Origin of the sequence: Methylacidiphilum caldifontis, assembly GCF_017310505.1 — a bacterium.
GTDB lineage: Bacteria > Verrucomicrobiota > Verrucomicrobiia > Methylacidiphilales > Methylacidiphilaceae > Methylacidiphilum > Methylacidiphilum caldifontis.
Map to the genome: position 1 here is coordinate 230092 of NZ_CP065957.1, position 115343 is coordinate 345434.

Sequence of the window (115343 nt, forward strand, 5' to 3'; positions counted from 1 at the left end):
AGATTATTTTGCAATCGAGCAGATCTACAATCAACCCCTGGATGAATTATTGAAAGGAGCCCTTCAGGCAAAAGAATCATCGAGAAAAAACGGGGTACAATTTTGCCAGCTTCTCAATATCAAAAGTGGAGGTTGTAGCGAGGATTGTAAATATTGTGCCCAGAGTGCTCATTATCGAACACCAATCGCAAAAGGAGCATTGCTCGATGAAGAAGAGATCTTTGAAGAGGGACTGAAAGCTAAAAAAAATGGAGCTACTCGATTTTGTCTTGGAGCAGCTTGGAGAGGACTGTCAGGTAACGAAAAAAAAACAAATCAGATTTGCAAAATCATTGAGAAAATCCGTTCTTTAGGCATGGAATTATGTCTCTCCTCGGGATTTTTGACAGAGAAAGCCGCATTAATGTTAAAAGAATCCGGGCTTAATGTTTATAATCATAACTTAAACACAGGTCCCGGCTATTATCCCCGGATCGCAACAACCCACCGTTTTGAAGACCGCTTGAACACAGTCAAAATAGTACAGAAAGTGGGTTTAAAACTCTGTTCTGGAGGTATAATAGGAATGGGTGAAAGTCTAAAAGATAGACTTGAAATGCTTTATTATCTGAATACCCTAGCCGAATCTCCCGAAAGCATACCCATTAACCTGTTCATGCCTATTAAGGGAACCCCTCTCTATGAAACAGCCGCCATAGATTACATTGATTTGGTCAGAATCATTGCCACGGCTAGAATCCTTTTCCCTCAATCTCGAATAAGACTTGCTGCAGGCAGAAAATTACTCGATGAAAAAACCCTTACTTTATGCTATCTTGCCGGAGTTGATTCCATATTTATTGGTGAAAAATTGCTTACTCAAAGTAACGTTCAGTTAGAAAAAGATTATGCCTTACTCAAAAAATTAAATTTAAGAAAAGAAGAAAATTAGAAATTTTATAACCAAACAAGAGGAATACTATTTTTCTTTCTTCCTTTCTATTTTTATTTTAATTAAAAAGAAAAAACGCTATGAAAAATTACGCTCATCCCGAAGTATTAGTTGAAACGAGTTGGTTAGCCGAACATCTGAATGATCCAACAATAAGAATTATCGAAAGCAATGAAGATCCCCTTCTCTATGATACGGGTCATATTCCTAATGCGGTGAATATTGACTGGAGAGCCGATCTGAATGATCCATTGATCAGGGATTACATTTCAACAGAAAAATTTGCTAAGCTTTGCAGTCAGAAAGGAATTAGCCCCGAAACCACCTGTATATTTTATGGAGATAAATCTAACTGGTGGGCGTGTTATTCACTTTGGGTATTTAGATTATTCGGTCATAGCGCTGTAAAAATTCTTAATGGGGGAAGAGATAAATGGATAAAGGAAGGAAGACCGATAACAAAAGAAAAAGTAATCTTTCCTGAGACCAGTTATCCTGTTCCCACGACTCGACATGATCATGAAATTAGAGCCTTTTATGATGAAGTCTTGCAATTTTGCAAAGAAAAAAGAGGTCCCCTTATTGATGTGCGTTCTCCTGGAGAATACACTGGAGAGTTGATCCATATGCCAGAATATCCTCAGGAAGGGGCCTTAAGAGGGGGACATATTCCTGGGGCTAAAAGCGTTCCCTGGAAAATGGCAGTTAAGGACGATGGCACTTTCAAATCGGCAGAAGAACTATCAAAAATCTACGAAGAAGGATGTGGTGTTTCGGATGATAAGCAGACTATTGTTTACTGCCGAATTGGGGAACGTTCAAGCCATACTTGGTTTGTTTTAACTTATCTTCTTGGACATAAAAATGTAAAAAATTATGATGGTTCTTGGACTGAATGGGGAAATAAAGTTGGAGCTCCCATTGAAAGATAAAATATCGACTTTATATTTGAGATTATGGAAGATTTACCCAAATCCCTAAGAGATATAATTTCTACATTTGAAGTTCTTGGAGAAGAAGAAAGGCGAGAAATGCTTATCGCCTATAGTGAGGCCTATTCTCAATTTTCGCCTAAAGAAGATGAACGTTATGTTTTAACTGATGTACGCAAAGACGAAGAATGTACAGATACCGTTGGGGTTTATCTTCTTTCTGATGAAGAAGGAAAAGTCTATTTTCGGATGCATTTAGGTCCTCATGTTCAAACCTTGACCAAAGCTATGACGTCCATTCTATGCCAGGGATTAAATGGGTCTTTTCCCCAGCAGATCATAGAAATGCCCAGTACTTTTATAAGTAAAATCGTTGGTGGAGAACTTTTCAGGATAAGGAGTCAGACTGTTTACTATGTTTTAGGAAGAATGAAAAACGCTTGTAAACAACTGCTCAACAAAAACCTAGCTCAAAACGGCCATTAATGACTTCAGTTTAGTTAAGCATTTTCTAAAGATAGAAATAGTTGGCTGTTTGAACATGAATAAAAAGAGAATGACTCTACGAAGGGGAGGTGCAGAGTATCCCGCTTTCCAAATCGATAAACAGACTTACAATAACTGTTGGTTTGAGAGTCTTTCTTCTTTTCTTATGACCCATCTCCAGAAAAAGCTTCCTTTTTCCCAAGAAACCTTAAGTACTTATTTTTCAAGGAAAGCTCCTTCTCTCCTTTACGACAGTTTTCTTGAAGATTATGAAAAAAGCGAAGGAAAACCTAGAGATCCAATCCAACCTTTGGATCCGCTGTCTAGAGCTCGCATGGCAAGGGAAAATATTTTTGAGAACCTATTTAAAAGACTTGAACAAAAAAGGCTTTCTCAGCCTGAGTTTTTGCAATCCATATGGAAAGAGGCCGTGGGGCATTCTTTAGCTATCTATAGCCAACTTTTATCTATTGATGAAGAAAAGCAGACAGCTTTTTTCCGCTGTGTTTCCAGTGTAATCTCTTATGAAATTAGAAATGATTCTCAGATCGCAGCTAAGATTTCCAGTTTGACGGGAAAGCCGATAAGGTATCTCAAACAAGTTTATTATTAATCTGATTGTTCTATTTTAGTCCTTTTTATTTCTTTTTTTTGAAAAAAATTAAGTATTTTTTTTACTCAACTGCATCGATATTGTGACTTATAGAAATCTCCAAGAAAGCCTTATCTGCATTTTTATTTAAAAAAAGCTCAAACTGAGTGCTCTACTTTTTTGCCTTTAGGCTATTTTCACCGAGAGTAGAGTCTTATGGCTTCCTAAAAGTTGTTTGCCTCGGTCTATTTTCTTTTTTTTAAATTACAAAGTCCGAGTGGATAAGGTTGAAAGAGACTTTTTATATGACTATAACCGGCAAAAGCGGATTTTTTCGCAACAGCTGGATTATTGTTTTATGGTTCTCTAGGGGATTACGACTATGGACGTTTTGATTACAACAAATAAATGACTTCATTTATATTAAAGCTAAGAAAGGAAAAGAAAAAAACTAAAAAGAGCTCTGATCTAATCCTCTTGATATCGTTTTAACTTTTCTTCAATGTCGCATTAAGGCTTTTTTCCCCAATGAACAGTCACAATTCCCAAAGTCATGGGGAAAAAACCACAAGGATTAAATCCCGCTTTTCTGAAAAGAGCTACAACTTCAAGGGCTGGAGGAAATTTGATAATTGACTCAGCAAGATAAATATAAGCTTCTTTGGGTGCACCGACCAGAGCAGCAAGCCAAGGAACGACTTTTAGAAGATAGAATAAATAAAAGGGTTTAATCACCGCCTTAGGCATAGAAAACTCAAGGACATAGAGACTTCCTCCGGGACGCAAAACTCGGAATATCTCTTTTAACGACAAAAGCCTATGTTGGAAATTTCTAAGTCCAAAAGCTATAGTCGCCACATCAAAACTGGATTCAGCAAAAGGAAGCTGTGAAGCATCGGCTACGAGGAGATTATGAAGTCCCTTCAGTTTTGCTAAGACAAGCATTTCTTCTGAAATGTCAACCCCGTAATAGGTGTGAAGGGATGGACAGCGTTTTAAAATGGCCCGTAACATATCCCCGCTACCTGTTGCTAAGTCAAGGAGTGATAAGGGGTTAAGCGCAGCTATTTTTTTAGCCAGCTTCCTTCTCCACATCAAGTCAATGCCAAAACTTAATAAATGATTTAAAAAATCATATTTATATGCAACCTTGTCGAACAATTTTTCTATGGGATAGTCTTGTTGAGGCATCTTTTTTTTCTTTTACAGTTTTCAATTGGCTAGAAATGATAAGATAGAAAAGAAAAAAGTAAACAGAACAAAATCAATATGCTATGCTAAAGTATGTATGCAATATCGAATTGATTTCCATTGTCATTCTCGATTTTCCGCGGATGGAGTATCAGAACCAGAGGAATTGGTTCGCGTTGCAAAACGCAAAGGATTAAATGGCTTTGCCTTAACTGATCACAACACCTCAGCAGGAATCGATTATTTTGAGCAAATTGGACTCATTAGGAAAGATGGTTTAGCAGTTGATAATTTTCTTATTCTCCCAGGACAAGAAATTACAACTAAAGAAGGCCATCTTCTTGCTCTCGGTATAAAACTGCCTGATTTGAAGGGCATTCCTGCTTTGGATGCTGTCTCGCTTATTCATTCAATGGGAGGACTGGCAATCGCCCCTCATCCCTTTGATTATTTTAGGGCTGGGATTCGTAAGCGTGTCTTGGATAAATTACCCTTAGATGGTATCGAAGTCTTTAATGCTGCAGTGACCTTTAAGAGATGCAATCAAAAAGCACAAGCTTATGCAAAGGAAAGAAAACTACCCATGATTTCTGCAAGTGATGCTCATGATGCGGAAGTTATTGGAACAGCCTTTACGATCGTCAATGCAGAAGAATTTTCTGTCCAGGGTATTCTTCGAGCGCTTTCTTTGGGCACAATTTTAGAAAAAAGATATATTAGTCCAAAGGAAGCTTTAAAAAAGACATGGAATAATGTTTTTCGTTTCCGGGGAAGACAGGGTACAGAAAAATCTTTGAGTAAAAACAACTAAAAAAAAATTAAGCAGTTGCTATTATTCGTCTTTTACAAATAAAGGAAAAAAGATCATGAGTGCGGCATTCCTCTCCGTATATGATAAGACAGGAATCATTGATATAGCTAGAGTTTTAAGTCAAAAAGGCATTGATATCATTTCAACGGGAGGAACGGCTCGGTTGCTCAGAAATGCTCATATTCCTGTCGAAGAAGTTTCAGATATAACGGGGTTTCCCGAACTTTTAGGGGGCAGAGTAAAAACTCTTCATGCAAAAATTCATGCGGGTATTCTTTACAAAAGAGAGCAGGCTGAACACCTCAAAGAAATTACCGAGATGGGTGTTCCACAAATTCAATTTGTTATCGTTAATTTTTACCCTTTTGTTGAAGCTGCCAGAAAGAATCTTTCTATCGAAGAAATGCTCGATTATATCGATATTGGAGGGTGTACATTGGCAAGGAGTGCGGCTAAAAATTTTCCTCATGTAACCGTGGTTGTTGATCCTGCAGATTATAAAGATGTGATACAGCAAGTAATGACTATGGGTTCAACCTCTACTTTTCTGCGCAAAAAGCTCGCTTTTAAAGCCTTTAATTTAACGAGCTATTACGATAGCCAAATTGCACAGTTCTTTCAGGAAAAGTTCCACATTCGACCCTTTCCTCCTGAATCGAGCATTCCTCTTTACGGTTACTCTTCTTTACGTTATGGAGAAAACCCCCATCAACATGCTGCTCTTTATGGGGATTTCTGGAACTACTTTCAACAACTTCAAGGAAAAGATCTTTCCTACAACAATATTTTAGACATCGATGCAGCAGTAAAACTGCTGTCTGAATTCGGATCTGATTCGGCCGTAGTTGCCATATTTAAACACGGTTCTCCTTGCGGTGTAGGTGTAGGCCAGACGCTTAAGGAAGCCTATACAAAAGCCTATGAAACCGATAAAGAATCCCCTTTTGGAGCCGTAATCGCTGTAAATAAGCCGCTGGATTTTCCTTTGGCCGAGATCCTATCAGAAATCTTTGTAGAAGTCATTGTATGCCCCGAGTTTGAATCTGAGAGTTTAAAACTTTTGCAAAAGAAAAAAAACTTAAGACTTATTCAAGTTTCTTTGGAAAAACTCCCTCCCCCTCGATATATCATCCGGTCCTTATGTGCTAACTCTTATTTACTCCAGGATCCAGATAACATTCTCTTGGATCAAGAAAAGATAGAAGTCGTAAGCCTGCGGAAACCCACTGCTGAAGAGATGGAAAAGTGCCTTTTTGGATGGAAAGTGGTAAAACATGTAAGATCTAATGCAATCGTTTTTTCTAGCATGGATAGAACATTGGGAATAGGAGCAGGACAGCCTTCAAGAGTTGATTCTGTCAGGATTGCCATCGAAAAAGCAAGACGCGAAGGCCTTTCTTTAAAAGGCAGTGCGATTGCATCAGATGCTTTCTTCCCCTTTCCTGATGGCCTAGAATTGGCTGCAATGGCTGGTGCAACTGTTGCAATTCAACCGGGGGGAAGCCTCAGGGATAAGGAAGTCATAGAAGCGGCCAACAAACATAATATGGCTATGATCTTTACACATACCCGGCATTTTTTACATTAGGATAAAACAGATCAATAAGACCGCTTTAAAATTACCTTCTTTGTTTTAGAATTCGACTGATTTCTCGTTGAGTTTCCTGCTCTTTGATTTTTTCTCTCTTATCCGCTTTGCTTTTTCCAGAGGCTATGCCCAGAAGAACTTTAATTTTACCTCGACGAAAATAAAGTTTTAAAGGCACAATTGTTTTCCCTTGCCTAGAAATTGTTCCTGCTAGTTCGCCAATCTCTTTTTTATGGAGCAGAAGTTTTCTTGGAGCCTTCGGGTCACGCAGAGCATAGGAGGCAGCTTTTTCATAAGGCGAAATATTCATTTGATAGAGAAAGGCTTCTCCGTTTTCAATTTTTGCAAAGGCTCCTTCCAAACTTCCTTTTCCCGCTTTTAGGGATTTTACTTCAGAACCTAAGAGAACAATCCCCGCTTCCAATGTCTTTAAAATATGATAATCTCTTCTTGCTCTCCTATTGACGACAAGATCTCGTTCCATTGATATTGCTTAAGGTAAATGACTTTGAACAGCCTGCCTGGATGATTCGGTTGATGATTCATTGTTTTCTTCTTGAGGGATAGGCTCCCAAGTAAGCCTTCCTTCAGCAATTTCTTTAAGAGCGATCTGCATAAAATTCCATTGAGGGGGAACCTCGATGAGCGGTTTTGCTCCCTTAGCAAGGAGCCTAACGCGACGCGATACCATGTTTACAAGCACTTCTGGAATTTCAACTTTAGCCAAAGCAGCGGAAAGCAACTGAGCAATGTTTTCTTGAGTCGTATTCATCATAGAATGTTATAAAATTTATTCAGCAAAAAACAATATTCTACCACAATATTCACAGAAGACAAGTTCTTCTGAAGACTTGACTTTGAGACATCTCTGTTTTGTCATTTTCATGTGACAGCCCCCACAGCTTTCCTCGATTACAGCCACTATGGCTGAACCGGGTTTTGAAGCTGCTATGCTTTGATAAGTCTTGAGCAGTTGCGGATCAAAGCGAGAAGCATAGTTTTTTCTCTCTTCTATGAGTTGTTCAAGGTTTTTCTCAAAGCTTTTCTTTTGCGTTAAAAGGTTTTCAATTCTTTTATTTATTTCTCTAGAATAACTATGGAACTTTGACTCCAGCTCACGGAAAGTCGTGGAAACTTTTTCTTTTTTATCTAACAGTTCAAGGATTTTATCTTCTAAAGTTGATATTTTCAGATTGGCATTTTCAATCTGATGAGATAAGGCTTGATACTCTTCATTTTTTCTGGTTGTAAGCTGTTGATATTTATACTGGTTAACTTTTGATTTAAGTCCAGCTATCTCTTCTTCTAGCTCTTTGATCGATAAATCAATCTGGAAAAGTTCTTTTTTGTTTCGTGCAATAGTCTCCTGCTCTTCTTTAAGCTGTCTCTGCATTTTATCAATTTCGATTGGAATTCTGGTCAAGTTATGACGAGTTTCAAAAATCTTTTGATCCATCTGCTGTAATTGCAAAAGGGAATGTAAAGATGGATGCATAAAGATACAATATATCAATAATAATATTTTAAATCCAAACAATCTGGAGAAAATATTGTAGTTTTCGTTCCTTGAAATAACAATTACCAAGAATTGAAACTCAGAAATAACTCTTAAACGGTTTTGAGAAGGGAAGATTTTTGTTGCAAAGAATTTAAAAGATCTTTCCAAGAATTTACAAAAGCTTCTGCTCCTTCTTTTTGAAGCCGCTCTCCAAGAGCTTGGTAATCCACCCCATGCTGACAAAACTCAGAGAGGACCACATCCGCATCGGCTCCATCTCTTGGTAAAATAGCACCAATCTGGCCATGATCAGCAAAAGCTAAAAGGGTTTCTTCAGGCATGGTATTAATGGTATCTGGAGCAATAAGATTCTTAACGTAAAGGATATCAGAAGCTTGAGGATCCTTTGTTCCTGTACTTGCCCACAAGAGTAGTTGAGGGTTGGCTTTTTTTTGAGCAAGGATATTCCACCGATCTGAATCAAGAAGGTCCCTATAGAACTTATAAGTCTTTTTAGCAATAGCGATCCCAAGTTGGTTTTTCAGGTTTTCAGGCACAACGTGCATCGTGGCTTTATCCCAACGGCTCACAAATAGTGAAGCAACAGAAGAGACTACATCTAAGGGAAGTCCCTTGGCTAATCTTCTCTCTAAGCCCCTCATATAAGCTTCAGCTGCTTCTTTATAATGCTCTGGGGTAAAAAGAAGGGTGACGTTAATGGGGATTCCCTCAAAGATGGCTTCTTCAATAGCGGGCAAACCTTCTTTTGTTCCTGGGATTTTAATGTAAAGATTTGGTCTTTGGAAAGCCTCGTAAAGCCTTTTGGCTTCAAAAAGGGTTTTTTCAGCATCATAGGCTAAAAGAGGAGAAACTTCTAAGGAAACCCAACCGTCCCTACAAGAAGTTTGGTCATGAATTGGACGGAAAAGATCGGCTGCTCTCCTCAGATCGTCCATGGCCAATTCAAAAAAAAGCTCTTCAGCTTCCATTCCCTGAGAGGAGAGTTCAACGATGCTTCTGTCATAAAAATGAGAGTGGGCGATCGCATGATCAAAAATAGTGGGGTTAGAGGTCAGCCCGGTAATAGAAAATTCTTCGATGTATCTTTTTAAAATTCCTTTGTCGAGCATTTCTTTTGAGATGTTATCCAACCAGAGGCTTTGTCTTAATTCATGGAGTTTTTGAGTCATTTTCATAGGATTGCTCTTCTAAGAGTAAACAAAAGCCAACAAAAACAGTTCCTCGGAATTATTCTTCCCCTTTTTTAAAAAATCATACGATTTTTAAAAAATGATCTTTTATGATGCGAAAACCAAAAGAAAACTTCTTTGCGCGGTACAGGATTTGAACCTGTGACCCCCACCGTGTCAAGGTGATGCTCTGCCTCTGAGCTAACCGCGCCTGAAATGACTTAAGCTAAAATTTCATTTAATTTTTATCATTATCTAGTTAATAAGACCTAGACAAATCCAGGATCCTACAAATTAAAAAGCAGTTAGAGTCGAATTGATGGTTGACATATTAGCCGATTTTTTTATGTTTGCAACCAGATTAGTTGATTACCCCTCACAAAACTAATCCTAAAAAGAGAACGGTTTATTGTCTACAAGAAAATGTTTTTCTTTCGACTATGGAAAAAATCCTTTTGGCTTCCTCAAACTCCAATAAATGGATTGAATTTTCTAGGCTCCTCTATCCTCTTATTATTGAACCTTTGACTGGAGATCTTAAGAAACTCCTTCCTAAAGAAATCGCAGACAATTATAGAGATAATGCTAGACTCAAAGCGATGGCGTTATCCGAAATTTATGAAGGTTTTGTTTTAGCAGACGATTCAGGTTTAGAAGTCCAATCTCTTCATGGTGAGCCTGGCATTCATTCTAGTCGGTATGCGGGCAAAGGTGCTACGAGTCAACAGAACAGGGATAAACTGCTTAAAAATATCACAATTAACCGGCTAACAGACAGGTCAGCTCGATTTGTTTGTGCTCTTATTTTGGTAAAACAGAAAAAAATCCTTTTTGAAACGACCGCTTTTTGCTATGGCAGAATAGCAGATAGGCAAAAAGGACAAGGAGGATTCGGTTATGATCCTCTATTTATTCCTGAGGGTTATTCTTTAACCATGGCCCAATTGAGTGAACAACAAAAAGATCTGATCAGCCATAGGGCTCGGGCCTGCCAGGAATTGAAAGCCTTTTTATTAGAAAACCAAAAAAGACTCCACGATTCATGAAAGCCATTATCCTTGCTGCGGGCAAAGGCAGTCGTATGAAAGAGTTGACTGTTCAACTGCCCAAACCGATGCTTGAAGTAAAAGGCAGGCCCATTCTTGAATGGATAATAAAGGGACTTAAGCAGGAAGCACAAGTTGAAGATTTCTGTATTGTTGTTGGTTACAGGGCTGAAAAAATCATAGACTATTTCAAAGAGGGGCAATCTTTAGGAGTAAAAATAGAATATCGTTTTCAGCATAACCAGGACGGAACGGGAAAAGCTCCTCTTGTTGCTAAAAGTTTTATTCATAACGAGCCTTTCTTTTTGTCTTACGGAGACATTCTTTTGGAAGATCCTAAACAATACAAACAGATGGTTATTGCTTACAAAGGCGATGGGCTTGTGGGTTTAACTCGAGGTGATGATTTGTCTAAGGGAGGCGCTGTGCTTATGGACGCCCAAGGCCATATAACAGAAATTATAGAAAAACCACAAAATCCTGGAATGCTCAAAGGCGCGTATTATAATGCTGGAATATATATTTTGAGTCCTAAAATTTTCGATTACATGGAATCCTTAAGCCTTTCTCCTCGAGGCGAGTATGAATTTACAGATGCCTTAAGACTGCTTTCTCAAAAGGGTGAACTCTTTGGCTTTATACTTTCTGGCAATTGTGTGGATGTTCGAGACCCCCAAATTTTAAGCATGTTAAACTCTTGAAAAGTGAAACATCAACCTTCTAAAGATAGTTGGCATGAAACAATAGAAAAGACTCTAGCTTTTCTTGCTATCGAAAAAAGCCATGCGGTTAATACCCAACTTCTTTATCGGCAGATTCTTGAAAAATTCGTCCTCTGGATGACTCGCCGCAAGATCTCGATAGGTTCTGTAAGCAGTAGCCATATTGAGCTTTTTTTGGATGAAGAAAGAAAAAGAGGATTAGCTGATAATTCATTAAAAGTAACGATTATCGCCTTGGACCATCTCTTTGAGTATCTTAAAGAGCAAGGCAAGATTAAAGAAAATCCATTAGATCGCAAAGAACTTCCCCTCATACACCCCCACTTACCGCAATTTTTAACACAAAAAGAAATTGAAAAACTTCTCCACGCCCCTTTTCCGGACAACCCTCTGGGATGGAGGGATAGGGCAATCTTAGAGCTCCTCTATGGCTCTGGATTAAGAGTCTCCGAACTGATATCCTTAAAACTGGAGTCCTACAGCCCAGAGCATTTTCAAATCAAGGTCATTGGAAAGGGAAGCAAGGAAAGGGCTATTCCAATTGGAAAATGTGCAAGAGAAGCACTTGATAAATATATTTTAGAAGGGAGAAAAACATTGCTGACAAAGAAAAGTCGAGGAGAAATTTTTCTTAATCGTAGAGGTGGGCCCTTGACTCGATCTCGCATAAGACAGTTGATTATTCATTATGCAGCCCTTTCTGGAATTGATAAAAAAGTCTATCCCCATCTTTTAAGACATACTTTTGCGAGCCATCTTCTAGAAAATGGAGCTGATTTACGCGTTATCCAAGAGCTGCTTGGACATGCTAATATTGCCACAACCCAGATTTACACCCACGTTAACCTAAAATATCTTAAAGAAGTTCATCATCGATGCCATCCTCGAGCACAGGAAAAAATTTAAAAAAGATGGAGACACCCTCAGAACCGATTCAACTCAAAGAGTTGGAAAAAAGAATTGGATATATATTTAAAAATCCCCGGCTACTTGAAGAAGCTTTAACCCATCCTTCCTATTTTGTTGAATCCATAAAAATCAATGGAGAAGATTTTCAAAGGTTAGAGTTTCTAGGAGACGCTGTCTTAGGACTAGCTATTACCGAAAAACTATTTCATTCGTTTCCCTCTTTTGACGAAGGAAAACTGACTAAGTTGAGAGCACGGTTAGTGAGTCGCAAAAATTTATCTCCTTTAGCTTCCGTCTTAGGACTAGGCAAGTTTTTGCGTTTAGGTAGAGGAGAAGAAAAAAATCAAGGAAGAATAAAACCTTCCAATTTAGCTAATGCTTTGGAGTCAATAATCGGGGCTTTGTATCTGGATGGGGGATGGGAAAGAGCTAAGTTATTTATCTTTGAGCTATTCAATCCTCTGTTCATGGAACTTGAGAAGGACCCTTTTCGATTTCTTGAACATGAGAACTCAAAGGGATTACTTCAGGAACTGCTGCAGAAAAAAGGAACAGAGTTGCCCGTTTATCGCATCGTCCTGGAAAGTGGGGAAGCTCATAATAAATGGTACGAAGTCGAAGTTCTATGGAAAAACCAAATCTTAGGAAGAGGTTCTGGGAAAAGCAAAAAAGAGGCAGAACTTCGAGCAGCTAAGGAAGCTTTTGAGAAGTTAGTGTCTCAAACACCTCCCGATTCGATTCAAGGACTTGGACATAGTTCTCCATAAATTGTTTTGTTGAGTTAAAACCAAGGAACCTAGCCAGTTTTTCCTTGGCCGACTCCTCAGTAGGAATAACCGACACGGGACTGTTTCTTTCCCTTCTTAAGACAGACTCAAGTTGCCTGAGGAATAAATAACCGCTGCGAATTTTCTGGGCGGTCTGGGGATCTTCTTCTTCTATCCACAAAAAGGCCTTCCATAGACTGGGTTCTCGGATCTGCCTAAGCATAAGCCATATTTGAGAGCCAAGTTCAATGTCCATAAGACCTCCTGGTGCTGTTTTAAACCGATTAATTAAGGGAACATGGTTGTCCCTTTCCCTCTGAATCTTTTCTCTTAAGGCAAAGAATTCTTGCCATGGAATTTGCCTACTCCAATGGATCCACAAGCTATCCACAAATCGTATAAATTTCATGCCTTCTTCCTCATTTCCACAAACAAAACGAGCTCGATGCAAAGCCTGGACTTCCCAGAATTGAGCTTGAGTGCGGTAATATTCTTCATAACGTTGCCTTTCGAGGACAATGGGACCTTCTCCGTGAGGCCGAAGCCGAAAATCAAAATTATAGAGTATGCCTGTGGGAAGCATTTCTGAAAGAAAACGGTTGAGCTCTAAAGCACCACCAAGGTTATCGCCTATAAGAAGACAATCCAGGTCTGACCCATAACCAAGCTCTTTTCCCCCTAGTCTACCCATGCCGATGATCGCGTTAGATTGAGCATGACAATGTTTAGTTACTTGTTTCAGTATGGCTTCAGCAAGAGCTGTATATTCTTCTTCAATCTCTAAAAGACTCGCCAACCCGAGTATATCCCTCAAAAAAATCCGAAACAACTCCCCTTTCCTGTAGATCCGATACCTGGTTTTGTAATCCTTGTCGATTAAATCTAGTTCGTTATAAAAAACATCAACCGTTTTTTTTGTGTAAAGCCCATCACTTTGACAGACCTCTTCAAATAATTCAGGCTGATATAAAAGAATTTCAGTGAAAAAAGAACTGCGATCAAAAAGCCCTAAAAGCAGCTCCAGCGCTTTAGGACTTGAAGCAAGGGATTCATAAAGCATAGATTTTAGGCCATATCTGTCTGCGAATTGAACAAACCGACTTAAACACAGATTAGGATCAACCGAGTGGCTGAGTTTCTCCTCAAGGATAGGGAAAAACCGCCTCAAAGATTTTGTCGTCCTAAAGGAATGACCTTCTTCAAGAGATTGCAAATCCCTTCTTGCTTTCCGTGGATCAGGGAATATCCCAAAATTAAAACTGAATTCTTTCTTTTTATTGGAAAGAGGAAAAAGGGAAGAAAAAAGCCTCCGTACATTGCTCATGTGATATTCAACTTGAGATTCAAACAGCTCAAGTTCCAAGCCCAAAGAAAGGGCTATGGCCTTCTTTTTGTCTACATTATCTGGAAGGAGATGGGTTTGAAGATCAGCAACCATCTGCAGCCTATTTTCAACTCGTCTAAGAAAAGTATAGGCTACTTTAAGCTCTTCAGCCTCTTTTCTAGGAATAAGTCCACAGTCGCACAACCCATCAAGAGTTTCCTGTGTCGATCTACCTTGAAGAGTAGGGAAACGGGCTCCGTAAACGACTTGAAAAGATTGGACAATAAATTCAATTTCCCGAATGCCTCCTTCCCCAAGCTTAATGTTTCTTTTTCGTGAACCTTCGGCTAAGATCTCTTTTTCTATCCTTGATTTAATTTCTATTACTTCTTCAAACATCTCCTCGGTCAAATGCTTGGGAAAAGAAAAAAGTGAACGAAGAATTTCAAATTCGTAAGCAAGGGAGTGGTCACCAGCCGATCTTCGAGCTTTGATTAAAGCCATCCGCTCCCAACTCTCTCCTAATGAAAAATAGTAGTTTTCACAATACTTGAGAGAAGGCACAAGAACTCCACTATTTCCTTCCGGTCTGAGCCTAAGATCAATCCGATAAAACCCTCCTTGAGCAAGAGAAAAAAGCTGGATAATTTTTTTTCCAAGCCTATTGGCCTTGTCGTGATGAGCCTCAGAACCATTATGGATGAAAACAAGGTCGATATCCGAACTATAATTCAGTTCGTTTCCTCCTAGTTTTCCCATCGAGATGATGGTAAAGGGAAAGGATGATAAGCTTAGTTGGTCCTCTTTAGCCAGCTCCAAAAGGACTTCCAAACAAAAATCAGCAAGCAGTGAAAGGTTTTTTAGCACTTTTTCTAGATTCCATACTGATGAAAAATCAAAAAAACCTATTCTTAAAATTTCTCTCTGTTTTAATTGTTTCAAGGCTTCAATGCGGCTTTGCAAACTTGAAGAACAATGGGATGCTCTTTCTAACCAATCGATCTTAAGCTTTCCTGGACCTCGAAGATAGCTAGGATCAGAAATATCTCTACTTTTAATCCATTCTAACCAGTCAGGATGAGCTTTAAATTGAGTCCTCGCAAATTCCGAAAACTGCTGAAAATCCTCTAAAGCCTCTTCCAATGTTGAAAAGCGTCCAAATCTTTCCATATTTCCGACTAAAAATTAAAAAAAGGATCTCGGGCTAAGGATTGAGCGAAATAGGTTAATATGATATCAGCCCCTGCTCTTTTTATAGCCATCAAGGATTCTAAAGCGGCTTTTTTAGGATCTATCCACCCTTTCAACCCTGCGGCTACGATCGAGGCATATTCACCTGAAACTTGATAGGCGGCTAAAGGCAAAAGTGTTTTTTGCCTAATCTGAAATATAATATCTAGATAAGGGCCAGCAGGCTTTACCATGAGGATATCCGCTCCTTCTTTTTCGTCGAGTAAAGCTTCCAGACAAGCTTCTCGACTATTGGCTGGATTCAGTTGGTAGGTCTTTTTGTCCAGATAAATTCCTTTTTGTCTTCCTGAACCGACTGCATCACGAAAAGGACCATAAAAAGCGGATGCAAACTTAGCGGAATAGGCAAGAATAGAGGTCTTTGAAAGCCCCTCGGAATCGAGAGCTTTTCTGATTGCACCTACCCTTCCATCCATCATGTCCGAAGGGGCTACAAAATCAGCCCCTTTTTGGGCAAGCATAACTGCCATCTTGACTAAGACTTCTACAGTAGCATCATTATCCACATCTTTTATTTTTTCATTCCATATCCCGTCATGGCCATGAAGAGTATAAGGATCCAAAGCCACATCGGTAATAACCAAAAGATCGGGAATTGTCTTCTTTAATACTTCTACCGCCTGGGGAATAATGCCCCCAGGATCCAAGGCATAGGAACCGGACTCATCCTTTTTTTCTCTTGGAACATAAGGGAAAAGGGCAACGGCATTTATCCCCTTTTCCCTAAGCAGAGAGCACTCTTCTAGAAGATTTTCAAGAGAATATCTAAATATACCCGGCATTGATCCGATCTCCTCTTTGCCTTCTTTTTCTTGGACAAAAAGAGGACAGACAAGATCAGCAATATCCAACTTCGTTTCAGCTACAAGGCTACGGATTTGACTAGATGCTCTCAGTCTTCTTGGCCGCCTGAGAAGATCGAGTTGTTTTTCTTTCATAGAATCAAGATATTACATACAATACACACAAGTAGAGAAATAATGAGCATAGAATTTGCTATACATCATTCCAGGAATATTAAAGACAATGGCTCTCCATATTGTTGACCATCCTTTGCTTATCGATCGAATTAGCCGGCTTCGAGATAAAAACACCTCAAAAATTCTATTTATCTCTTATCTTGATCAAGCTTCTTCAATATTAGCCGTTTTTTCAACAAAAAATCTTGCTTTGCAGCCCATCAAAGTGGAAACCCCGCTAGAAACAACTTCCTGTTATGTTCTCCGTCAAAAGATTATACTTATCCCTATTTTAAGAGCGGGCTTGGGAATGCTCAAAAGCTTTCAATTTCTGTTGCCCGAAGCCCAGGTCTTTCTTTTGGGAGCTACAAGAGATGAAAAAACCTTTCATACCACTCTTTACCATGGACATGTTCCCAATATAGATGAGCATCATCAGCTTTTTCTTCTCGATCCTATGCTCGCCACGGGAAGCACGCTTAAAAAAGCGGTTGAATTCTTAAAAGCTAAAGGTGCAATGTCAATACGTGTCGTTTGTTGCATCGCAAGTCCTGAAGGAATCAAACAACTCTGTCAGAGCCATGAAGAAATTGAGATCTTTACAGGTTGTGTGGATAGAGAAGTTGATTCTCAAGGTTTTATCCTTCCCGGGTTAGGGGATGCGGGTGACAGGCTTTTCGGTCATGCAGACAATAACTTTGAATTTCTTCCTTAGAAATTCTCTCTTTAAGTTTCTTCTCCGTTGCCATGATTTATGACTTTCTCCATAATGCGTAACTTTTTTTCTCCTTTTTTTAATAACGATCGTAACAAAAACAAAAAAAATCACATTTTTTTATTTTCCTTTTCAATTCCTTGGTCATTAATGAAATTTTCTTGTGAAATTTTTCTTTCATAAAGTTGACTATTATAATAGTAATTCATTTAAGTAAGCATTTACTTACCTATATTGCCTTTCTTCTATGAATCTTTAATTTTATTTTAGGAAATAATTACTATGAATAAAAATACATTCGCTTTTGCCTTCGATATTGAGCCCATATCCAATGCATTCAACGATATTAGAATTTATCATCTGTTAAAGTCAGCTTTTGATTTCGATCTATTCAGGACAATTGGAAACAATCATTTTACAGTTTCTCAGTTAGCTGAAAAGACAGGATCGAGTCAAAGAGGGATGATGTTTTTTTTAAATGCTTTAACAGCCTTAGGGTTTCTTGAAAAGGAAAAAGAGACCTATAAGTTATCTCTCCTTTCCAAGCAGCTTTTCCTTGAAGATAGCCCCGATTATATTGGGGATTTACTGCAAAGTCCTTTTCTTAACGAAGATTGGGAAAAACTGACTGAAGCTATTCGTAGGGGTGGCCCTTTAGAAGGGGTTGAAGGCCAGGCTAAAGCTGAAGAATTTTTTCCTAAGTTGATCCGGTTTCTTCATGTCTTACATCGAAATGTCGCCGTTAAGGCTGCACAGGTGATCGGGGCAGGAACGGTCCATAATGGATTACATGTTTTAGATGTAGGTTGTGGTTCTGCAGTCTGGAGTATTGCGATAGCCTTGGCTGATAGTAAAGCGCAGGTTACCGCTGTAGATTTTCCAAAGGTCATCGAACATACCCGTTCTTATGTCCAAAGACATGGAGTAGCCGATCGCTACCATTATTTAGCTGGAAATATCGAAGAGATTAATTATCCTTCTAAAGACTATGACCTGGTTATCTTGGCTAACATTCTCCATTCGGAAGGTGAAAAAAAGTCTCGAGTGCTTTTAAAGAAATTTTCGGAACTAACAACTTCTACCAGTCAAATCGCTATTATTGAATTTCTACCTAATCGACAAAGAACTTCTCCAGTGGAAGCTATCCTTTTTGGTCTTCGAATGCTTATCAATACAACAGAAGGAGGAATTTATTCTGCCGAGGAATTCGAAGAATGGCTCAAAGAGGTTGGATTTAGCAAAATCTCTTACCATGATATCGGCTCTCATTCCCCTCTTCTCTTAGCATCAAAAAACTAGGGGAAAAAAATTCTTATCAAAATAAAAAACCTTTAATACCACCATTGCCAAGAAACATTAAACATCCAGTTCATTCCATATTGAATCCCATTCCATGACTGATAAACAGGTTTAACAACCTGTGCAGTCAGAAAATTACCTTGAAAAGCACTTTCTGGATTAACACCCACTTTCTCAAAACCCTCTTTGGCAAAACCGGGCATTCTCATATTAATCCCTAGGGCTGCACCCGCCCACTCTCCTCCTGTCCAAGCCGCAACAATATCAGGCATCGCAATAAAAGGAGCTGTTCGAATCGAAAGTTCGTTTACAGGATTTGCACCATGGATTCCGCCTTGGTAAAAACCGACCCCACTAAAATTCAGTGAAGCCCAATCGGTGAAATTGTACGAAATCCAACCGTTACCCAAAAAAGAATTACCCCAAGCATATCCTTGAGAATTTGTGCCTACGGGAACTGTAGTATATCCTTGGACTCCCCAACCTAAATGCCGGTCTTCGCTTTGGCCTAAGTAAGTTAGCGCTCCAATAAAAGCCGGAACTCCTAAACCCAACTGCATATCATAGGGGTAAACCCGATGCCCGGCCATGTCAGGCATAGTTTCATCGATGGAGCCCGTTGGGACGGAAAATCCGATATTCACCTGGAGTCGGTGTCTATGGAAGTCTAAAAGCTTGTAGATCCACTGAAAATTAACATCTCCCAGGCCCACAGCCTGCATAGACATCCTGCTCCCCGGTGACATGGGTTGCAGAGGTAAACCTCCCATCCCACCCATTCCACCCCCATCCCCATGCCTCCACCCATTCCGTGTGTCATATATCCACCCATAGGCAATCCAACCATATCCATCTGTTTATTCCATATGGGAAACATCGCCATGAACGTCAGATTGTCAGTGAGGCCCATCATCAGCATCGGCATATACTGTTCCATGAACATGGTCACATTTCCCATGGCAATAGGTTTTCCTGCATATCTAATAGCTTCTAGACCTGTTAGATTCATGGCAGAGCTACCCTGAAAATAATCTGGTCCCATATTCATATACATCCACCAAAACCCGATCATTGGTTGATATTTCCTATGCATGTGAGCTGTACCCATAAGCCCTGCAGGAGCGTCGCTGGCGGCAATCTTATCTGACCAAACTTCAGAAGAATCCAGATCTACTTTACTATTTTCCCAAGGCAATAACAAAGAAGGCTCTCTGCCCAAAACCAAGGTTTCTTGGGCTACCGAAGTCGGAACAGGTTTTGTATCTAGTGGTTGATCTTTTTTATTAGACAATCTATTAAGCAGAGCATTTGAAGAGAGGTTCTCTAAATCTTGATTTTGTTCAGTATTATTTAATACTACCCCATCGGAGAAATTATATCCCGAATAGCTCTTTTCCATAAAGCACGAAGAAAAAAAACAAAAGGAACAGAATATAAAAAGCTCTTTCTCATTTTAAATATAGTGGGTTTACAGAAGATGGGAGGGCAAAGAACTGAAATTTATTTCAAAAATTTTTGAATCGCTTCTATTTCTGGATCAACTTGGATCTGTTAAGGAGATCATATTTAAGAAAAAATTTTTTCTTCCAGATAAATAAAAGCTCGCAATCCGTGGTAGATAGCATCATGAAGAGAATTTTTTTTCTGCCTTCAATAAGACAAACCCGTAACGAAGATTGATCCAATCCTCTTTTAAATCATCTTTTAAAGCTTCTTATAAGGGTTTGCCGTTCTTCCCAGAGTTGGGGTTTTCAAAAGGCAAAACCCTACAAAACTAAACAATGATTTCTTTAACAATGTAAAAATATCTTCCGTGGCTCTCTTCAAACCTTCTATCAAGTTCATTAAAAATCAGTAGGATGAATCTATGGAAAAGAGAGAAAAAAATCTTAGACAGCAAAAAACTTTGGATCCCTTACTTTTTTCTAACTATGACTGACCTGCCCTAAAGATTGATTTAGAAAAAAAGAAGCATAAATAATGATGAGATCAGCGGAAGCTTGATTTCTCAAATGCCATCACTTATTTGAACAAAAAAAGGGCGTTGTAAGAAGTGTTAAAAATTTTGCTTTATAAATTCAATACCCCGTCTGCATATTTCTTTTCCATACTCCGTCCACAATCCTGATCCCCAGTATCGAAAACAGCTTGTTTGGCTGACTAAAAGATAAAACAAGGCCTGCTTGTACCTCGGATCTAAAGAAGAGAGCCCTTTTCCTAAAACTTTTTCATAAAAAAGCCGACTCAATTGTGCCATGGGGCCAAGCAGCTCTCCATAGCCCCTTACCCATGAAATGTTGTTTGTCCAACTCCCTCCTTCCATGGAAAATCGGGGATTTTCTTTCCGTACTTTTTCAATCGTTTCAGTAAGCTTTTGAGTCCCACTGCCTGGCTCAAAGAACTGAAAAAGAACATGCTGAAAAATGGGTTGAATAGGGGGAAAATCTTCTTCTTTTATACCTGCTGCCTTTAGATAAGCTAAATATTCAGAGACATTCAAAAGAGGGAAAGGACTATCAGAACAGTTTCTAACTACTTCGAAATATTTAGGAGGAAATTCATTCATCATTACCCCACCGTTCTCCCCATCAGCAATCTGGGTAACTAATGGGGGAATAGATCGACCACAACATTCCATCCGATTAAGCCCTCGCGCCTCATACCAAGGCTGCATCTGTCCCACAAGTTTGGTATCTGAACCCTGTGTTTTAATGATGGCTATAATTTCTGCTTTTTCTCCTTGGGAGTTTACACAAACAAGCCGGTGGGGTATATGTTTAAAAGATAAAGGTTTACCATCGAGTTGTTCTACGGTATGTTCCTGGACTAAAACCCACTCATAACCGCAATCCCGCAAAGTCTTGACAAAATGGTAAGCCACGTCAGGATGGTTAGGAAGAGCCATTTCGGGTGGAGAAAATCCCCTTATTCTTGAGAGAGCTTCAATACCAAAAAGAGAAGCAAAATGATGTTGCCATGCCTGAACATGCAAACGGAAATCCTGGATAGGGGTCGAAGGTGCAACGGGATGGCCCCAAGCTGTTCCCAGAAACTCTACACACTGTTTACATAAAGGATCGTTAGCCAGCTTATTAAGGCTATCTAAGATATCCCCGCTTGACATCAGCTCAAATCCAAAAAGCAATGTCCCTGAATAATCAAGCATAACCCGAGGCTTTTTAGATTCAGCCAAAAGCTCAGGAATAAATTGCCCCATACGCTTATAACACCATTGAAAAACTGGAGCATTATGATTATCACCTTCACCCAAATGCTCGAACATATATTGAAGATTGCTGATGATTCGAGCCGACTGCAGATCAACACCTCCGGCAGGAATCAAAGGCTGATGCATATGAAGGGCTATTGAAGCTCCACTTTTTATTCGTCCAAAATCTATGCCTGTAGTTTCCCAATTGATCGATTCTTTTTTTTGAATGGCTTCTTTAATCTCCTCTTCTCTGCCACAGATATTGGGAAGATGATCAAGAAAAAAGTTGGGCATAAGTTTTTCCTTTTATTATTTTTAACTTTGGATGACCTGACATTTCAAATTCAACATCCGCATCCTTTCAAGTTAAAAGAGTTTTTCTTTATAACAAATCAACCGTTCCATCAGACTTAATCATTCCTGCTCATACAGGAACGAGGCTGACTTCATCGAGGCAGTTTCATGCATTTCTAGCAAACTGTGCTAGAGCCTTCTTTTCCACAGGTTTCACATCCGGCAGAACTCGCCGAAAGGCCGTTTGGAGTGGTCAGGTCATGGACCCGAAGACTGGACATGTTCAAATTTTATAGTAACGCACAACTCTGCGCAACTCTTTAACCAATAATCAAAGCTCTTTTTCTTTTTATACAAAAAGTAAAACTTCATGTGTTTTATAAGTTACTGGTATTCTCGTACTTACAACATGGCATACTTTTTGCTTTATATTTATAATGATGGGAAAAATCGTTTATCAAATCGCCTGCTCCTTATCTAGAGACAAGCTTATTTTTGGCATTTGTCTTTTTCTTGCTGCCAGTGTTCATGGGTTAATCGCCTTAGTCTCTCTTTCTCATAAAGATATAGCGGAAAAAACAGAAGGTCTATATTCTACTCAAAGTGATTCTTCTTCTTTTGTTGATCTTGTCAGTGCTCCAGAATCTCCTTTTTTGACTTCCCCCTTATTGAAAAATGAAGAGCCAAAGATTTCCCTCCCTTCCCCCTCCATGCCTCAGAATCATACTGCTCCACTAACTCTAAATAAAACTCAAATTATTCAGAAAAAACAAGGGATACATTCCGAAGCTAAAGGTAACACACCCTGTTTAGCTCGGAAGGACTATAAAGAATACAATTTATCGACAAGCTTTCTTTCTCCTCCCCCCTATCCTTATGAAGCCAGACTCCACCACATGGAAGGGACAGTTGTGATCATGCTCGATATTCGCCAAGGGAAGATCGTTTCTTCGAGGATTGTCCGTTCTTCCGGCCATAGCCTGCTTGATATTACTGCCAAGCATTGGATCGATACCCATTGGAAATTTCCTTCGCATATAAGCCGAACTGTAATAGAATCTATTACTTTTGAACTTGAAAATTCTTCTCCACCTATTAATGAGAAATATTATCAAGCCAGTTATCTTCCTAGATAAAGAAATATTTTAGCTCTTTTTACTTTTCTTACAGTTTATATCTTTATTTTCTTATTGATCAGCATCCTTTTTTCAATTATTGACCTATTCATTTACATGTCTTGGTTATTAAACTTACAGCTAGCAAGGCTTATCTTCCTTCTGCTCTTTTTTCTTTTATTACCTTGTTTTTTCTTTTTTAACTTAAACCAGCGGGCTGTTGCAGCACCCTTAAAAGAAAAAATGGGTTCTCTGGCTGAAAAAGAAACTACAAAATCAACTGAACCCGATAGAATGCTTCTGAAGGTCCAAAGACTTCGTTCTAAAGCAATTCAAAAAAAAGGGATCTGCCCTTCAAATCTTTGGGTCTACGGGAAATTTGAAGCTCAAGATAGTCCTAAAGATGGACTAATCGTCTGTCTTATAGCTGGGGATCGGACAAAAAAGATTGTCGGCTCTTCAGGAATGGCGGTGGGAGCAGGGATCATATTTTGGCCTCTAATCGCTGTTCCCGCTTTTTTTAGCAGTCAACACCTAGATCATGTTATTTTTATTAACCACACCCATTGTCCTCCGATTAAAAAAAAATCCCTTCTTTACATTTCACCTTCCTCTCCCGCAAAAGTTCTTGTCAACATGAAAACCGATGTCGGTTATCACTTGATGGAACTTGAACTCGTTTCTCCACCAGCGGTGATGTCAATGGACTAAATCATGAAAAAAAGTCTTTTTTTTCTCTTGGGACTCTTCTTTTCTATGACTCTATGTTATTCTCTGGCTTCAGAAGCCTCTACAACGCTTAAAGAATATAAAAAATTAGGCTTTAGCAAAGAAAACTCACATTTAGTTCCTATTGAAGAAGTCCCTAAGTTAGCAAACATACAAGGAGAGCTTCGAGAAAATCTCTGGTCTTATGGAGAACTTTCTTTTAAAGCAATTATCGCTCCTGAAGTCATTGAGGCCACACCGATTCACTCGAGTTTGGCTGATATTGAACCTCCTCCCAAAGACCAATCGAAAAAAGCTTCACAACAGTCAAAAACCTTTGTTTTGATCGTTAGTCCCAAAAAATCACTGAGCCAGCTTATAAAAAAAGCGCCAAAGATTTTCTCTATCTCTGCTACAACACCTGCAAAAGTTGCCGCTATTGCCCAAACTTTAGATAAAAATTTTATAATTACTCTGGTCACGATCGAACCTCCTCATATTCCCTTAAGGCTAAGGCCACCTTGAGGTTGAAGCCAAAGGGTTCTAAAGGAGCTATTGTTTTCCTCACCCGTGCTGTTCCCTTCCACTTTTATCTTTTCAGCCTCTCAGAAGGGGCTATCCCTCTTCTAGGGGCGACTGGCTAAAGCAACCTTAAAAGCGCATCAGAGATCAACCAAGGCTTTCCTTCCTCCTCTTTTGTCGCTTGCTTTATCCACCTTATCGTTTATCCCTTCCGGATATTCTTCCGTGGACGCCGTGGACCCGGCTGAAGGAGATTCTGCTCGAGAGGTTTTGCCGCAAGTGCGGGACACCGCCCGATTGGGAACCCGGCTCAAGGTACTGTTCCGGGGCGGACGACTCCAGGTACCAGACTACCGTAGCAGATGGAGGCGAAGCGGGAGCGCCAAATGGCACCACCGTGGCAGCGTCGGCGGAGAACCCGCCGCCGATGCGTTGTGAACATGCCGGTTAACCGGAGAACGAAACGGCCAAGGCAATCCAGGGATTTACCATGAGTAAAACCATGGCAAAAAAGACGCGCTCAGACAAGCGTGAGCATGTTTAAGAATGTTTTGAGGAACAGAAGGAACCTTTTAAAACATCTAGAATATCTATTTTTTATAAGTCAACACTCTACCCCATGTGCTTTTCGTTCCCCAAAGCCCAGATCTTAGACATTCCAACTGCACGATCTGGCTATGGTCAACAAAAAGATTAACCTCTGGGCCATAATCCTTGACATACCAGGAAAAGACTTCCGGATCAGCCGCTTCAAACATGAGGGTTTCTAGCCCTAGTTGATCAATAAATTGCGCGACCACTTCTCTTCTCCATGGACTGACGTTTTCGGTTATTCCTTCTGATTCAATCATAATGAGATAAGCCCCCGCTTCCAGAAGTCTTTTAGCTTGTTTTATTGCCCACTGTGGACTTTTTGTGCCTTCAGCAGCTAGCTCTTCGGATTTTGTTGCTCCTCCAGCTCCAAATTGGATACCCACTTCAGGTTTTGCTTTTAAACCCGCCTTTTGGACCTTTTCCACAAGCCGCAAAATATCGTCAAAAGGAATCGTAATAAAGCCGGCAGAAACTTCGATGATATCAAACCCTACTCTTTTGCATTCTTCAATGTATTTGTCTACCATATCTGGACCATAGGTCAGCACCCTTTCAATGAATCCTCCTGTAGAAACCCAAACGTTATAGGTATGGCAAAGGCTAATGATTTCTTTGAGAGCTCTTTTGGGCATGAGTGCAAAAGAACCGCCTGCAAACTTAAGGATGTCGATGTAGCTTCCAACCGTTTCAAGAATGTCTTCCAAGTAATGGATACCTAAAGGGGTATAATAAGGACCTCGGATTTCGGTAATCCCTACTCTTCTAGGCTTGGGTTTTCTTTCATTGAGAGGAATAAAACCAAAAGCACGTTCATTTTTTTGTTCGTCATTCATGAATTGCCCCTTTATCTTTTTAGTTTTTCTTAATTAAACTTCTCCTTTTTTAAAGCGCATTCCAAAAAAAAGAGAACTTTAGTTTATTTTCTTTGGAATAATCATCTTACAGAGCTCCAAAAAAGTATTCTCCAAAAGGCTAAGTTTTCTGCCTAGCCTATAGGCAAAAACCCATTTTCGGGTTATCGGCTCAGGAATCAAAGGAAGATTGATAAGTTTGCCTTTCTTCAGTTCTTCCTTAACAATCCAATTGGGAAGAACACCAATGCCTAGACCCATCTTAACCATTTCCTTAATCGCTGCGGTTTCGGCAAGCTCCACGAAACTTTTTGGATAGAGGGATGACTCAGCAAAAGCCCTTTGAAGTATATGGAAAGTTGTATCATTCTTTGTTTTTATAAGGTAATGGGCCTGCTCAATCTCTTTTCTAGAAATTTCTTTTTTTCGTGTCCAGGGATGAAAGGAATTAACCAAAAAAAGGAGGTTATCCATCGAAAGTTCAATCATAGCTAGGCTTTCTAGGAAAGAGAGAGGTTTGATTGTAATCGCAAAGTCTACCTTTTTTTGATCAACCAGCTCTAAGGCAAGAGGGGAATCAGCTGGTTCGATAGCAAAAAGACAATCGGGAAAACTTTCCTGAAATTCTCTATAAAGCTGAGGCACAAAATATTGGCAACTTAATGAACTTGTAGCAAAGACAATTTTTTTTGGCCCTTCCCGCTTCAAATTTTCGATGTCGATCCTAGCTTTTTCCATTCCCGCCAGTATTTCTTGAGCATAGCCTAAGAATTCCCTTCCAATAGTCGTAAGGGAGGGGTTCTTTCCCTCCCTGTCAAAAAGCCTGCAACCTATTTCCTCCTCAAGAGATTGAATCGATCGACTTATAGCCGGCTGACTCATATGCAAAGATTTCGCTGCTTTAGAGAAACTCTCGGATTGAGCAGCAATAACAAAAATATAGAGTAGGCGGCTGTCCAACGGATGATTCATACATTTTTATTATATGTTTTATTCAAATTATAAATATCATGCAATAATAATCTGAAAAATCTTTTGGCACCAAAGCTGCTTGTTATCAAGAAAGCTCTTATTGGTCTGAAGCGATAAGGAAGGAAATGTTGAGAACAAGATCAAAAATAACCATTGGCTATCTTCCTCTAATCGATTGTGCGCCGCTTGTGGTCGCTTTAGAGCGAGGGTTGTTTAAAAAGTGGGGTTTTGATGTTTGCTTAAGTCCTGAACCAGGATGGGCGACGATACGAGATAAGATTGTATATGAAGAGCTTGATTTTGCACAGGCCGTTTGTGGATTGCCTCTTGTTCTTAACTACGGTTTACGTTCCATTCCCTATAAATGTACAAGTGCCATGGTCCTAAATCTCAACGGTAATGCGATCACTCTCTCAAAAAGGCTAAGCGACGTTGAAGGGTGTAACCAGGAAGAAATAGCCCATGTTTTGAAAGCCAATAGCAATTATCCTCTTCTTTTTGGTGTTGCTTCTTTTTTTTCAAGCCACTACTTTCTTCTTCTACGCTGGCTTAAAAGAATAAAATTGGATCTACAAAAGGATGTCCGTGTTGTTGCTCTTCCTCCACCTCAAATGCCTATCCACTTAAAACAAGGGTTTATTGATGGCTACTGTGTAGGCGAGCCCTGGAATTCGGTTGCTGTTTTCGAAAAAACCGGAATCTGTGTGGCAACTAGCCTTGATCTTGCCTCGGGGCATCCAGAAAAGGTCCTGTTGGCTAATGAAAAGTATACGGAAAAGAAAAAAGAAGAACATGTGCGGCTTGTGAGTTGTTTAATCGAAGCTTGCCAGTGGACGGATAATCCTGCACATAGGGCTGAGCTTTTAGAAATGCTCTATTATGGCCACTGGATCAATCAGCCGCTTGAGATCATTCGTCATAGCCTTGTGGGCCCTTTTCGATTAGGTAAAAACACGTTTATTCCGGGTCGGGCTTTTCATGTTTTTAATGCCGAAAAGGCTAACCAACCTTCCAAAGAAAAGGAAAACTGGATAATCAATGAAATGAAGGCAGCCAAGCTTCTTCCCGAACAATCTACAAATGGGATTAGCTTTTTTAGACTCTCTATCTATCTTGAAGCCTTAAAACTCTTAAGTTCAGAGGAGAAAAAGTCTTTTGTTCCATTCCCTCTGCTTTAAAAGATTGCAATGCCATTTCTTAGTTATGATCAGAAGTCATTACTAAGGCAGCTATCCCCTAGATTTTTGTCCAAGCTTGTCGTGCTTCTTCGCTAAAGTCTTGACCCAAATATTGCTGGATGGACTGAAGAAGGCAGGGTTAACAATGGGATAATGGAAACTTTCGACCCCATATTCTTTATGACGCTTTCCTAGGTTTTGTAAATTAGGAATAAGCTCGTTCATATTGTTCAAGCCATCAACAAGAACGTAGCGACTCTTTTTAGAAATCCTATAAGCAATCAATAAATTCAAAATCTATTAATATATATATCTATACATTATATGCATAGATTATATGTATAAAATCTTTTATAAATTTTTTTAAAAGATCATCTTTAAGTATCTTTTTTGCTTTCTTTATAAAACAAGAATATATGCATGCAAATATGATAAAAGATATATTATATGCAAATAATGCATATACTCACTGTCCTTTTTGCGGTTTGCAGTGTGCCATAGAAATTGTTCAGACTGGAAAAGAGTTTGAAATTAAACCTAAATATTTTCCGACAAACAAAGGACAAATCTGTGCTAAAGGTTGGAATGCAGGCGCATTAATTAACCATCCTGACCGTTTGCTCAATCCCCTTGTTCGCTACAATAAAAATGAAGGTTTTAAGTTTTCTTCCTGGGAAACAGCCATTGATCTCTGTGCAAAAAAATTATCTACAATCCGTGCCCAATGGGGAAGCGATTCGATCTTTGTTTATGGTAGTGGCAGTTTGTCCAATGAAAAAGCCTATCTTTTAGGAAAATTTGCTCGAGTTGTTCTGGGTACTTCTTTGATCGACTATAACGGCAGATATTGCATGTCCTCAGCTTCTAAAGCCCTAGAAATGGCTTTGGGGATAGACCGAGGGCTATCCTTCCCTGTCGAATCCATAGCTCAGACCGATCTACTCATCGTTGTGGGAGCCAACCCCTTAGAAACGATGCCTCCTCTAAAAAGCCATATCGAAGAATTTAAAAAAAGAGGAAAAAAATGGGTTGTTATAGATCCCAGGTTTACTCTGACTGCACAACAGGCTGATATCCATCTTAAAATTAAGCCGGGCAGTGATCATATCCTCGCTAACGGCTTGCTCTGGCTACTTGTTCATCAGAATAAAGTCGATTGGTCTTATATTCGAAGCTACACTACAGGGTTTGAAGAAGTTTTAGATAGCCTTTATTCTTTCTGGCCCAGCCAAGTCGAAGCTCTTACAGGGATATCTCAAGACTTGCTTCAGAAAACTGCTGAACTTTTGGGATCCCACTCCAATATCATTATTTTAACGGGAAGAGGTTGCGAACAACAGTCTCACGGAGTCGCTAACGTTCTTTCATATATAAATCTTTCTCTAGCTCTAGGACTTGTCGGAAAGCCTTACAGTGGATTTGGCACACTTACCGGCCAAGGGAACGGACAGGGGGCAAGAGAAATGGGACTAAAATCCAACCAACTTCCCGGTTGCCGGAGTAACTGGAATTTCAATGATCGGAATTTTATCGCCAAGCTCTGGCAGATCGATCCCAAGACCCTTCCTCTTCCAGGAAAAACTATCACCGAAGTGATCGAAAACTCCGGAATGAATGGATCAATCAAAGCGATGATCGTTATGGGAGCCAATCCTCTGGTCTCTTCAGCTCATAACTCACGGCTAAAAGCGCTTTTTTCATCATTGGAATTCCTAGTCGTATGCGATTCATTTCTTTCTGAAACAGCAGCAGTAGCCGACATGGTTTTACCTTCGGCTCTTTGGGCCGAAGAAACCGCAACAGTGACCAACTTGGAAGGTCGCATTCTCCTTAGGCCAAAGATCTTAGCTGCCCCGACAAACGTTAAGACTGATCTTGAAATTATCCATCTGCTCGCTGAAAAGCTTGGTTTTGCTCAAGGGTTTCCACCCGATCCTTATAGCATATTTGAAGAAATACGTAGGGCTACAGCGGGAGCAAAAGCAGATTATTATGGTATAACCTATTCAAGGCTTGCCCGAGGTGAAGAGCTCTATTGGCCCTGTCCCTCTCTTTTTAGCCAAGGTCAAAAAGAACTATTCCTATCCAAACATTTTCCCACAGAAACCCGAAAAGCACAGTTTTACCCTGTTGCACTGCAGCCCCTTGTAGAAGAACCCGACTCTCAATATCCCTTTTTTTTAACAACCGGCAGAACCCTTTACCATTATCAGACCGCTGTTCAAACAAGACGACTTTTAAAACTCCACCAAAAAGAACCAACCCCGTTTGTCGAAATGCATGCCTCGGTTGGCCGGCAGCTGGGAATTAAAGAAGGACACTATGTCAAGGTCGAAACAAGAAGAGGAGTTGGCTACTACAAAGCTAAGTTCTCTAGCAAACAGCGTCTAGATACCCTTTTTGTTCCTTTTTACCCTCACGAAAAAGCTGAAGCAAACAGCCTAACGTTGCCCAACTTTGACCCCCTTTCTTACATGCCTTCTTTCAAGCTTTGTGCGGCACGAATCGAAGCCGTTGGTGAACCTCAACAACAATCTGATAACCAAAAAAAGGATAAATGATGAAAAAAGAAAAACTGCTTGTGATTGGAGCGGGTATGGCCTCCGTCAGGTTCCTTGAAGAACTTGTCGAAGCTGGAGGGACTCAAAAATACGAGATTACCCTGATCAGCAAGGAGAAAAATATCGGCTATAACCGCATTTTACTCTCTTCTCTTTTAGCCGGAGAAGTGGACTTCCAAGGATTGGATCTAAAAAGCCCTGCATGGTTTCAAGAAAAAAAGATTACTGTCAAAGCGGGCTCTGAAGCTGTACTTATCGATACTGGATCAAGGCAGCTATGGACAGACAAGGAAAAAATTCCCTACGATAAACTTTTCTTAGCTACAGGTAGCATTCCCTTTATTCCCCCTCTAACCGGTCTCTATGACGAAGCGGGAAAACGAATTCATGGTGTTTTTACTTTTAGGACTATTGATGATTGCCTGAATATTCTTGAGCATCTTTCCGGGGCAACAAAAGCGGTCGTTATTGGAGGTGGTCTTTTGGGCATAGAAGCTAGCTATGGCCTATGCAAAAAAGGGCTGCAAACCACTCTTGTTCATCTCATGGATCATTTGATGGAAAAACAGCTCGACAGCCTTGCAGGCTCTCTTTTGAAAAAAGAACTCGAAAAACTGGGTATCCAAGTATTGCTCAAAACAAAAACGCGTCAGCTCAAAAAGATCGGCAAAAAAATTAAAATCGAATTTGAAAATAACAAAGAGATTCTTGCCGACCTTGTTGTCATAGCTACCGGGATCGTTCCCAACTGTTCGTTAGCTAAGAAATCGGGCATTGCAGTGAACAAGGGCATACTCGTCAATGCTCAAATGGAATCGGTTTCTCATCCAGGTATTTTTGCTGCAGGAGAATGTATTGAATTTGAAGGACAAACCTATGGATTAGTTAACGCGGCATGGCAGCAAGCGACGATTGCCGCTAAATCCCTTTTGGGTTCTTCCTTGTCATATCCTTACCGGGGAACCGTTCCTGTGGCTCGTTTAAAAGTAGCAGGTATCGATCTTCTTTCTTTTGGTCATATAGAAGCTGAACAAAACGAAGAAGTGGTCCTTTATACAGACTCAAAGCAAGCCCTCTATCGGAAAATATTAATCGAAGGGGAAAAAATAACCGGGGGTATTTTTCTTGGATCATCCCAAAGAGCTTTAGAAATCCTTCATTTTTACGAAAAAAACCTTCCCCTACCCTGTTCTCCTGAAGAGTTCCTTATCGAGGAATCAACGGGCAGAAAAGATGAAGAAATAGAAAATAGACCCGATGACTTCCAGCTATGTAACTGCAACGGGGTGACTAAAAAAGAAATCATCGAACTGATTCAAAAGGGCTGCTCATCCCTTAAGGAGCTTATCACGATGAGTCGTGCAGGAACAGGTTGCGGGAGTTGTAAAACCCTTGTTCAAAGACTTTTTGAAAAAACAACGAAGAACACAACTGTTGATGACCCCTCTATTCATTACTACGTAAGCTCTATTCCTTTAAGCAAAAAAGAACTGATCGAGGAGATAAAAAAAAGGAAACTCCAGAGTGTTTCTGCCGTTTTTAATGCCTTTGCGGAAGGCAAAGAAGATGCTCATTCTAAACCTGCTCTAGCCAGTCTTCTTAAGATGGTCTGGGGCAAAGCTTATAAAGAAGAGCCCGATTCCCGATTCGTCAACGATCGGGTTCATGCCAATATTCAAAAAGATGGGACCTATTCGGTTGTTCCCCGCATGTATGGGGGAATAACAACTGTCGAACAATTAAGAAAAATTGCTGATGTAGCCGAAAAGTACCATGTACCCATGATCAAAATAACAGGTGGACAACGCATCGATCTTCTGGGTCTAAAAAAGGAGCAGTTACCAGCCGTATGGAAAGAGCTCGGAATGAGAAGTGGCCATGCATACACGAAAGCCTTTAGGACTTGTAAAAGCTGTGTTGGCACGGATTTTTGTCGATTTGGAGTAGGCGATTCAACTACTCTGGCGATCGCAATTGAGAAGAGGTTTCAAGGTATTGAATGCCCAGCAAAACTCAAGCTTGCTGTAAGTGGCTGTTCGAGGAATTGTGCAGAAGCCACAACTAAAGATATCGGTGCGGTTGCTATAGGCATAGGATGGGAAATTTATGTCGGAGGAGCAGCCGGCTCCAAAGTAAGAGCAGGGGATCTTCTAGCGGTAGCCAAGGACCAACAAGAAGTGCTTAAGCTTATTGGTCGTTTTATTCAATATTACCGCGAAAATGCAAAATATGCTGAAAGAAGCTATGGCTTTGTAGAGCGGCTAGGGATTGAAAAGATAAGATCAGCTGTTGTTTCTCCTTCACCTGAAGAAGCGACTCGACTAGAGCAGGAAATAGAAAAAACGGTCGAGGCTTATGTTGATCCCTGGCAAGCTGCACAAAAAGAACAATTTCCACATCAATTTGAAGCTCTAGCTCAAGGCACAAACAACTTCTCTTAATCCCAAACGGAGTCATAAAAATGAAATCCAATGGACAGATTCCTAAGAAAGGATTTCCCCTTTGCCCTTTAAACGAACTTGTTCCCTGTGTTGGTAGAACTTTTAAGCTAGGGGAACTAAAAATTTCTCTATTTAAAACAAGGTCAGACAAAACAGTGGCTGTGCAAGCCCTCTGCCCTCATCGTGGGGGACCCCTGAGTGAAGCCCTTTGCGATGAACAGGTTCTGATATGTCCTCTTCACGGCTACTCCTTTTCGCTAGAAACGGGCAACTGTACGATTTCGGATAAATACCAGCTCAAAACGTATCCTACTTTTGTGATTAACGGTTGGATCTATCTGGACTTATCCACTTCTCCCAACCTTTTCTTATCAAATGATCAATCATGAAAAAAAGACTACTTATCTTTCTTCATAACAAGGCTATTTTAACACTCTGCTGCTCTTTTCTCTATTTTGACATCAGCTTTGCTATCTGGGTCATCCTGGGAGCTGTAGGCACTTTTATTTCCGCTGAAATTCGGCTTAATCCCGTTCAAAAAGGCCTTGTGGTCGCCCTTCCTATCCTCTCTGGAAGCCTTCTTCGGATTTTTTTTGGCATAGCGGAATCAGCCCTCGGAGGGAAAAAAACAGCCCTTATCGCTATGAGTTTAACAGCCATTCCCCTATTTTGGGGGGGATTATTTGCTCACAGTCTTAATGAAATTTATGGGATTGGGCTTCTTTTGGGTATTGCCGGTGCTAGTTTTGCCGTAGCCCTTCCTATGGCTAGCCGGTGGTTCCCACCTAAAAACCAGGGACTTGTCTTAGGCCTAACTGGGAGTGGAAACAGTGGAACTCTTCTTTGTACCTTTTTTGGTCCGCTCATTGCTCAGGCTTATAGCTGGCATGCTGTATTTGGTTTTTTTCTTATCCTCTTAGCGATTGTCTTTTTTGTCTTTTTTTTACTGGCCGAAGATGCTCCTGCTAACCATAGAGAAAAATTTAACATCCAAGCTATTTTCTTGACCCTTCAACAAAAGCGAGCCTGGTTGTTTGCCCTTTTATACAGCCTTTCCTTTGGAGGTTTTGTAGGTTTTTCTAACTACCTAGGATTTTTTTTAGTAGATGAATACAAGCTTGAAAAAGTCGATGCGGGAAAGATACAAACCCTGCTCATTGCTTCAGGAAGCCTTTTAAGACCACTTGGAGGTGCTTTGGCCGATAAGGTAGGGGGATCAAAACTGCTTTTTGTGCTGTTTGCCCTAGCTACATTGCTCGGTTCTCTTCTCTCTTTTTATTTTCCATTCCTAATCGAAATCACTCTTCTTTTCTTTTTGATGGGTTGCCTGGGTCTTGCCAATGGAGCGGTTTTCCAACTTGTAGGAACTCAGCTGGCTAACCAAATTGGCACAATATCGGGGGTTGTAGGAGCTGCTGGAGGCATGGGAGGATTCTTTTTGCCCATTTTATTTGGGAAAATCAAGGAACATTCGGGATCATGTGCTACTGGATTTGGGCTCTTTTCATCTTTACTTTTTCTTGGAGGATGCCTAACCCTCTGTCTCGTTTTTTCGGAAAGAAAAAAGAAAATCTTAAGGATTGAAGTTACGGATAGTACAAAAAATTTTCCTTTCTCACTTCCCTTTTTGTTGAGCTCCCAAGACGAAGGCACTGAAAAGAAAGAAAAATGATAAAGACTAAAAGATTCTATTATTGGATCCTCTTTATTTTACCTTCCCTATATTGGGTTGGAACTTTTTCTTTAGCTGAAGATAATACCGAAGAAAGCCTCCCCGAAACAACTCTAAAGGTCAAAGGAAAAATACCTATAGAAAAAGATGAACAATCCTCTTTTTTACTTTCACCTGTCAAGCAGTTTGGACCAATAGATGTCTTAGACAGTCCAAGATCGGTCTTCATCATAGATAAGTCTCTTATTCAAGCAACAGGGATGGGTCTTCAACCCTTTTTAGACCCTCTTAGTATGACTTTTTTAGTTCCTTCAGCCTATTCTTCGGTCAACTACGGCTTAGGTATTGCCCCATTTTCAAGAGGCTATCCTTCTACCCCTTATATAAATGGTATTGAAATGAATGTCCAAAACGGGGCTTTCCAGGGGATACCCATGAACTGGAACATGATCGACTCTTTTGATTTTATAGAAGGCCCAGCTCAAGCTGTTTTTGGAGCTACCCAAACTAGTTCAGGAGTTACAAACTACCTGACCAAGCAGCCCTATTTCGATTCTTTTCGATCTTCAACCCAATTTACCTTGGGGATGTATGAAAAGTACCTGTGGTTGGTAGATCTAGGAGGCCCGATCCGGCCGAATTTAGCCTACAGGCTTAGTTATCAGGGTATTGAGAATGGAAACTACTACCAATATGTACATAACGACCAACAAAATGTTTATTTTAGCCTCGGATTTCATCCTTCAGAAACTTATCGTGCTGATTTTATGGCTGATCTTGGAACCTATGATTATACCCCCCTTTTCATGTGGATGAATAGGCCAACTGAAGCATTGATCACAACTGGTCTTTATCCTACAGGTTCTTTGCCTTCTTCTTTGATCAACATTGGAACAGTAAACAATCCTCCTTTTTCTCTTTATGCCGGCCAACTTGAGCCGATAAGTCGTAGAATCCTTCTACAAAACCCTGAAGGCGGTGGCCGCGCAGTCCTTGGCATGCTTCAATTTGTTCAAAAAATCACAGTTAGTGACCAGCTTACTTTTTTGGATAACACCTTGTTATGGTACAACCGAGAAAATCTCTTGCAACCCCCTGTCTACTATTGTCTTTCCAGTGCTGGTGATTATGAAATTGGTCATCGTACAGAATGCCTTCTTGATCTCTATTTTAGCCAGAATAATTTTCCTCTTACTCTACATGACCTCGTGGATAGTGGAATCGAATGGCACATTCAGAGAAACTTAGATTACGTGGCAAGTTCTTTTTTTGGTTCAAATGCTTGGGATATGGTTTTAAGCCAGCCTATAAGCTGAAACATGAACAATTCTACTTTTTTTCGTCAAAATATTAAAAATCCCCATGCAAAGTTTGGCGGTCTATGGCCGATTCCTGGAGCCCCACAAGGTTATTTTTTTAATCCGTTAAACGGCTCGGCAGGTTCAACAGACTCTTTTTTTTATTCAATCGCCCCTTTTATCCAGCAGCTGATCTCCCTTAACCCACATTTTGACCTTTCTTTAAGTCTAAGAGACACAACTTATTTTGTCCAAGCGACCACTCCGCCGGGAACACCATTCATTCTTTTCAAAGAACTATCAACCACACAATCCGATCCACTCATTACAGTAGGTCCAAGCTTTAAACCTCTAAAATGGTTAAATATATATTTTAGCTATACCCTGGAATATACAACCGATGCAGCGGTCCTTGGGGGTTATTCCCCTGTATTTGATTCCCAATCCTTTCACCAGCAGGATGTTCTTTATGAAGCGGGGATTAAATGTAACCTTATCAAAAACAAGCTTTTTGTGAGCGGCGATATCTTTTCTCAAGGGCTATGGCTAGACAATATCGGTCTTAATCCTACAAAAACCACTGTCAATGGAATTGAATTTAATGTTTCCTATTCCCCTTTTCAATACTTGCTCTTTCGGATCGGCTTTGCATACCAATATGGAAGCGAAAACTGGACAGATGTCAGTCATGGTCCCCTAGAAACTCAAACATATTCAACCGATTATGCCCAGCTTTTCTCTTTAGCTCTCGATAACAATAGTGTTTTTCCTCCCGGTCTCTATCCCTTCATTGGTTGGCCCAAAGAGCTTGTCGATGGCGTTATCAACTACAGTCCTACAACCGGTCTTGGCTTTACTCTTGGAGTCAGCTGGTTTAGCTCCCAATTTCTTGGTTATAACTATTCAACTACTATTCCTGCCGAGTTTATAATTCGCAGTCGGATCTATTATAATCTTCCTCATTGGCAGTTTGCTCTCTATTTTTATAATGTTACAGACGAAAAGTATTGGCTACCTTTCGGTGTGGGCATACAATCAGCAAGAATATTTGACTACGCAAACATCGTCCCTGGAATGCCCTTTTGGATCCAAGGCAGTTTGAGCTATTTTTTTTAAGCTTTTTTCCCCCTTAGTTGATGGCCAATTATCATATGCATGTTATAAAATCTAATTGATAAGATTAAGATCATCCTTGCAGAAAATTAAGCAATCTTATATATCTTTACCTGCAAAAATTATAATTGTTTTAACTCTAAAACCCCCTTTTATGGCCCCTGAAGAAATCAAGTTGATTCAGAAAAGTTGGCTGCACGTTATCGACAAAGCTGATGAAGCGGGTCTACTCTTTTATAGAAGACTTTTTGATGTTGAACCTAAAGTACGCCCTCTCTTTAAAGTAGATATCGAAAAGCAGGGCAGAAAACTTATGGATGTCCTGAATTGGATAGTTTTGAATCTTCAAGATGTCGATACCGCCCTAGATGCAGCAAGGGAGTTAGCTCGTCGACATGTCAAATATGGGGTTAAAGTCGAGCATTATCCGTTGATTGGCCATACTCTCATATGGACGTTAAGAAAGATGATGGGCTCTGAGTGGACAAGGCAACTTGAGCAGCTATGGACCGCCGCATATGAGGCTTTGTCCCAAATCATGGTCGAGGAACACAAAAAAGTCCAATCGTTCGAATATCTTACCCGGTATCTTGAACAGGAACTTTCCGAAGTGATCAACGGAGTGGTTGACGCTTTTCCTGAGCTCGTAGGGATTGCTATCTCAACCACTCAAGGGGCAACAGTAAGCCGATGTTCTGCTGAGCTCTATTCTAACATTATCGGTTCAGTCGTCAGCTCAGCCCTTGGACATGCCCATCGGCTATGTGAAACAGCCGATGTGGGTCTCCTTGAAGAGATAAAGATCACAGGAAATCAACTGCATCTCTATGTTTGTCAAGTTGATAGGGATGCGGCCATAGGTATTTTATATCCCCCTCAAACTACAGAAGGAATTATTACTCTTTTAATCCGTAGTGCCGCACAGAAAGTCAAGGCACTCATCTCTACATTTCGATTAAAAGAAATAAACTCCCGCTAAATTATCCAAAGCTTATGGAAAGAATTCTTGAAGAACAGCTCATGGCCGATCCTATTCAAGTGATGGCTTATGCCCAAGCCGACTTTTCCATACCCCATCAAGCTGTAATCGATCGGTTCACAGATCTTTTCCCCCACTTTAAAGATGGAGTTGTACTTGACATGGGTTGTGGGACAGCGGACATTGCTATTCGCTTTGCCAGGAGATATCCTCAAGCAAAAATAATTGGCGTGGACGGATCTTTAGCCATGCTTTCTGTCGCTCAAAAAAGAATAGACGAGAACCATCTTTGCTCTTCCATAAAACTTATACAAGGAATATTTCCCAACTGGACCTATCCCCATTTATTCGACGTCCTTATCAGTAACAGCTTGCTTCACCACCTTCCCTCTCCAAAAGAGTTATGGACATCCTTAAGAAAACACGCAAAACTTGGCTCTTGTGTCCTTATCATTGATCTGGTTAGACCTGAGTCAAAACAACAAGCTCACTTTCTTACGGAAACCTACACCCAAGGAGCCCATCCTCTTTTAAAAAGAGATTTTTATAACTCTCTTCTGGCTTCCTTTACTCTTGAAGAAATAAAGCGCGAAATCGTTGCTGAAAAACTCCCATTTAGAGTTGAACAAATTTCTGATCGCCATCTCATGATCTATGGAATCTTTTAAAACTAACTGCTATCTACCGGATAGTTTTCTTCTCAATAAGAAGGATATTTCAGGACTTTTAACTCTACGGGAACAACTCCCTCATCGATCATATATAGCTTTTCAGCTGCCGGTTTTGATACATCAATAATCCTTCCTCGTACAAAAGGTCCTCGATCATCCACGCAAACAAGCACTCTTCTTTGGTTTCGCAAATTTTTTACTTCCACATAAGTTCCAAAAGGAAGGGTCCTATGTGCAGCCGTAAACCGATGTTCTTTCACATACTTTTTTCCCAAATGACCCGTTTCGGCATACCAAGAAGCCAACCCTCTTTGCCTTGTTTCGAAAACATCAAAAGGAAATGCTTTTTTAAGAAACGAAGATGTAAAAAGTGTAAAAAGAAAAAAGAAAAAAAACATGGCTATTCCTTTTATTAGAGATAGAACTTCCTCTTCTAATATAAAAGGAAGCCAGAGTCAATACTTTTTCTTAAAATAAATAAAATCGCTGGATTATTAATATTATTTATAAACTTAATATCAATAGGACAAATCAATAATTTTTAATTTTCGCACGTTCCCTCTTTTAATAAAAAAAGTTTAATATCTATATCTTTTTCATTACCAATGACATGTTAAAATGCTTAGCCGATAGATAGGCCTATAGATCGTTTTATGAAGATCAAAAAGGAAAAGAGAAAAAATATTTTCCTCTTCTTCTTCACAAGAAAACAGTTGATGAAATTTTGGATTTTGATATTGTAATGACATGCATCCCCTTCCCCATCATTACAAAGTGGAGAGTTCGGGAGGTCCTTTTGGAAATCTTATTGTAAAAGGGATTGAAGAAGATCTTCCCCCAATAGAAGTCAACGCTCCGGTCCAGTACGGAGGACCAAAAAATACCTGGTCACCCGAAACCCTTCTGCCTGCCGCATTGTCGAGTTGTTTAATCCTTACTTTTGACTCTGTTGCTGAAGCTAGCCATTTTAAATGGCACCGTATAGAATGCCAAGTCGATGGTACTTTAGACAGAAAAGATGGAGTCAGGTATTTTGTCTATTTTGCCATGAAAGCTAAGCTTTTCGTCCCCCAGGGCACAGATAAACAAAAAGCCCAAAAGCTCTTACGCAAAGCCGAAGAAAACTGCTTAATTACCCAGTCTTTAAAGGGAGTAGTCCTCTTAGAAACTGAAATCATTGAAGAATAAAGGCATACAAGATTACCTAATCCCTCTATTTGTAATAAATCTTTGTTTAGAAAACTATTTTTCTCTTTCTAATCAATGAGAGCAACCGCAGCCGCCTCCACAACCACAGCTTGAAGAAACTTTGGGTTGTGAAGCTTTTCCTTGATCCTTATTCGAGCTGAATATTCCCATACCCCCTGTAATCACCCTCTGTATAGGCTCTCCGGTCTGAGGATGATGAGTTAGTGGGGCGTCATGAATGCTCTGTTCAATTTCATAACGCTTTACTTCTCCTCCCTCTTGAGAAGGAATGGTTTCATAGACATAGGTGATCATACGGTTTTTCCCTTCCTCCTTTCTCTATTATATCTCAATTAGATAACTCAATCTCAAATAATCTAAAGCTAAAATAGCTGATTTTATGAAAGGTGCAACAACACTTCTTTGGGGTCTGGCAAAGAACTCATGGTTCCCTTGCGCGTGCAAGCCAAAGCACCTGAAACAACAGCAGCCTTGAGAGCTTTCACCAAAGTCTTTCCCATCACAAGCCAACTCGTAAATGTTCCTAAAAAAGCATCTCCAGCTCCAGAACTATCTACTACCTGGACTAGAGGAGGTCGAACATGTCTACTTTGTCCTCCCCGTTCAAAGACAAAGGCTCCTTGCGGTCCGGCTGTGACAACCAACACTGAAATACCACACTGGAAAAAAAAGGATTTGGTTTTTTCCTTTTCTTCCAGCAAAGAAGAGACCGCTGCAAGCTTACAACACTCAGTTTCGTTAAGCACTAAGTAATCAGTTAAAGAAAAAACCTTACTTAGGCCTTCAAAACAAGGTGAAGGATTTAAAATCGTTTTGCTTCCCCGCTTCTTGGCATATTCAAAAGCGGCTTCAACGACTTGAAGAGGTACCTCGAGTTGGGCTAAAAGATAATCAGCCGAAGATAAGTCCGCCATATTCCCAAGGACTTGGTCGGTTACAAGATCTAAATTAGCTCCTGGAGCAACAGTGATCCGGTTATCTCCCTTTTTATCAATCTCAATCCATGCCATTCCTGTAGGATGTTTTTCTGAGACAGCAATAAGGGAAACATCCAGCCCATAATGCTGAAGTTTTTGACAAACAGTCTTTCCCCAAGCATCTTTACCCACACAACTTATAAATTTTGGTTTTACGTTCCAAAGAGCAGCCGCCACAGCTTGGTTTGCCCCTTTGCCGCCGACAGCTATTGCAGACTCCCTAGCTAGGATGGTTTCTCCGACTTTAGGAAAACTCTCTACCCTGACGGTCAAATCAATGTTGCAGCTTCCTACAATCCAGAGCATTTATGATCCTTTTAATTTAACCAATGGGCATAAAAGAGAGCTGGATTTTCCTTATCCTTGGTCCATCAAATTCACAAAGAAAAACTCCCTGCCAGGTACCAAGCTTTAATCTTGCGCCGATAACATTACAATGCAAGGAGTTTCCTAAAAGAGCCGATTTTACATGAGCCGCAGTATTACCTTCGGTATGCTGATAAGTCGAATCCTCCCAAGGGATCATTTTATCCAAAACATAAAGGATGTCTTTCTGAACATCCGGATCGGCATCTTCTTGAATAATGACCGCAGCCGTAGTATGAGGCACAAAAACGTGCAATAGACCATCAGTCCAACCCATTTTTTGGATTTCTTTTTCAATCAGTTCACTTATACTGACTAACTGTGAATGTTTATGGGTTCTGACTTCAAACTCACTAAAAAATTTAGACTCTTTAGCCTCCATCATCTTTCATTCTCCTAGTCTCTTCAATTCTATTTTTGGCATATTTTTTGCTTTTAATTGTTTACAACCCATTCAAACTTTCCCTTTTATGGATTCCTTCTACAAAATTGAAGTGATCGTCAAGCCCTTTAAACTTGGGGAAATAAGAAAAAACTTATGTACTGAGGATATCCTTTCCATGTCTATATATAAGGTTAAGGGATTGGATGAAGAAGAAAACAGAATCGAAAAATACAAGGGAGATGAATATTTTCCTGTGTTGAAGACACATTATAAGCTTGAAATATTCGTCAAAAAAAGGAACCTCAAAAAAGTCCTTTTCTCCCTAAGTCATTCTATAAGCACAGAAAAAAACTCTTCTAGTCAGCTATCTATTCTTGCTGTCGCTGCTGTACAGGAGCTCTCTGAAACTGCCTTTTCAATTCCTCAAAGCAAGCATATGCTCATCAACTTCTTCCTTTTATTTTAAGATAGCAAGAAATTCTTTAAAAAGGTCTCCTTCAGCCTTTTCAATCATTTCCCAACCCACCGCCTCCACAGAACTGATCAAGACCTTGTCCTGTCTCATCTCTTCAATACCCAACTGGTGATCAAGTTTATTTCTAGAGCTAACCGCATCCCCAAGGACATAAGGAGTTCGTTCTTTGACCCTCAAATCATAGACTGTTTGTCGAACACAAATATGGGTTTCTACTCCACTAATAAGGATAACCTTAGGCAACTCTGGAGGCAGGAAGGGAACCGCAGAAAAGGTATTTTTCCAAATTCTTGGTGTATCCCCGACCAACTCAAGAATTTCTTTACAAGTCAAGCCCAGTTTCTCGGGTAGCTGCTCCGTAATATACACAGGTAAAGAAAAAAGCTTAGCCAGTTTCACCAGTTGGACCGCTTTATGTACTACTCTATCTCGATCTTCAATAACAGACAGGAGCTTTTCTTGGAGATCAATGAGTAAAACCCCCGTTTTCTGGATATCTATGCGCCAATTCATTCTTCTTATATCTATTGGGTTATCCTTTTTTTAACAACCTTTTTTTAAGCTAGTTATTCTTTATTCTTCCAAGGCAACTAGGTCCGAATAACTTTCTCTTTTTCGTATTAATTGTATCTGATTACCCTTGATGAGAACTTCTGCAGGTCTAAGCCGAGAGTTGTAATTGGAAGCCATGGAAAACCCATATGCACCCGCACTGAGCACAGCCAAGTACTCTCCAGCCCTAAATTCAGGCAGACGTCTGTCGAGGGCAAGATAATCGGAAGATTCACAAACAGGACCCACCACGTCCACAACTTCAAGGGGTCGATTAGGCTGTTCCTTCAATGGAAGTATCTGATGATGGGCTTCATAAAAAGCTGGTCTGACCAAGTCATTCATCGCTGCATCAACGATCACAAACTTTTTGGAAACCCCTTTTTTGACATAAATCACCTGGCTTACTAATATACCCGCATTGCCAACGAGCACTCTGCCAGGTTCCACCAAGATTTTCATCCCCAACGGCTTAATCAGCGGAATAATCGCATTAGCATAGCGATTTAAGGTCAATAGCTCATTTCTTTCCTGCCACCAAGCGTGATCTCCACTTTCGAGCGCCTTATCGTAGACAATACCAATACCACCCCCAATATCAAAAAACTCAGCCCCAAATCTTTTCTTCATTTTTTCAACCAAGGGAATGACCCGCTGGATCGCCTGAAGAAATGGTTCTACAGATTGAATCTGGGATCCAATGTGTATCTGTACCCCCTTGAGAAAAACGTTCCGCAGCTTTAAACTTTTTTCTAAAATATCTTCAACCTGACAAAATGAGATACCAAATTTATTGAGATCAGTTCCCGTCGTAATCTTGGCGTGGGTCAAAGCAGAGACATCTGGATTAATCCGAAAAGCCACAGGGGCCTTAACTGACAATCGAGCAGCTATCTTGTCAATCTGATAGAGTTCTTCTTCACTTTCTACAATAAAACTATAAATACCAGCCTTGATTGCTTCTTCAATTTCGCTCTGGGTTTTCCCTACGCCCGCAAAAGTACATTTCTGAGGATCGGCTCCCACCCGAAGAACACGGTAGAGTTCCCCACCACTGACAAGATCAAAACCGCTTCCCAAGTTAACCAACTGCTTTAAAATCCATTGGTTAGAATTGGCTTTAACCGCATAACAGATCAAGTGATCAACAGCTTCAAGGGCATGATCAAACCTCGTATAATGATCGATTATTGTCTGCGCTGAATAAACATAAAGGGGTGTCCCATAGCGTTCAACAAGACTTCGGACCGGAACATCCTCGACATAAAGTTCTGAATCCTTGTAATAAAAATGATGCATATATTTTTTTATAAAAACTATAAAAATATGCTCTTTTTCCTTAGGGAAAAGGAAATAAAAAAGATAGAGCTATCTTCTTTACCAGCTTAACACCGCCCCAGATTGATATTCGGTTACTCGAGTTTCAAAGAAATTTTTTTCTTTGACAAGATCCATAACCTCGCTCATCCATGGAAAAGGATTCTTAGACCCATACCTGGCCTTAAAGCCAATCCTTTCCAATCTCCGATCCGCAATGTATTCTACATAATCCTTAAAAAGAGCACTGTTTAACCCAAGGATACCCCGGGGAAGGCAATCTTTCGCATAGGCATATTCGAGAACTACCGCCTGTTCGATCATCTCCTGAATTTCTTTTTGAAATTGTGGAGTCCAAATATCTGGATTTTCTTCCTTTATCCCATTAATCAGGTCTATGCCAAAATTAAGATGTATGGTTTCATCCCTTAAAATGTACTGAAACTGCTCTCCAATTCCCGTCATCTTATTTTGCCTGTGGAAAGATAATATCATGGCAAAACCACTGTAGAAGAAAATCCCTTCCATAATGACATAAAAGCCAACCAAGTTCTTTACAAACTTCTGGATATTTTCTACGCTTTCTGTGTTAAAACCTTCGCGCAGGATATCTTCGGTCAAAATCATCTCAAATTGGTCTTTTTTAGAGATCGAGTTGACTTCATGATACATGTTAAAGACTTCTCTCTCGTCTAACCCTAAGGATTCCACTATGTAAAGAAAAGCATGGGTATGGACAGCTTCTTCATAGGCCTGTCTAAGCAAGTATTGCCGAGCTTCGGCATTTGTGACAAATTTAAATATCGCAAGCACAATGTTGTTACCTACAAGACTTTCTCCGGTGGCAAAAAAACCGAGATTTCTCATGATCACTAGTCTTTCGTCACTGGTAAGCCGGTCGGATTTCCATAGTTCCACATCTCTCTGCATGGGAACTTCAGAAGGAAGCCAGTTGTTGGCACATCCATTGAGATAGTGTTCCCATGCCCACTTATACTTCAGGGGCATCAACTGGTTAACATCAACGGCTTTGCAGTTAATCAACCTTTTTTCCTGCACATTGATTCTCTTGGTGAGGTCATAGGGTTGAGAAGCTCCTCCAGAACAACAGCTCATAATCAATTTTCTCCTTTTTTAAAATTTTAGTATAAAAACTTACTGACAGCTTTCACATTCTGAATCCAGGGAGCAAGCGCTTTTTTCTTTTCCTTCCCTTTCCACTTTTATGTTTGCCGAAGGGCTTCGGCTTTTCATCCATCGCGGTTGAATACCACGCACATTTATATCTAAAGTCGATTTTTCTACGCTCGTCGCTGCCCTTGACCTGAGATAATAGGTGGTTTTTAACCCCTTTTTCCAACACAAGATATACATCTGGGATATTTTCCAACCACTCGGTTCATCCACATAAAGATTAAGAGATTGTCCCATATCGATCCATTTTTGCCTGCGGCTTGCACACTCAATTAAATAATAAGGATCGATTTCAAAAGCGGTTGCATATAGCTCCTTGAGTTCCTGGGGAATACGCTCAATGGGTTTGACCGATCCATCATAATACTTTAAGTCATCCACCATTTCCTGGTCCCAAAGGTTGAGCTTCTTTAGATCTTCTACCAAATAGGGATTAATGCTGATAAAATCTCCGGAAAGATTCGATTTCACATAAAGGTTCTTATAACTGGGTTCTATCGATTGACTAACACCGGTAATATTTGAAATTGTGGCCGTAGGAGCGATCGCTAGCAGACAGCTATTTCTTAACCCCTGTTCCTTGATTTTTTGCCTTACGAAGTCCCAATCCTTTGTCTTGGTTCTGTCTACCTCAACAAATCCCCCCCTTTGCTCTTCTAAAAGATCGAGAGTATCTAAGGGAAGGAGCCCCCTGTCCCACTTAGATCCCTTAAAAGTAGAATAAGCTCCTCTTTCTTTTGCTAGTTCACAAGAAGAAAGAATAGCATAGTAAGCCACAGTTTCCATCAGCCGATCGGCAAGTTCGATCGCTTTTTCGCTGCCGTAAGGAACTCTTTTAATGTAAAGGAGGTCTTGAAAACCCATTATCCCTAAGCCCACGGGTCTATGCCTAAGATTGGAATTACGAGCCTCAGGAATCGGATAAAAATTGATATCAATAACGTTATCAAGCATCCGTATGGCGATACGGATCGTTTCCTGGAGTTTTTGCTCATCCATTTCTCCCTGTTCATCAAGATGAGCAGGAAGATTAATCGATCCTAGATTACAAACGGCTACTTCTTCAGCACTCGTATTCAAAAGAATTTCGGTACACAGATTAGAACTGTTAATCACCCCAACATGATCTTGAGGAGAACGGATGTTAGAAGGATCTTTGAAAGTAATCCAGGGATGGCCGGTCTCAAAAAGAAGGGTAAGCATTTTTCTCCAAAGATCGGTAGCTGAAACCCTCTTAAAAAGTTTGATCTCTCCTCTGTCTGCCTTCTCTTCATACTCGATGTATCTTTTTTCAAAAGCTTTACCGTAGAGATGGTGAAGATCAGGTACATCACTTGGGCTAAATAGGGTCCAGCTCCCGTTTTGTAAGACCCTTTTCATGAAAAGGTCAGGGATCCAGTTTGCGGTATTCATGTCATGGGTACGGCGCCTTTCATCACCCGTATTTTTCCGCAGTTCAAGAAAATCTTCTATGTCCAGATGCCAGGTTTCAAGATAAGCACACAGAGCTCCTTTTCTTTTTCCACCCTGATTGACAGCCACGGCTGTATCGTTGGCTACTTTCAAAAAAGGGATTACTCCCTGGCTTTTGCCATTTGTGCCGCGAATTAAAGAGCCAGTAGCCCGAACATTAGTCCAATCGTTTCCTAACCCTCCCGCCCACTTAGAAAGCCGTGCATTATCAGAAATAACCTTAAAGATCCCATCTAAGTCGTCTTCAACGGTTAATAAATAGCAGGAACTAAGCTGAGGATGAATAGTGGCTGAGTTGAAGAGGGTTGGGGTAGAAGACATAAAAAGAAAACGGGATAGAATATCGTAAAAGCGGATCGCCCACAACTCCTTATCCGTTTTCTCATTCAGAGCAAGCCCCATGGCCACCCGCATCCAGAAATATTGGGGTGTTTCAATCCTTCTTTCTTCATGGTGGAGCAGATACCTATCGTAGAGAATCTGAAGGCCAAGGTAGCTAAACTGCCTATCCCTTTCTAACCTCAGTGCCTGAGCTAATTTATTAAGGTCGAACTCCAGTAAACGAGGACTTAGCCTACCTATTTTTACTCCAAACTGAACGTAGGTAGGAAAGTAGGCTTTATGGTACTCGGCCGTTTCATGAATACTAGGCACATGCAAAAGAGCTTCTTCATAAATCTTTCCCAGCATCAGCCGAGCAGCAACGTAAGTATAAGCGGGTTCCTTTTCCACCCAGCTTCTTGCCGTAAGAATCATCGCTTGGAGGATCTCTTCTTCTTTGATTTGATCATAAAGAGCGCGTACCGTCTCTTCAGCAAGTTCTCTCCAAGAACAACGATCTTCAAGACCTCGGCATGCCTCCATCAGCGTGCGGTGGATCCAAGCTAGATCCAAGGGTGTAGTCCTGCCCTTTTTATCGATCATGTGGATAGAGACTCCATCCATGTTCTGAATAGTCCTTGCCTTACCCCGTTCAGCCCGGTAAAGAATGTAACGCTTGGCTACGGTATGATAGCCAAGCTCCATAAGCGTGAGCTCTACAAGATCCTGAATCCGTTCTACTTCAAGTCTCTCTCCACGATGAGCAAGAGCGGTCGATTTGGACACAACAGAGGCAGTAATTTCATCGATCGCCGCAATGTCCTCGGCTGAAAGAGATTCGGTAGGGGTTTTTTTCCTATCAGCCCGAAACGCTTTTTCAACCGCCGCATGTATACGGTGAGGATCGAAAGGCACTACACGACCATCTCTTTTGACTATGAAAAGTTCAGAAAGACCACCGTCAAACTCACTAAAAAAAAGTTGCTGAGAATTCATAGTGCCTTCCTTCAATCCACATCATCCTGTGGGTTAATAATATAATTTAATTTAGCCATTTTTGATTATCATTTCCTTTATTAAATCCATATAATGTGGATTTAATAATGAGAAAATACAATATATTGTGTTATACAAATTTTGAGGATTTAAAACAACCAAAAAATCCTTTTATTCTTCAAATAATTGGCATTGTATTTGCTTTAAGTGTTTTGATGAAAAATCCAACTTCTACTCTCATTATTGATCGAAGTCGCCCAAAATTGGAAGCTTTTATTTTTTTAGGAATCCTATCTGCAGTTATCCTTATCGCTTTGGGAATCTCCTTTTCGAACAAACAACCAGCTACAGCAGTTGCACAACCCAACTCTACCTCTCCTCCTACTTTAGAGCAACGGGTTGCAGGTCTTGAGGCCTACGTGACCAATGCTGATCCTTCGGGAAGCAAAATTGCAGGAAGCCCAGGTCCAGGACACAATGCCTGGCTTTTAACTTCAACCGCATTTGTCCTTTTTATGACTCTTCCCGGTCTTGCTCTCTTTTATGGTGGGCTAGTACGCTCCAAAAACATTCTTTCTGTTCTTGCCCAATGTTTTGGAATTACTGGACTTGTCACGGTACTGTGGTGGGCAATAGGCTATAGCTTGGTCTTTGGGACAAACCTTTCAGGTAGCCCTCTTGGTTATTTCTTGGGTGGGACCGAATATTTCTTCCTCAAAGGAGTAGATTCTGCACCCAATACAAATTATTCCTTTTGGGTTTCTCAAAATGTTTTCTGCATGTTTCAGATGATGTTCGCTGTCATTACCCCAGCATTGATTATGGGAGGTATTGCAGAAAGAATGAAATATTCAGCTGTACTCATTTTCATCACTCTTTGGATGCTTTTTGTTTACTTTCCTCAAGCGCATATGGTCTGGGGCGCAAGCGGCCTAATGAATGGAGTCTTTAATGCGGGAGCAAAGATTCCTGCGATCGATTTTGCAGGAGGTACCGTCGTGCATATGACTTCGGGCTGGTCCGCTCTTATCCTAGCTCTCCTTCTTGGAAAAAGAAAAGGTCTGGGAACCGAACCTATGATTCCTAACAACATGGCTTATTGCATGACAGGGGCCGCGATTCTCTGGATCGGGTGGTATGGGTTTAACGCGGGCAGTGCGGTTGCCGCTGATGGGATCGCTGCCAACGCTTTCTTAACAACCACCATCGCCACAGCGGTTGCTTCGCTTACGTGGCCCATGCTTGAATATACCATTAAAGGTACTCCAACAGTTCTGGGCTTTTCAACAGGTGCGGTAGCAGGTCTTGTGGCCATAACCCCTGCTTGCGGCTTCGTTAATACCACAGGAGCGGTGATTATCGGTCTTTCTGCGGGAATAATTCCCTATTTCGCTTGCTCAGTGCTCAAGCCGCTCCTTAAATATGACGATGCACTCGATGCTTTCGGGGTTCATGGGGTTGGAGGTATGCTTGGTGCTTTTTTAACTGGCATTTTTGTTAATCCAGCAGTAAACGCTAACTTGCTCAGTGAAGCGGTCGCCAAGAAAAATGGGCTGGCTGCCGCAATCGGTAGCGGTACTCTGTGGATAGCCCAGCTCAAAGCTATACTGATCACCATCGTCATCGCTACCACTGCTTCGCTCATCATTGGTTTTATCGTCAAAGCTCTTGTCGGGCTACGAGTCAATGAAGAAGTTGAGCAACAGGGACTGGACATCATAGAACATGGAGAACAGGGCTATTCGATCTAATATCTAATAGAATACTACCTCCTGAGATAAAAAAGCTTCAGAGAAACTCTGAAGCTTTTTTGTTTTCTTTCGTTTAAAAAAAAGATTGATCCTCACCCCTCATTTAGGATAGTCTAAAACTCAATCCATTTAACAACTCTTACAAAAGGATATAACATCATGCCTAGATATGTCATTGAAAGAGAAATTCCTGGTGCCGGAAACTTATCTGCAGAACAACTCGCGCAAATTTCTGCCAAGTCCTGTTCTATTTTAGACCAAATGGGCCCCCAAATTCAATGGATAGAAAGCTACGTCACAGGGGATAAGATTTATTGTATTTATATCGCTCCAAATGAACAGGCGATCCGCGAACATGCAGAAAAAGGAGGATTTCCGGCAAACCGGATAGCTGAAATTAAAAACATCATATCTCCTTTTTCAGCGAAGCAATAGGACAAAGCTCTATTTTATACATTAGTAAACTTTTTAGCTTTTACAGCAGAGCAGAGCTTTTTTTTGGCCTTGGCCTTTTTTGATGTGTTTTTGGCTTTTCTCAACAGCAAAAGAGGATTTTTGTTCTTGAACATTGGGCAAATAGGCAAGCTCTTTCATATGCACTTTGCCTTCGGGAACAATCACTTTTTCTGCTCCAAGTACGGGCAGAATAGTTAGCCGATATCCCTTTGTAGTGAGCATCACATCCGCCTTAAGAGATAAAGGTCCCAAAATCACAAAACAAGACAAGGCCGAAAAAAGGAGAGCTCTTTGCACTCGTTTTTTCATAGAAAATAATATAAGGCAAAGAATATATTCATCAATAAGAAATAATTGTAAAAAGATTCAAGCTTTTCATCTCCCTTTCTCTACTGGATAACCTTTCCGGATCCAATCCTGTGCAAAATCATGGGGAATAAATAAAATTTTAAGATTGTTAAAGTGTAGCTCTTTTAGTGTATTAAAAGCGGGCCGGATATTAGGACATTGGTTCCATGGACAGCAACCACAGTAAAGAATAATAAGCTTTTCTTTAGGAAACCCTTCTGTGCTTTTCTTTAAAGTCTCTATCCCTTCGGGATCCTTTCCCGGTCCAACATAGATTGAACCCGGAATATGTCCTGCTTTATAAAGAAAAGAAAAGCCCACATGGATGAGAATGAAGTCGGTTTTATCCATTTTCTGTTTTAAAGCATCAGCCAGTGATTGAGTACTCATCACGTCTTCTTTTTTCCAAGGATCGGTAGAACCAATTTCAAGCTCTTCACTTTCAGAACTAAAAATATCCTTTTTTACTGTTTCTCCATAACTAAAAGGACTAAGAACAGCTAAATAAAAAAGAATAAGTGTAAGCTTGAAACTTTTTTTCTCTTTCAAATTTCTTTCTCCTTATCGCATACTATACAAGCTTCTTGATTTTCCAACCCTAAAAAGTTATAAAAGACCATGACCGCAAAGTGGTTATTTCTTTTCCCTTTTCTCTTTTTTTTTATATTCAATATAAACAAAGGGATCTCAATGAAGTTATCTTCGCCTGATTTTGAAAAGGGTAAGCCCCTTCCCCCGTTTTGTGCTTACCATTCAGAAAACCGCTCTCCTGAACTTAGGTTTGAAGATGTACCAGAACAAACCAAATCCTTAGCTCTGATTATGGATGATCCTGATGCACCTCGAGGAACATGGGTACACTGGGTTTTATGGAACATTCCCGCTGAAACCCGAGTGATTAAGAAAGGAGAAATCCCATCAGGAGCCGTTGCGGGAAGAAATGACTTTGGTAATACCCAATTTGACGGTCCCGCTCCACCTTCGGGTGTTCACCGGTACTATTTTAGGGTCTATGCTCTCGATACCTTACTCCAACTGCCTAGAGGATCAACGAAAGCGGAGTTACTCAAAAAAATGCATGGTCATGTTTTAGCCTCGGCAGAGCTTATGGGAACGTTTTCCGCTTCCCACTAACGAAGATATATAACCTACCCGACCTATGATCCCTTTTTTCCCAAAAGCTTCACTTTACCTTATTCTTTTTTTGGTCTGCACAGATTTCTCCTTTGGTAAAATACAAGTCAAACCTATTATTCCTAAAAAAATTGCTATTAACTTAGAACAACTGCCTCAAGCTGAAGTCAATGGTTCAAACAACTGGCCTAAGGTAGTTCCTCCACCGGCAAATGCTGTTCTCTATCTTCCTGAAGGTTTTACAGTCAATATCTTTGCCAAGGAGCTAGACAATCCCCGTTGGCTTGCTTTAACCCCTTCTGGAGACGTTCTCGTAGCCGAATCCTACTCGGGAAGAATCAAACTGCTAAAGGATACAAACAAGGACGGCCAGGCCGATCAGATCACCCTTTTTGGGGATGTATCCAATGGATTACATCTGCCTTTTGGCATGGCTTTTAACAAAGATACTTTTTATGTCGCCAATACCGATGGAGTTCTTTCCTTCCCTTATAAAGTAGGACAAAAGAAGCTCGAAGGAAGAGGAAGAAAACTACTCTCTCTTCCGGGGGGCGGAAACCATTGGAGCCGGACTTTAGCTTTATCCCCCGATGGCCAATCACTGTTTATCACGGTGGGTTCCAAAACCAATGTCGATGAAGACCCTCCTCCTCGTGCTTCAATCCTTCTCTATAAACTTAATACAAAAAGCTATGAATCCTATGCTACTGGCCTGAGAAACCCCGTGGGATTAGCATTTCATCCCCTGACTTCAGTTCTTTATACAACGGTAAACGAAAGAGATTGGCTTGGAGATGAACTTGTCCCTGATTATCTAACCCAGGTCGAAAAAGGCGATTTTTATGGATGGCCTTACTGTTACTTATCCCCCCAGTTTATCGATCCACGGTGGAAGAACAAAATTAAGGGCACAAAAGCTGAAGAGTTTATCAAATCCACAAAAAAACCCGATGTTCTTTTTGAAAGCCATTCTGCAGCATTAGGCTTAGCCTTTGCTCCACCGGATGCTCCTTTGCCCGAACATTATAAAAATGGGGCTTTTGTGGCCCTCCATGGTTCCTGGAACCGAAAACCGGCTACCGGCTACAAGATCGTTTTTGTTCCTTTTGGGGAAAATCACAAGCCTAAAGGCTATTACGAGGATTTTATGACCGGTTTTCTGCTCAATCCATATCCATCGAAAACTTGGGGAAGACCCGCAGGACTGATCTTTCTTCCGGATGGAAGTCTACTACTTGCCGATGATGGAAACAATGTGATCTACCGGATTAGCTACAAGGGCCATTAGGGCATATTTCTAAATTTTTAAAACAAAAGGTTCATCTTCATGCGGTAAAAAATAAAAACAAAGAGTGAGTTCTGTTCCTTACCCTTGTCATGTAACTGTTCTTGCAACGAGAACCGTTGGAACCAAAGTCTTTCCTTGAGCTTATCCCAAAACCATTAATGGGTTTATTGATGATCATGCTCTTAATAAAGAGCTTTTAAGCCCTCTGTGTATCACTCCAAATCGCCCGAATAATTTACCGTCCAATGTGTTCTACATTGACGATGTAGGATAAGCCTACATTACTACCCAAGCCTACGCCGCAGTGCTCCACCTATAATCGGGCGACGATTGAGGTGGTGGTGAAGCGGCGCTATCGTCCGTCAGGGCGATCAGTCCGGCATGTTTTGTCTCTCGATGTATTGTTTCAGGACTGCAGGCGGGGCGCCACCCACGGTGATGATGCAGTAGCTGCGGCTCCAGAAGACAGGCTCTTGACAATAGAACTTCCGCAGATGCTCGGAGAACTCCTTGCAGATCAGCCTGGAAGTGACGGTCTTGAGGTTGTTGACCAGAGCGGAGGGCGCGGTTTTTGGTGTCAGCTCCAACAGGATATGGACATGATCGGCCTCTCCATTGAATTCCAAAAATTCTCCGCCCCACTTGGCCACGGTGCTGCGGGTTATCTCTTCCAGCCGTTCCAGCATGGAGGCGGTGATGCACTTGCGGCGGTACTTGGTGACAAGAACCAAATGGTATTGAAGTTTGAAAACACAGTAGTATAGACCTATCGATTGTATCCCACCCTGCGCCAGATCAAGGCGCTGGAGTGGTTGCGCTGGGTGCATTGCCTGCTGTGGAACAGGGCGATGGATGAACGGCGCAGGGGCTGGATTCAGCAGCAAAAATCCCTGTCTTTCTCCGATCAGTGCAAAGCATTGACCGACTGGCGGGCCCAATCGCCCTTGCTTCGGTCGGTCAACGCCCAATCCGAACAGCTGACGTTAAAGCGCCTGGATCTAGCCTTCCGGCACTTCTTCGGCCGGGTGAAGAACGGTGAGGAGCCGGGGTTTCCCCGCTTCAAGCCGCTGCATCGTTTCGAAGGATGGGGTTACAAGACCCACGGAGATGGCTAGCGCTTGCTTTCTGGTCCTGGGATGAAACACGGCAAGTTGCGCCTCTCTGGCGTAGGCGAGCTGCGCATCCGAGGCAAGGCCCGGAGGGTTGACGCGCCCAAAACCTGCGAGATTCTGCACCGCCGCGGCACATGGTACGCCTCGGTTACGGTGGAGCGCGAGCCCAAGAGATTACATGGGGAACGGATCGGTGGCCTGGATTGGGGTGTGGAAACGTTCGCCACCCTGGCCACGCCGGAAGGGGTGGAGCGGATCGAAAATCCCCGGCATTTGCAGCGCTCTCTAGAACGAATCGGCGCCGTACAAAAACGCATCTGCCGCAAGGAGGAAGAGGCGAAAAAGGCCAGCGGCAAGATGAAAGGCTTTCCCCTCTCCAACCGTCTGAGGAAGGAATACGCCCTTTTGGGCAGGTTGCATGAGAAGGTGACCAACCAGCGCCAGGATTTTCTCCACCAGACCAGCGCTTGGCTTGTGGCCACCTTTGCGGTTTTGGGGCTGGAGCAGTTGAACATTCGTGGGATGACGGCCTTGGGCGGCGCGTACAAGAGAGGCTTAAACCGCGGCATTTTCGATGCCGCAGCCGGCATGTTCCATCAGATGCTCAGGTACAAAGCGCAAGAGGCTGGTGGCTGGGCGATGGAGGCAGATAGCCGCAAGCTTAAGCCCAGCCAGCGCTGCCAGCTGTGCGGCAGGCTGGAGAAAAAGCCCTTGTCGCAGCGCTGGCATGATTGTCCTTGTGGCGCATCTTGTTCAGGTGATGAGAACGCCGCCAAGCTGCTTTTGAGCTGGGTCATGAAACAGATTGGTGGCCGGGAACCGGCCAAGGCGTTGAGGGAGGTAAGACCGGCAAGCCTTCCAGGCAACCCGGCACTCCCGTAGAAGCGCGAAACTCACGCCATACCATCAGGTTGGCGGGAGTAGTTCATAAAGCAAGACAATTGAAGCTTCCATCTTTTTCTATATCATCTTATATAAGACCAGTACTTGATATCTTTCGCTTTTAACAGCTTTTCAATCTACCAATTTGTCTTTGTCCCATTAAAACCTCTCTAAAGAGAATCACCTTTATTGGACTCCACGACCCTTAAGGTCGTAGCGGCTGCGAGCGCTCATCCAGCAACAGCTGTCTTTCGCGCTCCCATCGACACAATATATGTGTCAAGACGACAAGCACTTCGGCGGATTCATGGATCATAACGAGCTTTCTGGACATGATAAAATTGTATTGAAACCGTATCTATCCGCAACTCTTTGACCAACAATTAAAGCTTTTTAGGCAAGTTTAAAGGCTATATACTCCATTTTCCATTTTCAAACTCCTCTTGCCTCCAACAAAAAATAAAAGGATATTTCATGTATTGACATAAGTATTCAACACATTTTTATTCTTATCATGAAAGTATTGAAAATTCTTCTTGTTGTCTTAGCTTTTGTGCTTCTCTTTTTTGCTCCCCATTTAACCCATCTTTTTGAGAGAACGCAACGCAAAGCCGTAGAAACACAAGCTATCAAAAAGGGATTAGAAAGACTCCAAAAGGAACAAGCCAATCAAAACACCCCGTCCCATTAAATGCTTTGGAGGTTTTCTTCCTTTAGTTTTATACTCTTTGTTGCTTTCTAGAGGGCCACATTCTTAATGTCGTTGTTAGTGTAATAGCTCAAATGAGATTTAAATTCATTTCAGCCATTCTTCAATCTTCTATAGTGGAACTGCACGCCAAAAAAGCAAAGTCGAAGAAGAAAATACAAACATATTATTTTAAAAATTATACCGAATTCCCCCAAGGGCCATGTTAAAAGACTGGGGATATTTAATTAACATTGAATCTCCATTAGTACGCAAGTAAGAAAACTCCGTATTCTTAATCCAAAGAATTTTGTATTCAATAAAAGCGCTCCAATGATCAGTAAAGTTGTATTGGACTCCCGCTATCCCTTGTCCTACAAAGGCTCCCTGAGAATAACTATGACCGGTCAGTAGATTTAGCCCATTTGGAGCAATCATATTAGTCCCTGAAGAAGCAAGATAAGCTCCTCCTATACCTCCTCCCAAGTAAGGGACAATCTTTGTTGGGTTGACAAATCGAATTAACCCATCGACAACGAAAATGCCCATGTTCAGCTGAGAACTAAACCCATAAGGAATGTTGGTCGATTTTGTCCCGGATATTCCTCCTACCAAGGTTGAAGAGATATTTTCTTGTCCAATATAATAGGCTTCAAATTGTGCTGCAGGCTGTAGCCAATATTTTCCTTGAGAATCCATCTTGTAGCCCGAAAAGTTGTAACCCACCTGGATCCCGCCAACGCCTGCGGTATCTCCATGGGATTGACCCCCAGCAGAAAACAATGGAGGCGAACTTAATGCACTGATGCCGTTGCTCATGGGAAAAGCGGCTCCCCCAAAAATCCCAAAATAAATACCAGTTTTAGGTCCCAAAACTTCTTCTTTATGAAGTTCTTTAGGATTTTTACTTTCTTTCTGCTCTTTTATTTCCGAGCTCCGTGTTCCTTCCGTTGCCGCACCTCCTTCAATCTCCCCCGTTGTACTTGATGAAGAATTAGTTGATGAAGTTTCAATAGTGGAAGTTGAAGAAGAACTACTCGATTGTGAAGAAACATCCTGAGGACTTACAGCATCCCCTTCAGATTGGGTTACAGCAGAGGGGCTAGAATCGATGACTGGCATCTCCTGTCCGTAGAGGTAAAAGCAAAAAAAACAGGTTGGGGAAAGAGCCAAAAACACTTTTTTAAACGCAGCCCACAACCATCGTTTATTTCTAAAATTCAAGTAAAAAAACCTCATAATAACCTCTAATGATCGTTTTACTGACGTTTGATTCTCAAATCAAGCAACCGCTTTTCCTTTTTTATCTTTCTACTTATGCAAGCATAAAGTAGACCCCTTTATTCCCCTTTTTCTCAAAATCATTTTCCGCCTTTTCTCATAGCAAATTTTGTAATCCCTAGCACGTTACATTTTTGTTACATTTTATGTTTTCCGCATATCTGATTACAAAAGCATTGGGATGGTATTCATATTTTTTTTCTTCAAAACAAGGGCTTAAAAACCCTAAAAAGACAACTTTTATTTCTAAGAGGAAGCTACATAAACAACAAGGCTTTTATTCTAAAAGAGAAAGAACTCGCTTGATCTTTTTAACCTTAAAAACCCTGGAAAGGGGGAGCCGTTAATTTTGGTGGAATATGGGTAAGTAAAAAGGGGCCATAAACCAAGGCAATTAGGACAAAGGAAAGTAAAACCCAATAGGAAAGCCTATCGAGAATAAGTTGCCAGCCTGAAGGAGCTGCACCGAGATAGGTTTCTGTAAAGGGCATATCCGGATAGGTTACGGTTTGTTTTTTTTGCACTAGAGTAACGAATATGACGAGGAAAAAGAGGACGCAAGATATAAACATGATCGTTCCTCCAATTCCGGTGAGTGCTCCAGCAAGTTTCCAACCTGGTAACGGTTCATAGTTGATGATAGCCATAGCTGTTCTTCTGGGCATTCCCAGAATTCCTCCAGATATCTCTCCACGGGCAAATATCATGACACCAAGAAAATAAATCCACGGTTGCCATTTCGCCACTCCTTTAAGAGCCAATGGCTTACCCGTTAGGTAGGGAATAAGCCAATAGGCTATGCCAAAGTAGGAGAGAGTGACAGCTGAACCTAAAGTAAGGTGAAAATGACCAGGTACAAAAGTGGTATTATGGGTTAAAAGATTCATGTTATAGCTTGCGTTCATGATCCCTGTGATTCCACCAGGTAGAAAAGCGATCATCGCCAGCACTTGGGCACTCACGGTGGGATTAGCCCAAGGCAGTTTCCAAAACCAACCCAGTATTCCCTTTCCCCCATTGGCCCTGCCTCCAATTTCAAGAGCATACATAATGGAAAAGGCCGTAAGAAGGCTGGGGAAAGCGATTCCGAAAGTGAGTATAAGAACCGCTATTTTGTAATAGTTACCTACTCCAGGATCGGTGTATTGATGGTGAAAACCTACAGGGACCAAGACAACAAAAAGGATAAAAGCGATTCGGGCTAGAGAATCGCTAAAAAGCTTTCCTCCTACCATTCTTGGAATAAATATATACCAGGAAACATAGGCTGGAAGTAGCCAATAGTAAACGATCTGGTGTCCTGTATACCAGAACAACACTCTACTCAGAAGAGGGTCAGAACCGGGAAGAAGATTTAATGACCAGGGCAGTAAAAGGAATAGATCCTCAGCTGCAGCACCCAAGGATGAAATATCCCACATGATGTAGGTCATGATCGAAACATAAGCCATTAGGGGTATACGCTCTCCTTTATGTTCTTTTCTCCATGCAGCAAGAGCCATAAGCTGGGCAGCAGAAATAAGCCAAGTACTTACAACTGCCAAGGCGATGCCTAAATAAAAAGCCCAGTGGGCACGCAAAGGAGGATAAAAGGTATAAAGCACGCTTGCTTTACCAACAAATATGGGAATACCCGCAAAGAGAGTGCCTAATACAAGTAAAATAAAAGAAAGAGCTAAAATTTTTGAGTTAAGATTCCGGCCTAAACCTCTAGCCGTTGTCAAAGCAAGCCAACCGTTAGCTTCAGCAAAAGTGAATATAAAGGCATTGAGTACACCATGAGCGGTCAATCCTTCATAATAAGTTTTCATGCCGGGCAAAAAACTAAAAAGACTAATGCCCGCATAATTGAGCCCCTGAACAAACCCTTGAAAAACCCCAAATGCAAGAGCTGCAAACCCAAAAAGGATAGATAGCAGTATCCACCTGTGGTTATCTGGAGAAAGTTTAAACTCCTTGGGATTCTCAACAACTTGAGTCTGGACCTGAAAAATAGTGCTCATGGGCTCTTTTCCTTTCTTATTTTACCGTTATTGTGCCTGTCATCAGGTGGTGAAGCGTTCCGCAATATTCATGACAGATGATCCGATATTCTCCAGCCTTATTAAACTTATGCCTAAGAACAGAAATCTGGCCTGGCAAAAGCATCATATTGACATCGGTCCCTGGAATGTAAAAACCATGATCGATGTCTAGGCTGGTCCCATAAAAAGTTACATCAGCTCCCAAAGGCAACTCTATAGAAGGGGGATTAAACATCCATGCTTGGCCAATGACCACTACCTTGTATTGACCTGGCCCCACTTCTTGAATTCCAGGCTGATTAAAAGGAGGAGTGCGCATGACGGCAGAGACTAATGACTCGCCAGGATTAGGAACAATTTGACCGGAATCCGTGGGTACTCTTACTGCTAAAGCTAGTGACGCATAAATAATAGCAACGATAAAAGCTATAAGTATACTTATAGAAAGCCAGACATAAATTTTTTCTAGTTTCTCCATCTGCTCACCTCCTTTGAACCATCTCAAAATACATAAAAAGCCACATGCCTGCGAGAACCGCCAGATAAAGGATTAAAACAAAAAGAGTGCCTACCGGAGGAGGAAGCTTTTTTTCTACCCTTTGTTTTTCCTTTTGGGGTCCGAGCTGAGCTTCACTCATAATTCCCTCCTTGGGTCTAAATTCACTGATCGGTTTGTTCGGGTACTAAACAGCGTAATTGTTTAGAAAAAAACAGGGCAACAACCACAAAAACTCCAAGCCAAAGCAGAGCAATGAGACCATCTTCAGGTCTACCTAACCCTTCAAGAAAAGCATTCAATGCGCCCCAACCCAGAAAGGAGACAAGGCTAAGGGCAATAAAATAAAACAGAACCGTTCCGGTTAGGCCTTGAGGACATTCCTTCTCTGAATGAGAAATCATATCCTGATTTGTCATGATATGTCCTTTTTTTTTCCAATTTTACATATTTATTTAAGCATTACAGTAAAATAAAAAAAGGAAAAAACAATGCTCTAGATAACCAATAAAAAAATAGAGGGTTCCCCTATTGATGAATTAACATAAGATCCTAAAGAATAGGTTCTAAGGATACGGCCCGTTATCTTAGCCAAACTCAAAGCATCTTAACAATAAAAGATGCCCTTTAATTAAGGGTTTCCTCTAATGAAAAGATCACCGGAAAAAACCTTTTCAATGTTTTGAAAAGGAAAAGAAAACAAAGATTAGCTTTTCTTTTTAGATTCACCAGGCCGATAGTCTTCTTCAGCCTTACTAAAAGCATCTTCGAGAGAACCTAACTCTTCGGCCGGTCTACTGAACTCCATCCGTTCTCTTTCTTTTTCAAGCTGTTCAGCCGTATAATTAAGGGCTTTGATCGATAGACCAATTCGGCGCTCTTCTTTATCAATTTTAATAATCCTGGCACTAACCTCCTGCCCCACTTTCAACACATCTTTGACTTTAGCTACCCGTTCCGCACTGATCTGGGAGATGTGCACAAGGCCATCGATCTCATCGGCAAGCTGAATAAAAGCTCCAAAACTGGCTATTTTACTGACTTTTCCACTTACCACATCTCCCACCTTGTATTTCTTTTCAATCTCTTTCCATGGATCTTCGGTTAACTGTTTGATTCCAAGAAGGATCTTTTGATTCGTTTTATCTATCTCCAACACTTTCGCCTCGATCTGTTCCCCTTTTTTCAGAACTTCTGAAGGATGGTTAATTTTTCTGGTCCAGGAGAGGTCATTAACATGGATAAATCCATCTAGCCCATTTTCCAATTCGATATAAGCCCCATAGGCTGAAAAATTCTTGACCTTGCCTTTAATAAGAGAACCAGGTGGATAAGTTTCAGAAGCTTTTTCCCAGGGATTTACTTCCAAGGCTTTCAGACTCAAGGAAAGTTTCTGTTCTTCTTTATTTAAGTCCAGAACAACCGCCTCGACTTCCTGCCCCATGGAAAGCACTTCGTTAGGCCTGGTTATTTTTTGAGTCCAGGATATTTCAGAAATATGGATTAACCCCTCTATACCGGGTTCAAGTTCTATAAACGCTCCATAAGGAGCCAAATTAACAACCTTTCCTTTGACCTTAGTTCCTACAGGATACTTTTCTTCTATTTTTTCCCACGGATTAGGAGTTTTTTGTTTGAGTCCTAGGGAAACCCTTTCCTTCTCCCTGTCTACATCGATAACGACTACTTCGATCTGCTGTCCCACTTTGAGAATCTCTGAAGGATGATTAATTCTTCCCCAACTCATGTCCGTAATATGGATAAGACCGTCTATCCCATCCAAATCAATGAAAGCTCCAAAATCGGTGACATTTTTAACCACACCCTTAACAAGATCTCCCACATTAACTTTCTCTAAAAATTGAAGTCGCTTTTGATTTCTTTCTGCTTCTACAATCTCCCTTCTCGATAACACTACATTTTTTCTTTCTTCACTGATTTTTACGATCTTACAAGTCAGTGTTGCCCCTTCATATTCTTTCAAATTTTTGGGGGGCACAATATCGATCTGAGAAGCAGGTAAAAAGGCTTCTACCCCAATATTCAACATTAATCCCCCTTTGACCACCTGTTTCACCTTACCGGTAATCGTCCCTCCTTCTTCAAAAGTTTTCAGAATTTTATCCCAATTCTGTTTTTGTGCAGCTTTTTGCCTGGAAAGAACAACCATCCCCTCTTCATTTTCTAAACTCTCAAGTAAAACTTCAACTTCTTGCCCTATCTGTACAGAATCGGGTTCTTCAAACTCACTTAATGGAACTATCCCTTCGGATTTATATCCAATATCTATCACCGCTTCCTTAGGGGTTTTGTCCACAACTATACCTTTGACAATATTTCCCTCAACAAAATCTGGGATCGATGCTAAAGTCATTTCCGCCATTGTTTCTCCTCTTTTCTTTTTTAAGTTCCAGTGTAGCTTTTGAAAAAATAATCTCTCTACATTCTACAAAAAGGGAATACTGATGAAACAACACATTGAATTTGCGGATAGAGTCAAAAAAATCAAGAGAATGGATCTGCCTTTTTCTCCCTTATACATTTATCACATCCACAACCGCCGGCTCCCTTTTTTTTATAAACCTTTATTAAATATGCTAAAGCTAAAAACACAATAATAACCGTTACAATACTTTGCCAATTCATTCAAAATTTCCCACCTAATATCCAATATTTATTTAGCTAAAACCTAATAATAAACCTAATTGATAAAATATAAAAGAACAAATATAAGCAAAGGAAGTCATATAGGCAAATTGAAATGCTGCCCATTTCCATGAGCCAGTCTCCCTTCTCACTACGGCTACCGTACTCAAACATTGCAAGGAAAAAGCAAAATAAATCATCAAGGAAAGGCAACTTAAGGGGCTAAATACCTTTCTGCCGTCGGGCCACAAGTCGTTACTCATAGCCTGAGTTAAAGGGAGAATATCTTCCTTGGTTTCCTCCCCAGTGTAGATTATTCCCATGGTACTGACAAACATTTCTCTTGCAGCCTGAGCACTTAACAAACCTACCCCAATCTTCCAATTAAATCCCAAAGGTTTAATGACCGGTTCTATGAAATGACCGATGTTTGCTGCAAAACTATGAGCAAGAGCTTGGGAAGAACTTTCCCCTTGAAGCCTAGGATGAGAGGTAAGAAACCATAGCAAAATGGAAACTGAAACGATAATCGTTCCCGCTCTTTTAAGAAAAGCTAAAGATCGCTCATACATCTGTAAACCGATAGATTTAATCGAAGGCCTTCGGTAAGGAGGAAGTTCTAAAAGCAAAAAAGGGCGTCTGCCTTTAAAAAAAGTATTTTTAAAAACCCAAGCGAAGAAAAATGCACCCCCAATACCCAAAAAATAAAGGAAGAAAATAGTCAGAGAACTCCATAGCACAGGATGAGCACTTCCAGAAAAGAGTATTCCACACATCAACACATAAACAGGCAATCGAGCCGAACAACTTGCAAAAGGAGCAATAAGTATAGTCAAAAGCCTATCCTTGGGATTATCAATGGTTCTTGCAGAAAGTATTCCTGGAATCGCACAGGCATGACTACTTAGTATAGGCAAAAAGGATTTTCCATGAAGACCAACGGCATTCATGAGTTTGTCCATCAAGAAGGCAGCCCTAGCCATATAGCCCGTGTCTTCTAAAAGACCGATAAAGAAAAATAGGACCAATATTTGGGGTAAAAACACAACCACATTGCCAACTCCCCCAATAATTCCTTGGCAAATAAGATCTCTCAACTCTCCAGGAGGAAAAAATTCTTGGAATTTCTGAGCGATTTTTCTGATACTCTCGTCAATCCAATCTTTAGGATAAGATCCCATGCCAAAAACGGCCAGAAACATCAGTCCCATAGCTAAAGAAAAAATCAACCATCCCCAAAAGGGATGAGCCACATAGCGATCGATCATATCACTAAACCCCCTCGATAGCTGCCCACCTTTCTTGACAGTTCCTTTGAGCAGATTTTGAAGGGCATTATATCTTTTCCTTACAACAAGATCTCTCCAGCTCGGATTGATTTTCTCGATTTTTTCTTGGGATGATTTTACGGTTTCAGCTAGAAAATCGAGCTGAAATAACTTGGCCGCTTCTACGGGATCTGGAGAAATCAAAATCAAAACGAGGACCATCCTTTCAACTGGTTTTCTGTTGTGCAACTGAAGAAGGCCTTCTAAGATTACAATTTCTTCTTCTATAAAATCAGGATAATTCAAAACAAAGGGCTTCGAACGCGCCATCTCTTTTGTTAATACGGTCTTTAAGGGCACAGTGCCGCTCTTTGTATTAGCTTGACAGGGAACCACCGGACAGTTAAGCCGCTGAGAAAGAGCCTTGAAATCAACCTCCCATCCCTTGGCTGCAAGTTCATCGATCATATTAAGAGCCACGATTACGGGAATGTCTAGTTCAAGGATCTGACTGACAAGATAAAGACTTCTTTCGAGGTTTGTTGCATCTACAATGCAGATAACCGCATCGGGTTTAGGAGTATCTTCCCTTAGTCCCAAAAGAACTTCGGTGGTTATTTTTTCGTCTGGGGAGTTGGGCAGAAGGCTATAAGTTCCAGGAAGATCGATCAGTTGACACTTTTCTCCATGCAAGTTATAAAAAAATCCGACTTTTTTTTCGATAGTGACTCCAGGATAATTGGCAATTTTTTGTCTTAATCCCGTCAACGCATTAAAAAGAGTTGTTTTCCCGCAATTAGGATTACCTACAAGGGCGAAGGTAAAAGGCTTACTTGCCGATTTAGTATTAAATGCATTCTCGTCTTTTTTCAACAAAGCCATAGAAATAATTCATGAATTAATAAGTAAAAATTTTTTAATGGTTGCATTTGGAATATCAACAGACTCCCTACAGTGCTGAATCCTTCTTAGCCGCGGTAACAAAAATTCTTTTGGCTAACCACTTGTTTAATCCCAACTTTGAACCACAAACAAGGCACACAGTCATCGCTCCATGTGCTATCTTGACCACTTCAGCTTTTTCACAAAAACCCAACTCTCTTAACCGGTGGCATTCTACCGCATTTCCTTCTATAGAATGGACATAAAAGATAGAACCGACTCGAGCTTCGGCCAAAGAAATTGCACTTTTTCGTTCAGCCTTTCCGTTTTTCTTCACAATCATGAAATTATAGTACTAATATTGTAAATTTTTATTTACACAAGCAAATCCTTTTGAGCCATTCCCAATTTATAATCAATATTGAGAGAAGCAATTTTGCTTATCATCTCATCGGCCACACTCTGATAATAGGCTTTTTTAGAAAGTCCAGCAGGACAGTCTATTGGCTTATAAGCCTGGCCTATAACAACCCTGATCGGATAAGGCTTGGGAAACTTTGCTGTCCTTGGAAAAGCCTCAAAAGAGCCAAATATTCTAAGGGGCAGTATCGGCACTTTAGCTTTTACAGCGATGTAGCCTACCCCAGGAGCAGCTTTTTGTAATGCCCCAGATGGACTCCTTGTCCCCTCTGGGAAGATGAGAATGGATTTTCCCTTTTCAAAAAGATCCAAAATCAACTTGAAAGAACCCACTTCAGGCTTATCTCGGTCTAAGGGAATGGTATTTAAATAACTGATGAGTTTTCCAAAGACTTGATGATTAAAAAGGGTTTTTCGGCCAACAAAATAGATCTCTTTTTTAAAAGCACATCCTACAATTGGGGGATCAAGATAGCTACAATGATTGGCTACGATCAACACGGGGTAGGAAGGAATGTTTTGTTGGCCATAAACTTTAAAATCGCAAAAAAGCTTTAAAAACCCCAAAGTCAAAGCTCGAGCAATAGCGTAACCTTTTTTCACAACTGATCAGCCTGTCCAAAAAAAAGAGAAAGCTAAAGAGAAAAATTATATAAAATTTTATGCTTTTGATTTTGTTATGGGTAATCCCTTTTTCCAGAGAACATCGAGAATTTTGTCTACTACCTTTTCAATAGAAAGCTTTGTAGTGTCTAACCTTACCGCATCGGCAGGACAAAGAAGTGGAGCTGAACTTCTTGATTGATCCAACCTATCCCTTTTCTCCACATCATCCTTTTCTCCCTGTTTTTCTCTCCTTTTTTCCCTTTCTTCCAACTGTGCATCAAGGAAAAACTTGTAGGGGCTTTCAGGGAAGACGACCGATCCCATATCTCTTCCTTCTACGACCAGCGGGGTTTGGTAGGCAAGTTCTCTTTGAAAGGGCAACAACCACTCCCTGATTCTCGCATAAGAAGCAACAATCGAAACTGCTGCATTGACTTCGGCCGATCGTAGGTCAGTTTTTTCGTCTGGCACCCTCTCGTCCAGAATAACTGTGGCTTTGTAAAAAGAATCTATTTTTTGGATAGCGCATCGCAGTTTTAATCTACTGCAAGCTTCAACAACCTTTTCTTCATCATGAACGTCATAGCCCAGAGATAAAATTCTCCAGGTCACTGCTCGATAAAGAGCCCCCGTATTGAAATAGGTAAATCCCAAGGCTTTGGCGATCTCTTGGGCTACGGTGCTTTTTCCAGAAGCCGTAGTACCATCAATGGTAATGACGGGATAAGGAATCTCTTTTTTCTTCACCGGCTCTAATTTATCGGCCCCCGTCAACCTTTCTATAAAGCCTCTGATTTTTTTGTTAGGCTCCTCAATCCAGTCTTTAGAAAAAGAATGGGTTAACGCATTTAAGTCTTGCTCAAAACCAGGATATGAAGTGCTGATGCAATCAACATCATCAATCCTTGAAGCTCTGCTTGCTCTCAGGGCCAATATAGCGAAAGCCATAGCGATGCGGTGATCCCCAAAGCTTTCGACTCTGGCAGGTTGCACAAAATCCCTTCCTTGAATTCTCATCCCATCAACAAGCTCTTCAACCTCTACTCCAAATGCTCTCAAGTTAGTGACAATGGCTTTGATCCTATCTGTTTCTTTAACTCTCAGCTCCTGGGCATTCCTTATTTCTGTAACACCTTCGGCTAAAGCTCCAACAACCGCCAAAATGGGAAGTTCATCGATAACCCCCACGATCTCATCCCCTTCAATCACCGTCCCTTTTAATTTATTTCCCCGAATCCAGAGACTGCCTATAGGCTCTCCTTTCATATCAGATTCCACAAACTCCTCTATTTGCGCACCCATTCTCAAAAGAATTTTAATAAGCCCCGTACGCGTAGGGTTTAGTCCCACAGATCGCACCCTTAGTTCCGAGTTTGGCAGAGCAGCAGCAGCTCCAATCCAAAAAGCAGCTGAAGAAAAATCTCCAGGAACGACGATATCCGCTGATTCCAATTTCATTCCTCCATGAAGAACAATATGCCCATTTTCCCTAAGAGTACGCACCCCAAATTGCTCGAATAGCCTTTCGGTATGATCACGACTCGGTACAGACTCGATAACCCGCGTAATTCCAGAAGCAAAGAGCCCAGCAAAAAGGATACAAGACTTAACTTGGGCACTTGGGATCGGCAACTTATACTCAATGCCTTTAAGTGAGGAAGGCTCAATAAAAAGAGGTGGAGTATTTCCTTCTCCCTCTGCACGAATTTTAGCTCCCATTAAACGGAGAGGTTCAATAATTCGATGCATCGGTCTTCGGGATAGGGATCGGTCTCCAACAAGTCTAGAATAAAAGGGTTGGGCAGAAAGAATACCTGCCAAGAGTCTCATCATTGTTCCCGAATTACCACAATCGAGAGCTTCAAAGGGTGGGTCAAGTATTCCTGATTTTCCTTCGACAAAGAGGGTGGTTTTACCCTCTTTTTCAACCCTTACTCCCATTGCTTCAAAAGCCTTAAGCGTACAAAGGCAATCTTCGGAGGGAAGAAAATGACGTATCTTACTTTTGCCCCTAGCCAAAGAGGCGAGCATAATGGCCCTATGACTTATACTTTTGTCTCCAGGAACCTCTATTTCTCCTTTAATTACAGGACAGGGCTCTACTATTAAATAGGAAGGTGTACCAGAAGCCATCGTTAATCCCTACTCTTTTTCATTCAATGAGCTTGTGTTAGATAGTTAGCCACAAAGAGTAGGGTTTACAAAATCATTTTTTTTAAATTCCACTGCTCAATCGCCTCATAAACTCCTTTACCTATTTCAGAAACTGAAGGGATTACTTTTATACCTGCCTCCCTAAAGGCTTCAAGTTTAGCCTCTACCGTTCCGGATTGGCCAAGAATAATCGCTCCGGCATGTCCCATTCTTTTTCCCGATGGAGCTGTCAGTCCCGCCACAAAAGCAGCTACAGGTTTTTTGGGATTTTCCTTAATCCACTGTGCGGCTTGCTGCTCTTCCATACCCCCAATTTCCCCAATAATAAGCACAGCTTCCGTTTGAGGATCTTCCCAGAACATTTCAACGACTTCCCTAATAGACAAACCATGAATAGGATCTCCCCCTATCCCCACACAACTACTCTGCCCTAAGCCCAACCGGCTAATCTGCCATACCGCTTCATAAGTTAAAGTGCCGCTTCGAGAGACAATCCCTACTTTTCCTGGTCTATGGATATATCCAGGCATTATTCCCGCTTTGGACTCTCCAGGCGTAATCACTCCAGGACAGTTGGGACCCACAAGTTTTATTTTTCTTGGAGATATCCATCTTTTAACTTTTGCCATGTCCTGCAGGGGTATGCCTTCGGTAATGCAAATGATCAGGTCCATTTGAGAGCTGACCGCTTCCATAATCGCGTCAACCGCAAATGGAGCGGGCACAAAAATGAGAGAAACATTACAACCGGTCTTTTCTTTAGCTTCTTTAAGTGTATCAAAAAGAGGAACAACCTGATCAAAAACCCCTCCCCCTTTACCCGGTGTTATGCCCGCTGTGATCTTTGTCCCATATTCCATGCATAGCCGCGCATGAAAACTCCCGTACTTACCCGTAATGCCTTGAACGGCCACTCTATCTGTTTTTTTAAGTAAAATAGCCATAAGAGTTACTTTTCAACAAGATTAACCGCTTTTTTTGCCGCCTCCTCGAGATCTTCAGCAAAGACATATTGAAGAGAAGATTTTTCTAATATCTCTTTGCCTTCCTTAACCCGAGTTCCCTCTAGTCTAATGACCAGAGGAACATGGAGCGGCTGTTTTTTTGTTGCCTCTACAATAGCTTCTGCAATAAGATCGCAGCGCATAATGCCGCCAAAAATATTGATCAAAATAACCTTCAAGTTGGGATGAGACAATAAAACCCGAAAAGCCTTTTCCACTTGGTTTTGATCTGCCCCTCCCCCAACATCTAGGAAATTAGCGGGCCTGCCGCCGAAACGAGCAAGAATATCCATCGTGGCCATGGCTAGCCCTGCCCCGTTAACTAGGCATCCAATCTGTCCATCCAATCCCACGTAATTGACCCCATGGCTCAGGGCTTCTAATTCTTGAGAATCGTATACGGTTTCAAATCGGTAAGTTGAAAGCCCATCATGGCGAAAAAGACTATTATCATCGATAGAGATCTTGGCATCCAATGCCCAAAACCGATTTTCCCTATCAATAGCCAATGGATTAATTTCGCAGAGCGTGGCATCGTGCTTTATAAAAGCTTGAAAAAGAGATTTGAGGATTTTTGAAAAATCAACCAGACTCTTACTCTTAAAGCCAAGCTGCGCTCCAAATTCTCGCAATTGAAAATCCCATAACGGCTGGTCCAGTAAAAAAGTCTTTTTAACAAAAGCTTGAGGGTTTTCCAGGGCGATCCTTTCAATCTCAACACCACCCAAACGACTTCCCATCACCCAGATAGCCGCTTCACTATAGCTATAGGTTAAGGAAAGATAGATCTCTTCGACAATGTTAACCGATTCAGTAACGATTACTTTTCTTACCGGTTGACCTACTGGACCCGTCTGCGCTGTGACAAGAATTCCTCCTAACATTTTTGCAGCTACTTCTCTTACTTCCTCCGTAGTCTTGCAAATTTTAACCCCTCCTTCATATCCATCGGCAAATCTCCCTTTTCCCCTTCCTCCTGCCGCTATCTGTGCCTTAACCACAAGAGGAGTTTTATTAAGTTTTACAGCAACATCAAAAGCTTCATCAGGACTGGATGCAACCCCAAATTGGGGAACAGGCACTCCTTCCCTGGCCAAAATCTCTTTTGCAACGTATTCCAATAAGTTCATAAAAGCATTCTTAACCGACTTCTACTTTCTCATTGCATTGTTCTTTTTTACTTTCCCCACATGGAGCTGAAGAAGCAGGAACAAGGATCGCTTCTTTCATTCCATGAATGATTTTTTTGTCTGCAGGACAGATCGTAACAAGGACTCCACACAGCTGGACAACTGAACCATAGACAAAATAATAAGGGGATACTCTGGCTCGTCCTTGCATCTCGACTATCTTGTCAGCCTCGACATAAGGATGCTGGACAAGTTTTCCACGGACAAATTTTTGCATTATCCATGGATGATGGTCAAAATCTAACAGGGCCAATGAAATCTTTTCCCGCCACTGGGATGAGGGCATATCAGAACCGATATATACACCTCTTGAACCCCATGCTAAAGGGCTAAATCCAGAAACTTTTAATACCAACTCTCTTTGAGATTGGCTAAAAGCAGCCACCTCATCCCAGCTTTGAATTTCAAGGCCAGGAATCACGGCGTTATAAGGAAGAGGGGTCGGATCAACTACCCATGTATAGGGGATGAGCTTTTGCAAAAAGAGCATCCCCTTTTCACTTAAATATCTTTTCCAAAAATCAGATAAAGGTTTTAACCAAAAAAGAGCCAAAAGCAATTTCTCTTCTAAGTAAGGTTTTAAGGGGGGGCTAACCACATGTTTATCTGGAGAATAACTGGTCCGCAGGGTATCTAATTTTTCCCAATCAAAGCATTCGAAAAACCGGTAAACGGGTTCAGAATCAAATGTAAAGCTTTCAGCATGACGCATTCTTTCCAAGCCCACCAGGTATTCAAATTCGGGCCAATATGTCATTGCCTCTTCCGAAACGACAACAACACCTTCTGGAAAAATTGTCTTAAAACCCTGTTTCATCCCTTCCCTTCCTCCAATCAAAGGTTCACCCCATTGCCCATAAGTCTCTTGCAACCAAGCGGTCAACCCTATGCCTCCTGGTACGCTATCAAGCTCGCAGAGAGCAAAACCCTCTTCAGTCAATATAAGATCAGGCCGAATAACCCGTGGAAGAGCGTTCTTTAACTTTTCGTTTCGAGAGACTTCGACAAGCTCTTTTGGTTTTCCTTTGTCTAGAAGTTCATGCACAAAAGAGGGCTGCTTTCCCCGAACGCTTAATCTATAAAGAAGATCAGCTGCTTCATAAAATTTTTGAAGATAGCTACCTAAACGGTTGAGAATATCTACGTAACGGTCTTCCAACCTAAAGCTAAATGGGCTTATTCTCCACTCCTTGTCTTTAAACAACCCCGAATAGGGAATATGAGTGCGAATATGCTCTATTTTTTGAAAAATGGAGTTCAAGGGACCTTTCCTATAAATAAGAAGTTTTAATTCAATTCAAAGAAAAATCGAAGTCAATAAATAATTTTAAAAATATGAACAAAATTTTTAATTTTTAAATTATAAAAAAACCACTTTATTTAAAAAAACATTTATGTCATGAGAATAGTTCATCAATTTGTCTTAGCCTAATTAATATACAATTTTTGACATGGAAGAAGTCATCATTATAGGATCAGGATGTGCGGGTTGGACAGCTGCAATCTATCTTGCTCGTGCAAGGCTTTCCCCTCTACTTGTCACGGGAGCTGAACCTGGGGGATTATTGACCACAACAACAATTGTAGAGAATTACCCCGGATTTCCTGCCGGCATACTGGGGCCAGAACTGATGTCTGCCATGAGTAAACAGGCTGAAAGATTTGGCACACGAGTGAAATACTTATCGGTTGTCAGTGGAGTCGAGTTCAACCAAAAGATAAAAAGGGTTAAAATCGACGAGGAATGGTTTGAAACAAAGGCGGTGGTTATCGCGGTGGGGGCTCGCCCAAGAAAACTTGGTGTTCCGGGAGAGGCTGAACTTGAAAACAAAGGGATAAGTTTTTGTGCAACTTGCGATGGAGCCTTACCCGTTTTTAGAAATCAACCCCTCGTCGTTGTTGGAGGTGGAGATTCAGCTTGTGAAGAGGCTCTTTATTTAACACGATTTGCCTCAACCGTTTATCTCATTCATAGAAGGGATACCCTGAGGGCATCGCCCATAATGGCTGAAAGAGTAATCAACGAACCGAAAATAAAACCAATCTGGAACAGTGTCGTTGAGGAGATACTCGATCCTAAAGAAGATAAAGTTAGAGCTGTAAATCTTAGGAATCTCAAAGATGGCAGCAAAAAAAGCTTGGAGTGTCGAGGAGTCTTTGTAGCCATAGGTCATGTCCCTAACACGCAGATATTTGAAGGACAAATAGAACTTGATGACCGTAAGTTGATTAAAATTACCCAGGGCACAAAAACGAGCGTTCCTGGAGTATTTGCATGCGGAGATTGCGTGGATGGCATTTATAGACAGGCCGTAACTGCTGCGGGTATGGGATGCATGGCAGCGCTTGACGCAGAAAGATATCTTAGGGATATAAAAAATTAAAAGTCGCAAGATAAAGGATACCGTAGCCAAAAATTATCAAAATAGAGAGGGCTTTTTTAGAGCTAAAAATTTTTAGAGAAGTGTGAATTTCATTGGACAGCTCTAAAGTAAAACGATTAATTTACAAGAAGACTTCTCCCCAAAGCATCTTCGAATAAGTTGACTAAATATTCGAAGACAATTAAAGGGTTCGTTCCTTTTATGCGGGACTGAGAATATTCAGCTGGGTAAAGAACTATGCTTAGAGACTTAGATTTAGTATCCAGCTTTTTTAAAGCGAATTAGAAATAGAAAACAAATAGAAAACAAAAAGATGGGCTCAAAAAAAGAGGAATCTGATACGTTCTTGGGCTACAAGCTCCACGGGTTGGGGGGCTGGCTGGGGACCGTACCGGCCCCGTACACGAGCCAGACTTGTCCGGTGCCGGAATGCGGACATGTGAGCCAAGCGAATCGGCCGAGGAAACGACATTCCGGTGCGAGAGGTGCGGGTATGAAGGCCATGCCAACACAGTGGGAGCGATGAACATATTAAGGGCTGGACTGGCCCGGATCGCCTGTTCTCCGGTGTAGCGCCGGGGAGTCGGTTGTTCGACCGATCCAAGGGGTGCAACAAGGCCCCTGGTGGCAGGAAGGAATCCTCCGCCTTCAGGCGGGGGAGGAGGTCAACAGAGAATATATAAAGAAGAATAAAAAGTTTTTATCTAAGAAGAAGATAGAATCGATAATGAGATTGTCAGCTAGGTGATAAAACCAAGTTGTTTATGGGTTTTAACGCTCAAGCGATTAAATGATAAATGGAGGTATTAACGGAATGGCCAACCATCTACTCGATCAAAAATCATTAAGCTGTGTCGTTGAAGATATCGAAGGGTGCAGGAAAAGGCTAAAGATCGAAATTCCTTTTGAGGAAACCCTCCCTGAAAGAGAAAAGATCGTCCAGGATTTTGTTAAAAAATCGAAAATTGCTGGATTTAGAATAGGCAAAGCTCCCAGAGAAATCGTCGAAAAAATATATAAAAAAGAAATTGAAAGAGAGACTGAGAGTCATCTTTTAAAACACGTCTACGAAAAAGCAATAAAGGAAAATGCTTTGGAAGTAGTCAATTTAATAGGAATTGAATCTATTCATTACATAGAGGGTGAGCCTTTTTCCTTTTCGGTAATAGTGGATATCAAACCGCAAATTACTTTGCCTAATTATATAAATATTGCTGTCCCTAAAGGGAATACTGAAATAAAGCCAGAAGAGATCGATCAAACCGTAGAATCGATCATAGAATCAAAAGCATCATTTGTGGATGTGAAAGATAGAACCGTCGCGACTGGGGATTTTGTAGTGATCAGCTATTCAGGCAGCCTTGAAAACAAGCCACTTTCAGAACTTATTCCTAATGCAGGAGTACTGGCTAAAGGAGAAAACCAATGGGTCATGATTAAAGAGGGGGTTTTTATTCCGGGCTTCACTGACCAACTTATTGGAATGGAAACTGGCCAAAGTAAAACCTTTACGATCGTTTTTCCCCAAAACTGGTTTCTAGAACCTTTGAGAGCTAAAGAGGTCCAATATACGGTCAACCTTAAAGCCATAAAATCCAAAGTTCTGCCCCTGCTTACCGATGAACTTACCCGGGAAATTTCCGGACTCGATAAAAAACAGTTCATGGAAGCTGTAGAAAAATCGATTAAAGAAAATAAAGAGGCCCATGCACGTAACCTCCAAAAACTTAAAATTATCGACTATCTCTTGGCCTCTGCTGATTTTGCTCTTCCAGAATCAGAAGTAGAGAAAGAAGCTGAATGGATCTTTAGAAAAGCAATTACTGAAAGCCAGGAAAAGGGAACACCGATAGCCGTACTTGAAGAAAAAAAAGAAGAGATTTACGAAAAATCCCTCAATCAAGCAAGACGAAAAACCAAATTACATTTTCTTCTTGAAGAAATAGCAAAAAAAGAAAACATTTCCGTTACAAAAGAAGATTTATCGGTGGCTATCAACGAAATGGCTTATAGGGAGAGAATAGAGCCTCAAAAACTCATTAAAAAACTATCTACAGATCAGGTCAACAGCCTCATGAATCAAGTTTTTTTTCAGAAAGTTTTGGATTTTCTTTTAGAAAAAGCGAAAATTGAAAATTATGAATAGTCCGATTATTTCTCAGGTTATCCCCATGGTTGTCGAACAAACAGGACGTGGGGAAAGAGGCTACGATATATTCTCAAGACTGCTTAAGGATAGGATCGTCTTTATAGGAACTCCTATTGATGATAATATAGCCAATCTTGTGATCGCTCAACTGCTCTTTCTCCAAATGGAAGATCCTAAAAAAGACATTAATGTCTATATCCATTCCCCGGGGGGTTATGTAACAGCAGGAATGGCTATCTATGACACGATCCAATTTTTAAGCTGTGATGTCAATACATACTGTATTGGGCAGGCGGCAAGTATGGCTGCGGTACTTCTTGCTGCGGGTACAAAAGGTAAGCGGTTCGCTTTGCCAAATGCCCGGATCATGATTCATCAACCTCTTGGTGGAGCCCAAGGTCAAGCTTCTGATATCAGTATCCAGGCCCAAGAGATCTTAAGAACCAAAAGACTGCTTAACGAAATTCTGGCCTACCATACTAAGCAGCCCTTGGAAAGAATAGAAAAAGACACCGACCGGGATTTCTTTATGTCGGCCGAAGATGCAAAAGCTTACGGAATAATTGATGAAGTGGTAAAAACTAAAATTATGCTTAGACCTGTACCTCAACCCCAGATTATTATGGGTAACGGTAATTAAAAAGAAGAGGATTATGGCTAGATCTGTCCATATCACCATGTGTTCTTTTTGCGGAAGAAGCCAAGCTGAGGTCCGCAAACTGATTTCTGGCCCTGGAGTCTACATATGCGATGCCTGCGTGGAAGTCTGCCATAGTATACTTGAAAGAGAGCTTCGTGAAGAGCCAGTTAAAAATCGTGCAAAACCCAAAATACCAAAACCAGTTGAAATTTTTTCGCAACTTGAAGACTACGTTATAGGCCAACTTAAGGCTAAAAAGGTCTTATCCGTTGCCGTTCATAATCATTATAAAAGAATTTTCAGCAGTGAGTTGACCGATCTTTCCTCTTTAAATCAAGTCAAGGATGTCGAAATCGAAAAAACCAATATTCTTCTTGTCGGCCCCACGGGCTCCGGGAAGACCCTGCTTGCAAAAACCATTGCTCGATTCCTTGATGTGCCTTTCTGTATTGCTGATGCCACATCTCTTACCGAAGCGGGCTATGTTGGAGAGGATGTCGAAAGCATTCTTCTTCGATTGCTTCAAAACGCTAATTTTGACGTTAAAAAAGCCGAAATGGGGATCGTTTATATTGATGAAATCGATAAAATCTCTAGAAAATCAGATAGTCCTTCAATCACAAGGGATGTTTCTGGTGAAGGGGTACAGCAAGCTCTCCTTAAAATGCTAGAAGGTACGATTTGCAATGTTCCCCCTCAAGGAGGAAGAAAGCATCCCCATCAGGAGTTCATAAGAATTAACACCGAAAACATTCTTTTTATTTGCGGTGGAGCATTTATAGGTCTTGACAAAATCATTGCACGACGGAGAGGAAAACAGGTCCTTGGATTTAAACACTCTTCTGAAATCGAAAATTCACAAGCGGAAGAAACGGTAGAAATTGAGCCTGAAGATCTTATTGCCTACGGCATGATTCCCGAATTTGTTGGGAGATTTCCAGTCATCACTTCCCTCGCGGAACTGACTGAAGATGAACTGGTGAAAATTCTTACCGAACCCAAAAACGCTATAATAAAGCAGTATATCAAGCTTTTTGCCCTGGATCATATTAAGCTTAATTTTGCAAAAGAAGCTATCCGTTTCTTTGCTCAAGAGGCGAAAAAGAAAAAAACGGGAGCACGGGCCTTAAAAAACATGATCGAAAAGGTCATGCTTGACATCATGTTTGATCTGCCCTCTCGGACAGACATCGAAGAGGTGATCGTTTCACGGCCTGTAGCAGAAGGAAAAAAAGCTCCAATTTTAAAAAGAAGACAGGAAAAAGAGGCGGCCTAAGTCAGTAAGTTTCTCTCAGTGTGTTTGTTGTTTATAGCAACTCTTTGCCCTAATATTTATGAAAGGCAGGCCTTTAAAAAAAACCCCCAGGGTTGTCGTAGCAATGAGTGGTGGGGTTGATTCAACGGTAGCTGCTTACCTCTTAAAAAAAGAAGGATTTGAAGTCATAGGGATTACTTTGAAAGTTTGGTCAGATTCTTGCATGCACCGCTCCGCAGAAAAATGCTGTGGCCCCGATGCGATCAATGACGCACGAAATATGGCAGCTCTGATAGGCATACCTCATTATGTCCTTGACGAAGCCGATTACTTCGAAAAAGAGGTTATTAGTTATTTTATTAATGAATATAGTCTTGGGAGAACGCCTAATCCCTGTGTAAAATGTAACGAAAAGGTGAAATTTGGCAGACTCTGGGCAAGGGTCCAATCCTGGGATGTCGACTATATCTCAACGGGTCATTATGCAGTTGTCGAAAACCAGGACAATAATCCAAGACTTAAAAAAGCCAAAGACAAAACAAGAGACCAATCTTACTTTCTTTTTTCTCTCTCTCCAAGCCAGCTTTCCAGGATGATTACTCCTCTTGGGAACCTGGAAAAAAAGGAAGTAAGAGCCATAGCTAAGGAAGCTGGCTTGAAGGTATGGAACAAAGAAGAGAGCCGAGAAATTTGCTTTGTTCCAGGTAAAAATTACATGGAGTTCATTAAAGAAAAAACAGCTTTGGTAAAGAGGCTGTCCGGTCCCATTCTTAATGAAGAAGGGATGATCATTGGAAAACATCAAGGGATTGAAAACTACACCGTGGGACAAAGAAAAGGGCTTCCTGGGGGACAAGGACAGCCCTTATATGTCATCGATATCGATCCCCAATCCAAGAGCATTCGAGCTGGAGGGTTGAAAAGCCTTTATAAAACTCATTGTTTTGCATCTCAAGCCCATTGGATTGAAAAAGAAATTGAAAGTCCGCGCCAGGTCACTGTAAAACTTCGCTATAATTATCCTGAAGTTAATGCTGTTTTAACCCTTTTAGAGAAAGATCGATTCCGGTTGGATTTTGAAACCCCTCAACCCGGCATATCTCCTGGACAAGCTGCCGTGTGTTATGATGGAGAGATTGTGCTTGGAGGAGGATGGATAGAAAGACAAGGCCTTTGAGATTTCAAAGTTATTGATTATGGAACCTCAAATTATCTTGATTAGCTGCGCCTCTATTGAGGAAGGCCAAAAAATAGCCAAAAGGCTTCTTGATGAAAGACTTGCTAGTTGTGTAAACGTCATTCCCCAAATTTATTCGTATTACTGGTGGGAGAATAAGCAAGAGGAAGCGCAAGAGATACTTCTGATCGTTAAAACTTCAAAGGAAAAATGGGATAAGCTGGTGATGACCGTAAAAGCAAACCATAGTTATCAATGTCCAGAAATAATAAGCCTTGAACCTTCCCAAGTTTTTCATCCTTATCTCAGCTGGTGGCAAAATGAACTCAAATAAGAGAGAGCTTTTTAGTCAGCTTATCCTTTGACTTTCCCTATTCATCCTCTTTGCCCAGTTCATTCAGGTTCTATCAGTTTTGGAGTGATTTTTGTAGACAAATATTTTTCCAGTTCGATCTCTTCTTTAGGAAGCAGCGGAGGAAGTTTATAATTCTTCGGAAGGATTTTGAGCCTCTTTGCGGCTTCAATAAATTCAGGAGTATAAAAATAGACATTTCTATGTTTTGCAATGTTGTCTGCAACCCATTTTGAAGCTTCCTTCATCCCCATGGCATCGACTTTGTGCATCAGATTAACTTTTTCAATTTTTACAGCAATATCCCATGGTATACCCATATTGGTTAAAGGGGGAATGGGAAACTCCTCATTTTTATCTTCCTTATAAAGAAGATAAACTTTGTTCTCTATTTTCTTTAGGTAGTAACTCACCGTAGAATGAGGGCTATGAGGATCATCAAACTTCTCTAAAATGTAATATATCGCCCCGTCTTCGGCTTTTTGTTTTTGGAGAAGGACAACGGGTTTGTCATCAAAAAGAGCTCTCCATATTTTAGGACTGAATTCAAAGGGAGCCGTAACATATTCAATGGGGGCATGCTCTATGGCTTTCAACTCAAAGGTAAGGAAAAACAAAGCGATCCAACAGAAACTAAACACAAAGCTGGACATTGTACGAATAAAACTCCAAGCTTATCTTCTAATACAGCTATTAGGCAAATGGTGTTTTTCTAAATAATTTTGATGGTATTCCTCAGCCGGATAAAAGGATCCAGCCTGAACAATAGCGGTAAGAACCTTTTTGGGATAGAGTTTTTTTTCTAGGTTTTCTTTGGACAGAAGTGCTTGTCTTTGCTGTTCATCATTGTAATAAAATATCATCGGCCGATATTGAGGTCCAATATCCGGTCCTTGCCCCTTGTCATTTGTCGGATCATGTATTTGCCAAAAATGCTCTAAAAGCTTGCTATAGCTTACAACCGTAGGATCATAAAGAAGATAAACGGTCTCAACATGACCAGTTTTGCCGCTACAGACCTCCTCATATGTAGGGAAAGGAACGGTTCCTCCCGCATAACCTGAAATAGCCCAAGCCACCCCCTCCACTTTTTTGAAATAATCTTGAATACCCCAAAAACATCCTCCAGCAAAAGCAGCCTGGACAAGCTTTTTGCCGTCTGTTGTTGTCTTATCAAAAAAAGACTGCGGGCTAAAAACGAGCGAAGCAGAATTAACGCAATAACGAAGCCCAGTAGGTTTAGGCCCATCCTCAAACACATGACCCAAGTGGGCACCGCATCGTGCACAGAGTATTTCGGTACGGATCATGCCCAAAGAAAGATCAACCCTTTCAATAATATTTTCTTTTGCTACGGGAGCAAAAAAACTGGGCCATCCTGTACCCGAATGAAACTTAGTTGATGAAGAAAAAAGGGGAAGACCACATGAAGAACACCTATAAATCCCTTTTTGCTTATGATCAACCAGATCCCCACAAAAGGGAGCTTCGGTGCCCGCTCTTCGAGTAATGCGGAATATTTCTGCCCCAAGTAAATAACGCCAGCGAGCATCGTCAAACTCAACTCTTTGGGATGGCAGTGGACCTACAAGCTTTCCATCCATATCAATAAAATAAAGCTGCACTTTTTGCTCCTTTGCATCTTTAAAAAGCATCTTAAAGCCCCATACTGATCCTCCCAAAAAAATAATAAAAATTAAAATAACAAAGAATGGAATTTTTCCTCTTTTTTCATTTGGAAATAAATTCATTATTTTTATCTTTATCCATTCCATACTCATGTATAAAAAACATACACCAAATAAAAATATGAAACAGTTTCTATTTTTTCCGTTGACGATGTGTTTATACACCATTTAAACTAAACTTGTCATCGATTAAGGCAATTGGAGGTAAATAATGCCAAAAGTCGCAATCAATGGATTTGGAAGAATTGGCCGATTAATATTAAGGTCAATGGCTGAACAAAAGCTACTCAAGGAGTTGCCTGTAGTTGCGGTTAATGACATCGTTTCAGCCGATAACCTTGCATATCTTTTAAAGTATGACACCAACTATGGGAGACTGCCGGTTGAGGTAAAAAGCGCAAAATCTAAAGATTCTTTGCAAGAAGATGATCTTTTAATCGTCGATGGCCAGGTAATCCAATGTCTGGCTATCAAAGAAGGACCTGCAGCAATGCCCTGGAAGGAACTAGGGGTGGACATTGTTTTTGAATCGACTGGATTGTTTACTGCGGCAAACAAAGCGATAGGACACATAAAGTCTGGGGCAAAAAAAGTGATTATCACAGCCCCTGGAAAAGAAGCGGATATTACCGTAGTCATGGGGGTCAATCATGAACAGCTTGATCTAGCTAAACACACCATCATTTCCAACGCCAGTTGCACGACAAATTGTCTTACACCTTTAGTCCACGTGCTGCTAAAAGAAGGCCTGGGGATTGAAGAAGGGCTAATGACTACTGTTCATAGTTATACCGCCTCTCAAAGACTTCAAGACGGTCCTTCAAAAAAAGACTGGAAAGGAGGTAGAGCTGCTGAAGGCAACATTATCCCTGCCACGACCGGAGCAGCCAAGGCAACGACTCTAGTCATTCCCGAACTTAAAGGAAAGCTAACGGGTATGTCTTTTAGAGTGCCAACCCCCACTGTTTCTGTTGTTGATCTTACCGTCAGGACTGAAAAGGAAACCAGCTATTCAGAAATTTGCGCCCTCATGAAAAAAGCGAGCACTACTTATCTTGAGGGAATACTTGGATATACGGATGAGCAAGTGGTCTCGAGAGATTTTCTTAAGGATTCCCATTCGAGCATTTTTGATGCAACTTCGGGCATTGGTTTAAATAGCCGCTTTTATAAATTGATCGCTTGGTATGATAACGAATGGGGATATTCTTGTAGGTGCGTCGATCTTGCAAGATATATTGCTTGCCGAATCTAAATAGCAACCGTTATTCTTTAACGTACAAAACTGCGTTGTCTTTATACGTAACAAAAGAAAGGATATGTTGTGAAAATTTCCATCCGCGATATCCCTCTAAAAGGCAAGAGAGTCTTGGTCAGAGTTGACTATAATGTCCCTCTTGAACTGGATAAAGCGACAAACAGCTATGTCGTGACCGATCAGACGCGAATTTTAGAAACTCTGGATACATTAAAATATCTGATCGATCAGGATGCAAAAATTATCTTGATCAGCCATCTTGGTCGGCCAAAAGGGAAAAAAAACACGAAGGAAAGCCTAGCCCCTGTTGCTCCCCTCCTCAGTGGTCTTTTGGGAACAAAGGTGAAATTTATTGGGGATTGTATTGGCCCGGAGGTTGACAAAGAAAAGGAAAGTCTTAAGGAAGGAGAAGTGCTCCTCTTAGAAAACACAAGATTTTATGCAGGGGAAGAAAAAAACGATCCAGAGTTTGCAAAAGCCCTTGCTTCTCATATCGACGTTTATGTCAATGATGCTTTTGGTTCAGCTCATAGAGCTCATGCCTCAACCGAAGGAGTTTGTCATTTTGTAAAACAAAAGGCTATTGGATTTCTGATGGAAAAAGAGCTCAAATATCTTGGAGAAGAGCTAAAGGATCCTCAAAGGCCTTTTGTAGTCATACTTGGTGGAGCTAAAGTTTCAGATAAGATTGAGGTTATAAATAAGCTTCTTGAAAAAGCAGACTGCCTGCTTATTGGGGGGGCGATGGCTTACACCTTCCTATTGACTATGGGACATAAAGTGGGCAAATCTCTGGTCGAAACCGATAAGAAAGCTGTTGCCCAGGAAGCTTTGGAAAAAGCCAAAGAAAGAAAGGTTAAGTTCTTGCTGCCCATTGACCATCTTGTAGCTGAATCAATTGACTTTGAGCAGAAAATAGCTAAGACTCTTGAGTTTACTGCTGCAATAGACATCCCAGAACAGAGACTTGGTGTGGATATTGGTCCCCAAACCATGGAGGCATACAGAAAAGAAATTATAACAGCCAAAACTCTTTTATGGAATGGACCGATGGGGATATTTGAGATTCCTGGCTGCGAGAAAGGCACTTTTTCAATTGCCAAGAGCATTGCTGAAAATCCTTCAGCTGTAAGCATAGTGGCTGGAGGAGACTCTATTAAAGCCTTGCACCGCAGTGGATTATCTGATAAGGTGAGTTTCATATCTACAGGTGGTGGTGCTACCCTAGATTTTCTAAAAGGAAAAGTACTGCCCGGTATAGAATCAATACCAGATAAATAATGCTTTTCATGAACGTTCGAAAAAAAATAATAGCCGGAAACTGGAAGATGAACAAAACGGTTTCCGAGGCAAAAGCTTTTGTCCATGTCCTTCTGAAAGAGTTAGAGGAATACTCCGCAGCAGATGTCGTGATTTGTCCTCCTTTTACAGCTCTCCAAGCGATCTGTGACCTGCTTAGCCAATCTTCATCTCATGTTCGACTGGGAGCTCAAAATTTGTTTCCTGCTTCTCATGGACCCTATACAGGAGAAATTTCGCCTTGGATGCTTAGGGAATTTTTCTGCCACTACGTTATCGTGGGGCATTCGGAAAGAAGGATACATCTTGGAGAGACCGATCTTTTCATCAACAAAAAGGTCAAAGCCGCCCTATCGGCTTCACTTCATCCCATACTCTGTATTGGAGAAAATTTAGAAGAACGCCAGCAGGGACTTTGGAAAGAAAAGATAAGTCAACAGCTGCAGCTAGGATTGAAAGAGGTAGAAGAAAAACAGCTCGCTGATTGTGTCATTGCTTATGAACCAATCTGGGCTATCGGTACAGGAAAAAATGCTACACCCGAACAAGCACAGGAAGTGCATCTTTTTATAAGAGAAGAAATCTCTAGACTTTTTTCCCTTCAATCCGCGCAGAAACTTCGCATTCAATATGGAGGGAGTGTTTCCCCAGAAAATGCCCAGGAACTTCTTCTTTGTCCAGATATTGATGGATTGCTTATTGGAGGAGCAAGCCTTGACGTACGCACTTTTTGTTCGATAATATTAAACAGTACAGCTTAACAGAAGCCTTTAATATTATGTATAATTTTATAATTGGTTTTTTTCTTTTCTTATATGTTCTAGTCTGCGCCTTTCTTATATTTGTCATTCTCATGCAAAGGAGTAAGCAGGAAGGTTTGGGTGCAGCCTTTGGTAGTTCGGTAACCGATACCCTTTTTGGTGCCCATACTTCTTCCATATTAATCAAAATAACGGTGTGGCTAGCAGCATTTTTCTTTTTTCTTTCACTATTACTGGATTTCTTGAATGGCCACCGGATCAGCAAACAAACCCTCATCCAACAAAAACTGCATAAGGCTGATGTAGAACAAAAACAGCCCATTTCTCCTCATAAATAAGCTCCCTATTGATTTTTCCTTGAATGGCCAAAGATTGCTGTTTTTTTTTATTTCCTCCCTTTTGTTGGCAAGTTTCCTATTTTTTCTAGAAGGATGTAATTCTAACCCAGCGGTCAATCGTATCGTCATTGTCAACGGTCCAGAACCTGAATCTCTTGATCCCCAGGTCATTACAGGGCAACTGGAAGGAAGAATCGTAAATGCTCTTTTTGAGGGACTCACTACATGGAATGCTAAAGGTGAAATTGTTCCCGCCGTTGCCGAAAAGTGGGACTGTTTAGAGGAAGGAACGCTCTACCGGTTTTATTTACGGAAAGCCTATTGGAACAATGGCAAGCCGGTTGTAGCCAATGACTTTGTTCTTTCATGGGAAAGAGCCCTTAACCCCAAGCAGGGATCTCGATATGCAGATCTCTTTTTTTGGATTAAGGGAGCTAAAGATTATAATGAAGGGAAAATCAAGGATTTTTCTTCTGTTGGCATAAAAGCCTACGGCGATACTGTCCTGGAAATAAAACTCGACTATCCCATTCCTTTTTTTCTTCAATTGGTTGCTGAACCGGTTTTTTTTCCCCTACCCATGGATACAATAAAAATCTATGGAGAAGATTGGATAAAAGTTGGTAATATGGTTTGTAATGGTCCTTACGTTCTTAAAGAATGGAGAATTAATGATCGGATCGTACTTAAAAAAAATCCTTACTATTGGGGACAAACCACTATCCAAACTCCAGAGCTAGTCTTATTGACGACATCTAAAGCCTCAACAGCTTTCAACCTTTTCTATTGTGGCATTGCTGACATCATCCTGGATAAAGGTCTTGTTCCTACCTTTTTTTTAGATAAAATTATCCATAAATCCTATTTTCACTGCTCTCCAATTTTTGCGACCTATTTTTATAGGATTAACACCCAACGCAAGGCGCTTAACGACAGCCGTATTCGTCGTGCCCTAGCCATGGCTATTGATAAATCCCGTATCGTAAAAATAATCACCCGTGGAGGAGAACTTCCCGCCGGATCTATAACTCCTCCAGGAGTTCCGGGTTATGTTTCACCCACAGGACTACCTTATGATCCAAAAAGGGCACAACAGCTACTTGCCGAAGCGGGCTATCCGGGTGGCAAAGGATTTCCTCCCCTATCTATTCTTTATAATTCAGGGGAGTTAAATGAACAGATCGCCACAGAAATTCAAGCGATGTGGTATCAAAACTTAGGGATACATGTGGGATTAAGAAACCAAGAATGGAAAGTTTACCTTAATTCTCTTTCTTCCCTGGACTTTGACATCGCTAGGTCAAGTTGGGTGGGAGACTATGCTGATCCCACAACTTTCCTTAATCTTTTTACAAAGTCTTCACCTAACAATGAGACAGGATGGTTCAACGAACACTATGAAGCTCTTATGCATAAAGCAGAAAAAACGGTCGATGAGAAACTCCGGTTCCAGATACTCCAGGAAGGAGAAAGAATTTTAGTTGAAGAAGAACTGCCTATTATTCCACTTTATTTCTATTCGGGTATTCTACTCTATGATCCTAACAAAATTGGGGGCATAGAACCTAACTTACTTGATGAACATCCTTTCTCAAAGCTCTACCTTAAAAAACCACCCAACCCATGAAAATTGGTTTTTATGGTCTTGGTCCTGCCTCTTTTCCCTACGTTAATTACAGTCTTGCCCGGTTAAATGAAATCCAACTGGCCACCGTTTTTCCTCCTCTATCCTCACTACGACTCTACTCTATTTGCTGTCTTATCGAAAAAAAGACTGAACCCCTTATTCTCTTTGGTTACAGCCGAGGAGCGATTACGGCATTGAAGTTATGCAAGATCCTGTCGCACAGGCAAAAAACAATTCAATTCCTTTATCTCATCGATCCAATCTCCTATTATAGGCAAAGAATTTGGATTCCAGAGAACGTGGAACAAGGCTTTGCCTGTTTTCAAAGAAATGGAGCAAGAACACCGTTCCTTTTCGGTCAGTTTGGAAAAGGAGTTAGGGAGTACCTCTGTAAAAACCCCTTGAAAGTTCGTTTTGAGACTGAACAAGTTAGGGTGCTCAAAAATGCCCAACCCGCAATGCATGAAGACATGGTTCATTATTGTTTTTTTGAAGCAAAAATAACGCTTCTATCTATCCTTAGAACTGCTGTTTAAGAACCGATTCAATATATAAGCCAAAATGCCACCTTGAACGTAATAATTATATTCAGCTTCATTATCAATCCGGCATATCAATGGAATCTTTTCAAACGACCCATCTGTTCTTTCTATTTCAAGAAACACCCTTTGACCTGGTTTGATAAAATCCTTACTCTCAGGTATGGAAAAGAGTTCTGTTCCATCAATTTTCGCCGTTTTTACACTTTGTCCCTTTTCAAACTCAAGGGGCAATACACCCATCCCGATCAAATTACTTCTATGAATTCTTTCAAAGCTTTCCGCAATGACTGCTCTGACTCCCAAAAGCCGCGTCCCTTTTGCTGCCCAATCCCTTGAGCTTCCTGAGCCATATTCTTTTCCAGCAAATACAATTAAAGGCACTTTCTCTTTTTCATAAAGCATAGCTGCATCATAAATAGACATCTCCACCCCATCGGGCATGTGCCTAGTATAGCCTCCCTCTTTGCCTTGAACCATTAAATTTTTCAATCGCACATTACCAAAGGTGCCTCTTACCATGACATGGTGGTTACCCCGTCTAGAACCATAACTATTAAAATCCTTAAAAGAAACTCCTTGGTTACTAAGATAGCTGCCCGCAGGAGACTTTAAGGGAATTACCCCTGCCGGGGAGATGTGATCAGTGGTTATGGAATCTCCTAAAATACACAAAGCTCTGGCTTTTACTATGGGATAAGGTTTAAGGGAATTACCCTTTAAGCTCTCTTCAAAGAAAGGGGGATACTGAATATAGGTATTGTAGGGATCCCATGAATAGAGATCGCCTGTTTGGTAATCTATAGCTTCCCATGACCGATTTTCTTCTAGAAATTCAGTGTAAAGTCTTTTAAAGGCTTCGGGACTGATCGTTTTTGCCAAAACCTCCTGAATCTCTGATGATGAGGGCCAAAGATCTCTTAAAAAAACCTCTTTAGCTTGCCAATCTTTTCCTATGGGCTCTACCCAAAGGTTTTTGAGCACAGATCCAGCCAATGCAAAGGCGACAACCAGAGGGGGAGACATAAGAAAGTTTGCTCTCACCAGGGGATGAATCCTCGCCTCAAAATTTCTGTTACCCGAAAGAACACTGGCAACGATTAGATTGTTATCTTTGATGGTTTGCTCAATCTCCTCTGAAAGTGGCCCACTATTACCAATGCAAGTTGTACATCCAAAACCAACGATTGCAAAACCAAGCTGATCGAGATACTTCTGAAGACCGCTTTTTTGAAGGTAATCTTCGACAACTCGTGAACCAGGAGCCAAAGAGGTTTTTACAAAACCCGGGACTTTTAATCCCTTAAGCACGGCCTTTTTGGCTAATAATCCTGCTCCAATCATAGCGAGCGGATTAGAGGTATTCGTACAACTGGTTATAGCCGCAATAACTACAGAGCCATCTCCAATTTCCTCAGTTTGTCTTTCTGTGACTTTCAAAAAAGGATAGGGAGCTACTCTATATCTTTTTTTAATGATTTCTGGCTCTTTCCCATATCCCTGTACAGAAGAAGGTTGAGTCAATAAAGAAAGAAATTTTTGGGGAAGCTCAGGCAGCGATAGGCGGTCCTGGGGCCTTCGTGGGCCCGAAATGGAAGGTTCAACAGAATCTAAATCCAGTTCAACAACGTGAGAATAAAGGATATCCTCAGGATTTTGAGGAACACCAAAAAGATGTTGAGCTTTATAAAAATGTTCAACTAAAGAAACTAAATTTTGTTCCCTTCCTGTCTGCTTAAGGTATAAGAGCACCTTTTCATCAATGGGAAAGAAACCCATGGTTGCTCCATATTCTGGAGCCATGTTTGCAACAGTTGCTCTATCGGGAACGGATAAGAAAGGCACTCCAGGTCCAAAAAATTCCACAATCTTTCCCACTACCCCTTCTTTTCTTAACTTCTCGGTCAGAGTAAGAACCAGATCCGTAGCCATGACTCCTTCCCTAAGAGATCCAAGCAGCCGAACCCCAACTACCTCAGGTATAGACATGTAATAGGCTTCCCCAAGCATTGCCGCTTCGGCTTCTATCCCCCCTACTCCCCATCCCACTATGCCAAGCCCATTAATCATTGTCGTGTGCGAGTCAGTTCCTAGAAGAGAGTCGGGATAGATAAGAACTGAATTTTCTTTTTGTTGGCTCAAAACCCCTTGTGCCAAATATTCAAGATTGACTTGATGACATATCCCTAATCCTGGAGGAAAAATTCTCAATCGAGAAAAAGCAGATTGAGCCCATTTCAAAAAAGAATATCGCTGGCTGTTTCTTTCGAGTTCTTTCTCCAGGTTATATTCAAGTGCGTTCTTCACTCCAAAAGTATCTACCTGTATAGAATGATCAACCACAAGATCAACCGGGATAAGCGGTTCTACCTCTTTGGGATTTTTTCCTGCTTTATATACCGCAGCCCTAAGAGCAGCAAGATCCACCAAAAGAGGTACTCCAGTAAAATCTTGAAGTAAAATTCGACCCACATAAAACGGAATTTCCTCTTTCGAAACATGGGGCCAAGATAAAAACTTTTCGACATCTTCTTTTTTTGCTTTTTTGTCTAGATGATTCCGTAGAACCGACTCAAAAATAATCCTCAACGAAACGGGCAATTTTTTTAACTGAGGAAAAAAAAGGCTCTCAAAATCAGGCAGACTAACAAAGGAATAAGAAGTTTTTGATCCAGGAATCAAAAAATTCTTAAGTAACGAAGAAAGAGGAAAAAAAGAACTCATAGTTTTATAAAATTTATCAATAGTTTTATTTTTTAGTTTATAACTTTTTCAAGAAAAATCATTTTTCTTTTTCATAATTAGGATAAGCTAAATTAAACGCCAAGCTTATCCATGAAGAAAACAAAGACATATGAATCCATCGAACTGAGTTCTTCTCAAGAAGATTACATAAAGGAGATCTTTCATTTAGCTGAGCGGGGAGAACCTGTTACCACGCTGGCGCTTGCGCAAAAAATCGGAGTCAAAGCTGCTTCTGTAACTGAAATGGTAAAAAAACTGACCAAACTTGGGCTAGTCCAAAGAAAACCTTATTACGAGATTTCACTTACCGAGACAGGAATACGCATAGCTATGGAAATTTTAAGACATCATCGGCTTTTGGAAACGTTTTTAGTTGAAAAACTAGGCTACCAATGGGACGAAGTCCATGGAGAAGCTGAGAGACTTGAGCATGTCATCAGTGAGCAGTTTGAACAAGCTATTGCTAAACTTCTTAACCATCCCCTAAGGGATCCCCATGGAGATCCGATTCCTTCCCAGGAGCTGGTCATGCCTTTCGAAGAACAAGAGCAAGAGCTTGTTACGCTGGACAAAGGAGAAAAAGCTGAAGTAAAAAGAATTATTGCACAAGATCCACAATCTCTAAGATTTTTTAATACCCTTGGATTGCTTCCTGGAACCATGGTTGAAGTGCTCGAAGTCTCGGCAGAAGAAATAACCTTGCAAATTTGGGGAAAAGCCCCTCATCAAGCCTCTATCCCTCTTTTTATAGGGAAGAAAATCAAGGTTATTCCTCGGCAACTACCTCATAGGGAATGCTCAAAAGAGTTATAATTAAAACTCTTCGGTGTCCCTTTCTTTTTAGAGATAAATGAAGACTACCCAAAGAGATCTACCTGTTAAGCGCTCCACGGTCGATTCCTGGGTAATACAAAGAGCAAAAGAAATTCTCGAAGGTAAAGAGCCAAAAATCATAAACAGGCTTTTCCCCTTTATAGGCCCTGCTTTTATCACGGCTATCGCCTACATTGATCCGGGAAACTATGCCACAAATATCGAGAGTGGTTCGAAATTCGGATACAATCTGCTTTGGGTAGTTTTATTATCCAACTTGATGGCCATGTTCGTTCAATGGCTCTCCGCCAAGTTAGGGATGATTACGGGGAAAAACCTTCCCGAATGGATAAGAGATTGGCTTAATTGCCCCTTGCTCTGTTACTTTTATTGGATTCAAGCCGAAGTCATGGCCATAGCCACAGATATGGCTGAATTTATAGGAGCAGCTATTGGCTTTAAAATCCTCTTTGGTCTTCCTTTAATATGGGGAGCCCTTCTTACAGCAACGATCACTTCCTTGATTCTTTATCTTCAAAAGCAAGGCTTCAGGCTGTTAGAAATAACCGTGGGTTCTTTCGTCGGCATCGTTGCCATCTGTTACCTATTAGAGATCTTTATAGCCCATCCTAATAGTACAGCCATTCTTCAAGGAATTCTCGTTCCAGAGCTCAAATCTGGAGACAGCCTTTATCTAGCAGCTGGCATTCTTGGGGCTACCGTTATGCCCCATGCTATATATCTGCACTCCGCTTTAACCCAAGACAGAATCGTTACAACCGATTCCTTAAGCAAAAAAAAATTGCTCCAATATTCCCTCGTTGACGTTTTTTTAGCCATGAGCATCGCAGGACTGATCAACATGGCTATGTTAATCGTTTCTGCAGCTACCTTTCATCAAGAAAACGTCAGTCCAAATGGATTAGAAGCAGCTTACCGTACCCTTATCCCTATTTTGGGTCAATTTGCTTCTTTTGTTTTTGGACTGTCTTTGTTGGCTTCCGGGATTTCTTCATCAACTGTTGGAACACTGGCTGGACAGATCATTATGCAGGGATTCATCCATTTTAGTTTTCCGTTGTGGTTTCGAAGGCTTTTTACCATGATCCCAGCTATCTTTGCGATACTTCTAGGCATAGATCCCACCAAGCTGATGATCTTTTCCCAGGTGGTTTTAAGTTTTGGGATAGGCTTTGCCCTAGTCCCTCTTCTTCTCATTAGTCAGAACAAGAAAGTCATGGACAGTTTTGCTTTAGGTCCCTTAAGCTCTTTGATTGGATGGGCTATCGCCACCTGCATCATTCTTCTAAACCTATTTCTTTTAGTAGATTCAATTTTGAAAATCTTCTAAAATGACCAAAAATGGAATTATCTATTCCCTAAAAGTACACAATGCTAACCATCTTCAATTCCAGAGGGACATAGACCAAATATGAAAAAAATAACAAAGCCTCTTTTAGCTCCCTATAAACCCAAAGCCTTCAGCCTTTTTACTGAGTTGGATATTTATCTTTTTAAAAGAGGAAGTCACTATAACCTCTACGAAAAGTTAGGATCCCATCTTTTAAGTTATGAAGGGAAAAAAGGGGCCTATTTCGCTGTATGGGCCCCTAATGCTCAATGGGTTTCGGTCATTGGAAGCTTTAATGGATGGGATCCAAAAGCAAATCTGATGTCGTTTAGAGAAGATCAGAGTGGAATTTGGGAAACGTTTATCCCTGGTGTAACCAAAGGAGACCTCTATAAATATCACATCATTTCGAAAGCAGACGGCTCTGTCCACATTAAAGGAGATCCTTATGCCTTTTTATGGGAAATTCCTCCTAAAAGTGCCTCTGTTGTCTGGAACTTAGATTACACTTGGCTAGACAAAGATTGGATGGACAAAAAAGCTAAACACAACGGATTGAATTCTCCATGGAATATTTACGAAGTGCATTTGGGATCATGGAAAAGAAAAGCTGCCGAAAACAACCGTTTCCTCTCTTACCGGGAGTTAGCTCCCCTTTTAGCCAACTATGTAAAGGAAATGGGATATACACACGTTGAATTTCTCCCTGTCATGGAACATCCTTATTATGGTTCATGGGGTTACCAATCCTTAGGCTACTTTGCTCCAACCAGTCGTTATGGTCTACCTCAGGATTTTATGTTTTTAATCGATTATTTGCACCGCAATGGTATTGGAGTAATCCTTGATTGGGTACCTTCCCATTTTGCAACCGATGGACATGGTCTTGGAGTCTTTGATGGCACACACCTATACGAACATGCTGATCCTCGACAAGGCTACCACCCTGATTGGGGAAGCTATATTTTCAACTATGGTCGCTATGAAGTGAAGGAATTTTTGATCAGTAGTGCTCGGTTTTGGATTGAAAAATATCACATTGACGGATTGAGGATAGATGCAGTAGCTTCAATGCTTTATCTCGATTACTCAAGGAAACCAGGAGAATGGATCCCTAATAAATATGGGGGAAATGAAAATCTAGAGGCTATCGCTTTTTTGCGCACACTGAGCGAAACGCTTTATAAGGAATTCCCCGGTATACAGCTTATTGCTGAAGAATCAACGGCTTATCCCATGGTTACTCGACCTACCTATGCCGGAGGGCTCGGTTTTGGATTCAAATGGAACATGGGTTGGATGCATGACAGCTTATTTTACTTTTCCCTGGACCCCATTTTCAGGAAATACCATCAAAACCGGCTTACTTTTAGTGCCTGGTATGCTTTTCAAGAAAACTTTATTTTATCACTTTCTCATGACGAAGTGGTTTATGGCAAAGGTTCACTGTTGAGGAAAATGCCTGGCGATAACTGGCAAAAATTTGCAAACTTAAGAGCCCTTTTTTCGTACCAGTTCTTTTTCCCTGGACACAAACTCCTTTTCATGGGATCGGAATTTGGACAATGGGACGAATGGTATCATGAAAAGAGTTTAGATTGGCATTTGGCTTCTGAAGGGTTACACAGTCAGCTTTGTTTCATGGTAAAATCTCTGAATTTTATTTACAAATCTGAAAGAGCTCTTTACGAAAGCAATTTTTCACCAAAAGGTTTTTACTGGATCGATTTTTCAGACTATGAAAAAAGTATCATCAGCTTTGTGCGTCGATCCCTTGATAACAAAGAACACATTCTTTGCATTTTTAATTTTACTCCCGTTCCTAGGGAAAATTATCTCATTGGCGCTCCTTATCCAGGGTATTGGAGAACAATTTTTAATAGCGATGCACCCGAATATGGAGGTAGCGGAATAGGAAATATTCAAGGCGAAGAAGCAGCAAAGCTTGTATGGCAAGGTCAACCCTATTCGCTTTCTTTAACCCTCCCTCCCTTAGCCTGTATAGCCTTCAAAAAGACAATACACAAAGATGAAGATCAGCTGGAGAATTAAGGTCGCCACTTTGTTTTTATTTCTCATCGTGACCATTCTTGGTTTTGAGATGGTTTGGATCACTACTTTTTCGTTGAAAAACATCCAGCAGATACGGCTGTATTCTGAAAAAATCCACATCTTAAACGATATTAAGCTACTGGGCTATAAATTACTTAAAGAAACAGCTGATTATGTCGATGGCCAACAGCCATACGACAAAGCCGATTTTTTCCGATTCAGCCGCCAGATTGAACAAAAACTTACAGATTTGGCTCCTCTCTTTTCAGACAGAGAGGAAAAATCTACTTTTCTAATCGTTAAAAACCAATGGACAGATCTCCAAAAATCGAGTTTGGCTTTAATAAAATGCCTCGATGAAGAAAAAAATAGGGAAATAGTGAAAGCCAAAAAAGAAGAGCTAGAAAAAATAGGTTATTCCCAATTTGATAAATCGATTGAAGATTTTCAAAACAAAGCCTATATAAAGGCCATAGAAACCATAGAAAACAAGGAAAAAGAGTTAGTTCAATTTATCCGGACCTTACTGCCTTTAAGTTTTTTTTTTAGTGCCATTACCTTATGGCTTGTATATAGGTGGCAAAACCGGGGCATAACCCAGCCATTGCAAAGACTGATCGAAACGATTGAGAAAGCGATGGCGGATCCTCAAAAAATTCTTTTACCCTCTTTTCCTGGAGAAATAGGAAAGTTGTCAGAAGCCTTTGCTCACCTTTTTGAAAAGATTGACAGCTTTCAAGCTAAACTAATTGAATCCGAAAAAGCAGCTTCGATTGGTGCAACAGTTGCAGCGGTTGCACACGGAATTAAAAACCCACTTTCTAGTATAAGAGCTCTTGCAGAAGTCTCCCTCCTTCAAGAAAACCAGGATGAATCTTCAAAGGCAACCTTCAAAGAAATTATTAAAGAAACCGACACCCTCAATAAAAGAATAAACCATCTTCTTTCTTATACAAAACCTTCGGTGCCCAATCGATGTCTTACCCGGCTTAATGAGCTGTTAAATACTCTTCTTCCCAGTATTGCTCGAACATTACCCAAGGACATATCCCTCAACCTGAGTCTTGATCCTTCCCTTCCATTAATTATGATTGATCCCGCACAAATCGAGCAGGTCATCATTGAACTGATATCCAATGCGATTAACGCTTCTACAAAGGGTGGAGCCATAACAATATCTACCTTTTATTATCCTACTCCCGTTGAAAAAGTCGTTCTAGAAATCATCGATCAAGGTAAAGGTATTCCTCCTTATGCCCAGGACAAGCTATTCCAGCCCTTTTTTACGACTTCTGCTCAAGGTAGCGGTCTTGGACTGGCGATAGCCAAAAGATATACGGAACAAAATGATGGGATGCTCACCATAAAAAGTGTTGAGGCTAAAGGCACAACGGCAAGAATTGAATTTAGAGCAGCTAAGAGCTAAAAATGAGTTAAAAAGCCTATGAGTCTTTCGATCCTTCTTGTTGAAGATGAAAAAAATTTTGCCCTTTCCTTGAAACGTTTTCTGGAAGGTAAAGGTCAAGAAGTATATGTGTGTTTCGATGGAGAGAAAGGATTCAATCAGTTTTTAGAGCTAAATCCAGAGGTTCTCCTCGTTGACTGTCGTCTTCCTGGAATGGGAGGGATAGAGCTGCTTAAAAAAGCCAAAGAACTCAATCCCGATCTTTACTCTATCGTTTTTACCGCTTTTGGATCTATTGAAGATGCAGTGGAGGTGATGAAATTAGGATCTTTTGATTACATTCAAAAACCTATTGATCTGCAGAGGCTTGGACAACTGATCTTAAAAATCGAAGAAAATGTAAGGTTAAAAAGAGAAATCGACTACTATAGGAAAAAAGAAGAAACTTCCCTTATAGGTTCTTCACAAGCCATCGCTCAAGTCAAAGAGTCGATCCATAAACTTGCTTCTTTATCCACCACCAAAACTCCACCAACAGTTCTGATCACCGGAGAAACGGGCACGGGAAAAGATGTTGTGGCCCGGCTGCTTCATAGGCATAGTTCACGCAGCAAGAAACCTTTCATCCATGTTAACTGTATTTCTTTACCTGAAAATCTTGTTGAAGATGAGCTCTTTGGACACGACCAAGGAGCTTTTACAGGAGCTAAAAACGCCAAGCCAGGCTTAATGGAAGCGGCTGATGGAGGCGCCCTATTCCTTGATGAAATAGGAGATCTTCCCTATAATTTGCAAGGTAAATTATTAACCGCACTCGAAACCAAGAAAATTCGTCGGCTTGGAAGTGTCAAAGACCGGAAAACAGATGTCTGGATTATTGCTGCAACAAACAGAAATCTTTTCGAGAAAGTCAATCAAGGTAGTTTTCGACAAGATCTACTCTTTCGGCTCAACGTCGTTTCAATCTATTTGCCCCCTCTAAGAGACAGGAAAGAAGACATACCTGATCTTTGCCATCACTTTCTTAAAAAATTTTCCATCCACTACGGGAAAAATATTGAAGGGTTCAAAGAGGAAGTGATCGAAATTTTTCTCCGGTACAGTTGGCCTGGAAACGTACGGGAACTTTCTCATAAAATCGAACAAGCTGTTTTATGGTGCGAAGAAAATCTCATTAGCCTCAAACATATAAGAGCTGGAATCAAAAATGATTTTAATGAAATTCCCTCCCCAAAGGGGGATCCTATAGAGAAAAGAACGATCGTCGAAGAACTCCTTCAAACAAAAATTTCTTTAAAAGAACTTGAGTCAGAACTCATAAAATTAGCTCTGGAAAAGACCGAAGGCAACCTATCCCAGACCGCCAAGCTTCTTGGGGTAACGCGAGATTGGTTACGATATAGAATGGAAAAGAAATTACTGGATGCTTAAAAACAACCCGTTTTGCACTTGCTTTTAGCACTTTTTTAGGATAATAAAAACCGCTAGTAAAAGTAAAATGAGGGTTGGATTCTTCTTTTAACTTTTTTGAAAAAGTCTTTTTTTTAAGTCTATTTTTATTAAAAGAAAAAGGGTTGTACGAAAAACAAAGTTTTTTAGTACAAAGACAAAACCGATGCACTCGTGGCGGAATCGGCAGACGCGCAAGCTTGAGGTGCTTGTGGGGTTACCCGTGGGAGTTCGAGTCTCCCCGAGTGCACTTTTTATTTCTCATAACTTTGCTTTTTAATAAATAATTTTCCCTTTTGCTGAATTTTCCTCAATCTGCATCACCCATGGAAAACCCTCGATTAGATGAAGAAAAAAAGAAAAATTTGCCTTTGGAAAAATCAGTATATTCCCCACCCCCTTTATGGTGGAAAGAGGCGGTCATTTATGAGGTTCATGTTAAATCGTTTTTTGATGGGAATAACGACGGTATAGGGGATTTTTTAGGATTAACCCAAAAATTAGATTACATTCAATCTCTTGGAGTTAATGCAATCTGGTTATTGCCTTTTTATCCTTCGCCTTTGAAGGATGACGGATACGATATTTCAGATTACTGTTCTATTCATCCGGATTATGGAGAGCTCAAAGATTTCAATACGTTTTTAAATGAAGCCCATAAAAGAGCTTTAAGAGTTATCATAGAACTTGTCATAAATCATACTTCAGATCAACATCCTTGGTTTCAAAGAGCAAGGGTATCTCCTCCGGGAAGTCTGTACAGAAACTATTATGTATGGAGCGATAATCCTGAAAAATACAAGGAAGCTCGAATCATCTTTAAAGACTTCGAGTCTTCAAACTGGGCTTGGGATCCTGTAGCTAAGGCCTACTATTGGCACCGGTTTTATTCTCATCAACCTGATTTAAATTTCGACAATCCTGAAGTGAAGAAAGAAATTTTTAAAATACTCGATTTTTGGCTTAGCATGGGAGTTGATGGCTTACGATTGGATGCCGTTCCCTATCTTTTTGAAAGAGAGGGAACAAGTTGCGAAAATCTTCCTGAAACTCATAATTTTCTCAAGGAACTGCGAAGCTACGTTGATAATCATTACGAAAATCGAATGTTGCTTGCCGAAGCCAACCAATGGCCTGAAGAAGCCGTTGCTTATTTTGGCAATGGAGATGAGTGTCACATGGCTTTCCATTTTCCATTAATGCCCAGAATATTCATGGCGATGCGGATGGAAGACAATTATCCCATTGTTGATATTCTGGAGCTTACTCCCCCTATACCCGATAACTGCCAGTGGGCGACTTTTTTACGGAACCACGATGAGTTAACCCTTGAAATGGTGACTGACGAAGAAAGAGATTATATGTATAGGGTTTATGCACTGGAATCCCGGGCACGCTTAAATCTTGGAATTCGAAGAAGGCTTGCCCCACTTCTTGATAATAACAGGAAAAAAAGAGAGCTTATTTTTATGATCCTCTTTTCGCTCATGGGTTCCCCAATTATTTACTACGGTGATGAGATAGGGATGGGAGATAACATTTATCTAGGAGATCGGAATGGGGTAAGGACTCCCATGCAATGGTCAGGGGAAAAAAACGGGGGATTTTCAAAAGCTAACCCTCAACAGCTTTACCTTCCCCTTGTTATCGATCCAGAATATCATTACACAGCGGTAAATGTGGAACTGCAGCAAAACAATCTCTCTTCTTTTCTTTGGTGGATCAGGCGTGTGATAGCCATGCGCAAAAAATATTCGGCTTTTAGCCGAGGAACCATTGAAATGCTCAATCAAAACAATCCTAAGGTGTTAGCCTTCATTAGAAAACACAACCAGGACAGTATTCTTGTAGTGATCAACCTTTCTCGCTTTACTCAAGTGACAGAAATTACGCTGAGCAACTACCATGGATACATTCCCACTGAAATATTTGGCAAAGCTTCCCTGCCCAAAATATCTGAAAACCCTCTTCTCTTTGTGTTATCGCCCTATGCCTATTTCTGGTTTTCTCTCAATCCTGCCGATGAATCTTCCCCCAACCGCCTGCAGCGATTCTCCAGCATATCATTGGAAAATATTCCATCTCCGTCATTCTGGCTGAGCATGGGAGGCGAAAGATTTGCATCCCAAATCATACCTTTATACCTATCGTTGTTTAAGTGGTTTAATTATCTGGGCAAAACACTTCTAAGGGTTGAAGTCAAGGAAGCAATAGAACTTAACACGTTGCGGTTCCTAGGCGGAGACATCCAATTCGTGCTCTTTTGGTTTTATTATGATACAGGTAATCCTGAGCCTTTCATCCTGTTTTTGAAATCTGTTTATAAAAAGGAGGCCGAAGCTATAGAAAAGATAAACCCGCAGTGGATCTTTTGTAAATTCAAGGAGAATGATCAGGAAGGTATCCTTATCGATGCCATGCACGAACCTACTTTTCGTTCATGGATTCTTGATTGGATAGCATCAGCCAGGCAGATCAACTTGGCCGAAGGCAAACTCATATCCAAGCCTTCTCCAAAACTTGAAGAGCTTCTCAGTAAAGGAAAACTGCCTGTCCAATCCCAGATCCTTCCTGAAATCCAAAGAAACTTTTTGGTCAACTTCGAAAACAAAATAATATGCAAATTTTACAGGCCGCTCAATGAAGGGATAAATCCTGAGATTGAAATTCTGGAATATCTGGAAAAGGAAAGTTCAGTTCCCTTTTTTCCCAGTTACCTGGGAAGAGCCGAATTTCTTTCTACAGATAAAACAACTTATTCTTTCTGCCTTATTCAGGAGTATGTCCCCAATCAAGGAGATGGTTGGCAACTGACGGTTGATTCTCTTAGTCGATTTTTTGAAAGAGTGGTAGAGGCCAAAGCCCTATTTTTTTCTCCAAGCGATCTTCTTAAAGTTCCCTCCCTGAATTGGCCTGCTGAATGCAAAGAGATCTTAGAAGGAACGTACTTTGAAAAACTTAGGCTCATTGCAGAAAAGACGGCTTTAATGCACAACTGTCTTTCAAACCAACCCCATCATCCCGACTTTTCAGCTGAGCCCATTAACCCTTGGTATCAACGCAGCCTGTTTCAATCAGCGATGGAATACCTCCTGCGCATTCAAAGAAGGCTATCAAAAAATGAAAAGGAAAAGAAGAGTGAGCCCCTATCAAAGTTTCTTGAAAAAATCAGTTCTATTGAAGATCAACTTCATCAGATCCTTATTCCTGGAAATTATGGGCAAAAAATCCGAATTCATGGAGATTTTCATCTACAACAACTCCTTTATACCGGAAAGGACTTTGTCATCATCGATTTTGAAGGAGAATCTGAACTGCCCTTTAGCCAAAGAAAACTTAAGAAAACGGCTTTCAAAGATGTAGCCAGCATGATTTTTTCTCTTTTTTTGGCTGCTTATTCAGCTCTCGACGCCTCCCTATTGATCTCTCAAGACAGGTTATGGCTTGAAGAAATAGCTCTTTGCTGGCATCGATACGCGGCTTCGGTATTTGTTAATCGCTATCTTGAACTCATTCGTCCAGATCTTATCCCCGCTGAAAAGGAAGCAAAAGAAAGATTGCTTTATTTTTGCATGTTGGAAAGAGTTCTTTACGAGATAGAATACTCCTTGAAAAGATCTTTGCTAAAAGAAGTATCAACTTTGTGTAAAGCTGTGCTTTCTTTTATGAATTATCCTTTAAATCTTGTTGAATGAAGGGGTTGTGAAGAGCTAACCTGGTTGACAAGGCTAGCTGCCTTGTTAGAAAGGATTGTTTCCATGCTAGATTCCATTTGTAATAACTCTTTAAAATAACCCGCGCGAGATTAAACCCTTAACTTTGGGTTTATTTTCTTATGATTTCTTATGAACAATCTTGTCGAAAACATCATTCCCGTGGGAGCGATTCCGAGTAGCGATGAAATTCATTTTACCGTCTGGGGACCTTTTCTCCATGACTGCAAGGTTCATCTTTATGAACCGCAAGAGACCGTAATTCCCATGGAAAAAAACAAGAGGGGTTACTGGAATAGCGTTTTTAAAATTACTGAACATCACCAAAAAATAACCTACAAATACCTGATTAATGAAAAGGAAGAATATCCTGATCCAGCTTCAAGATATCAACCCTTTGGAGTTCATGAACGTTCAGAGGTTATTCAGTTTGATAATACACAAAATCCGCAGGACTATTCCCTAAGACCCAAACTAGAGGATTACGTGATCTACGAACTCCATGTTGGGACGTTCACTCCACAAGGGACTTTCGAAGCAATAATTCCTAGGATTGCCAAATTGAAAGACTTAGGAGTTAACAGCATTGAAATCATGCCTGTAGCCCAATTTCCAGGAAAAAGAAACTGGGGCTACGATGGGGTTTATCCTTTTGCTGTACAAAATAGTTATGGGGGGCCATGGGGGCTTAGAAAACTTGTAAACCATTGTCATCAAATGGGCATAGCGGTTATTTTAGATGTAGTTTACAATCATCTTGGTCCTGAAGGTAATTATCTGTCCAAATTCGGTCCTTATTTTACATCCAAATATAAAACTCCTTGGGGAGAGGCGATTAATTATGATGATGCTTTTTGTGATGAAGTCAGAAATTATTTCATATACAATGCACTCTACTGGTTTACTGAGTTCGATATTGATGCTTTGCGGCTAGATGCCATTCATGCCATTTACGATGAGAGTGCCTATCTTTTTCTTGAAGAGTTGGCAGATAAAGTCAAAGAATATGATCTGAAAACTAACCAAACTCATTTTTTAATTGTTGAAAGCGATAGGAACGATCCCCGGTTCATCTATCCAAAAGCAGAGGGTGGATATTCATTGCATGCTCAATGGTGTGATGATTTTCATCATGCACTTCATGCCTACATCACCGGTGAAAAAAACGGTTATTATGCCGATTTCGGCTCCCTTGCTCAGTTGGCAAAAGCTTATCAGCAAGGTTACGTTATGGATGGTTGTTATTCTTCTTATCGTAAGCGCAAACATGGTAGAAAGCCGCAAAAGGCAAACAGAGGGCAGTTGATCGTTTTTTCTCAAAATCATGATCAAGTGGGAAACCGTTTTAGGGGAGAAAGACTTTCCATCCTCGTCAGTTTTGAAGAACTCAAGATCATAGCCGCTTTAACCCTTTTCTCTGGTTTCATACCTCTTCTGTTTATGGGTGAAGAATATGGAGAAAAAAATCCTTTCTGCTATTTTGTAGATCATGGAGATCCTGCTCTTCTCCAGGCGGTTCGAGAAGGAAGAAAAAGAGAATTCCAAGCTTTTTATGGAGATCAAGATGGATATGACCCTACGATAGAGGAAACATTTAAAAAGTCTATCATTCAATGGGAACTCCATCAAAAGGATAAACATGCACTCCTCTGGTCAGTGTATAAGGAATGTCTAACCCTGCGAAAAAAGCTTAAAATCCTTCAACCTCTCTCCAATATATCTCCAAAGGTTTATTTTAACGAAAAAGAAAAAATCTTTTCTTTTCTATTTGAAAACGAAGAAGAAAAAATCATTGGGCTGACCAATTTTGACTGCGTTGAAAGAACATTTGTTGTTGATCAGAGGTTAGAGCCTCTAGAAAAAATGCTTGATCTAGCAGAAGAAAAATGGAGTGGCCTCGGCTCCCTCTCTCCCAGTCGATTAATCGGAGAAAACCTTTCTGTTGGGGTTAATCCTAAAAATTTTGTGCTTTATTACAACCACAAAGATCTAGCTTAAATTAAAACTTACATTTTTTTTCCTTCTCCATACCACATACCAACAGGCAAAATATTTAAGGCCTCTGCTATCCTTACTTTTTTTTCCCACTTTCTTACACCCTCCTCTGCAATTAAAGATACCCATTCCACAGGAGCATCTTCAGGCAAAAAGACAGCGGTATCTTGCCAGATCTCTTGGCCCATAGGAAACTCTCCTTCCTGGCATAGCTCCGTACAAAACTTTGGGACAACAACCAAAGCCCACTTATTTTCAAAACACCTTAAAAAGGCAAATCCATTTCGGGATTTTGATCCCTTGATGATCAAAGGAATATAAGACTTGGAGCAGAAAACCTCTGGAAATTTTTTCCTCGCCTGCAACCCCTTGTAGGTAATCCACAACTTTATTCGACCATCCGTATAATTTTTGAGCATTTCTTGCACGAAAAACGCCTCATCTTTGATGGCCAAAAATTGGGCAAGGATTTTTTTTCTGGTATCAAAATCTATAGGACGACGGTTATCAGGATCGACAAAAGAAAAGTCCCAAAGTTCAGTACCCTGATAAAAATCGGGTATTCCAGGAGCAGAAAGCTTCAAAACAAGCTGTGAAAGGGAGTTTATGATACCAAAATGAGCGATCTTTTTTTGAAAAGGAATAAAAGCATCCCAAAATCGGGTATTGTTGGGATTTAATAATGATTCAATAAACTTACAACACTTTTCTTCATAGACAGTATTTGGATTTTGCCATCCAGAAAAGCTAGTTGCTTCTCTGCTTGCTTTTACAAAATACTGCTTAAAACGGTTTAAAAATTGATCGATTAGAGTTAAATCAAAAGGCAGATGGCCAACCAAACATTGATAGATAAAATATTCAGCATTAGCATCAGGTACTAAAATATTTCCAAGTCTTGATTTGTCTGCTTTATTAATTTCTCTCCATTGATAGAGGACCTTTTCCCATTCTAAAGGAATTTCGGATAAGACATTTATTCTTGCTCGAGCATCTTCTCCCCTTTTGGTATCATGGGTAGAGGTCGCATTAAAAGTAAAAGGCCACCAAATAGCTCTTTCGGTTAAAAAAGAATGGAAAGTTTCCGAACAGATACCGAAAATTGAAGGATCATTACCCACCTCATTAAGGGAAAGTAGCCTGTTATAAACATAAAACAGGCAGTCTTCCAAACCTTTTGCCATAAGCGGACAGCTAAGTTGTTGAAAACGCTTGATAAAATTTTCACGATCCTTTTCTTCACTTTCAGAAAAAGAATGTTCAATCTGCCGTAAAAAAAATTTAAGGATAAAATCGAGTTCAATGGATAGTTCAGGCAGGGTCTGTTTAGCTATGCCAACCGCTTCCTCCAAAAACATCTTGTCCTGCTTACTCATTTGACCATCGGAAATGTAGGTGCGATACACAGGAAAACAGGAAAGAACTTCAACGAGTGCTCTACGTATTCCATAAATGGTTACATCGGGGCCAAACCATAACCGAGAGCAAAGAGAATGTAGAATAAGTGCAATCCGATCAAGATCACCTGCAAGTCTTCGCCCTATAACAAACCTTTTCTTTTCCCGTAAAAGATCTTCATAATCTTGATCAATTCCCGTAAACTGACTATATATCCTATCTAAGATCGGACCGTTTTCGGGATTACAGAAAAGTTGGGTCAAAAGGGCTAAAAAATCATACCCTGTAGTTCCTTCAGCTTGCCATCTGATAGGAAGGGTTTCTTTTAAGGGACGCAGGATCTTTTCAACGATAGTATATGTAGCCGGAACCCGACGTCGAAGCATGACTAAATATTTTTCTGGATCAAGTAGTCCATCAATGTGATCGATACGCAAACCAGTGATTTTTCCCTCTTCGATCAACCTGAATATAAAGCTGTGGGCTTCTTCAAATACTTCTTCTTTTTCCATGCGTAGGGAAATAAGATCATTAATAGTAAAAAACCTTCTATAGTTGATCTCTTCGGAAGCCACTCTCCAGTGAGAAAAGCGAAAATATTGTTCGGAAAGCAGCTTATCCATCAGCAGGAAATGTTCGGGCTCTGTCTTATCTTTCGAATTGAAAAGCTCTATCGTTCGATCCATGCAAACCCTAATAAGAGAATTTTTAGTATACAATTCATTAAGCTCATACTTTATGAAAGAGACCTGTTCTAAACGTTCTTCAGTTGATCCCGAAGAACTGATATTTTTAATGGTATAGACAACACCCAAAAGTTTAAGATAATCTGGATCTTTAGTCTCTACCCTTCTTCGGATATTATCGAGGACAGAAGTAAGAATAGTCGCATAACTTTCTATTTTAAGCGGAAACTGAATGTTATAATAGCGGACGTAAAAAGAACCCGATTCAAATCCTAAGGTAATCTCACCCTTAAGTAGAGCTTCCCCATAATGTGGACCAAGAAAAGGAGCTAAGACCCTTCCTCTTAGAGATTCATAAGGATGATTCCATTCAATATCAAAAAATTCATAATAACGGGAATAGGGACCATGTTCGAAAATATCCATAAGCAAGCTGTTTTCCTTGCTATAGGCCATGTGGTTAGGAACGAAGTCTTGAATCCATCCCATGCCTTTTTCTTTTATGGCATAGACAAGCTGTTCAAATGCAGAATCATCCCCTAATTCAGGGTTTATAACGCTGTGGTCAACGACATCATAACCATGGGTACTCCCCGGTTTGGCTTTAGTGATAGGAGAAGCATAGATATCCGTTATTCCCAACAAAGAGATATATTCGATAATTGCCTGTAGTTTTTCGAAATTAAAGGAACTATTTAACTGTACCCTATAGGAAGAGAGTGGAATTCTCATGGTCGCTTTTCCTTACTATCCGCTATGGTCTTAACTATGGAACATTAGCGCTTATCTTCAATTTTACAAAAAGGAAAAGCAATACCGAATAAACGAAGACTAAAAAATATTTATTAATAATTTAGCATTGCATTTTTTAGCCATCATCACTATTCGGTCTCATACATAGGGAAACCAATAAATCATGCCCTTCAGCTCATTAAAGAAACTTCTTCTTAGGCAGAGCGTTTTTGTATGTAGCACCAAAAAGATGAGATTGATAGGATAACCCCATATTAAAGGATTGGATATCCAAAACCCTAGCTATAATCTCCTCTTTCAATGCGAATGAAAATTTTTTAATTTTGAAATAGAAATCTGAAAAGGAATTTTTATGAACAGCCCATTTAATTCTCCATTATGGAACGCCTTGGAAGAACATTACAAAAGTATTTCCCAACTTCATTTGCGTGATCTTTTTCATTCTGATCCCCAGAGATTCACAAAGTTTTCAATCTGTTGGAATGAGTTTCTCTTTGATTATTCGAAAAACAGACTGACCGAAAAAACCCTTTCTCTGCTCTTTCAACTAGCCAACGAAATCAATCTTTCTGAAAACATTGAAAAGATGTTCAGTGGACAAAAAATCAACTTCACTGAAAATAGGTCCGTTCTTCACATCGCTCTAAGAAATCGATCTGGTCAGCCAATTTATGTCGATGGCCGTAACGTCATGGATGAAGTTAAAAAAGTACTTGAGAAAATGAAAAATTTTTCTCTGGACATTAGATCACAACAATGGAGAGGCTACAGCGGAAAACCCATAAAATATATCGTTAATATCGGTATAGGGGGATCAGATCTTGGGCCAAGAATGGTCTGCCGTGCCCTCACTCCCTATGGGCATAAAGAAATAAAAGTGCATTTTGTTTCAAACATTGATGGCACGGATCTGGCTGAAGTTTTAAAAGCCGTTGAGCTTGATCAAACTCTTTTTATCGTTTCTTCCAAAACGTTTACAACCAAAGAGACTTTAACCAATGCTCAAACCGCTAGAAAAAAATTGATCGAGTATTTTGGGGGTGAAACCAAGGCCGTTGAAAAACATTTCGTAGCTGTATCTACAAATGAAAAAGCGGTGAAAGATTTTGGGATAAATCCCATCAACATGTTTGAGTTCTGGGATTGGGTGGGCGGAAGATTTTCTCTGTGGTCCGCTATAGGCCTCTCTATTGTTCTTTACATCGGAATGGAAAACTTTGAAGAGCTTTTATACGGAGCTTATCTTGCTGATGAACATTTTCGAAATACTCCTTTTGAAAAAAATATTCCCGTGATTATGGCTCTGCTTGGATTCTGGTATGGAAACTTTTTTGGAGCGGAAACTTATGGAATCTTTCCTTACGATCAATACTTAGAACTTTTGCCTAACTATCTGCAACAACTCTATATGGAAAGCAATGGGAAAAGAATCAATAAAGAGGGTAAGCTCATCCACTATCAGACTGGACCAATCTTGTGGGGTAATCCAGGAACTAATGGCCAACATTCTTTTTTCCAGCTTCTTCACCAGGGCACTCATCTTGTTCCCTCAGATTTCATAGCTCCTATAGAAACACATAATCCACTGGATAATCATCATCTTATTCTGCTTTCTAATTTTTTTGCCCAAACCGAAGCTCTCATGAAAGGGAAAACAGAAGAAGAAGTAAAAGAAGAAATGGAGAAAGCCAACTTAAGTGCTGATGAAATCAAAAGACTTCTGCCACACCGGTCATTTCCAGGTAATAGACCCTCAAATTCCATTCTCATTACGAAAATTACCCCAAAAACATTGGGCTCCCTGATTGCCTTTTACGAACATAGCATCTTCGTCCAGGGATTACTTTGGAACATAAACTCATTTGATCAATGGGGAGTTGAACTCGGTAAACAGCTAGCTACAAAAATAGAAAAAGAGCTTGCTAGCGGCTCTTTGGTTTCCGAACATGACTGCTCGACAAAAGGATTAATCGAACATTATTTGAGAGAATCTAGGGTAAAATTTTAAAAAAATTGATCTCATAGAAATAATTAGTAGTTGCCGAAGAAAAAAAAGAAAATAATCTTAATCTAAAAAAAACCTTATATTTGTAGTACAATAAACTATAAGAACATGAGTATTAAAAAGAAAAAGACAAAAGGAACAGTCGAGAAGAAAGAAACAGAGGTAAAAAAGGAATCTGTTTTAAATACAAATTCTACGACAAACTTAGACAAACCAAAAGAAAACGACAAGTCTATGAGTAATTCTCTAGAAAAGATTAACATGGCTGATCCGAATCTTACAATTATGGATTTGTCTGAAGAAGAGAGACAAGAATTTCTAAGGTTGCAGAAGGAGAGACTTTTGGACTTACGTGAACAAATCATATATCAGATGGAAGGGGTTTCTTCTGATGTCTTGAAGTCTAGACCTGAAGGAGGTGAATCTACAGGTTTTGGAGTCCACCAAGCGGATGCGGGAACTGACGTTTATGATAGAGATTTTGCCTTGAGTTTACTTTCCCAGGAAAATGACTCCCTTATTGAAATTGATGACAGTTTGAAAAGAATAGAAGACAACTCTTATGGTATCTGTCAAATGTGTGGCAAACCAATCCCCATTATCCGACTTCAGGCCATTCCTTATGCTCGCTTCACTGTGGATTGTCAACGGCAATTAGAGAAAGAAAAGATGTACCAGCTGCGGAAAAGATGGGAGTCGGTTCCACAATTTGCTGATAGTGAAGAACTCCTAGAAGAAGAACAGGGAGAAGAAGAGGAGGAAAAAAAGGAAAAAGGCGAATAAAGCAATGTAAAAAGGTGAGTTTATGGGAAGAAACAGTAGTAATTTAAAAGAAAAAAAGAGGAAAAAAAGGCTTTTAACTCCACCTCGGACAGTTAAAAAAAGGGTGGATATTGATGCAGAAGCTATCGATTTTCGCAACGTTGAACTTCTAAAAAGATTCGTTACAGAAAATGGAAGAATTCTACCCCGGAGAATAACGGGTTTGCCCGCAAAACTCCATCGGCGGTTGAGTAAAGAAATTAAAAAAGCCAGAAACGTGTTGCTAATGAAATAAGGAGAAGTTATGTCTAAAATTTGTCCTATCCTCAATGTACGACCTGCTCGAGGGAGAAAAATAATAAGAAAAGGTAAAGCCAAAAAAAAGGGAGGAATTGGTTTACATACAACGGGAAATACTCCCCGGCTGTTTCTTCCTAACATAAGGAATAAAAAGCTTTTCATTCCTGAATTAGCTAAAAAGGTTAATTTAAGACTTTCTGCAAGGGCTTTAAAAACCTTGATGAAAAAAGGGACTTATACTATTTTAAAAGAAAAAGGTCTGATTTAACCCCAAAACAGAACTCAAAGAAAAGGTGTTTTTATGGCCTATCAAGTTGTTAGCAAAAAGTCAGGTAAAACCTATTATCTTCATTCCAGAGAACAGGTTCTTAGAAATGGACATAAGGTAACCCTTTACTATTTTTCTACTCAAATTGGAGATGGAGCTCTTGATGCCTTGCCTAATGGTTATATGGTTACCGAAAGCGAGCGTACGGGGCTACCCATTCTAAAGAAAAAAAGATAATTTTTAGCTTTACATTTATGGAACCCTCGATGGAAGAGTCGCCTATCATTCAATTTGATACCGAAAATTGGGATTTAGAGTTTACAAAAGAGATACAGGAAAAAGCGATTGAAGGACTGGAAAATGGGTCTGTCCTTTTTTTTCCCAAGCTCAACTTTCCTCTGCTTGATGAAGAAAAGAAGTTTCTCGACCCTGCATGGGTAAGTGGAGCAAAGAATATCAGCTTTGACCCAAGGAGCTCTACCCTTAAAGGTGTAGAAGGAAAACATGAAGATCTAAAATTACTCAGTGGCCTGTTGAAAAGGTATGCGGATAAAACAAGAAATTTTCTCCATCTCCTTTTTCCCTTTTACGGCTCTTCTTTAAAGATTGCTCGAACAAGTTTTCGACCTGTAGAAATATCAGGCCGTGCGACATCTGCTCGAAAAGATGATACAAGGTTGCATGTCGATGCTTTCCCTTCAAGCCCCACTGGAGGTGAAAGAATTTTAAGGGTATTTTCCAATATAAATCCCCATGGTAAGCCAAGAAATTGGAGGATAGGTGAACCCTTCCAAAATTATCTTAAACACCTTCTTCCCCAGCTGTCGCCTCCTACTCCTGGAAAGCGTTTTTTCCTTTATCTTTTTGGAATTACCAAAGGATATAGAAGTTTATACGACCATTATATGCTTGAGTTGCATGATAAAGGGAAACTTGATCTGCAGTACCAAAAAAACTCTCCTCAAGTTGCTTTTGAATTCCCCGCAGGCAGTACATGGATAGTTTTTACTGATCAGGTCCTTCATGCGGTAGATAAAGGACAATTTCTTTTAGAGCAGACTTTTCATATCAAAGTCGATGCACTTAAGCATCCAGAGAAATCCCCTCTAAAGCTTCTCGAAACTGCCTTAAACAAAAAGCTTATAACCGCAGATACATTCTAGCTCGGTTTATTGAAATAACCCCACCCAGCTGAATTGTTTTAAATAAAAATTCTGAAATTCAAACAAAGACTTTTATGATTGAGCAATACATTCACATTTTCCAATAAGCATTGCTCCTTCTTCAACTTTAAGTTTTCTTGTCTTGACATCCCCTAAAACTTCCGATCCCGCTTTAAGTTCAGTTAAATGGGTAGCATTAATATTACCAGAAAAATGTCCAAAAACGAGTATATTTCCCACTTCAATGTTCGCTTTGACAATTGCTTTTTGTCCAATAATAAGCGTACCTTCCTTTGAAAAGATTTCTCCTTCAAAACACCCATTTAAAATTAATTGGTTTTGAAAAGCTAACGATCCAAAAAGTTTCGACTCTAAAGCAACAATGTTCTGTTGCCGATCTTTCTCTTTAGTCTGTTCTTCATTAAAATCTTTTTTTTGTTCGGATATCAAAGCTGGTTTTTGAACTAAGGCTTCTTTGTCTTTCTCTTTCTGCCTATATTCTTCTTTTTCTTTTATTTCTTTTACTGAAAGAGGATTTTCCAGTGATGGAGCAGCAGGAGGAGACCCTAAGGGTTCAGGCGGGATAACTTTTGCTGGCTGGGGTTTAGTCGAATCGCTTTTTCTAAGAAAATTTCCAATCATAAGCCATTTTCCTTTACACCTAATGAAGTTAAAGAAGTTAAAAGCCTTTGCCAACTTTTTTCTCTTTTTAAAAAGAGTTTTTTGACTTTATTCTCTATATCCTGAAAGATAAAGTATCTCCTCTATGATCCATCATCTGTGTCTATTGACTTCTCAAAAAATTTCTTCTTCTGAACAAATAGATAATTTAATGATTGAAACCCGATTACGTCTTCTCAAGATACCTGAAGTCATGAATTTAAGAGTGGGCAAGAGCATCCAGCCGAATAATAGTTATTTTTTCTTTTTTTCTTTCGATGTTGATTCCCTGGAAAAATTAGAACTGATCAAACAAAGTGCCTATTATTATCAATTTGAAAAACAGATTTTATCTCCTCTTTCGGCAACCAAGACTGAATATAATTTCGAGATGGAGCCCAAAAAAGAGACAGATTAAATCCAATTTCATGATTCTTCTTTTAATATCCCCTTTATCACCTTTTCCAGGGTTTTCCCAACCCAGGATAGTTGTTTAAAGTTAATCGTTAAAGGAGGCGTAAAGGATAAAACATTTCTATCTGGACCTTCAGTCAGGATGAGGATTCCTTCATCGAGCATGCGAGTTGTTATCTTTAAGGCCAGATCAGTAGCGGGCCGACCCATCTGATCTACCACATCAACTCCTAAAAACAACCCTTTGCCTCGAGGGTTTTTAAGGCAATCCCACTGTTTTGCTAGTTTTTTAAGAAGCTCCAAAAAATACTCTCCCTTTTCGTTGAGGTGGAGATCCTCGTTTCTTTCTTCCAACTCTTTTATCTGTTCAATCGCCATGCGACATCCTAAGGGATGCCCTAAAAAAGTGGACGTATGAATAGCTTCTCCTCCATTTTCTGGCCAGCTATCCATGATGTCCTCCTTCCCTATACAAGCAGATATAGGGAATCCGCCCGCCATAGACTTTCCTAGACAAATAATGTCTGGAACAACCCCAGACCAATCGCAGCCAAACCTTTTAGCTGTACGATAAAGTCCTGTAAAAATCTCATCAGCAATAAGCAAAACATTATTTTGCCTGCCGACTTTAGCTAAAAGGGGAAGAAACCAATCTGGCGGCTCGATAATTCCTCCTCTTCCTTGAATAGGTTCGAATAGAATAGCTGCACAACGATCTCCAATGGCACTTTTTAACTTTTCTTCAAAAAAGGGTTCACAGCCACAACCTTGATGATTTAATCCTTTGGGTTTATGGGGACAATGATAACAATCTGGATAAGGAACAAAATTTGCGCAGCCATAATACAATCCATTATAGGGCTTGGAAAAATAGGGCAATCCGTTCACTCCTAAAGTTCCAAGGGAAAGTCCATGATAAGCCCCCTTGAAAGCAACAAACTTTTCCTTTTTCGTATAAAAAAAAGCGGTTTTTAAAGCCGCCTCTACAGCATCACTTCCTGTACAACCAAGGATGACTTTGCCCCTCTGATTTATCCATTTTTCATAAGTGATCTTAGAAAGCAACCGACAGAGCTCAATTTTATCTTTTGAGGGATAAACATCACCTAAAACATGCCAAAGTTCCTTCAACTGTTTTAAAACAGAACGATAAACTTTAGAAGGTCGATGCCCTAAAGCGGCAACCCCAAAGCCAGCAGTTAGATCTAAATATTTGTTGCCATCAACATCCCAAAAATAGATTCCCTTTGACTTACTCAAAAATATAGGGCTTTGAGCCGAAATAGAGGTAATGTTTCGACATTCGTACTGAGAAAGTTCAAAAGAAAGTGCTTGAGATTGTTTTCTTGATATATGTTTTTTTTCTTCCATTAATAAAAATTTATAAAAAAAAAGTGGAATGGATACTGCTTTTCGGCTTATAGAAACATTTATTATTTAAATTTTTTATAGTATAATAAAATTAAAAAGGAATTCCTATGGTAGAAGTAAACAGATCCCCATCGGCGACATTACTTGATGAAGAAGTAACGAAGAGCGGATTGTTTGAATTATCTCCTGAAATCCGACTCGACCTTTATAAAAAAATGGTTTTGATTCGTCGGTTTGAAGAAAAATCTGCTCAATCATTTATGCAAGCAAAGATCAAAGGGTTTTGTCATCTTTATATTGGTCAGGAGGCCTTGGCGGTAGGCGTCTGTTCTTCGCTTAAAGCTACAGATGTGGTTATCACCTCTTATAGAGATCATGGCATAGCTTTAGCTCGTGGGGTACCTCCTAAGAACTGCATGGCTGAACTTTATGGAAAAGCCACGGGAACATCTAAGGGAATGGGAGGGTCCATGCATCTTTTTGACAAAGAAAGAAGGTTCTATGGAGGACATGCGATCGTGGCTGCTCATTGTCCTCTTGCTGCGGGCATAGCTTTTGCTCAGAAATATCGCAAGGAAAAAAACATAACTCTTTGTTTGCTGGGTGATGGAGCTGTCAATCAAGGGGTATTTCATGAAACTCTTAATCTTGTTTCTTTATGGAAACTGCCGGTAGTTTTTATCATCGAAAACAACGAATATGCTATGGGTACCGAAATTCACAGATCAACGGCAGGCCTTCCCTTAGTCAAGAAATCAGCTGCCTACGATATGGCAGGGATGGTTACTGACGGGATGGATGTGGAAGAAGTGAGAGCTAAAGTCCTTGAAGCGGTCAACCTTGCTCGAAATGAAAATTGCCCTGTTTTAATTGAAGCCAGGACCTATAGATTTAGAGGCCATTCGATGTCAGATCCGGACACATATCGAACCAAAGAAGAGATTGCGGAAGCCAAAAAAAGAGATCCCCTATTCTTATACAGCCAGAAACTCCAGGAGCAGGGTATTCTGACTGCTGACCTCGTTACCCGCATAGATAAAGAAATAAAGAGAATTATTCAAGAAGCCGTTCAATTTGCAGAATCTAGTCCTGAACCCGACCTTTCTTTGGCTAGGGAAATTTGCTTTGCAAATGAAGACCAGATTGAACCCGTAGAAAGACCCTTTTATGGATACTATAATTAACTAGAAGGAGAAAAATGGCTACCCTTACTTACAGACAGGCTCTTAACGAGGCATTAAACGAAGAACTTGAACGGGACAGCTCGGTGTTTCTCATTGGCGAAGAGGTAGGAGAATACGAAGGAGCGTTTAAAGTTTCCCAGGGACTTCTAAAAAAATATGGATCCGGACGTATCATTGACACACCTATATCTGAGGGGGGTTTTGTTGGTCTAGCTGTAGGAGCGGCTATGTATGGACTTAGACCTATAGTCGAATTCATGAACTGGAGCTTTGCATTGGTTGCTTTTGACCAGATCATAAACAATGCCGGAGCCATTCGGTTTATGTCCGGTGGACAATTTTCTTTACCCATTGTATTTAGAGGGCCTTCAGGCGGCGGAACTCAAATTGGAGCAACTCATTCCCATTCCTTGGAAAGCTGGATTGCCAATGTCCCCACTTTTACGGTCATCAATCCCGCATTTCCTGCTGATGCTAAAGGACTATTGAAGAGTGCCATTCGCTCCAACAATCCGGTCTGTTTTTTTGAAGGAGAAAGGCTTTATGGCATTAATGGAGAGGTCCCAGAAGAAAATGACTTTCTAGTTCCTATTGGCAAAGCCCATATTATCATGGAAGGTAAAGATGTAACGGTTGTCTCTAGCGGATATTCAACCCATGTCGTACTGAAAGCAACAGAAGAGCTTTCTAAGGAGAATATCTCTGTTGAACTTATCGATCTGCGCACTATAAAACCTTACGATTTCGATCTCTTAGCTGCTTCCTTAAAAAAGACAAATAGGTTGGTCATTGTTGAGGAAGGAAAGCCATTTGCTGGTTGGGGAGCTCAAATTGCTTATGACGTCCAAAGGCTTCTTTTTGATGAGCTCGATGCTCCTATTTATAGAGTATCGAATTTAGATATTCCTAATCCCTACAATGGACCATTGGAACAAGAGGTTCTCCCTAATCCTCGTCGGGTGATTAAAGCTGTCCATGAGGTATTGGGCTAAAATAGACATTTTAAATTATTTCTGAGTATCAGAATAACCCATTTTTTGTTCTAGACGCTCATCTTTAGGTATACCCAGTGAAAGAGCATTTTTGTAGTGCTCTTTAGCTTGGGCCAACAAAGGGGGTTTACAAGACACATAAACCAAGGCTAGATCAAAATGCGCCATTCCATCATAAGGATTTAATTCTATAGCTTTTTTTAATTCTCTTGCAGCAAGCAGTTCTAATCCCCTCGCCTTGTAAATTTCCCCAAGCTCTTTTCTGAGTTTGGCATTTTGGGGATCTAATTTAACAGCTTTTTCTACGACCTCCGTTGCAGCGGCATAAGCTCCACTCTGGAAATAGATCTGACCTAAAAGAGCATAAGCCATGGGATCATGGGGAAGATACTCAACAGCTCTTTTCAAATAAACTGAAGCTTCAGAATTTCTTTCTTTTGCCATCGCAACAAGTCCCAAATTGAGCCAACCAATACCATTAGAAGGATCGAGTGCCAAAATTCTTTTGTAAATCTCATAAGCTTCTTCGTATCTTTTCTCACTGTAGAGCTTAGCCCCTTGATCAAACAACTCCTGAATTTCTTGCAAAACCGAACCTTTTCGCATGGCCACTGTTTGCTGATGAGGAAAAATTTTCTCATGCTTAAAAGAAAAAGTGTCATGCATGCTGTCTCGGCTAAGGGTAGAAACTTTTTGAGACATTTTATCCAAGGCCCCATCCTCTTTTTCAGCTAAAAAAGCTAATAACCTGTTGGCTTTGGCCAATTCTTGACTTAAGGCTTCATTTTCCTGCTGAACCTTCTTTTGTTTTTCAGCAAGTTCAGAAACTGTTTTCTTAAGCAGCTCATTTTCTCGTGCTAGTATATCAAGCTGTCTGGATTCCAAACCCCTCGGAGAAGGAGCTTGGGGATTTTTGAATGTAGTATGCAGCTGTTGAAGCTCTTTTTTCAAATGGTCGTTTTCTTCCTTAAGTTGCTGAGCGGTTCTTTTTGCTTCAGCAAGGGCTTTCTGCAATTGATTAGTTAGATTTTGCCTGTTTTTTGCCTGGTCTTGTACCTTGGGCAGAAGGGAGATTTCTTTTGTCGTCATTCCTTGAAATTGGAAGTTTTTGCCCGCCTTGGGCTGTTCCATTTTGGATCTGGGTTGATTGTAAGGGAGATTCTCTAACAGGGCTTCTTTTTCTTTTTTCATGTTTTCCAACTGAGCTGTTAATTCTGCGATTTTGTTTTTGAGTGATTGTAACTCTTGTAGACTGACCTGTTGTTGAGGATTGATGAGGGGATTGCTTTCGGGGAGCTCTTCCTCTAGATACTTTTTTTTTACATCACTATTCTGAGCATTAATCCGCATTACAGAATCCAATTTTTCCTTAACGTACTTGGTACGATAGCGAACAATAGCCGATTCCCATTCAGGATAATTACTCTTTATGGAACCAAGAAGGTTATAAGCGATTTTATATTTTTTCTCCGCTTCTAAATAATTTTTTGAAACAAAGAGGCTATCAGCTTCCCGGGTTATAACATAAGCTTCTAAAAACCAATCTTGGGGAGTAGGAACTCCTTCTGCTCTTTTTTGCAGATATTCCAGGGTTTTTTTCGTTCGGCTTAGGCCTTTATCCACGAACAGAAAAGAAAAGAAAAAAAAACAAACCCATAGATAGGAACTAAAATGAAAAAACGACTGAGTCGAAGACACTAAAGCTTTATACCTCTTATTATATCCTGACATTTTTATTATACCCGAAAACTAGAAAGCAATAGAATATCTTTTGAAAAAAGAAAAGCTTCAAGCTTATTTCTTTTCTTATTCTTGCTCTATTGCTTACATTTGATCGCGCTTTATAATAGAACAACTTATGATTGACTTAGTTTTATGTGAAGATACAAGATTTAATTACTTTGCCCATTTCTTTTGCTTTTAATGAGATTAATTTATTTTTATTTTTTATAAAAATAAATGATGATATTTTAAAAAAAATTTTATAAACTATCAGTCTTTCAATGAAACAAATTACAATGCCTTTGTTAAGTCCATCCATGTCTGAGGGACAGATCGTGAGGTGGTTAAAAAAAGAGGGAGAAGCCATACATGAAGGAGAAGTGATTGCCGAAGTAGAAACGGACAAGGCGATTATGGATCTAGAGGCCTTCGAATCAGGTATTTTAAAACAGATCTTGCTTCCTGAAGGTGGTCGAGCTCCTGTGAATACCCCTATAGCTTTAATTGAAGCTGAATCCGAAGAGACAGAGCAAACTGCTGCTGCAGTCTCTGGACAGATAAAGGAAGAAAAAGAAATACCCGAAACACAACCCTTTACAAAATCTTCAGCAGAGATCAAACAAAACTTGGGAGAAGAAAAACCCCAAAGAATCAGATCTTCTCCCCTGGCTAGAAAAATCGCAAAGGAAGAACAGATTGAACTTTCTGAAATTCAAGGGACAGGTCCTGGAGGCCGGATTGTAAAAAGGGATGTTTTAGAAAGGCTGGAACAAAAGAAACAACTCTCTACCACCATCCCGAAACTCACCGGTCCATCTCTTCAACCTCTTACAGGGGCCATAAAACTGCCTCTATCTTTGATGAGGGAAAAAATTGCAAAGCGGCTTTTAGAAAGTAAAACCACTATTCCTCATTTTTATTTGGAAACTGAAGTTTCAGTTACAGCTCTTTCTCATTTTAGAAATGAACTCAATCAGTACTACTCTCAGCAAGAACCATCGTGGAAATTTACCTATAATGACTTTATTCTAAAAGCCACCATAGAAGCCCTAAAAAGAGTTCCTTCTGTGAATGCTTCATGGAATGGAGACTCCATATTGCGCTATAACTCTATTAATATCGCTTTTGCTGTGGCTATTGAAGATGGTCTTATTACTCCGGTTATAAAGGACGGCCAAAATAAATCACTCATGATGCTTTCTAAAGAAGCTAAGGAACTGATTCAAAAAGCCCAGGAAAGAAAGTTGACTCCAGAAGAATATACGGGTGGGACCATTACTGTTTCTAATTTAGGAATGTATGGGATAGAAAATTTCTATGCCATTATTGATCCACCTCAAGTCATGATTCTGGCTATTGGAGCAATTATTAAAAAACCCATTGTCGATG

Annotated in this window: 108 protein-coding genes, 2 tRNA genes and 2 pseudogenes (2 of these 112 only partly in view); 65 read left to right on the forward strand and 47 right to left on the reverse strand. The window is 40.5% G+C overall.

Going from position 1 to position 115343, the window contains the following annotated elements:
- From bioB to IT6_RS01130, 4 genes are all read left to right on the forward strand, one after another.
- Positions 1-931, forward strand: partial view of a biotin synthase BioB gene (gene bioB, locus IT6_RS01115; protein WP_206827003.1) — the 3' portion only. 5 nt of this gene lie to the left of the window's left edge; 931 of the gene's 936 nt are visible here — the last part of the coding sequence; its start codon lies beyond the left edge, outside the window; its stop codon occupies positions 929-931.
- Positions 932-1011: 80 nt separating this feature from the next.
- The gene (locus IT6_RS01120; protein ID WP_134440807.1) at positions 1012-1863 is read left to right on the forward strand and encodes a sulfurtransferase; all 852 of its coding nucleotides are present in this window, start codon (positions 1012-1014) and stop codon (positions 1861-1863) included.
- A gap of 24 nt (positions 1864-1887) precedes the next feature.
- Positions 1888-2349 carry a SufE family protein gene (locus tag IT6_RS01125; RefSeq protein WP_134440806.1) on the forward strand — a complete coding sequence of 154 codons (462 nt, stop codon included), beginning with the start codon at positions 1888-1890 and terminating at the stop codon, positions 2347-2349.
- Between the two features lie 70 nt (positions 2350-2419).
- A complete protein-coding gene (locus IT6_RS01130) occupies positions 2420-2962 on the forward strand; it encodes a hypothetical protein (protein WP_134440805.1) in 543 nt (180 codons plus the stop codon).
- A gap of 489 nt (positions 2963-3451) precedes the next feature.
- Here the strand turns inward: IT6_RS01130 and IT6_RS01135 are convergent, their stop codons facing one another.
- Positions 3452-4132 carry a ubiquinone/menaquinone biosynthesis methyltransferase gene (locus IT6_RS01135; RefSeq protein ID WP_134439176.1) on the reverse strand — a complete coding sequence of 227 codons (681 nt, stop codon included), beginning with the start codon at positions 4130-4132 and terminating at the stop codon, positions 3452-3454.
- Positions 4133-4229: 97 nt separating this feature from the next.
- On the opposite strand from IT6_RS01135, the gene IT6_RS01140 reads away from it, so the two are divergent.
- Entirely contained in the window at positions 4230-4943 is a 714-nt protein-coding gene (locus tag IT6_RS01140) for a CehA/McbA family metallohydrolase (protein ID WP_134439175.1), read from the forward strand.
- A gap of 55 nt (positions 4944-4998) precedes the next feature.
- Positions 4999-6531 carry a bifunctional phosphoribosylaminoimidazolecarboxamide formyltransferase/IMP cyclohydrolase gene (purH, locus tag IT6_RS01145; protein ID WP_134439174.1) on the forward strand — a complete coding sequence of 511 codons (1533 nt, stop codon included), beginning with the start codon at positions 4999-5001 and terminating at the stop codon, positions 6529-6531.
- 31 nt (positions 6532-6562) lie between these two features.
- On the opposite strand, the gene smpB is transcribed toward purH, so the two are convergent.
- The 5 genes from smpB to IT6_RS01170 all read right to left on the reverse strand — a co-directional run bounded on the left by smpB (position 6563) and on the right by IT6_RS01170 (position 9430).
- Entirely contained in the window at positions 6563-7015 is a 453-nt protein-coding gene (smpB, locus tag IT6_RS01150) for an SsrA-binding protein SmpB (protein WP_134439173.1), read from the reverse strand.
- 9 nt (positions 7016-7024) lie between these two features.
- Positions 7025-7306, reverse strand: coding sequence for a DNA-directed RNA polymerase subunit omega (locus tag IT6_RS01155; RefSeq protein WP_242524262.1), 282 nt, complete (start codon positions 7304-7306; stop codon positions 7025-7027).
- Between the two features lie 15 nt (positions 7307-7321).
- On the reverse strand, positions 7322-7987 hold the full coding sequence (locus IT6_RS01160) for a zinc ribbon domain-containing protein (protein WP_242524263.1): 666 nt from the start codon (positions 7985-7987) through the stop codon (positions 7322-7324).
- Between the two features lie 152 nt (positions 7988-8139).
- On the reverse strand, positions 8140-9225 hold the full coding sequence (gene tal, locus IT6_RS01165; RefSeq protein ID WP_134439172.1) for a transaldolase: 1086 nt from the start codon (positions 9223-9225) through the stop codon (positions 8140-8142).
- A 133-nt stretch (positions 9226-9358) separates the two neighbouring features.
- A tRNA-Val gene (locus IT6_RS01170) sits at positions 9359-9430 on the reverse strand.
- 229 nt (positions 9431-9659) lie between these two features.
- Between IT6_RS01170 and IT6_RS01175 the strand changes: the two genes are divergently transcribed.
- The 4 genes from IT6_RS01175 to rnc are packed head-to-tail and all read left to right on the forward strand — an operon-like array spanning position 9660 to position 12663.
- A complete protein-coding gene (locus IT6_RS01175; RefSeq protein WP_206827005.1) occupies positions 9660-10265 on the forward strand; it encodes a non-canonical purine NTP pyrophosphatase in 606 nt (201 codons plus the stop codon).
- Positions 10262-10966 (forward strand): sugar phosphate nucleotidyltransferase, encoded by a 705-nt coding sequence (locus tag IT6_RS01180; protein ID WP_134439170.1) that lies wholly within the window; start codon positions 10262-10264, stop codon positions 10964-10966. Before IT6_RS01175 ends, IT6_RS01180 begins: the two co-directional genes overlap by 4 nt.
- 3 nt (positions 10967-10969) lie before the next feature.
- Complete coding sequence (locus tag IT6_RS01185; RefSeq protein WP_206827015.1) at positions 10970-11893, forward strand: tyrosine recombinase; 924 nt, start codon at positions 10970-10972, stop codon at positions 11891-11893.
- A 5-nt stretch (positions 11894-11898) separates the two neighbouring features.
- Positions 11899-12663, forward strand: coding sequence for a ribonuclease III (rnc, locus tag IT6_RS01190; RefSeq protein WP_166792801.1), 765 nt, complete (start codon positions 11899-11901; stop codon positions 12661-12663).
- Here the strand turns inward: rnc and IT6_RS01195 are convergent.
- Both IT6_RS01195 and hemB read right to left on the reverse strand, forming a co-directional pair.
- Entirely contained in the window at positions 12587-15157 is a 2571-nt protein-coding gene (locus IT6_RS01195; protein ID WP_206827017.1) for a [protein-PII] uridylyltransferase family protein, read from the reverse strand. The genes rnc and IT6_RS01195 overlap by 77 nt on opposite strands.
- Positions 15158-15165: 8 nt before the next feature.
- Positions 15166-16176, reverse strand: a complete 1011-nt coding sequence (gene hemB / locus IT6_RS01200) for a porphobilinogen synthase (protein ID WP_206827019.1) — start codon at positions 16174-16176, stop codon at positions 15166-15168.
- A gap of 88 nt (positions 16177-16264) precedes the next feature.
- Between hemB and upp the strand changes: the two genes are divergently transcribed.
- Both upp and IT6_RS01210 read left to right on the forward strand, forming a co-directional pair.
- The gene (gene upp, locus IT6_RS01205) at positions 16265-16912 is read left to right on the forward strand and encodes a uracil phosphoribosyltransferase (RefSeq protein ID WP_206827021.1); all 648 of its coding nucleotides are present in this window, start codon (positions 16265-16267) and stop codon (positions 16910-16912) included.
- A 282-nt stretch (positions 16913-17194) separates the two neighbouring features.
- Positions 17195-18211, forward strand: coding sequence for a class I SAM-dependent methyltransferase (locus IT6_RS01210; protein WP_206827023.1), 1017 nt, complete (start codon positions 17195-17197; stop codon positions 18209-18211).
- A gap of 32 nt (positions 18212-18243) precedes the next feature.
- On the opposite strand, the gene IT6_RS01215 is transcribed toward IT6_RS01210, so the two are convergent.
- From IT6_RS01215 to IT6_RS01225, 3 genes are all read right to left on the reverse strand, one after another.
- Complete coding sequence (locus IT6_RS01215; protein ID WP_206827025.1) at positions 18244-18939, reverse strand: hypothetical protein; 696 nt, start codon at positions 18937-18939, stop codon at positions 18244-18246.
- On the reverse strand, positions 18879-19502 hold the full coding sequence (locus IT6_RS01220) for a hypothetical protein (protein ID WP_206827027.1): 624 nt from the start codon (positions 19500-19502) through the stop codon (positions 18879-18881). Before IT6_RS01220 ends, IT6_RS01215 begins: the two co-directional genes overlap by 61 nt.
- Before the next feature lie 765 nt (positions 19503-20267).
- Positions 20268-21716, reverse strand: a complete 1449-nt coding sequence (locus tag IT6_RS01225; RefSeq protein ID WP_206827029.1) for a glycosyl hydrolase family 57 — start codon at positions 21714-21716, stop codon at positions 20268-20270.
- Between the two features lie 437 nt (positions 21717-22153).
- Here IT6_RS01225 and IT6_RS01230 point away from each other — a divergent pair, with 437 nt between their 5' ends.
- From IT6_RS01230 to IT6_RS01240, 3 genes are all read left to right on the forward strand, one after another.
- Positions 22154-22852: an energy transducer TonB gene (locus tag IT6_RS01230; RefSeq protein WP_206827031.1), complete on the forward strand. Its 699-nt coding sequence runs from the start codon at positions 22154-22156 to the stop codon at positions 22850-22852.
- A 96-nt stretch (positions 22853-22948) separates the two neighbouring features.
- Positions 22949-23542: a hypothetical protein gene (locus IT6_RS01235; protein ID WP_242524264.1), complete on the forward strand. Its 594-nt coding sequence runs from the start codon at positions 22949-22951 to the stop codon at positions 23540-23542.
- Between the two features lie 3 nt (positions 23543-23545).
- On the forward strand, positions 23546-24064 hold the full coding sequence (locus tag IT6_RS01240) for a hypothetical protein (protein WP_206827033.1): 519 nt from the start codon (positions 23546-23548) through the stop codon (positions 24062-24064).
- A 587-nt stretch (positions 24065-24651) separates the two neighbouring features.
- Here IT6_RS01240 and IT6_RS01245 read toward each other — a convergent pair.
- Both IT6_RS01245 and IT6_RS01250 read right to left on the reverse strand, forming a co-directional pair.
- On the reverse strand, positions 24652-25488 hold the full coding sequence (locus IT6_RS01245) for a phosphosulfolactate synthase (RefSeq protein ID WP_206827035.1): 837 nt from the start codon (positions 25486-25488) through the stop codon (positions 24652-24654).
- Between the two features lie 78 nt (positions 25489-25566).
- The gene (locus tag IT6_RS01250; protein ID WP_206827038.1) at positions 25567-26478 is read right to left on the reverse strand and encodes a LysR family transcriptional regulator; all 912 of its coding nucleotides are present in this window, start codon (positions 26476-26478) and stop codon (positions 25567-25569) included.
- A 125-nt stretch (positions 26479-26603) separates the two neighbouring features.
- On the opposite strand from IT6_RS01250, the gene IT6_RS01255 reads away from it, so the two are divergent.
- Entirely contained in the window at positions 26604-27656 is a 1053-nt protein-coding gene (locus tag IT6_RS01255; RefSeq protein WP_242524265.1) for a CmpA/NrtA family ABC transporter substrate-binding protein, read from the forward strand.
- 51 nt (positions 27657-27707) lie between these two features.
- Here IT6_RS01255 and IT6_RS01260 read toward each other — a convergent pair whose 3' ends face one another.
- Complete coding sequence (locus IT6_RS01260; RefSeq protein ID WP_206827040.1) at positions 27708-27950, reverse strand: globin family protein; 243 nt, start codon at positions 27948-27950, stop codon at positions 27708-27710.
- Positions 27951-28084: 134 nt separating this feature from the next.
- Between IT6_RS01260 and IT6_RS01265 the strand changes: the two genes are divergently transcribed.
- From IT6_RS01265 to IT6_RS01295, 8 genes are all read left to right on the forward strand, one after another.
- Positions 28085-30217: a molybdopterin oxidoreductase family protein gene (locus tag IT6_RS01265; RefSeq protein ID WP_242524266.1), complete on the forward strand. Its 2133-nt coding sequence runs from the start codon at positions 28085-28087 to the stop codon at positions 30215-30217.
- Positions 30214-32658, forward strand: a complete 2445-nt coding sequence (gene nirB, locus IT6_RS01270; protein WP_242524267.1) for a nitrite reductase large subunit NirB — start codon at positions 30214-30216, stop codon at positions 32656-32658. Before IT6_RS01265 ends, nirB begins: the two co-directional genes overlap by 4 nt.
- A gap of 20 nt (positions 32659-32678) precedes the next feature.
- A complete protein-coding gene (locus tag IT6_RS01275; protein WP_206827044.1) occupies positions 32679-33047 on the forward strand; it encodes a Rieske (2Fe-2S) protein in 369 nt (122 codons plus the stop codon).
- On the forward strand, positions 33044-34330 hold the full coding sequence (locus IT6_RS01280; protein ID WP_206827047.1) for a nitrate/nitrite transporter: 1287 nt from the start codon (positions 33044-33046) through the stop codon (positions 34328-34330). Before IT6_RS01275 ends, IT6_RS01280 begins: the two co-directional genes overlap by 4 nt.
- Positions 34327-35646, forward strand: a complete 1320-nt coding sequence (locus tag IT6_RS10400) for a TonB-dependent receptor (RefSeq protein WP_242524268.1) — start codon at positions 34327-34329, stop codon at positions 35644-35646. The genes IT6_RS01280 and IT6_RS10400 overlap by 4 nt, the downstream gene beginning before the upstream one ends.
- Before the next feature lie 3 nt (positions 35647-35649).
- Positions 35650-36744 carry a TonB-dependent receptor gene (locus IT6_RS10405; protein WP_242524269.1) on the forward strand — a complete coding sequence of 365 codons (1095 nt, stop codon included), beginning with the start codon at positions 35650-35652 and terminating at the stop codon, positions 36742-36744.
- Positions 36745-36895: 151 nt separating this feature from the next.
- On the forward strand, positions 36896-37720 hold the full coding sequence (locus tag IT6_RS01290; RefSeq protein ID WP_206827049.1) for a globin domain-containing protein: 825 nt from the start codon (positions 36896-36898) through the stop codon (positions 37718-37720).
- A 14-nt stretch (positions 37721-37734) separates the two neighbouring features.
- Positions 37735-38388 (forward strand): class I SAM-dependent methyltransferase, encoded by a 654-nt coding sequence (locus IT6_RS01295; RefSeq protein WP_206827051.1) that lies wholly within the window; start codon positions 37735-37737, stop codon positions 38386-38388.
- 32 nt (positions 38389-38420) lie between these two features.
- Here the strand turns inward: IT6_RS01295 and IT6_RS01300 are convergent, their stop codons facing one another.
- The gene (locus IT6_RS01300; protein ID WP_134439150.1) at positions 38421-38789 is read right to left on the reverse strand and encodes a septal ring lytic transglycosylase RlpA family protein; all 369 of its coding nucleotides are present in this window, start codon (positions 38787-38789) and stop codon (positions 38421-38423) included.
- Positions 38790-39138: 349 nt separating this feature from the next.
- Between IT6_RS01300 and IT6_RS01305 the strand changes: the two genes are divergently transcribed.
- A complete protein-coding gene (locus IT6_RS01305) occupies positions 39139-39579 on the forward strand; it encodes an OsmC family protein (RefSeq protein ID WP_134439149.1) in 441 nt (146 codons plus the stop codon).
- A gap of 72 nt (positions 39580-39651) precedes the next feature.
- On the opposite strand, the gene IT6_RS01310 is transcribed toward IT6_RS01305, so the two are convergent.
- From IT6_RS01310 to IT6_RS01320, 3 genes are all read right to left on the reverse strand, one after another.
- The gene (locus tag IT6_RS01310) at positions 39652-39894 is read right to left on the reverse strand and encodes a zinc ribbon domain-containing protein (protein WP_134439148.1); all 243 of its coding nucleotides are present in this window, start codon (positions 39892-39894) and stop codon (positions 39652-39654) included.
- Between the two features lie 83 nt (positions 39895-39977).
- Positions 39978-40883, reverse strand: coding sequence for a ribokinase (locus IT6_RS01315; RefSeq protein WP_206827053.1), 906 nt, complete (start codon positions 40881-40883; stop codon positions 39978-39980).
- Between the two features lie 16 nt (positions 40884-40899).
- The gene (locus IT6_RS01320; RefSeq protein WP_242524270.1) at positions 40900-41328 is read right to left on the reverse strand and encodes a secondary thiamine-phosphate synthase enzyme YjbQ; all 429 of its coding nucleotides are present in this window, start codon (positions 41326-41328) and stop codon (positions 40900-40902) included.
- Positions 41329-41413: 85 nt separating this feature from the next.
- Here IT6_RS01320 and IT6_RS01325 point away from each other — a divergent pair, with 85 nt between their 5' ends.
- Positions 41414-41794 carry a P-II family nitrogen regulator gene (locus IT6_RS01325; protein ID WP_206827055.1) on the forward strand — a complete coding sequence of 127 codons (381 nt, stop codon included), beginning with the start codon at positions 41414-41416 and terminating at the stop codon, positions 41792-41794.
- On the opposite strand, the gene IT6_RS01330 is transcribed toward IT6_RS01325, so the two are convergent.
- From IT6_RS01330 to IT6_RS01345, 4 genes are all read right to left on the reverse strand, one after another.
- Positions 41786-42316, reverse strand: coding sequence for an isochorismatase family protein (locus IT6_RS01330; RefSeq protein WP_206827057.1), 531 nt, complete (start codon positions 42314-42316; stop codon positions 41786-41788). The genes IT6_RS01325 and IT6_RS01330 overlap by 9 nt on opposite strands.
- Positions 42317-42376: 60 nt before the next feature.
- Complete coding sequence (lysA, locus tag IT6_RS01335; protein ID WP_206827059.1) at positions 42377-43654, reverse strand: diaminopimelate decarboxylase; 1278 nt, start codon at positions 43652-43654, stop codon at positions 42377-42379.
- 78 nt (positions 43655-43732) lie between these two features.
- Positions 43733-44788 (reverse strand): ribonucleotide-diphosphate reductase subunit beta, encoded by a 1056-nt coding sequence (locus IT6_RS01340; protein ID WP_134439143.1) that lies wholly within the window; start codon positions 44786-44788, stop codon positions 43733-43735.
- Positions 44789-44827: 39 nt separating this feature from the next.
- Positions 44828-47656 carry a ribonucleoside-diphosphate reductase subunit alpha gene (locus IT6_RS01345; RefSeq protein ID WP_206827061.1) on the reverse strand — a complete coding sequence of 943 codons (2829 nt, stop codon included), beginning with the start codon at positions 47654-47656 and terminating at the stop codon, positions 44828-44830.
- Between the two features lie 215 nt (positions 47657-47871).
- Between IT6_RS01345 and IT6_RS01350 the strand changes: the two genes are divergently transcribed.
- Positions 47872-49407: an ammonium transporter gene (locus tag IT6_RS01350; RefSeq protein WP_242524271.1), complete on the forward strand. Its 1536-nt coding sequence runs from the start codon at positions 47872-47874 to the stop codon at positions 49405-49407.
- Positions 49408-49566: 159 nt separating this feature from the next.
- Positions 49567-49842 carry a DUF4242 domain-containing protein gene (locus tag IT6_RS01355; RefSeq protein WP_134439141.1) on the forward strand — a complete coding sequence of 92 codons (276 nt, stop codon included), beginning with the start codon at positions 49567-49569 and terminating at the stop codon, positions 49840-49842.
- A gap of 33 nt (positions 49843-49875) precedes the next feature.
- Here IT6_RS01355 and IT6_RS01360 read toward each other — a convergent pair whose 3' ends face one another.
- Both IT6_RS01360 and IT6_RS01365 read right to left on the reverse strand, forming a co-directional pair.
- Positions 49876-50160: a hypothetical protein gene (locus IT6_RS01360; RefSeq protein ID WP_206827065.1), complete on the reverse strand. Its 285-nt coding sequence runs from the start codon at positions 50158-50160 to the stop codon at positions 49876-49878.
- Positions 50161-50238: 78 nt separating this feature from the next.
- Positions 50239-50760: a rhodanese-like domain-containing protein gene (locus tag IT6_RS01365; RefSeq protein ID WP_206827067.1), complete on the reverse strand. Its 522-nt coding sequence runs from the start codon at positions 50758-50760 to the stop codon at positions 50239-50241.
- Positions 50761-50901: 141 nt separating this feature from the next.
- Here IT6_RS01365 and IT6_RS01370 point away from each other — a divergent pair, with 141 nt between their 5' ends.
- Both IT6_RS01370 and IT6_RS01375 read left to right on the forward strand, forming a co-directional pair.
- Positions 50902-51345, forward strand: coding sequence for a YbhB/YbcL family Raf kinase inhibitor-like protein (locus IT6_RS01370; RefSeq protein WP_206827068.1), 444 nt, complete (start codon positions 50902-50904; stop codon positions 51343-51345).
- Between the two features lie 25 nt (positions 51346-51370).
- The gene (locus IT6_RS01375) at positions 51371-52633 is read left to right on the forward strand and encodes a PQQ-dependent sugar dehydrogenase (RefSeq protein ID WP_206827070.1); all 1263 of its coding nucleotides are present in this window, start codon (positions 51371-51373) and stop codon (positions 52631-52633) included.
- A 371-nt stretch (positions 52634-53004) separates the two neighbouring features.
- Here IT6_RS01375 and tnpA read toward each other — a convergent pair whose 3' ends face one another.
- The gene (gene tnpA / locus IT6_RS01380; RefSeq protein WP_449288821.1) at positions 53005-53460 is read right to left on the reverse strand and encodes an IS200/IS605 family transposase; all 456 of its coding nucleotides are present in this window, start codon (positions 53458-53460) and stop codon (positions 53005-53007) included.
- Between tnpA and IT6_RS01385 the strand changes: the two genes are divergently transcribed.
- The 3 genes from IT6_RS01385 to IT6_RS01395 all read left to right on the forward strand — a co-directional run bounded on the left by IT6_RS01385 (position 53407) and on the right by IT6_RS01395 (position 55318).
- Positions 53407-53748 (forward strand): transposase, encoded by a 342-nt coding sequence (locus tag IT6_RS01385; RefSeq protein WP_206827072.1) that lies wholly within the window; start codon positions 53407-53409, stop codon positions 53746-53748. The genes tnpA and IT6_RS01385 overlap by 54 nt on opposite strands.
- A 21-nt stretch (positions 53749-53769) precedes the next feature.
- Positions 53770-54627: an RNA-guided endonuclease InsQ/TnpB family protein gene (locus tag IT6_RS01390; protein WP_206827074.1), complete on the forward strand. Its 858-nt coding sequence runs from the start codon at positions 53770-53772 to the stop codon at positions 54625-54627.
- Positions 54628-55141: 514 nt separating this feature from the next.
- Complete coding sequence (locus IT6_RS01395) at positions 55142-55318, forward strand: hypothetical protein (protein WP_166792853.1); 177 nt, start codon at positions 55142-55144, stop codon at positions 55316-55318.
- Positions 55319-55507: 189 nt separating this feature from the next.
- Here the strand turns inward: IT6_RS01395 and IT6_RS01400 are convergent, their stop codons facing one another.
- From IT6_RS01400 to IT6_RS01465, 15 genes and pseudogenes are all read right to left on the reverse strand, one after another.
- Positions 55508-56437, reverse strand: a complete 930-nt coding sequence (locus tag IT6_RS01400) for an outer membrane protein (protein WP_242524272.1) — start codon at positions 56435-56437, stop codon at positions 55508-55510.
- Between the two features lie 476 nt (positions 56438-56913).
- Complete coding sequence (locus IT6_RS01405; RefSeq protein ID WP_134440063.1) at positions 56914-58599, reverse strand: cbb3-type cytochrome c oxidase subunit I; 1686 nt, start codon at positions 58597-58599, stop codon at positions 56914-56916.
- Positions 58600-58615: 16 nt separating this feature from the next.
- Positions 58616-59098: a cytochrome c oxidase subunit II gene (locus tag IT6_RS01410; protein ID WP_206827076.1), complete on the reverse strand. Its 483-nt coding sequence runs from the start codon at positions 59096-59098 to the stop codon at positions 58616-58618.
- 4 nt (positions 59099-59102) lie between these two features.
- Positions 59103-59258 (reverse strand): hypothetical protein, encoded by a 156-nt coding sequence (locus tag IT6_RS01415; protein WP_166792854.1) that lies wholly within the window; start codon positions 59256-59258, stop codon positions 59103-59105.
- 22 nt (positions 59259-59280) lie between these two features.
- Positions 59281-59535 (reverse strand): hypothetical protein, encoded by a 255-nt coding sequence (locus IT6_RS01420; protein ID WP_206827078.1) that lies wholly within the window; start codon positions 59533-59535, stop codon positions 59281-59283.
- A gap of 287 nt (positions 59536-59822) precedes the next feature.
- Positions 59823-61499: a 30S ribosomal protein S1 gene (locus IT6_RS01425; protein WP_206827079.1), complete on the reverse strand. Its 1677-nt coding sequence runs from the start codon at positions 61497-61499 to the stop codon at positions 59823-59825.
- Between the two features lie 122 nt (positions 61500-61621).
- Positions 61622-61762, reverse strand: a complete 141-nt coding sequence (locus IT6_RS10565) for a FeoB-associated Cys-rich membrane protein (RefSeq protein ID WP_134440070.1) — start codon at positions 61760-61762, stop codon at positions 61622-61624.
- 32 nt (positions 61763-61794) lie between these two features.
- Positions 61795-63912 (reverse strand): ferrous iron transport protein B, encoded by a 2118-nt coding sequence (gene feoB, locus IT6_RS01435; protein ID WP_206827081.1) that lies wholly within the window; start codon positions 63910-63912, stop codon positions 61795-61797.
- A 67-nt stretch (positions 63913-63979) separates the two neighbouring features.
- On the reverse strand, positions 63980-64249 hold the full coding sequence (locus tag IT6_RS01440) for a FeoA family protein (RefSeq protein WP_390881561.1): 270 nt from the start codon (positions 64247-64249) through the stop codon (positions 63980-63982).
- A gap of 38 nt (positions 64250-64287) precedes the next feature.
- Positions 64288-64935 (reverse strand): lysophospholipid acyltransferase family protein, encoded by a 648-nt coding sequence (locus IT6_RS01445; RefSeq protein WP_206827083.1) that lies wholly within the window; start codon positions 64933-64935, stop codon positions 64288-64290.
- A 57-nt stretch (positions 64936-64992) separates the two neighbouring features.
- Complete coding sequence (cmk, locus tag IT6_RS10570; protein WP_368666690.1) at positions 64993-65685, reverse strand: (d)CMP kinase; 693 nt, start codon at positions 65683-65685, stop codon at positions 64993-64995.
- A gap of 114 nt (positions 65686-65799) precedes the next feature.
- Positions 65800-67071: pseudogene (gene aroA / locus IT6_RS10575) on the reverse strand (3-phosphoshikimate 1-carboxyvinyltransferase); the annotation flags it as partial.
- A 65-nt stretch (positions 67072-67136) separates the two neighbouring features.
- Complete coding sequence (gene sucD / locus IT6_RS01455) at positions 67137-68036, reverse strand: succinate--CoA ligase subunit alpha (protein ID WP_134440079.1); 900 nt, start codon at positions 68034-68036, stop codon at positions 67137-67139.
- A gap of 5 nt (positions 68037-68041) precedes the next feature.
- Positions 68042-69226 carry an ADP-forming succinate--CoA ligase subunit beta gene (sucC, locus tag IT6_RS01460; RefSeq protein ID WP_206827093.1) on the reverse strand — a complete coding sequence of 395 codons (1185 nt, stop codon included), beginning with the start codon at positions 69224-69226 and terminating at the stop codon, positions 68042-68044.
- Between the two features lie 10 nt (positions 69227-69236).
- Positions 69237-70547: a hypothetical protein gene (locus tag IT6_RS01465; protein WP_242524273.1), complete on the reverse strand. Its 1311-nt coding sequence runs from the start codon at positions 70545-70547 to the stop codon at positions 69237-69239.
- Positions 70548-70737: 190 nt separating this feature from the next.
- Between IT6_RS01465 and trxB the strand changes: the two genes are divergently transcribed.
- From trxB to cutA, 8 genes and pseudogenes are all read left to right on the forward strand, one after another.
- The gene (gene trxB, locus IT6_RS01470; protein WP_242524274.1) at positions 70738-71670 is read left to right on the forward strand and encodes a thioredoxin-disulfide reductase; all 933 of its coding nucleotides are present in this window, start codon (positions 70738-70740) and stop codon (positions 71668-71670) included.
- A 313-nt stretch (positions 71671-71983) separates the two neighbouring features.
- Positions 71984-72079: pseudogene (locus IT6_RS10705) on the forward strand (hypothetical protein); the annotation flags it as partial.
- 20 nt (positions 72080-72099) lie between these two features.
- Entirely contained in the window at positions 72100-72243 is a 144-nt protein-coding gene (locus IT6_RS01475; protein ID WP_206827095.1) for a zinc ribbon domain-containing protein, read from the forward strand.
- A gap of 241 nt (positions 72244-72484) precedes the next feature.
- Positions 72485-73816, forward strand: a complete 1332-nt coding sequence (gene tig, locus IT6_RS01480; protein ID WP_134440087.1) for a trigger factor — start codon at positions 72485-72487, stop codon at positions 73814-73816.
- Positions 73809-74459 (forward strand): ATP-dependent Clp endopeptidase proteolytic subunit ClpP, encoded by a 651-nt coding sequence (gene clpP, locus IT6_RS01485; RefSeq protein WP_134440089.1) that lies wholly within the window; start codon positions 73809-73811, stop codon positions 74457-74459. The genes tig and clpP overlap by 8 nt, the downstream gene beginning before the upstream one ends.
- Positions 74460-74472: 13 nt before the next feature.
- A complete protein-coding gene (gene clpX / locus IT6_RS01490) occupies positions 74473-75735 on the forward strand; it encodes an ATP-dependent Clp protease ATP-binding subunit ClpX (RefSeq protein ID WP_134440090.1) in 1263 nt (420 codons plus the stop codon).
- 58 nt (positions 75736-75793) lie between these two features.
- A complete protein-coding gene (mnmA, locus tag IT6_RS01495) occupies positions 75794-76891 on the forward strand; it encodes a tRNA 2-thiouridine(34) synthase MnmA (protein ID WP_206827097.1) in 1098 nt (365 codons plus the stop codon).
- Positions 76892-76910: 19 nt separating this feature from the next.
- On the forward strand, positions 76911-77225 hold the full coding sequence (gene cutA, locus IT6_RS01500) for a divalent-cation tolerance protein CutA (RefSeq protein WP_206827099.1): 315 nt from the start codon (positions 76911-76913) through the stop codon (positions 77223-77225).
- A 59-nt stretch (positions 77226-77284) separates the two neighbouring features.
- On the opposite strand, the gene IT6_RS01505 is transcribed toward cutA, so the two are convergent.
- Both IT6_RS01505 and IT6_RS01510 read right to left on the reverse strand, forming a co-directional pair.
- The gene (locus tag IT6_RS01505) at positions 77285-77896 is read right to left on the reverse strand and encodes a hypothetical protein (RefSeq protein WP_134440096.1); all 612 of its coding nucleotides are present in this window, start codon (positions 77894-77896) and stop codon (positions 77285-77287) included.
- 21 nt (positions 77897-77917) lie between these two features.
- On the reverse strand, positions 77918-78898 hold the full coding sequence (locus IT6_RS01510) for a bifunctional methionine sulfoxide reductase B/A protein (RefSeq protein WP_206827101.1): 981 nt from the start codon (positions 78896-78898) through the stop codon (positions 77918-77920).
- A 244-nt stretch (positions 78899-79142) separates the two neighbouring features.
- Between IT6_RS01510 and gap the strand changes: the two genes are divergently transcribed.
- The 6 genes from gap (at position 79143) to IT6_RS01540 (ending at position 84750) form a co-directional block, all read left to right on the forward strand.
- Positions 79143-80186 carry a type I glyceraldehyde-3-phosphate dehydrogenase gene (gene gap, locus IT6_RS01515; protein ID WP_242524275.1) on the forward strand — a complete coding sequence of 348 codons (1044 nt, stop codon included), beginning with the start codon at positions 79143-79145 and terminating at the stop codon, positions 80184-80186.
- A gap of 69 nt (positions 80187-80255) precedes the next feature.
- Positions 80256-81470, forward strand: coding sequence for a phosphoglycerate kinase (locus IT6_RS01520; protein ID WP_206827103.1), 1215 nt, complete (start codon positions 80256-80258; stop codon positions 81468-81470).
- 8 nt (positions 81471-81478) lie between these two features.
- On the forward strand, positions 81479-82249 hold the full coding sequence (gene tpiA / locus IT6_RS01525) for a triose-phosphate isomerase (RefSeq protein WP_242524276.1): 771 nt from the start codon (positions 81479-81481) through the stop codon (positions 82247-82249).
- 17 nt (positions 82250-82266) lie between these two features.
- Positions 82267-82587, forward strand: a complete 321-nt coding sequence (gene secG / locus IT6_RS01530) for a preprotein translocase subunit SecG (protein WP_206827113.1) — start codon at positions 82267-82269, stop codon at positions 82585-82587.
- A gap of 34 nt (positions 82588-82621) precedes the next feature.
- Positions 82622-84214 carry a peptide ABC transporter substrate-binding protein gene (locus IT6_RS01535; protein ID WP_242524277.1) on the forward strand — a complete coding sequence of 531 codons (1593 nt, stop codon included), beginning with the start codon at positions 82622-82624 and terminating at the stop codon, positions 84212-84214.
- Positions 84211-84750 carry a thioesterase domain-containing protein gene (locus tag IT6_RS01540; RefSeq protein ID WP_134440105.1) on the forward strand — a complete coding sequence of 180 codons (540 nt, stop codon included), beginning with the start codon at positions 84211-84213 and terminating at the stop codon, positions 84748-84750. The genes IT6_RS01535 and IT6_RS01540 overlap by 4 nt, the downstream gene beginning before the upstream one ends.
- Here the strand turns inward: IT6_RS01540 and acnA are convergent.
- Positions 84724-87477, reverse strand: a complete 2754-nt coding sequence (gene acnA, locus IT6_RS01545) for an aconitate hydratase AcnA (RefSeq protein ID WP_206827121.1) — start codon at positions 87475-87477, stop codon at positions 84724-84726. The two genes, IT6_RS01540 and acnA, sit on opposite strands and share 27 nt — an antisense overlap.
- A gap of 111 nt (positions 87478-87588) precedes the next feature.
- Here acnA and IT6_RS01550 point away from each other — a divergent pair, with 111 nt between their 5' ends.
- The 8 genes from IT6_RS01550 (at position 87589) to treZ (ending at position 100279) form a co-directional block, all read left to right on the forward strand.
- Positions 87589-88311: a metal-dependent transcriptional regulator gene (locus IT6_RS01550; protein WP_134440107.1), complete on the forward strand. Its 723-nt coding sequence runs from the start codon at positions 87589-87591 to the stop codon at positions 88309-88311.
- Positions 88312-88348: 37 nt separating this feature from the next.
- Positions 88349-89662, forward strand: coding sequence for an Nramp family divalent metal transporter (locus IT6_RS01555; RefSeq protein WP_206827132.1), 1314 nt, complete (start codon positions 88349-88351; stop codon positions 89660-89662).
- An 81-nt stretch (positions 89663-89743) separates the two neighbouring features.
- Positions 89744-91714: a 1,4-alpha-glucan branching protein GlgB gene (gene glgB / locus IT6_RS01560; protein ID WP_206827134.1), complete on the forward strand. Its 1971-nt coding sequence runs from the start codon at positions 89744-89746 to the stop codon at positions 91712-91714.
- Entirely contained in the window at positions 91692-93140 is a 1449-nt protein-coding gene (locus IT6_RS01565; protein ID WP_206827137.1) for a HAMP domain-containing sensor histidine kinase, read from the forward strand. The genes glgB and IT6_RS01565 overlap by 23 nt, the downstream gene beginning before the upstream one ends.
- 18 nt (positions 93141-93158) lie before the next feature.
- The gene (locus tag IT6_RS01570; protein WP_206827139.1) at positions 93159-94550 is read left to right on the forward strand and encodes a sigma-54-dependent transcriptional regulator; all 1392 of its coding nucleotides are present in this window, start codon (positions 93159-93161) and stop codon (positions 94548-94550) included.
- Between the two features lie 186 nt (positions 94551-94736).
- Positions 94737-94818, forward strand: a tRNA-Leu gene (locus tag IT6_RS01575).
- A gap of 76 nt (positions 94819-94894) precedes the next feature.
- Positions 94895-98263: a maltose alpha-D-glucosyltransferase gene (gene treS / locus IT6_RS01580; protein ID WP_206828423.1), complete on the forward strand. Its 3369-nt coding sequence runs from the start codon at positions 94895-94897 to the stop codon at positions 98261-98263.
- Between the two features lie 150 nt (positions 98264-98413).
- Complete coding sequence (gene treZ, locus IT6_RS01585) at positions 98414-100279, forward strand: malto-oligosyltrehalose trehalohydrolase (RefSeq protein WP_206827140.1); 1866 nt, start codon at positions 98414-98416, stop codon at positions 100277-100279.
- 8 nt (positions 100280-100287) lie between these two features.
- On the opposite strand, the gene treY is transcribed toward treZ, so the two are convergent.
- Positions 100288-103092 carry a malto-oligosyltrehalose synthase gene (gene treY / locus IT6_RS01590; RefSeq protein ID WP_206827142.1) on the reverse strand — a complete coding sequence of 935 codons (2805 nt, stop codon included), beginning with the start codon at positions 103090-103092 and terminating at the stop codon, positions 100288-100290.
- 373 nt (positions 103093-103465) lie between these two features.
- On the opposite strand from treY, the gene pgi reads away from it, so the two are divergent.
- The 6 genes from pgi to IT6_RS01620 all read left to right on the forward strand — a co-directional run bounded on the left by pgi (position 103466) and on the right by IT6_RS01620 (position 107611).
- The gene (pgi, locus tag IT6_RS01595; RefSeq protein WP_206827144.1) at positions 103466-105121 is read left to right on the forward strand and encodes a glucose-6-phosphate isomerase; all 1656 of its coding nucleotides are present in this window, start codon (positions 103466-103468) and stop codon (positions 105119-105121) included.
- A gap of 105 nt (positions 105122-105226) precedes the next feature.
- A complete protein-coding gene (locus IT6_RS01600; RefSeq protein ID WP_206827146.1) occupies positions 105227-105901 on the forward strand; it encodes a TraR/DksA family transcriptional regulator in 675 nt (224 codons plus the stop codon).
- 22 nt (positions 105902-105923) lie between these two features.
- Complete coding sequence (rpsR, locus tag IT6_RS01605) at positions 105924-106175, forward strand: 30S ribosomal protein S18 (protein WP_242524279.1); 252 nt, start codon at positions 105924-105926, stop codon at positions 106173-106175.
- A 9-nt stretch (positions 106176-106184) separates the two neighbouring features.
- Entirely contained in the window at positions 106185-106448 is a 264-nt protein-coding gene (rpmB, locus tag IT6_RS01610; protein WP_134440117.1) for a 50S ribosomal protein L28, read from the forward strand.
- A 33-nt stretch (positions 106449-106481) separates the two neighbouring features.
- Positions 106482-106685 carry a hypothetical protein gene (locus IT6_RS01615; protein WP_134440118.1) on the forward strand — a complete coding sequence of 68 codons (204 nt, stop codon included), beginning with the start codon at positions 106482-106484 and terminating at the stop codon, positions 106683-106685.
- Between the two features lie 29 nt (positions 106686-106714).
- On the forward strand, positions 106715-107611 hold the full coding sequence (locus tag IT6_RS01620; protein WP_242524280.1) for a Kdo hydroxylase family protein: 897 nt from the start codon (positions 106715-106717) through the stop codon (positions 107609-107611).
- Between the two features lie 72 nt (positions 107612-107683).
- Here IT6_RS01620 and IT6_RS01625 read toward each other — a convergent pair whose 3' ends face one another.
- Complete coding sequence (locus tag IT6_RS01625; protein ID WP_206827150.1) at positions 107684-108253, reverse strand: bactofilin family protein; 570 nt, start codon at positions 108251-108253, stop codon at positions 107684-107686.
- 124 nt (positions 108254-108377) lie between these two features.
- Between IT6_RS01625 and IT6_RS01630 the strand changes: the two genes are divergently transcribed.
- A complete protein-coding gene (locus tag IT6_RS01630; RefSeq protein ID WP_134440121.1) occupies positions 108378-108689 on the forward strand; it encodes a hypothetical protein in 312 nt (103 codons plus the stop codon).
- Between the two features lie 8 nt (positions 108690-108697).
- Here IT6_RS01630 and IT6_RS01635 read toward each other — a convergent pair whose 3' ends face one another.
- Positions 108698-110056: an aspartate aminotransferase family protein gene (locus tag IT6_RS01635; RefSeq protein WP_134440122.1), complete on the reverse strand. Its 1359-nt coding sequence runs from the start codon at positions 110054-110056 to the stop codon at positions 108698-108700.
- Positions 110057-110163: 107 nt separating this feature from the next.
- Here IT6_RS01635 and pdhA point away from each other — a divergent pair, with 107 nt between their 5' ends.
- Complete coding sequence (pdhA, locus tag IT6_RS01640) at positions 110164-111240, forward strand: pyruvate dehydrogenase (acetyl-transferring) E1 component subunit alpha (RefSeq protein WP_134440123.1); 1077 nt, start codon at positions 110164-110166, stop codon at positions 111238-111240.
- A gap of 14 nt (positions 111241-111254) precedes the next feature.
- Entirely contained in the window at positions 111255-112232 is a 978-nt protein-coding gene (locus tag IT6_RS01645) for an alpha-ketoacid dehydrogenase subunit beta (protein WP_134440124.1), read from the forward strand.
- 15 nt (positions 112233-112247) lie between these two features.
- Here IT6_RS01645 and IT6_RS01650 read toward each other — a convergent pair whose 3' ends face one another.
- Entirely contained in the window at positions 112248-113930 is a 1683-nt protein-coding gene (locus IT6_RS01650) for a tetratricopeptide repeat protein (RefSeq protein ID WP_242524281.1), read from the reverse strand.
- A gap of 305 nt (positions 113931-114235) precedes the next feature.
- Here IT6_RS01650 and IT6_RS01655 point away from each other — a divergent pair, with 305 nt between their 5' ends.
- A protein-coding gene (locus IT6_RS01655) for a pyruvate dehydrogenase complex dihydrolipoamide acetyltransferase (protein ID WP_134440126.1) crosses the window boundary here: on the forward strand, positions 114236-115343 show its 5' portion. 140 nt of this gene lie beyond the right edge of the window; the window shows 1108 of its 1248 coding nt (coding positions 1-1108); it begins with the start codon at positions 114236-114238; its stop codon lies off the right edge, out of view.

Coding starts and splice junctions, on each gene's coding strand:
- rpmB (WP_134440117.1), top strand. CDS start 106,185: ATGTCTAAAATTTGTCCTATCCTCAATGTACGACCTGCTCGAGGGAGA.
- IT6_RS01180 (WP_134439170.1), top strand. CDS start 10,262: ATGAAAGCCATTATCCTTGCTGCGGGCAAAGGCAGTCGTATGAAAGAG.
- pdhA (WP_134440123.1), top strand. CDS start 110,164: ATGGTAGAAGTAAACAGATCCCCATCGGCGACATTACTTGATGAAGAA.
- IT6_RS01135 (WP_134439176.1), bottom strand. CDS start 4,132: ATGCCTCAACAAGACTATCCCATAGAAAAATTGTTCGACAAGGTTGCA.
- IT6_RS01310 (WP_134439148.1), bottom strand. CDS start 39,894: ATGATCACCTATGTCTATGAAACCATTCCTTCTCAAGAGGGAGGAGAA.
- IT6_RS01230 (WP_206827031.1), top strand. CDS start 22,154: ATGATGGGAAAAATCGTTTATCAAATCGCCTGCTCCTTATCTAGAGAC.
- IT6_RS01225 (WP_206827029.1), bottom strand. CDS start 21,716: ATGCCCAACTTTTTTCTTGATCATCTTCCCAATATCTGTGGCAGAGAA.
- IT6_RS01130 (WP_134440805.1), top strand. CDS start 2,420: ATGACTCTACGAAGGGGAGGTGCAGAGTATCCCGCTTTCCAAATCGAT.
- IT6_RS01350 (WP_242524271.1), top strand. CDS start 47,872: ATGAAAAATCCAACTTCTACTCTCATTATTGATCGAAGTCGCCCAAAA.
- clpP (WP_134440089.1), top strand. CDS start 73,809: ATGAATAGTCCGATTATTTCTCAGGTTATCCCCATGGTTGTCGAACAA.
- IT6_RS01175 (WP_206827005.1), top strand. CDS start 9,660: ATGGAAAAAATCCTTTTGGCTTCCTCAAACTCCAATAAATGGATTGAA.
- IT6_RS01275 (WP_206827044.1), top strand. CDS start 32,679: ATGAAATCCAATGGACAGATTCCTAAGAAAGGATTTCCCCTTTGCCCT.
- smpB (WP_134439173.1), bottom strand. CDS start 7,015: ATGGAACGAGATCTTGTCGTCAATAGGAGAGCAAGAAGAGATTATCAT.
- IT6_RS01240 (WP_206827033.1), top strand. CDS start 23,546: ATGAAAAAAAGTCTTTTTTTTCTCTTGGGACTCTTCTTTTCTATGACT.
- IT6_RS01320 (WP_242524270.1), bottom strand. CDS start 41,328: ATGATGGAGGCTAAAGAGTCTAAATTTTTTAGTGAGTTTGAAGTCAGA.
- IT6_RS01295 (WP_206827051.1), top strand. CDS start 37,735: ATGGAAAGAATTCTTGAAGAACAGCTCATGGCCGATCCTATTCAAGTG.
- IT6_RS01315 (WP_206827053.1), bottom strand. CDS start 40,883: ATGCTCTGGATTGTAGGAAGCTGCAACATTGATTTGACCGTCAGGGTA.
- IT6_RS01305 (WP_134439149.1), top strand. CDS start 39,139: ATGCATCCCCTTCCCCATCATTACAAAGTGGAGAGTTCGGGAGGTCCT.
- secG (WP_206827113.1), top strand. CDS start 82,267: ATGTATAATTTTATAATTGGTTTTTTTCTTTTCTTATATGTTCTAGTC.
- IT6_RS01160 (WP_242524263.1), bottom strand. CDS start 7,987: ATGGATCAAAAGATTTTTGAAACTCGTCATAACTTGACCAGAATTCCA.
- IT6_RS01405 (WP_134440063.1), bottom strand. CDS start 58,599: ATGAGCACTATTTTTCAGGTCCAGACTCAAGTTGTTGAGAATCCCAAG.
- gap (WP_242524275.1), top strand. CDS start 79,143: ATGCCAAAAGTCGCAATCAATGGATTTGGAAGAATTGGCCGATTAATA.
- IT6_RS01555 (WP_206827132.1), top strand. CDS start 88,349: ATGAAGACTACCCAAAGAGATCTACCTGTTAAGCGCTCCACGGTCGAT.
- IT6_RS01330 (WP_206827057.1), bottom strand. CDS start 42,316: ATGAATTGGCGCATAGATATCCAGAAAACGGGGGTTTTACTCATTGAT.
- IT6_RS01550 (WP_134440107.1), top strand. CDS start 87,589: ATGAAGAAAACAAAGACATATGAATCCATCGAACTGAGTTCTTCTCAA.
- IT6_RS01215 (WP_206827025.1), bottom strand. CDS start 18,939: ATGTCTATGCAGGCTGTGGGCCTGGGAGATGTTAATTTTCAGTGGATC.
- feoB (WP_206827081.1), bottom strand. CDS start 63,912: ATGGCTTTGTTGAAAAAAGACGAGAATGCATTTAATACTAAATCGGCA.
- IT6_RS01570 (WP_206827139.1), top strand. CDS start 93,159: ATGAGTCTTTCGATCCTTCTTGTTGAAGATGAAAAAAATTTTGCCCTT.
- IT6_RS01370 (WP_206827068.1), top strand. CDS start 50,902: ATGAAGTTATCTTCGCCTGATTTTGAAAAGGGTAAGCCCCTTCCCCCG.
- IT6_RS01340 (WP_134439143.1), bottom strand. CDS start 44,788: ATGAGCTGTTGTTCTGGAGGAGCTTCTCAACCCTATGACCTCACCAAG.
- IT6_RS01355 (WP_134439141.1), top strand. CDS start 49,567: ATGCCTAGATATGTCATTGAAAGAGAAATTCCTGGTGCCGGAAACTTA.
- tpiA (WP_242524276.1), top strand. CDS start 81,479: ATGAACGTTCGAAAAAAAATAATAGCCGGAAACTGGAAGATGAACAAA.
- IT6_RS01505 (WP_134440096.1), bottom strand. CDS start 77,896: ATGTCCAGCTTTGTGTTTAGTTTCTGTTGGATCGCTTTGTTTTTCCTT.
- IT6_RS01615 (WP_134440118.1), top strand. CDS start 106,482: ATGGCCTATCAAGTTGTTAGCAAAAAGTCAGGTAAAACCTATTATCTT.
- IT6_RS01265 (WP_242524266.1), top strand. CDS start 28,085: ATGATAAAAGATATATTATATGCAAATAATGCATATACTCACTGTCCT.
- IT6_RS01410 (WP_206827076.1), bottom strand. CDS start 59,098: ATGGAGAAACTAGAAAAAATTTATGTCTGGCTTTCTATAAGTATACTT.
- rpsR (WP_242524279.1), top strand. CDS start 105,924: ATGGGAAGAAACAGTAGTAATTTAAAAGAAAAAAAGAGGAAAAAAAGG.
- IT6_RS01195 (WP_206827017.1), bottom strand. CDS start 15,157: ATGGAAAGATTTGGACGCTTTTCAACATTGGAAGAGGCTTTAGAGGAT.
- IT6_RS10400 (WP_242524268.1), top strand. CDS start 34,327: ATGATAAAGACTAAAAGATTCTATTATTGGATCCTCTTTATTTTACCT.
- IT6_RS01280 (WP_206827047.1), top strand. CDS start 33,044: ATGAAAAAAAGACTACTTATCTTTCTTCATAACAAGGCTATTTTAACA.
- IT6_RS01210 (WP_206827023.1), top strand. CDS start 17,195: ATGAATAAAAATACATTCGCTTTTGCCTTCGATATTGAGCCCATATCC.
- IT6_RS01325 (WP_206827055.1), top strand. CDS start 41,414: ATGGATTCCTTCTACAAAATTGAAGTGATCGTCAAGCCCTTTAAACTT.
- treZ (WP_206827140.1), top strand. CDS start 98,414: ATGAACAATCTTGTCGAAAACATCATTCCCGTGGGAGCGATTCCGAGT.
- tal (WP_134439172.1), bottom strand. CDS start 9,225: ATGAAAATGACTCAAAAACTCCATGAATTAAGACAAAGCCTCTGGTTG.
- purH (WP_134439174.1), top strand. CDS start 4,999: ATGAGTGCGGCATTCCTCTCCGTATATGATAAGACAGGAATCATTGAT.
- hemB (WP_206827019.1), bottom strand. CDS start 16,176: ATGAAAGAAAAACAACTCGATCTTCTCAGGCGGCCAAGAAGACTGAGA.
- trxB (WP_242524274.1), top strand. CDS start 70,738: ATGGAAGAAGTCATCATTATAGGATCAGGATGTGCGGGTTGGACAGCT.
- acnA (WP_206827121.1), bottom strand. CDS start 87,477: ATGAGTTCTTTTTTTCCTCTTTCTTCGTTACTTAAGAATTTTTTGATT.
- nirB (WP_242524267.1), top strand. CDS start 30,214: ATGATGAAAAAAGAAAAACTGCTTGTGATTGGAGCGGGTATGGCCTCC.
- sucC (WP_206827093.1), bottom strand. CDS start 69,226: ATGAACTTATTGGAATACGTTGCAAAAGAGATTTTGGCCAGGGAAGGA.
- IT6_RS01645 (WP_134440124.1), top strand. CDS start 111,255: ATGGCTACCCTTACTTACAGACAGGCTCTTAACGAGGCATTAAACGAA.
- IT6_RS01375 (WP_206827070.1), top strand. CDS start 51,371: ATGATCCCTTTTTTCCCAAAAGCTTCACTTTACCTTATTCTTTTTTTG.
- IT6_RS01540 (WP_134440105.1), top strand. CDS start 84,211: ATGAAAATTGGTTTTTATGGTCTTGGTCCTGCCTCTTTTCCCTACGTT.
- IT6_RS01120 (WP_134440807.1), top strand. CDS start 1,012: ATGAAAAATTACGCTCATCCCGAAGTATTAGTTGAAACGAGTTGGTTA.
- IT6_RS01510 (WP_206827101.1), bottom strand. CDS start 78,898: ATGCTTTTTAAAGATGCAAAGGAGCAAAAAGTGCAGCTTTATTTTATT.
- IT6_RS10405 (WP_242524269.1), top strand. CDS start 35,650: ATGAACAATTCTACTTTTTTTCGTCAAAATATTAAAAATCCCCATGCA.
- IT6_RS01255 (WP_242524265.1), top strand. CDS start 26,604: ATGTTGAGAACAAGATCAAAAATAACCATTGGCTATCTTCCTCTAATC.
- IT6_RS01245 (WP_206827035.1), bottom strand. CDS start 25,488: ATGAATGACGAACAAAAAAATGAACGTGCTTTTGGTTTTATTCCTCTC.
- IT6_RS01235 (WP_242524264.1), top strand. CDS start 22,949: ATGTCTTGGTTATTAAACTTACAGCTAGCAAGGCTTATCTTCCTTCTG.
- IT6_RS01630 (WP_134440121.1), top strand. CDS start 108,378: ATGATCCATCATCTGTGTCTATTGACTTCTCAAAAAATTTCTTCTTCT.
- glgB (WP_206827134.1), top strand. CDS start 89,744: ATGAAAAAAATAACAAAGCCTCTTTTAGCTCCCTATAAACCCAAAGCC.
- IT6_RS01420 (WP_206827078.1), bottom strand. CDS start 59,535: ATGACAAATCAGGATATGATTTCTCATTCAGAGAAGGAATGTCCTCAA.
- tig (WP_134440087.1), top strand. CDS start 72,485: ATGGCCAACCATCTACTCGATCAAAAATCATTAAGCTGTGTCGTTGAA.
- IT6_RS01625 (WP_206827150.1), bottom strand. CDS start 108,253: ATGATTGGAAATTTTCTTAGAAAAAGCGATTCGACTAAACCCCAGCCA.
- IT6_RS01395 (WP_166792853.1), top strand. CDS start 55,142: ATGAAAGTATTGAAAATTCTTCTTGTTGTCTTAGCTTTTGTGCTTCTC.
- mnmA (WP_206827097.1), top strand. CDS start 75,794: ATGAAAGGCAGGCCTTTAAAAAAAACCCCCAGGGTTGTCGTAGCAATG.
- pgi (WP_206827144.1), top strand. CDS start 103,466: ATGAACAGCCCATTTAATTCTCCATTATGGAACGCCTTGGAAGAACAT.
- IT6_RS01415 (WP_166792854.1), bottom strand. CDS start 59,258: ATGAGTGAAGCTCAGCTCGGACCCCAAAAGGAAAAACAAAGGGTAGAA.
- treY (WP_206827142.1), bottom strand. CDS start 103,092: ATGAGAATTCCACTCTCTTCCTATAGGGTACAGTTAAATAGTTCCTTT.
- IT6_RS01635 (WP_134440122.1), bottom strand. CDS start 110,056: ATGGAAGAAAAAAAACATATATCAAGAAAACAATCTCAAGCACTTTCT.
- IT6_RS01600 (WP_206827146.1), top strand. CDS start 105,227: ATGAGTATTAAAAAGAAAAAGACAAAAGGAACAGTCGAGAAGAAAGAA.
- IT6_RS01250 (WP_206827038.1), bottom strand. CDS start 26,478: ATGAATCATCCGTTGGACAGCCGCCTACTCTATATTTTTGTTATTGCT.
- lysA (WP_206827059.1), bottom strand. CDS start 43,654: ATGCATCATTTTTATTACAAGGATTCAGAACTTTATGTCGAGGATGTT.
- sucD (WP_134440079.1), bottom strand. CDS start 68,036: ATGGCTATTTTACTTAAAAAAACAGATAGAGTGGCCGTTCAAGGCATT.
- IT6_RS01425 (WP_206827079.1), bottom strand. CDS start 61,499: ATGGCGGAAATGACTTTAGCATCGATCCCAGATTTTGTTGAGGGAAAT.
- IT6_RS01390 (WP_206827074.1), top strand. CDS start 53,770: ATGAAACACGGCAAGTTGCGCCTCTCTGGCGTAGGCGAGCTGCGCATC.
- IT6_RS01300 (WP_134439150.1), bottom strand. CDS start 38,789: ATGTTTTTTTTCTTTTTTCTTTTTACACTTTTTACATCTTCGTTTCTT.
- IT6_RS01345 (WP_206827061.1), bottom strand. CDS start 47,656: ATGAATTCTCAGCAACTTTTTTTTAGTGAGTTTGACGGTGGTCTTTCT.
- IT6_RS01565 (WP_206827137.1), top strand. CDS start 91,692: ATGAAGATCAGCTGGAGAATTAAGGTCGCCACTTTGTTTTTATTTCTC.
- IT6_RS01290 (WP_206827049.1), top strand. CDS start 36,896: ATGGCCCCTGAAGAAATCAAGTTGATTCAGAAAAGTTGGCTGCACGTT.
- IT6_RS01400 (WP_242524272.1), bottom strand. CDS start 56,437: ATGCCAGTCATCGATTCTAGCCCCTCTGCTGTAACCCAATCTGAAGGG.
- IT6_RS01155 (WP_242524262.1), bottom strand. CDS start 7,306: ATGATGAATACGACTCAAGAAAACATTGCTCAGTTGCTTTCCGCTGCT.
- rnc (WP_166792801.1), top strand. CDS start 11,899: ATGGAGACACCCTCAGAACCGATTCAACTCAAAGAGTTGGAAAAAAGA.
- clpX (WP_134440090.1), top strand. CDS start 74,473: ATGGCTAGATCTGTCCATATCACCATGTGTTCTTTTTGCGGAAGAAGC.
- tnpA (WP_449288821.1), bottom strand. CDS start 53,460: ATGCACCCAGCGCAACCACTCCAGCGCCTTGATCTGGCGCAGGGTGGG.
- IT6_RS01140 (WP_134439175.1), top strand. CDS start 4,230: ATGCAATATCGAATTGATTTCCATTGTCATTCTCGATTTTCCGCGGAT.
- upp (WP_206827021.1), top strand. CDS start 16,265: ATGGCTCTCCATATTGTTGACCATCCTTTGCTTATCGATCGAATTAGC.
- IT6_RS01125 (WP_134440806.1), top strand. CDS start 1,888: ATGGAAGATTTACCCAAATCCCTAAGAGATATAATTTCTACATTTGAA.
- treS (WP_206828423.1), top strand. CDS start 94,895: ATGGAAAACCCTCGATTAGATGAAGAAAAAAAGAAAAATTTGCCTTTG.
- cutA (WP_206827099.1), top strand. CDS start 76,911: ATGGAACCTCAAATTATCTTGATTAGCTGCGCCTCTATTGAGGAAGGC.
- IT6_RS10565 (WP_134440070.1), bottom strand. CDS start 61,762: ATGAATTGGCAAAGTATTGTAACGGTTATTATTGTGTTTTTAGCTTTA.
- IT6_RS01620 (WP_242524280.1), top strand. CDS start 106,715: ATGGAAGAGTCGCCTATCATTCAATTTGATACCGAAAATTGGGATTTA.
- IT6_RS01475 (WP_206827095.1), top strand. CDS start 72,100: ATGCGGACATGTGAGCCAAGCGAATCGGCCGAGGAAACGACATTCCGG.